The sequence below is a fragment of the Maritalea mobilis genome (genome assembly GCF_004363175.1).
Taxonomy (GTDB): Bacteria; Pseudomonadota; Alphaproteobacteria; order Rhizobiales; family Devosiaceae; genus Maritalea; species Maritalea mobilis.
This window is the reverse complement of record NZ_SNYR01000003.1, coordinates 173,958-272,182: the sequence shown is the minus strand read 5'-3', so window position 1 is coordinate 272,182 and position 98,225 is coordinate 173,958. Positions and strand designations below refer to the sequence as shown.

Below are 98,225 nucleotides of genomic sequence, written 5' to 3'. Positions count from 1 at the left end.
GCCGGGGTAATGAGCGCAGCGAGTGACGGCGGCGCGTAAAAAAGCCGGGGGTGCCGGGGTAGTGAGCGCAGCGAGTGACGGCGGCGCGCAAAAAATACCCCGAAACAAAAAACTAGCCCTTATACCGGGCCAAAATATTCTCGCTGGCGGTTTCGATTAAGTCGAGTACGTGGGTAAAACCGTCGGTGCCGCCGAAATAGGGGTCGGGGACTTCTTGGGTGTTGCTGTCGCCATAGGGCAGAAACAATTCTACTTGAGCCGTCGCGTCTGCGGGCGCGAGCTTTTTCAGGTTGCGCAGGTTTGAGTGGTCCATGGCGAGGATCAGATCATATTTATAAAAATCTTCAATGATGACTTGGCGTGCTCGTAGAGGCGAAAGATCATAGCCGCGGGTGCTGGCGGTTTGGGTGGCACGTTCATCGGGCGGGTGGCCGATGTGCCAATCGCCTGTGCCAGCGCTGTCAATCTCCAGCGGAATGCCTTTAGTTTGTGCCATTTGCTGCAACACAGCGTGCGCGGTGGGTGAACGGCAGATGTTTCCAAGGCATACAAGCAGGATTGAACGTGGAAAATTGGACATTTTGGCTCCTTTGCCGCTCAGTTTTAACGCTTCGTTCACCTTGAATTGTGAAACAGAGAGTATGGATAAGACATATGCCAAAATAAGGTCAAATTTCTGCTTATTTTGAGGATTTGAATAAAATGCTGCAAATCTTTGCGGCTTGGTAACCCTCATTGGCGGATAATAAGCGGGAACGTGGGTAATTGGACAAAGGACCCAAAGGAATGATTGAAGCAAAACAAATGAAAAGATTTGCGCTTAAGGCAGGCATTGCGTTGATGGTTGGTGTGCTTTCAACAGGCACAGCACAGGCCGCAGCCAACAAAATTGGTACGTTCAATTTTTGGACCGCCTGGACCGATCAGGATAGCAAGGGCAAAATCTGCTATATTTCTTCACAGCCGCAAGATGCTCAGCCAACAAATGTGACGCGTAGCCCCATTCACTTTTTGGTGACCCATCGCACGGGGTCTGGCAAACGGAACGAAGTGGCCACTTTGATTGGCTATCCGTTTAAGCCGGGTGCTGAGGCAAGTGCCACTGTGGATGGCAAAGCCTACCCAATGGTCACCGACAGTCAGCAAGAAGCAGGTTGGTTGGCCTCAACTGCGGATGAGCCAAGCTTTGTGGATGCGATGAAGCGCGGTTCAGAGCTTGTGGTGCGCGGTATTTCAACACGTGGTACACGTACAACAGACACATATTCATTGTCTGGTGTGACCGCGGCGATGAACGCAATCGATAAAGAATGTAATTAATCCCAACTGGGACAAATTCATGCGAGGCGCGGACCTAGGTTCGCGCTTTCGTGCGTTTAGGGTCTGTTTTGGGGTGCATTTTCAGCCAAGCTGTGGTTTAACCCCAAAATCAGGCACACATAGATGATAGGCAGGTTTATGCGCATCAGAAATATGGCAATCTCTTCTTGCTCCTTGGTCAAAATTGGATTTTTGGCCATGATTATGGTGCTGGCAGTGGGCCAAGCGGGCTTTGCACAATCGGTGCAATCTTTGGGTGATTTTAAAGCCTGGTCTGCCTATTCCACGGTGAAATCTGCCACAAATTTGTGCTTCACCCATTCCAAGCCGGTGGAAATTGAGCCGCAATTGGAAGATATGGGTGACCCATATTTTTATGTGACCCACCGCCCGAATGAGGGTGTGCGTTATGAGATTAATCTTGTGGCGGGCTTTGATTTTCAAACAGATAGTTTGGCCGCCGTGCAAATTGGCAGCCAATCCTATTCCATGTTTACCCAGGGCGATGCGGCGTGGCTTGAAGATGTGAGCCAAAGTGCCGATATGGCCGCGGCAATGCGGCGTGGGTCAACCATGGTGGTTGAAGGGATCGACCAGCGGGGCACCAAGGTGCGCTTGGTCTTTTCACTTTCCGGCGCAACCGCGTCGATGCGCGCCATTGATAATGCGTGTGGCTAGCGAGCCGTCCATCTAAATTCTTTGCCTTTTGGCCTAGGTTCTGGTATTGGCTCGCCTCTGAATTGATGAGGTTATAACATGTCGATCAGCCTAGATATTGCCAATGCCAATGTGAAAACCGCCACCAAACCATCTTTGGTGGGGATGGATCGTGACGATCTGATGCAGGCGCTGGAAGAATTGGGCTTGCCTGAAAAGCAGCGCAAGATGCGGGTTTCCCAGTTGTGGAACTGGCTTTATGTCAATGGCGCTAGCGATTTTGATCAGATGACCAATATCGCTAAAGGCTTGCGGCAGCAATTGGCTGAAAAGTTTGACCTGTCTCGTCCTGAAATTGTCAGTGAGCAAGTTTCAACCGACGGCACGCGCAAATGGTTGTTCCGGTTTAAAGACCCGATGCAACCCAATATGCCGCCAGTTGATGTTGAGACGGTATATATTCCTGAAGAAGATCGCGGCACTTTGTGTGTGTCGTCGCAAGTGGGCTGCACGCTCACCTGCACCTTCTGCCACACCGGCACGCAAAAGCTTGTGCGCAACCTCACCGCAGGTGAAATAGTCTCGCAAGTGTTGATGGCGCGGGAACGTTTGGGCGATTATCCGGGCGGCGAGCGCCCAACGGATGGCATTGTGCCGCGCGCAGGCATTCGCTCGGTCACCAATGTGGTGATGATGGGCATGGGCGAGCCGCTTTATAATTATGACAATGTGAAAAAAGCAATGTTGCTGATGTCTGACGGGGAAGGCATTTCCCTGTCGCGTCGCCGCATCACCTTGTCGACCTCTGGCGTTGTGCCGTTCATTCCAAAAATTGGCGAAGAAACCGGCGTGATGTTGGCGATTTCATTGCACGCGGTGAATGATGAGCTGCGCAATGAGTTGGTGCCGATCAACAAAAAATGGCCACTTGAAGAGCTGCTTGAAGCTTGCCGCAATTATCCGGGTCTTTCCAACGCCAAGCGCATTACGTTTGAATATGTGATGCTCAAAGATGTGAATGACAGCGTGCAGGACGCCAAGAAATTGGTGCGGATGCTGGATGGTATTCCAGCCAAGATCAATTTGATCCCGTTCAACCCATGGCCGGGTTCACAATATGAATGTTCAAGCTGGGCGCAGATCGAAAAATTTGCCGACATCGTCAATATGGCCGGATATGCCAGCCCAGTGCGCACCCCGCGTGGCCGCGATATTTTCGCAGCCTGTGGTCAGTTGAAATCTGAAACTGAGCGCATGAGCAAAAAAGAACGCGATGCTATTGCGGCAGCCGAATAGGCCTTTATTTTAAGCGCTGGCCAATTGCGTGCGCTGCCATTGGCGTGGCGATTGGTTGTGGCGTTGCTTCCATGCCCGGTGAAACTGCCGGGCTGAGTTATAGCCTAAATCATCTACCAGCTTTTCGATGCTGATATGTTGTGCCTTGAGCTGATGTTCGGCTATGGCGATGCGCAATCCATTCACATAGTCGGGCACGCTCAAACCGGTTTCTTGATTGAACAGGCGCGAGAAGTGACGGGCGCTCATATGCGCTTCGGCGGCCAGCCGTTCCACCGTCCAGTTGAGGGCGGGGTCCGTGGTCACCTGATCTTGAATACGGTGAATGGTGGGGTGCAAATGACTACGCCCCTGCAAGAAAGGCGAAAGCTGCGGTTCGTTGCCGTCACGGCGGGTAAACACCACCATATGCTGGGCGATTTGCGCGGCGATGGCCAACCCCAACTGCTGCCCCACAATATAGAGCATCAAATCAATGCCAGAGGTGATGCCCGCGCTTGAATAGCGATTGCCATCTTCAATATAGAGGCGGTTTTCTTCGACCTTTAATTTGGGGGAAATGTCCCGCAACTCGTCCAAGCATTTATGGTGGGTGGTGCATCGTTTGCCATCAAACAAGCCCGCCCGCGCCGCGTTCAGCGCGCCGCTGCATACGGTCACCACCTTATGTTTCGGGTTGATGGTGCGGCGCAGCCAATCTTCCAATTGTGTGTTGGCGTTTTTTGTTTCCTGTTCAGCTGGCATGGCGGCGAAGCCAGGCATGGCGCTGGCATTGCCGCTGATCACCACCATGGCATCCTCTTCAATTGTATCCGGCAATGGTTTTAGATCAGAAAGTGCAAGGCCCATGGAGGAGGGGGCGTTTGGCTGGGCGGAGATAAATTCCACCTCATAGCGCCATTGATTTTGCGCCATATTGGCGCCGCGCAGCACCTCGCAAGGGCCAGCAATATCCAGCATCAACGGGGTGGGCCCGATCACAAAATAGGTTTTGATGGGGGTGGGTGCTGGCCCTCTATCCATTGTTAGTCTCCAAAATGGGCGATGGTGTCATCGACACTGCGAATGGTGGCAAAGCGCCCCGCCAAAACGGTTTCCGTCCGGTGTTTGATTTGATCCGCCAAGAGCGCTGAGCCATCTGGATGATGCATGTCGAATGTCAGGGTGGCATCGGTCACATAATTGACCTTGTAGCCCATATCGCTCGCATTACGGGTGGTGGTTTCGCAGCATTGCTCCGTGCGAATGCCGCAAATGGTCAGTTCATCAATGCCTTGTTCCTTCAGCCATATATCGAGTGGTGTGCCCACAAAGGCGCTGTGGCGGGTTTTTTCAATAATATGGTCTGGCGTCAGCTCAATTGGCGCGAATGTATGGATATGGCCAGAGGATTTGGCAAAAGCGCCTTGTTCTTCAATGTGAAAAATTTGCACCAATTTGATGTTGTTGGCCTTTGCGCCATCAATCAATTTTTGAAGCTGGGCCACAAAGTCTGGCACATATTTTTCTTGATAATAATCCCGGTGCCGGAAGCTTTCTTGCACATCGATGATCAGCAATGCATGGTTCTTATTTGACATTTCGCGCCTTTCAGTTTGAGGTTTGATCAAACCATAAGTCTTGTCAAAAATAGCTTATAGACATTGCTGCGTCAAGTTTAGGACAATTTGCGCCAAAAATTATTAGTCTTCGCGCAGCCACTCCACCCGCACGCGCCCGCGGCCGCTGGGGGCGAGAATGGGCAGCAGCGCAGGCAGTGCCTTTTTCATTTCGTCGTGCAGCACATAGGGCGGGTTGACCACAATCATGCCGGTGCCGTGCAATTTGGGCGGGCTGGAGGGTTTGTCGATGAAAAACTCGATCCGCAAAATTTTGCCAATGCCGCTTTCGCGCAATTGCAGCAAAAAGTGCTCTTTCGCCTCATTGTCTTTGATGGGATACCACAGGGCATAAACGCCGCCGGAAAAGCGGCGATGGGCTTTTTTCACGCCATCCGCCAATCGGCCAAACTCGCCCGCTTTTTCAAATGGTGGGTCCACCAAAATCACGCCGCGTTTTTCTTTTGGAGGCACATGGGCCACCAAAGCTTGCCAGCCATCCAAATGGGTTACTTTGGTTTTTCGGTCGCCTGCTAGATTATGTTCCAGGCGCTGAATATCTTGCGGGTGCAATTCAATGGCCGAAAGCCGATCTTGTGGCCGCAGCATCATTTGCGCGATCAGCGGTGAGCCGGGATAGCGGGTTAGCTTGTCGCCCTCATTGAGATTTTTCACAATCTCCAGATATGGGGCGATGACCTGCTGCACCTCTTCATCAAGCTGAGCGGCCAGCAGCGCTTTGATGCCTTGTTCCCATTCGGGTGAGCGCTGAGCTTCCTCGCTGGTCAAATCATAAAGGCCGATGCCCGCATGGGTGTCGAGCACGCGCAATCCAGCTTCTTTGCGCTGCATATAGCTGAGAATGCGGGTGAGAATAATGTGTTTAATTACATCAGCAAAATTACCGGCATGAAATGCGTGACGATAATTCATATGTGGGCCTTACTCGATTTAATGTCTGGCTTGTGCGGTCAGAATGGTTGCGGCAAATGCGGTGAAAACGGCTGCGAAAGAATAATTAAGCGCCCGGCCAATCCATTTGGATTTCTGCAAGGCTTTTGACAGCCAATCCGCCCCTGCAATCATGGCGACGGTGAGTGGCAGAGAAATCACGATGAATAAAATGCCGAGGCTGAACAATTTGTGCGCGGCATAGGGGTCGCCCGCCACCACAAATTGCGGCAAAAAGGTCATAAAAAACAGAACGATTTTTGGGTTCAGCAAATTGATGCCAATACCAGTGAGGTATGATTTTTTAAGGCTTGGTTGTTTGGTGCTTTTGCCAAAGCTGAACTGCACATTATTGCCAGCGCGCAGCGCGCCGATGGCCAGCCAAATCAAATAAAGCGCACCCGCAATTTTCAACACCAGAAAAGCGGTGGGGGCGGTGGCGATCAGCACAGAAATGCCAAGGGCGACCAGCAATGTGTGGATCAAGATGCCGGAGCAAGCGCCCGCGAGGGCCGCAAAGCCATGGGCGCGGCCAAAATTGAGGGCGCGCGATAAGAAAAGTGCCATGTCGGGCCCGGGGGTGATGGCTAAAATGATGGTGGCAACTGCAAAGGCGGCGAGTAGCGCCGGACTTGGCAGAAAAATAGTGGCGAATTCAGCGATCCATTCCATCATGCTGGCTCCTCCCGATAACATGATGTTTTCATCATATGCCCAGCTTTATTGTAATTGTCTATGGGTTTATTGGGTCGCATTTTATGGGGAATGGCTTTTCATTTGCCCCGCGCAAATCTATAAGGGGCGCGAGATAGCACTAAAGCGAAGAGTTTGAGCCGATGAGCAAGAAAATCAATAAGGTGGTGTTGGCCTATTCTGGCGGGTTGGACACCTCAATCATTCTGAAATGGCTGAAGGTGGCCTATGATTGTGAAGTGGTGACCTTCACAGCCGATTTGGGCCAAGGTGAAGAGCTGGAGCCTGCCCGCAAAAAAGCGGAAATGATGGGCATCAAAGAAATCTTTATTGAAGATGTGCGCGAAGAATTTGTGCGCGACTTTGTGTTCCCCATGTTCCGTGCCAACGCCCTTTATGAAGGCGTCTATTTGCTCGGCACGTCCATTGCCCGCCCCTTGATTTCAAAGCGTTTGGTGGAAATTGCCCATGAAGTGGGCGCTGATGCGATTTCGCATGGCGCGACTGGTAAGGGCAACGATCAGGTGCGGTTTGAATTGGCAGCCTATGCGCTGGACCCAAATATCCGCGTGATTGCGCCTTGGCGTGAGTGGGATTTGCAGTCGCGTACCCGTTTGCTTGAATTTGCTGAACAGCACCAAATTCCGGTGCCGAAAGATAAGCGTGGTGAAGCGCCATTCTCTGTGGATGCGAACCTGCTGCACACCTCGTCTGAAGGCAAGGTGTTGGAAGATCCAGCCGTGGAAGCGCCGGATTATGTGTATCAGCGCACTGTAAATCCAGAAGATGCGCCGGATACACCAGAATATATCACTGTGGAATTTGAAAAAGGCGACCCAATCGCCATCAATGGTGAAAAGCTAACGCCTGCTGCATTGCTGACCAAGCTGAACGAATTGGGCGGCAAGTATGGCATTGGCCGCTTGGATTTGGTTGAAAACCGCTTTGTGGGCATGAAGTCCCGTGGCATTTATGAAACGCCGGGCGGCACCATTTTGCTTGAAGCACACCGAGGCATGGAATCCATCACCTTGGACCGTGGCGCTGCGCATCTTAAAGACGAGATTATGCCGCGCTATGCTGAGCTGATCTATAATGGCTTCTGGTATTCGCCAGAGCGTGAAATGCTGCAAGCCTTGATCGATAAGAGCCAGGAGATGGTGGCCGGTGAAGTGCGCTTGAAGCTTTATAAGGGCAGCGCAACTGTTGTGGGCCGCACCTCACCATTCTCTTTGTATTCAGAAGATTTGGTGACCTTTGAAGAAGGTTCAGGCACCTATGATCACCATGATGCCCAAGGCTTTATCAAATTGAATGGCTTGCGGTTGAAAACATATGCCGCACGTCGCGATTTGAAAAAATGAGGCTGACGCTGGACCATTTGGTTTTGGGCACTGCCGATTTATCGCGCGGGGCCGCTCAATTGACCAAATGGTTTGGCGTGGAACCGTTTGGCGGTGGCGAGCATGAATTGTTTGCCACCCACAATAAATTATGGCGCATCGAAGCGCCGCATTATCCCATCTATCTTGAATTGATTGCCATCAATCCTGCTGCGTCGCCCAAACGGTCGCGCTGGTTCGGGCTTGATGTACCAAGCTTTGCTGGCGACGAGATTGCTGCCATTGGCATGGTGGCGCGGTGCGAAGATATTGCGCAAACCGCGCGGGAGATGGGGCCAGATCATTATGAGATTTTGGATTTGGCGCGTGGGGAATTGCGCTGGCAATTTGCGGTGGAGCGACATGGCTATGTGTTTCCGTCGTCAACGCCGAATTTGATTGAATGGCAGGGCGCGCACCCGCTTGATCATGCCGCGCCGCAAGGGCTTGAGCTGCAGCAAGTGATTTGGCCAAGCGCGATGGCGTTGGCCTTAGATTGGCCTTGCTCTGTGGTTCCAAGCGACGATGGCGAGTTCGGCTTCCGCCTGGCCAATGGTATTGGTCAAACCATTCAATTTTAAATCAAATTTCTGGTTCGCTGCTGCTATGAGGCGATTAGACGAAAGCGGTGGGTTGGTATCATTCAGGTCATCTTGAGCAAAAGCCCTTATTTCAGGCACTATGCGCAGGATTTTGACTGCATTGCGAACTCCCATTTGCTGCTGATAAATCGAATTGTGGGGGTCTCTCAGCGCCAGATGAGAGACCCTTATTTATTGTCCAAATTCTCTTTATTTCGCCGCACCAAATTGTTGGCGTAGGCAATGAATATGCCTGCCAACAATCCCCAAAATGCCCCGGCGATGCCAAAGAAGCTCACGCCGGAGGCGCTGATGAGGAAGGTGACGGCAGCGGCTTCACGGTGGTTTTCGCCTTCAAACGCGCCTTTGGCTGATCCGGCAAAAGCGCCGATCAGGGCAAGGCCTGCCACCGCTTCGATCAAAATGCCGGGGGCGAGGGTGATGAAGGTGGCGGCGACCCCGGCGGCCAAGCCGAAAAACAAATAGGCAATGCCGGCAATAATGGCGGCCCAATAGCGTTTTTGTGGGTCGGGATGGGCATCTTCGCTGGCGCACATGGCGGCGGTGATGGCGGCCAAGGTGACCCCGTGGGCCCCAAAGGGCGCGGCCAATAGGCTGAACACACCTGTGGTGGAGAAAAGGCTGCCCGCGGGCGCTTCATAATTATGCACCCGCAACACGGTGAGGCCGGGAATATTTTGGCTGGCCATATTGACGAAAAATAGCGGCAGCGCGAGGCCAAACAAAGCAGGCAGGCTGAAACCGGGCATCACCAGATCTAGTTTTGGGGGGAAAGCCGCTGCCAATTGCGCGGCGCTGTCTGTGGGCAATTCGATGGCCAGCACCACCACAATCACAAAGGCGATCAAGGCGGCGGGCACCGCCAGCACTTTGTTGAAGCGTCCCACAATCAGCCACGCCAAAACGATGGGTAGGCCAAGGGCCGGGTTAAACGCGATGGCTTTAAACGGCGCGAAACACAAGATTACCAAAATGCCTGCCAGCATGGCGTTGGCGATGGCGCTCGGAATTTTATTGATCAGGGTGCCGAAGGGTTTGATCTGTCCGGCCAAAATCACCAAGATTGAGCTGATGATAAAGGCACCAATGGCCACGCCAAAGCCGCCCTCGATGGGGCCGGAATTGATCAATAAGGCCGCGCCGGGGGTGGACCAGGCCACAGAAATGGGCATGCGATATTTGCGGGCGAGGTATATACCGCCCAATCCCATGGAGATCGACAGCATCATCAAGCCAGTTGCGGCCTCAGCATCGGTGGCGCCCACGGCGCGCAGGCCTTGCAGCACAACGGCAAAGGAGCTGGCGAAGCCGACAAAGGCAACCAAAATGCCCATAAAAAGGGCTTGGGCGGAGAAGTCTTTAAACATGGCAGGTCGATTATTGGTGGCGTAATGCTGAGTACTGTACATTATTCGGGTATATTGCGAAGGAAAAACTGGGTTTGGCGCAGCATTGGCTGTTGCCGATGGCGCACATATTTACCTAAAACTACAGTTCAGGGGCTTTAAGACCCGGTTTTTCGGTTGTTTGCGCAAATAGGTCTTGCTCCAAAGCCGTAACGCAAGTAAAGCAGCGGCAGATAGAACTCCCAATAGATTGGACCTTTAAAATGGCTTTGCGCAATATCGCCATCATCGCGCACGTTGACCATGGTAAAACGACCCTGATTGACGTGCTTTTGAAACAATCCGGCTCCTTCCGCGAAAACCAACGCGTTGAAGAGCGGGCTATGGACAGCAATGATCTGGAGCGTGAACGCGGCATTACCATTTTGGCCAAAGTCACCTCGGTGGATTGGAAAGACACGCACATCAATATTGTGGACACACCGGGCCACGCCGACTTTGGCGGTGAAGTGGAGCGGATCCTCAACATGGTGGATGGCGCGATTGTGTTGGTGGATGCGGCTGAAGGCCCAATGCCACAAACCAAATTTGTGTTGTCTAAAGCGTTGAAAATTGGCCTTAAGCCGATTGTTGCGATCAACAAGATCGACAAGCCTGATCAGCGCGCTGAAGAAGTGCTTGATGAGATTTTTGATTTGTTCGTGGCACTGGACGCCAATGAAGAACAGTTGGACTTCAAAGTGCTTTATGGTTCAGCCAAGCAGGGCTGGATGGCGGCCGACCCAAGCGGCCCGCAAGAAAGCATGACCCCGTTGTTGGATATGGTGATTGACCATGTGCCAGCGCCCACAGTGGAAGAGGGTGAGTTTAAAATGTTGGCGACCACCATCGAATCCAACCCATTTTTGGGTCGGATTTTGACCGGTCGTGTGGTTTCAGGTTCGATCAAGCCAAATGATCAAGTGCACGGCCTTTCTGCTGACGGCACCGTGATTGAGCGTGGTCGGATTTCAAAAGTGCTGACCTTTAAAGGGTTGGAGCGTGTGCCAGTGGAAGAAGCGAAGGCGGGCGACATTGTTGCGCTTTCTGGCTTGTTGACCACCACGGTGGCGGACACAATTGCATCGCCTAGCGTGAAAGAAGCTTTGCAGGCGCAGCCGATCGATCCCCCAACCTTGTCCATGTCGTTCCGGGTGAATGATGGTCCGTTGGCGGGTACTGAAGGTGACAAAGTTCAGTCACGCGTTATTCGCGATCGCCTTTATGCGGAAGCCGAGGGTAATGTGGCCTTGCAGGTGACTGACGGTGAAGATGGTGACAGCTATGATGTGGCTGGCCGTGGCGAATTGTTGTTGTCTGTTTTGATCGAAACAATGCGTCGTGAAGGCTTTGAGCTTTGCTTGGGCCGTCCGAAAGTGGTGTTCCGGGAAGAAAATGGCCAAACATTGGAGCCGATTGAGGAAGTGATCATCGATGTGGATGAAGAATTCTCAGGCCCAGTGGTGCAAAAACTTTCAGAGCGCAAAGGCGATTTGATTGAGATGAAGCCATCTGGCGGTGGCCGCACCCGTTTGGTGCTGCATGTGCCAACCCGTGGTTTGATCGGTTATCAGCCTGAATTGTTGTCAGACACACGCGGCACAGCGATCTTTAACCGCGTATTCCATGAATATGCGCCATATCGCGGCAAAATGCAGAGCCGTCGCACAGGCGTGTTGATTTCCAATGGCAATGGTAAAGCTGTGCCATTTGCGATGTTCAACTTGGAAGATCGTGGCCCGATGATCATCGAGCCAGGCGTGGACGTTTATGAAGGCATGATCATTGGCGAGCATTCGCGCGGTAATGATTTGGAAGTGAACGTGCTCAAAGGCAAGCAGCTCACCAACGTGCGGGCGGCTGGTAAAGATGATGCGGTGAAGCTGACACCACCAAAGAAAATGTCTTTGGAGCAAGCCTTGTCTTACATCGCTGATGACGAATATGTGGAAGTGACGCCAAAGAGCATTCGCTTGCGCAAAATCATGCTCGATCCGAACGATCGTAAGCGTGCGTCACGCGCGGCTGCAAAAGCGTCTTAAGGCGAATTTGCTTTTTAAGTTTAAGAAGCGTCGGGTGTTCCCGGCGCTTTTTTTGTTCTGAGCGCCGATACCAAATAGCGCTCATAGGCCATATGGCGGCGCAATTTTTCAAAAAAGCCGCGCAGCATATATCCGGTCGCATTGGCCGATTGGGAGGGGTGGCCCTCTATGATGGCGCGCAAATTGTCGCGCACTTCTTCCGCGAAACACAAATCTTCATAATGCTCTTCGCGCAATTGGGCGAAGATTTCTTTCATGTCTGTCTCCAGCAGGCTTAGTGCTTGCAGGGCAGGAAAAAGCTCTTTTTCTTCAAATGCTTGTGCGTCTGATAGGGTTTTAACAATGCCATCGCTGGTGAATTTGCACAGGGTTGGATCTGCCTGATCTGGCAGCAAATCTGCGATCAATTCCAGCCGGCCGCACAGGGTTTCCATTTGGCGCTGATGTGCGTCAAATCCGTCCAATACGGCTTGTGCTCTATTTCTTTCCAAAGCGGATGTGCTATCAGTTTTCATGTTGCTTTGATTTGTTCTTTAAAAAGGTTGCGCCAACTGAGGGCATGATGGCGTTGAAAATTCTATTTGGCCTTGACCTAGATCAACGAGGCGATGACCGCACCTCGATAAGTTGCGGATGGGGCAAACCGGGAAGAATTTCCGGTTAAACTTAAACCGAGATTATTTTCTGCGGGGAAATATGAGAAATTTAGGCTGGACGATCTTGCTGGCAATTGGGGCTGTGCTGTCGCTTTTGGCGGCTGGCTTTGCACAAGACGTATTATTTCAAACACATGCGTGGGTCGTGTTTTTTGCGCTCGCGCTGGGGACAATCTTTGTCCTCCGCAAAGTTGATTTTGCGGGGAACGCAGCACCGGTTGATAAATCGGGCTATTTTGACGACCCAATTCGCGCAGGTGTAATCCTGACGACTTTCTGGGGTGTTGTTGGCTTTTTGGTTGGGGTTGTGGTTGCGTTGCAATTGGCATTCCCACAGCTCAACATTGAACCTTATTTGAATTTTGGTCGCTTGCGCCCATTGCACACCTCAGCGGTGATTTTTGCATTTGGCGGTACAGCTTTGATCACCTCCAGCTTCTATGTGGTGCAGCGCACAACCAGCGCGCGCCTCTTGTCCGATGGCTTGGCCCAGTTCGTATTCTGGGGCTACCAGCTTTTCATTTTGATGGCGGCCAGCGGCTATGTGCTCGGCATTACTCAGGGGCGTGAATATGCTGAACCTGAATGGTATGTAGACATCTGGATCACCATTGTTTGGGTAGGCTATTTGATCCTGTTCCTCGGCACTTTGTTTAAACGCAAAGAACCACACATTTATGTGGCGAACTGGTTCTATCTTGCCTTTATCTTCACCATTGCCATGTTGCATGTGGTGAACAATTTGGCGATGCCGGTTTCTCCATTCTCTATGAAGAGCTATTCCGCTTTTGCTGGCGTGCAGGATGCATTGACCCAGTGGTGGTATGGCCACAATGCGGTAGGCTTCTTCCTCACAGCGGGCTTCTTGGGCATGATGTATTACTTTATGCCAAAGCAAGCCGAACGTCCGGTTTACTCTTATCGTTTGTCCATCATTCACTTTTGGTCTTTGATCTTTATGTATATCTGGGCCGGCCCACACCATTTGCACTACACTGCGTTGCCAGACTGGGCGCAAACTTTGGGCATGGTGTTCTCTGTGATGCTCTGGATGCCTTCTTGGGGCGGCATGATCAACGGCTTGATGACCCTGTCAGGCGCTTGGGACAAGCTGCGCACCGATCCGATTATCCGGATGATGGTGATTGCGGTGGCCTTCTACGGCATGTCCACATTTGAAGGGCCAATGATGTCCATTAAAGCGGTGAATGGTTTGTCTCACTACACAGACTGGACCATCGGTCACGTGCACTCAGGTGCATTGGGCTGGGTGGGTATGATCAGCTTCGGCATGGTCTACTTCTTGGTGCCACGTCTTTGGGGCCGCGAGCGCTTATATTCATTGCGCATGGTCAACTGGCACTTCTGGCTCGCCACTCTCGGCATCGTGGTTTACGCAGCTGTGATGTGGGTCTCCGGCATCACACAAGGTTTGATGTGGCGCGAATATGATGCGGAAGGCTTCTTGGTCTACTCATTCGCTGAAACAGTTGCTGCGTTGAAACCTTACTTCATCCTTCGGGCTGTTGGCGGTGCCATGTATCTCGTGGGTGGTCTTGTGATGGCCTACAATGTGTACATGACCATTAAAGGCAAAACCCGGAACGAAAAACCGATCGCCGTTGCCCATGTGGCTACAGCGCAACCAGCAGAATAAGGGGTTGAACCATGGGATTGTTAGATAAACACGGTGTTATTGAACGTAACGCAACCCTATTGCTGGTCGCAGGTCTGGTGACAGTGTCCATTGGTGGTATCGTTGAGATCGCGCCTTTGTTCTATTTGGAAAACACCATTGAGAAGGTGGAGGGCATGCGCCCTTACTCACCGCTCGAACTGGCGGGTCGGAACATTTATATTCGTGAGGGTTGCTACAACTGTCACTCGCAAATGATCCGTCCTTTCCGGGATGAGGTGGAGCGTTATGGTCATTATTCATTGGCTGCAGAGTCTATGTATGACCATCCATTCCAGTGGGGGTCTAAACGAACCGGGCCAGATTTGGCGCGGGTGGGCGATCGCTATTCGAACGAATGGCACGTTCAGCACTTGAAAGATCCGCAATCAGTTGTGCCGGAAAGTGTGATGCCAAGCTATAGCTTCTTGGCGGATGCCGATCTTGGCTTCGATAATGTGAAAGATCATTTGGTGGCCAATCAGCGCGTCGGTGTGCCTTACACTGAAGAGATGATTGAGAATGCTGAAGCTGATTTGAAAGCACAGGCAGATCCAGATGCGGATTGGGATGGCTTGGAAGCCCGTTATCCGAAGGTTGTTTTGGGTGATTTTGATGGTGACCCAGCACGCTTGACGGAAATGGATGCGTTGGTGGCCTACATGCAAATGTTGGGCACGCTGGTTGATTTCAGCTCTTACGACGCGCAAGCAAACTATCGCTAAGGGAGAAAAGACAATGGATTACAATGCTTTTCGACACTTTGCAGACAGTTGGGGGCTTCTATATTTGTTGGTGATCTTTGTCGGCGTGATTTTGTTTTTGATGCGTCCAGGCGCGAAAAAACATGCCGAAATGGCTGCCCAAATCCCCTTAAAAGATGATCGTTCGCCTCAAGGAGAGGAATAGGCCGATGAGTAAAAAAGAAATTGATGAAATCAGCGGCGTTGAAACCACCGGTCACGAATGGGACGGGATTAAAGAGCTGAACACACCTATGCCACGTTGGTGGTTGTGGACCTTTTATGGCACCATCGTTTGGGCTGTAATCTATTGTGTTCTTTACCCAGCCATTCCATTGATCAATGGCGCAACACCAGGCATTTTGGGCTATTCTAGCCGCGGCGAGCTGGCCAAAACTGTTGCTGTTGCTGATGAAGCGAAAGCTGAGTTTGTGTCGCAAATTGAGAGCATGGATGTTGGCGCAGTGCTTGAAAATCCAGAACTGACCCGTTTTGCGGTTGCTGGTGGCGAGTCTGCGTTCAAGGTTTATTGTTCTCAGTGTCACGGTGCGGGTGCAGCTGGTGCGCCAGGCTATCCGAACCTGAACGATGATGAATGGTTGTGGGGCGGCTCTATTGATGAGATCCACGCAACGATTGCTCACGGTGTGCGCTATGATGCGGACGAAGACACACGGATCGGCGAAATGCCAGCCTTTGGCGAGTTTATGGAACGGGATCAAATCCGCGCCACTGCCAATTATGTGGCCAGCCTTTCCGGCCTAGAGCATAACGAAGCTTATGTTGAAGAAGGCAAAACCTTGTTTGAGGAAAACTGTTCAGCTTGTCACGGCGAAGATGCCGGCGGCATGACTGATTTGGGTGCCCCAAGCTTGAACGATGCCATCTGGCTTTATGGCGGCAATGTTGAAGCGATTTCTGCTCAAATCAGCAAGCCACAACATGGTGTGATGCCTGCTTGGCAAGACCGTTTGGGTGACGCAACTGTGAAGCAGTTGGCGGTTTATGTTCACTCATTGGGCGGTGGCCAATAGGCTGCATCATAAAAATTGAAATTGCAAAAGGGCCCCGGTTGGGGCCCTTTTCTTTTAGAGAGAGGTTGAAGTTCGTTTGGGTTAGGCAGCAACTTTTTTTGCGGCGGCAAATTGAGTTGCGATGGTGGCCACGCGCTCGCCCAAATGAGCAGCAGTTTCAAGGTCAGATGGGATAGGGCCATGTTCAGGGCCTTGGTCCGCATTCGATTGGGCCATGGCGCCGAGGGAAGCGCCCAAGCGGTTCAAATCTTCATTTGAGCCAGTTGATGAATTGTTGCCGGGCATCAGGCCAAGGCTCACCCAATGCATGCCATGTTGAGCGGCCAGCAAAGAGAGTTGCTGCAAGGTTGAGTGTTTGTCGCCATTCAGGCTGGATGAGTTGGTGAAGCCAGCGGCGATCTTATCTTTCCAGCCCTGCTCAAACCAAACTTTCGAGCTTTTGTCAGCGAAGGCTTTAAACTCGCCGGATACACTGCCCATATAGGTTGGGCTGCCGAAAATGATGGCATCTGCGGCTTTCAAATCATCCCAATGATTGTCGGCTTCTTCCACGGGAATCAAAATTGGGCTGGCCTTTGTGCGGGCAACGCCATTGCGCACCGCTTCAGCTTGCTTGGCGGTGTGGCCATAGCCAGAGTGAAAAACAATTGCAACTTTAGTCATTTGAACATTCCTAATTGGTCAAAAATCTTTGTCGCCTGTTGGGCGAACAATATGTCGTCACCGGCGGCGCTTGACCTAAATGGGGGCATTAGGATAAAAACTGCAAGAAGGCACTATTTTGATATGTAGGTACATAAAGTATACTAACAAAAATGTGCCCAAAGGAAAGTTGGGGCCTTGCGCCGGAAATGGCGTAAAATGTGCGGAGAAAAAAATGTGCGATGATATGAAAGTACATGGCTTGAAGATGCCTGAATCGATGGATCAGGCCACAAGAAGCCAGCTTTGCCCGGTGGTTTATGCGGTGTCAAAACTTGGCGGCAAATGGAAATTGATCGTTGTGCATAATCTGATCGAAGGGCCCAAGCGCTTTGGTGAGTTGCGCCGCGCCATCCCTGATATTACCCAGCGTATGTTGACGCTAACCCTGCGCGAACTGGAAGAAGATGGCATTGTGAACCGCGAGGTTTTTGAGGTGGTGCCGCCGCATGTTGAATATTCATTGACTGCTGTGGGGCAAGACCTTGAAAATGTCATGAGCTCGCTCGGCGATTGGGGCCGTGCCAACTTTGCCCAACGTCGCAATGCGGTGGCGTGAAGCAAATTTCTATGGTGCGCTGATCTGATCGATCAGAAAATCTTTCACGATCCGAATATTGAGCGGCATGTGGCGATGCGGGTGATGTAGCAACCAGAGATGGGTGGCGTCGTCGCGGATTTGCCCTTGCCATTCTGGTAGTAAATTGACCAGCGTGCCGGATTCTATCGAGGATTTGGCCAGCCAATCCGGCAGCAAGGTGGGGCCGTGGCCCAGTTGCGCGGCTTTTAGCAGGGCAAGCGGCGCCGACAAAGATAGATTACCCTTCGCGCGGATGGTGCATTTTTCCCCAGTGCGCTGGTGATTGAGGTGCCATTTGGTTAGCGCAGGTGGCAAATCCAACAGTAGGCAATCGACCCCTTCTAAATCCGCTGGTATGCTGATTTTATGCCGCCATTCTGGGCTACCCACACAATAATATTGAGGCGACAGCAGCTTGGCTGCGTGCACATTGCCTTGGGGCGTTGGCGCAAAGCGTAAGGCAATGTCAATCTGTCGTTCCAACAGTGCCACATTATCGTCGGTCATGAAGATTTTCAGCTCGATGCGCGGATATTCAGCTTGAAATTTGGTCAGCAAGGGCAGCAAAATCTCATGGCCAAAAGCGGATGAGCAGGTGAGGCGCACTTGGCCTTCTGGTTCCAAAATATGGGCTTTTGCCTCCCGTTCCGCTTCTTTTAGTCCTGAAAGCAAGGGCGCAATTTGCTCCAGATATTGCTGGCCGCGATCGGTGAGGTTGACCTGCCGCGTTGAGCGTTGAAACAATTGAAAGCCCAAGCGATCCTCAAGCCTTGCCACCGCCCGGGTGATATTGCTGGGGTCCACATTCCGGTCGCGCGCCGTTTGGGCAAAGCTTTTGCTGCGGGCCACGTCTAAGGCGATGTCTAAATCGTCAATCTGCATTATTGCATAATGTGCAATAAAATCTTGTAAGTGAAGCTATTTATTGCAGCATCTTGCTTTGCTAGCGTCGCCTCAACCAAGGAGAATTTTATGGATTTTAAAGATCAGACCATATTGATCACGGGTGCCAGCCGGGGCATTGGTGAAGCGGCGGCACGGCATTTTTATGGGTTGGGTGCCAATTTGATTTTGGCCGCGCGGTCAAAAGAGAAGCTGGAGGCACTGGCAGAAGAGCTGGACCCGCAGCGGGACCGCGTTGAAGTGGCGGCAATAGATGTTGCCGATTATGACGCGGTGAAAGCGGTGATGGGACAGGCAGAGCGTTTTGGTGGCCTCGATATTGTCGTCAATAATGCGGGCATGATCGACCCAATTGCGCACATAGGTGATAGCGATCCTGCGGCCTGGTCGCAGATGGTCGATGTGAATTTAAAAGGGCCTTATTATGTGATGCATGCGGTGTTGCCGCAGATGCTGGCAAAACAAGGCGGCACAATCATCAATATCAGTTCCGGCGCGGCCTATAGTGCTCTTGAAGGCTGGAGCCATTATTGCGCCACTAAGGCAGGGTTGCTGCAGCTCACCCGCACTTTGCACAAAGAATATGGAGCGCAGAACATTCGTTCTATCGGCTTAAGCCCGGGCACTGTCGCCACGCAGATGCAGGAGGAGATCAAAGCATCTGGCATCAATCCGGTTAGCCAATTGGACCCATCGGTGCACATTTCACCGGATTGGGTGGCCAAAGCCATCGCCTATTTATGCGGGCCAGCGGGCGACGATTATCTGGGGCAGGATTTTTCTCTCAGCACAGATGAAGGCCGCGCCGCATTGGGCATGTCCTTGGCAAGTTAATTGGCGGAAAGCCGCGCCTAGTCGCGCGGCTTATCCAATTGCCATTGCAAATTGGTTTTAATGGCGGGCCATTCGTGGGGCAAAATGGAATAGATCACGCTGTCGCGCAGCGTGCCATTGGGCATCACCACATGGTTGCGCAAAATCCCGTCCAAACGCGCGCCCAACCGTTCAATGGCGCGGCGGCTTTGATGGTTCAGATGGTGGGTGCGGAATTCAACCGCATTCACTTTAATGTCCTCAAACGCATGGCCAAGCAGCAGCATTTTGCACTCGGTGTTGATGGGTGAACGCTGGGCCGATTTGGCATACCAGGTGGCGCCGATTTCGGCGCGGTGATTTGGCTTATCCAGCCGGAAATAGGTGGTTTGTCCAATCACCTTATTCACCCGTTTGTCGACCACGCTGAAGGCAATAATTTGCCCTTCTTCCTGCATCTTTAGGCGGCGTTCAATCTCCGCTTCCATCTTGTCCGGCGCGGCAACGCCTGTATACCAAAGCTTATAAAGCTCGCCCTCGGCAGAGGCTTCTTGCAACTCGGCCAAATGATCAGGGCTCAGCGGCACCAATTTTGCGGTGTCGGCTTCAAGGGTGATGGGTGCAAACCATTTGCTCATTTGTTTTTGACTTTCTGCATGGTTTTTTCAAAATGGTGGGCCAGTGGCTTGGCGCTTAGGCCATGGACCAGAATGGACAGGCCAACCGTCAGCACGGTGCAGGCCAGCATTTCATCAATATGGGGCAATTCATATTGCTCCGCCACGAACAGGGCGAACAGGATGGAGGCCAATCCCTTTGGGCCAAACCAGCCCAAAATAAAGCGCTCATAAAAGTGCAGCTTTTCACCGAATAGGCTTATGGCGATCGGAACCATGCGCACAATGGTCAAAAAGCCGACGGCGATCAGCACTGTGGTCCAATTGGCATGGGCCAAGCCAACAGGCGCGAGCACCGCGCCAAAGATCATAAAGGTGAGGATGGACAAGAAGGTGCTTTCGCCTTCCAAAAATTCGGTGATGAATTTGTGGTTGGTTTTCTTGGCATTGCCAAAAGTCAGGCCCGCCACAAAGGCCGCGATAAAGCCATTGCCGCCAATGCTCTCTGCACCGAAAAAGGCCGCCAGCCCGACACTGAGGAAGAAAATGCCTTCATATATGGGCTGGGTGAACTTATGGTGGGTGGCCATATCGAGCAATTTTGCGCCGATAAAGCCAATCGCGATGCCCGCCAAAGGGCCAAATATGATTTGAGCGCCCACAAACTGGCCGATGGCAAGGGGCGTGAGGCTGATATTGCTGGTGGCTTCATTGGCCATCAGCAGGGCGGCAAACACGACCACGGGCAGGGCCAGCCCGTCATTCAAGCCGCTCTCCACATTGATCGCTTCTGAAACGCGCGTGGGCACGTCCTTATCTGCGAGGATTGGTTGCGCCAGCGCCGCATCGGTTGGGGTGAGGATGGCCGCTGTCAGCAGCGCCATTGCCCACGGCAAATCTGGTGCCAGCAGCATGATCATGGCCGCGCCCATCAAAATGGTCAGCGGCATCCCGATCAGCAACATACGTGTAGGCAGGGCATAGTGCGCCTTGAGGTTGCGCAGGCGGATTTTGGAGGCATCGAGAAACAGAGTGAGAATCAGCGTGATTTCCGCCACCGTGTGGATGGTGCTGTCGTCAATATTAAGGTCGATCACGCCTAAACCCGCTGGCCCTAAGCCCAGCCCTAGCCCTGCGAAGAAAATCGGCAAGGTGATCCATGATTTTTCAATGGGGCGCACAAACAGGGCAAACCCCATAATGCCAAATAAGATCAGGGCGAATTGAAAGCTATGGGGCATGAAAAAGCCTTGGCTGACGAACAGGTCTTGACCCCATTATGATCGGCCATTGTTTTATGACAAGAGGGTTAGCGCCATTCTTTTGTTTTGGCGGTGGCCGGGTCACCTGTGTTCGGCACGCCTTGCGGCTCAATCAGCATGATCTTGGCCTCTTTTTTGGCCACCGGGCGATGGTCTTTGCCTTTCGGCACTACATATATTTCGCCGGGGCCGAGCGTGACGTCACCATCTTTCATTTCAATGGTGATTTCGCCTTCAATCACCATAAACATTTCGTCGGTATCGGGATGGTTGTGCCAGTTAAACTCGCCCTCCACCTTGGCGATCAGCACATCATAATCATTAAGCTGCGCCACAATTTTGGGCGACCAATGTTCAGAAAATGTCGCAAATTTTTCTACTAAATTGATGGGCTTGTTGGTCATTCAACAAGCTCGGTGATTGGCTGTTTTGAAGCGGAGATTTTCTTGATCACGTAGAAATTCGTGATGCGATCATAAGGCATTTGGTTTCTCCATTTTAAGAGCGGCCAAACATACCAAACGATGACGAGGCCAATAGATAATGCTGGCAAAACTATCACATAGATTGGAGAGCTGAGCAGTGAGACTGTTGTTATCAATGCTTGTTTCAGTTCAAGGTTTGAGAAGTATAGTGAAAGACCGGCAGTGGCCAGCATCAAGGGCAATAGAGGCAAAACCTTCAGATATTCTCGCAACATGCAGCGCAAAAATGGAACGTTTCTTTGATCGGAGATAACCCGAAGACCTAAAAGCAGTTTGCCGGGAGTTGCCGCATATTTAAAAATAAAGAGCGCCATAATAAGTGGCAAAAACAAATTTACATAATCGAGTGCTGAGTGAGCATGATCGAGTTTGCCATTGCTGGTCAGTGGCACATTCAATTGTTTATATTGAGAAAAATTTGATCCTGGTGCGCGCGTTTCTGTTCTAACCAGAATGTTCCGCGCTGGGTTAAGACCAAAAAATGAGTGTTCACATATCACATATTTGCGGTGGGCTGATCGATCTGGATCAGTGAGGTCTGCAATCTCACTAAGCGTCTGATTTTCAATTACATTGGCGCATTGGGTATGACCGATTGGAAATGTCGCCCGCAATTCAAATGGCACAATGGGATTAACAACCAGCACCAATATGAAGATGGCTATTTGAAACAATAAGGCGTCGATTATGAGGGCAAAAAAACGTCGCCAGAAATAGCGCGGCTGTGCAACGAGCTCATTCTGAGTATACATAGAAAAATCCGTCAAAAATGCTTTGTCAAAAGCTAACGGCATAACATCTGGTTGACAAGAATTTTCCGCGTGTTTCCTTTGTTTTGAGACTTACCCCACCACCAGTTCTAAATACTCACCATAGCCTTCTTCTTCCATTTTGGAAGAGGGGATGAAGCGGAGGGAGGCGGAGTTGATGCAGTAGCGCAGGCCGCCCATTTCGGCTGGGCCATCATTGAATACATGGCCCAAATGGCTGTCGCCATGGTGGGAGCGGACTTCGGTGCGCACCATGCCGTGGCTGGTGTCGGTGTGTTCCTTCACCCAATCGGGGTTAATGGGGCGGGAGAAGCTGGGCCAACCGCAGCCAGAATCAAATTTATCAGCAGAAACAAACAAAGGCTCGCCGGAGACAATGTCCACATAGATGCCTTTTTCATTATGGTCCCAATATTCATTTTGGAATGGGCGCTCGGTGCCATTTTTCTGCGTCACGTAAAACTGTTCTTCGTTCAGCTTTTCCAATGCGTCTTGGGTCTTTTTATAGGTTTTAGGATCTGCCATAATGGTCACCATATTTTTGCAAGGAATTGATTGAAACTATAGCGGGCGGTCGCTGGGGCTCACAATCATAATTTGGTGAGCAGGATGTTTGTTCCGAGGCTGACAAATTGTCGCGAGGGGAATTGACCCATATCAACAATTGGTTGGTTGGAATAATCTAGTCTTAGATCCAATGCGATGGATAGGGATCATTTAGCATGACAGATATAAGCTCCTCCCAAGGGGAACCTCAGGTTGAAGATTTTGACGTAGAAGCGGTCAACCGAGCGGGCAAACGCCCGCCGCTTTATGCTGCGCGGAAAAAGATTTTTCCAAAGCGCGCCAGCGGTAATTTCCGCCGTTTGAAATGGTTGATCATGATCGTGACCTTGGGGATTTATTACATCACCCCATGGTTGCGGTTTGACAGGGGCGAATATGCGCCAGACCAAGCGGTGCTGGTGGATTTGGCCAATCGGCGCTTTTATTTCTTTTTCATCGAGATTTGGCCGCAGGAATTTTATTATGTGGCGGGCCTGTTGGTGATGGCCGGGGTGGGGCTGTTTTTGATCACGTCCACGGTGGGCCGTGCTTGGTGTGGTTATACTTGCCCGCAAACCGTGTGGGTGGATTTGTTCTTGGTGGTGGAACGCTTTTTTGAAGGCGACCGCAACCAACGCATGAAGCTGGATAGTGCCCCTTGGTCGTTCAATAAAATTTGGCGGCGGGTGGCGAAACATAGTACTTGGCTGCTGATCGGCGTGGCCACTGGCGGCGCTTGGATATTCTATTTTGCTGATGCGCCGACCTTGTTTATGGATGTGATCCATTTCGACGCGCCGATGGTGGCCTATTTCACCATTTTAATCCTGACGGCCACCACTTACACCTTTGGTGGCCTGATGCGCGAGCAGGTGTGTACTTATATGTGCCCATGGCCGCGAATTCAGGGCGCGATGTTGGACGAACATTCGCTGACCGTGACCTATAATGATTGGCGCGGTGAACCCCGCACCAAGCATTCCAAAAAAGCGATCAAGGAAGGTATTCCGATTGGCGATTGCGTGGATTGCAATGCCTGTGTGGCCGTATGCCCCATGGGGATTGATATTCGCGATGGGCAGCAGCTTGAATGTATCACCTGTGCCTTGTGCATCGATGCGTGCGACAATGTGATGGACAAGCTGGGGCGTGAGCGCGGCTTGATTTCTTACACCACGCTGAACGATTACAACGAAAATATGCAATTGGCGACCAGCGGGTCATCAACGATTGACCCGACCAAAGTGCGCGATGGCGAAGGCAATTTGTTGGATCGCGTGCGCCGCACCAATTGGCGTTCCATCATCCGGTGGCGCACACTGGTTTATTTCTGTTTCTGGGCAGCGATTGGCGTGGCGATGCTTGTCGCCTTGTCTCTGCGGGATCGGTTGGACGTGAATGTGCAGCATGACCGGAACCCACTTTATGTGATGCTTTCAGATGGGGCTGTGCGCAATGGCTATGATGTGAAAGTGCTGAACATGACGCCTGAGCCCCGCACTGTGCGCTTGTCGCTGGAAGGTTTGCCGGGCGGTGAGATGACATTGGCCAGCTCCGTTGATGAACCGCAAAGCTCAATCGTGCTGGACGTGGAGCCAGATCGGGTGTTGCCTGTGCGGGTTTATGTCCGCGCCATGCCTCAACAATTGAACGAGAATCCTGTACGGTTTGATTTTGTGGTGACCGATTTGTTTGGCGAGGAAAGCTCTCGCGAAACAGTTAAATTTGAGATGCCACGGGAGTAGAATGATGGAGCAATCAATGTCTAACCCTCAAAAGCCAAAAGAATTTACCGGCAAGCATATGCTGATGGTAATCGGCTTATTTTTCGGCACCATCATCACCGTCAATTTGATCATGGCCTATTTTGCCACGACCAGTTGGACCGGGCTTGTGGTGAAAAACTCCTATGTCGCCAGCCAGCATTATAATGAAAAGCTGGTGGCCAACCGGGCGCAAGATGCATTGGGCTGGACCCCAACTTTGGCGGTTGAGCAGGGCACTTTGCGTTATCGCTTGTTGGATGCGAAAGGCGCCCCCGTGGTGGCAGAGCAGGCTGAAGCGAAATTGATGCGCCCAAGCCATGAGCGCGAAGACCATATGGTCACCTTGTTGCCAGATGCGAATGGCGACTTTGTTGTGGACCATGAATTGGGCTTTGGCGCATGGGATATTGAACTGCAGTTGGTCAGCGAAAATGACATTCCGTTTGTTTATCGCGAGCGGTTTATGGTGGAGACAAAATAATGAGCTGCTGCGCCCCGGGTGTAGAGGCTGGTTCTGATCTGATTGAAGATGGTGCCAGCCAAATCAGCAATGAAGCGATTATTGCGGCCTCTGCCGATTTAGGCGGTGGGCAAAAGCAAGTGGAATTTGGCGTGCCTGATATGTATTGCGCCGCTTGCATTCGCTCCATCGAAACCGAGTTGGCTGACCTTGAAATGGTTAGTTCTGCCCGGGTAAACATGTCCACCAAGCGGGTGAAAGTGGTGTTCAAGGCGCTGGCCGGGGCTGCGCCCATGGACATGGTTGAGGCCATTCGCCGGGCCGGCTATCGCAGCTTTTTGTTGGATGTGGAAGAGGCGGGTAAAGACAAAAGCCTGTCCAAACTGATCTTGTCCATGGCTGTGGCGGGCTTTGCCGCCATGAACATTATGTTGTTTTCGGTTTCCATCTGGTCTGGTGCCAATGAAAGCACGCGGGATCTGTTCCATTGGATTTCGGCGCTGATTGCGGTGCCAACCGTGTTTTTCTCGGGACAGGTCTTTTATAAATCCGCATGGGGGGCCTTGCGCCATGGGCGGTTGAATATGGACGTGCCGATCTCTCTCGCCGTTTTGCTGGCGTTAGGGTTGAGCATTTTCGAAACCATCAATTCAGGCCAACATGCCTATTTCGATGCGTCGGTGACCCTTCTATTCTTCTTGTTGATTGGCCGCACTTTAGACCATGTGATGCGCGAACGGGCCCGTTCTGCGGTGCGCGGCTTGGCGTCGCTGGCCCCCAAGGGCGCGGTGCAGATTTTGCCCAATGGTGAGCGCGAATTTATCAAGCTCAATGAGGTGCAAGTGGGCATGGTGCTGGAAGTGGCTGCGGGTGAGCGCATTCCGGTGGATGGCCGCGTGATCGAAGGCAAAAGCGAATTGGATATGTCGTTGGTGACCGGGGAAACGGTGCCAGAATTGTGCGGCAAGGACAGCGCGGTTTTGGGCGGCGCGACCAATTTGTCTGGCGCCTTGAAGATTGAGGTTGAAAAGGCCGCGCACCAAAGTTTCTTGGCGCGCATGATCGAGCTGATGGATGCGGCAGAAGGCAGCCGCGCTGGCTATAAGCGCATTGCAGATCGGGCCGCCGAAATTTATGCACCGTTTGTGCATTTGCTGGCGCTGTTCACCTTCCTTGGCTGGGGCTTTTACAATGGTGATTGGTATCATGCCACAGTGACGGCCATTGCGGTGTTGATCATTACATGCCCTTGCGCTTTGGCGCTGGCGGTGCCGATTGTGCATGTGGTGGCGGCCGGGCGTTTGTTTGAACGCGGGGTGATGATGAAGGACGGGGCGGCGCTGGAGCGTTTGGCGCAAGTCACTAAAATTGCGTTTGATAAAACCGGCACGTTGACCCTCGGCACCCCCATTTTCCACGGCCAGATTTTGGGTGATGACAAAGCCATTGATCAGGCCTTGCAAATGGCCCAATTGTCACGTCATCCTTTCTCTAAAGCCTTTGTGCGGGCGTTCAAGGGCCGCAGCGTGCCACCGCTGGCTGATGCGGCTGAAGTGCCGGGCGCAGGCGTGGAAGCACATATTGATGGGCAAATCTGGCGTTGGGGTCGTGCAGATTTTTGCGATCCGAATTATCAAAGCTCAGATACAACGCAAAGTGAAGTTTACCTGTCTTGCGATGGGCAGATGGTGGCTGGTTTTGGCTTTGAAGATGTGTTGCGCCCAGATGCGCAAGCTGCTTTGGCTGAGTTGAAATCTAATGGCTATGATTTAGCGATCTTTTCGGGTGACCGGAAACAAGTGGTGGCCAGCGTTGCCCGCACCTTGAATGTTGAAAATGCCCATGGGGCGCTGACACCTGATCAAAAGGTTGAGGCGATCCAAGAAGCTGGTGAAGGCGATCAAAAAGTGCTGATGGTGGGCGATGGCATCAATGATGCGCCGGCGCTCCGGGCTGCTCATGTGTCGATGGCGCCATCAAGCGCGGCAGATGTTGGGCGCAATGCGGCTGACTTTATTTTCACCCATAACCGTTTGGCCGATGTGCAATTTGCTTTGAAATTGAGCAAGCGGGCCAGCCGGGCTGTGGTGCAAAATTTCGCATTGGCGCTGTGCTATAATGCGGTGGCCATTCCTCTGGCGGTGATGGGCTATGCCACGCCACTTTTGGCCTCCTTGGCAATGTCTTCTTCCTCCGTTATCGTTACGTTGAATGCCCTGCGCTTGCGTTTGGGGCAGCAAGATGGAACCAAAGACCTCCCGACGCATTCATCAAATGCGCCACAAATCAAAGCGGTAGCAGCTGAATGACTCCTTTATTGATCCTTATTCCCGTTGTCCTGATCATTGGTATACTGGCCTTAGGCGCATTTTTATGGTCTTTAAAAAGTGGCCAATATGAAGATTTGGACGGGGCGGCGATGCGTATTTTGGACGATGGAGATGATCGGCCCGACCGTTCGGAGAAGAATGAATAGGGAGATTCATGGTAGAACCATTGGATATTGAGGGTCGGGAAAAGGCCCTAAGCCAATTGCCAGATTGGGTGTTTAACCCGGTTAAAAACGGCATTGAGCGTGAGTTTAAGTTCAAAAATTTTGTTGAAGCTTTCGGCTTTATGAGCTCAGTGGCCATTTTGGCTGAAAAGCACAATCACCATCCTGAATGGTTCAATGTGTACAATAAGGTGTCAATTCTGCTCACCACCCATGATGCAAATGGGTTGTCAGAAAAAGATATTGAATTGGCCAACGCGATTGAAAAGCTGCTCTAAGCTCCGTTTTAGCGGGCTTGATCGTTCAGCGGATTGAACGCCATCCAAATCAGGTTTAAGCTCCACAAGATGCTGGTGACAAATTGCCAGTTGAGCGGCATGTTGAGCAATCTTGATCCCACCAATAGCGCGGTTGTGGCAACCAACAGCATGGGCGCAGGGTGCCACACTGTTTGCTGTCGCACTTGCCAATGGGCATAGGCCAACGTTGCTGCGCTCAACAACACGCCCAAATGGGATGCCCAGAACAAATAATTGTCATGGTGCAAAAATAAGCTGGTGCGGCCATAGCCCAACAGATCAAACGAGAAGAAGGCCATGAGAAAGGCGCTGAACACCCACATAAAGCCAGCATAGCGCTTTATGCGTCCATTTTCCGGGCCGAAGGCAACGGCCAAAAACCCAACACTCAATAGTAGCGTGGCCAGCAATTGCACCCCTGCATTGGCAGCATCATATTCATGGGCCACAAAGCGCATAAGTTCTGACATCAAAAAAAGAAATGCACCAATTGCAAGGGTAATGCGTAACATAAGGGCTTGATCCGAATAGGTGTTGAGTTCAGACCCTAAAAGGGTTGGCGTAAAAGGACAATTCCCTTTCCGCATGTTTTATTTTACCCTTAGGGCGACTCGTGAGAAAGGAAGCTGCCTATATGTTTGACGCCATCAAGAAATTGTTTTCAGCGAAAAAGCAAACTGATGTGGCCACATTGGAGCCAAAGCTATGTGTGGCAGCTTTGTTGGTGCATCTATCTGCTGTGGATGGCGAAAGCAGTGACGATGAGAAACAGGCAATTCAGAACACATTGCAATCATATTATGGTCTTAGCCCACAAGAGGTGAAAAGCCTTTTGGAATTGGCGATTGAGCAAAATAATGATGCGGTTGATCTTTATGCGTTCACCTCGGTTTTGAACCAACTTGAGGTGGAAGAAAAGCACGCCATCATCAATATGATGTGGCAGGTGGTGTTTGTGGATCAGCACAATCATGAGCTTGAGGACAATATGGTGTGGCGGGTGGCTGAGCTTATTGGCGTGTCAGCGCGTGAGCGCACATTGTTGCGGGCTGAGGTGCGGCAGGCGGCCAAAATCAAATAGCGCAATTTGCGAATTGAATTGCAAAATGCAATTCATTCCGCAATCGCTTTTGGCGTAAAACTTAACACACATTCATAAATATAGATTTTTAGTGCCCGGCATGGCGCTTCACCCGCAATATGTTGGGGGTGAGGCTTTATGTGCAGTTTGGCACGGTTTGTGCACCCATTTGGGTGTGACGGGAATTTGGTTTTGCGTATCTCGTCCGGATCAAAAGTCAAAGTTCAAACCCGTGTCGCCGCGTATCTGGTGACGCGGGTTTTATTTATTTGAGCTTATTTACCTTGATCAGCCCCAATGCCTTGCTGGCTCTTGTGAACAGCGGTGCAAATAGCTACATAGGAAGGGAATAAGCGCAAAGCGGAGACATCTATGCGGGTTTTGTTGGAAATTATTATGCTGGTGCTCAACCTTTATTGGTGGGTAGCAATCATCATGATCGTGATGAGCTGGTTGTTGCAGTTTAACGTGATCAACTATTCAAACCAGTTTGTGGCCACCATCTGGCGGGTCGTGAATGGATTGACCGAACCAGTGCTGAACCCGATCCGGCGCGTGGTGCCAAATGTGGGCGGGTTGGACATTTCACCAATCGTATTGTTTATCGGCATTTATGCGCTGCAGCGCATTATCGTGCTTTACCTCTACCCTTACGCTTTCTAGCTTAAAGCGATGGCAGAGACAGAATTGAAAGCCTGGCGCGAAACACGCGCCGGGCTTTTATTGTTTTTGAAGGTCACGCCCAATGCCAGCCGCGACGAGATTGGCGACATTGTTGCCGATGCGGACGGGCAGGGGCAATTGGTGGTGCGGGTGCGGGCAGTGCCGGAAAAGGGCAAAGCCAACAAGGCTGTGGTCAAATTATTGGCCAAGCAGCTGGGTTGTCGCGCCAGCGCCATTGAGGTGTTGAAAGGCGAAACCAGCCGGCAAAAGCAAGTGTGCATTGCCGACCTCACGGAGCATGAATTAAAAGCGCTTTTGATTTAGCCGCAGCGATCTTCTAGCCGCTCAATGCTGGGCACGAAGAAGGTCCGGTTATTTTCAATCTCGATCACCCCATCCTTGCGCAGCTTGGTGAGCTGGCGCGAAATGGTTTCAACCGTCAGCCCCAAAAAGTCCGCAATATCAACGCGGGTGAGGGGCAGATCGAATTTGATGCTGTCGATTTCTTCCATATCTTTTGTGGGGTCGATATGGGTGGCGATTAGGAACAGAAAGCTGGCCACTTTTTCCGCAGCGGTTTTGCGGCCCAGCGTCACCATCCAGTCGCGCGCCTCATCCAGTTCCTTCAGCGTTTGCATCAGCAAACGATGCTCCAGTTCGGGTGAGGCCTTGATCATGCTCTCAAGGGCAGAGCGGGGGATTTTGCACAGATTAACGCCAGACGCGGCTTCTGCGCTCAAGCGGCTTTCATCTGCGAAGGGACGACCCAGAAAGTCTGGTGCGAATTGCAGGCCGATCACTTGCTGGCGGCCATCGGCCAGCATTTTGGTCAGCTTCACCACGCCAGAGATCACATTGGCGTAAGACTTTACTTCTTCGGTATCGCCGATCAGCTCTTCGCCAGATTTTGCGCGCACCTGCCGCGTATGGCGGGCAAGCTCCACCAATTGCTCAGGCTCCAATGCGCCGCAAATACCTTTATGGCGCGCTTCGCAAGATTTGCAAAGAACAGGTATGTCCGAATTATGTATGTCTTTACGCGAACTCATTTTCATCCCCAGAGGTTCTCCCTCGGCTGGAATCATAACATAATTTTTTTGATTTTCGACCTATTTGACGAATGGTCGCAGATGTTACTTTTTAGAGTGAGCTATAGGTCCTGAAAAAAGTGGAGTTTTTACCGGAAAAAAATGAAATTTCACCATAAAAAACTGGAGTTTTGCTATAATTTTATAAAATTTTGGCGGGGATTTCAGTGCAAATTTGCGGCACAGAATCACTTGTAACCATTGTTTGGATCAAAATTCCGATATATTGTATTTTTGTTTCAAACAGTGAAGGGATGCCTATGTCACGGTCATTGATGCCGCCGCCTCATTTGGGCGAAATGGTGCGCAAAGCGCGGAAAGATCAAGGTTTGACATTGGAGATGTTGGCGGAGCGATGTGGGGTATCCAAATCCATGCTCAGCCAAATTGAGCGGGGGGCAGTGAACCCCACTTTCACCCTAGTGTGGAACTTGGCGCAGTCATTGGGGTTAGACCTTTCAACCCTTGGTGAGCAAGCCGCCAGCGACCATATGATCACCCATATCCCAGCTTATTCAACGCCTTCGAAAGGCAGTGCCGATGGGCTATGCACGGTGCGGCTGTTGAATCCGCCCCGCACGCCGATGCCGATTGAATGGTATGATTTTAGCGCAGAGCCGGGCGGTGCGCTGCAATCGCAACCCCATGCGGCTGGGACGTTCGAGCATTTGACCTGTTTGAGTGGCACGTTGGAAATTGAGGCCGGGGACAAGCGGGCCAAGGCGGAAGAGGGGGATACGCTACGCTATCGCGCTGACCAACCGCACACGATCCGCAACATTGGCGACGGCCCAGCCAAGGCGATTTTGGTGGTGGCGCAACCGCAGCTTTAGGGCATTCTGGGAGCGACAAAGCGCTGCGCGATCACAATCGCAAAAATCTCACCTTCTTGATGTTGGCAGTAGATAAAAATTCCACTATATTGGATTTAGTCCAATATATAGAGATTTGTCTGCTATGTCGAAAAAGCTGATCCAACACACCGAACAGGCGCTGGCCCAATTGCGGGAAGAAGGCTTGTTCAAATCCGAATATGGAATCACCAGCCCGCAGTCGGCCAACATCACTGTGCGCGGTGAAGATGGCAAAGATGTGCCATTGCTCAATATGTGCGCCAATAATTATCTCGGCCTCGCCGATGATAAACGCCTTGAAAAGCGGGCGATTGAGACGATTGAGAGCGAAGGCTTCGGCATGGCGTCGGTGCGCTTTATCTGCGGCACACAGGCGATCCACCAGCAGCTGGAAGCGCGGCTTTCTGACTTCTTGGGCACCGAAGATGCTATCCTGTTTATCGCTTGTTTTGATGCCAATGCGGGCGTTTTTGAAGCGCTGTTGGGGCCGGAAGATGCAATCATTTCTGATGCGTTGAACCATGCCTCGATCATTGACGGGGTGCGGCTGTGTAAGGCCCAACGGTTCCGCTATGCCAATAATGATATGGACGCGCTGGAAGAACAGTTGAAGGCGGCACAGGATGCGCGGCATCGGCTGATTGTGACTGACGGCGTGTTCTCGATGGACGGGATTATCGCTAATTTGCCGGGCATTTGTGATTTGGCGGAAAAATATGATGCGTTGGTGATGGTGGACGACAGCCACGCGGTGGGCTTTATGGGACCAAATGGCCAAGGCACCCCGCACCATCATGGGGTGGAAGATCGCGTGCATCTTTATTCAGGTACCTTCGGCAAAGCGCTTGGCGGCGCGGCAGGCGGCTATATTGCCGGGGCGAAGCCGTTGGTGACCATGTTGCGGCAAAAGGCGCGGCCTTATTTGTTCTCTAATGCGTTGCCACCTATGATTGCGGCGGCGACATTAGAAGCGCTGGATATTGTGGAACAGTCTCCTGCGCTGCGTGAAAAGCTGTTCGATAATGCGAAATATTTCCGCGAGAAAATGGCTGGATTGGGCTTTGAACTGGTGCCGGGCGAACATGCGATTATCCCGGTGATGCTGCATGATGCGGTTTTGGCGCAAAAATTCGCCAAGCGCATGTTGGAGTTGGGCGTTTATGTGACCGCATTCTCCTTCCCCGTGGTGCCGAAAGGATTGGCGCGAATCCGCACGCAAATGTCTGCCGCGCATACGACAGAAGATCTGGACCGGGCGATTGCCGCCTTTGAGCAAACTGGCAAAGAATTGGGAGTGATCTGATGCGCGCATTGGTGAAAGCAAAGGATGCACCGGGCCTTGAATTGCATGAGGTGGAAAAGCCTCAAGTCGGGCCACATGATGTGTTGATCAAGGTGAAGAAGGCCTCGATTTGCGGCACGGATATGCATATCTGGAAATGGGATCAATGGGCGCAAAATACAGTGCCTGTGCCCATGGTGGTCGGCCATGAATATATGGGCTTGATCGAAGAAGTTGGCGATGAAGTGCAGGGCCTTAAAGTGGGCCAGCGCGTGTCGGGCGAAGGGCATATTCCGTGCGGCAAATGTCGGAACTGCCAGTCTGGTCGTGCCCATATTTGCGCAGATACCAAGGGGATTGGGGTCAACCGCCCCGGCGCATTTGCTGATTATGTGGCCATTCCCGAAGCCAATGTGCGGCCCTTGCCAGACAGTGTGAGCGACGAAGTGGCCTCTATCCTCGACCCGTTGGGCAATGCGGTGAACACGGCGCTGACCTTTGATGTGTCCGGCGAAGATGTGCTGATCACAGGGGCTGGGCCGATCGGTTGTATGGCCGCGGCGGTGTGCCGCCATGTGGGGGCACGGCATATTATTGTGACCGACTTGAACGATGATCGGTTGGCCTTGGCGAAAAAGATGGGCGCAACCCGTGGCGTGCGCGCGGATAAAGAAAATCTGCGCGAAGTGATGGGCGAACTGGGCATGCGTGAAGGCTTTGACATTGGACTTGAAATGTCTGGTGCCGCGCCTGCCATGGATTCGATGATCGAGCATATGATTACCGGTGGCCGCGTGGCGCTGCTCGGCCTCTTCCCCGGCAAGGTGGAAATGGATTTGAACAAGGCGATCTTTAAAGGTCTCACCCTTGAAGGCATTTATGGGCGCAAAATGTTTGAAACCTGGCACAAAATGCTGGCCATGCTGGAATCTGGCTTGGATGTGACCCCTGTGATTTCACATCATTTGCCGTTTGAAGATTTTGCCCAAGGCTTTGAAGCCGTTGGCAAAGGCGAGGCCAATAAGGTGATTTTGGATTTGGATAAATAATAGGTCGAGCGGTGTTGTTTATAACAATGCCGCTCGCCAATTTTTGGTCGCGTCGTGACAGTAAAGGGGCGGCGCGCACCTTGTTTTTATTTGCGCTGGCGCAAAGTTGTATCGGCAATCAACGTTTAATGTGATGAGATGAAGGGATTTGTCTCATGATGTTTGCATCGTCAACGCAAAGCGCAATTGATCCAGATATGAGCCTCGACGAAATTATGCGTCGTTGGCCTGCAACCGTTTCTGTTTTTATGAAAAACCGTATGTCTTGCGTGGGGTGTCCCATTGCAAGCTTCCACACGATTGTGGATGCGGCGGAAGAATATCATTTGGATGAAAGCCAGTTTGCGGAAGAGTTGGCTCTCGCCCGCGACGGCTCGGCTAAACGATTTTAGACCATAGGCTTATGGGCATTGAATTTAATGACCTTGGGCCAATAGCGCCAATTTATGTGCTTCTAACACTTCGATCTTTTGTCGGCCCACCTGCATCAACCCCTTGCTGCTCCATGCGCTGAACAAGCGTGAAACCGTGTGCAAGGTGGTGCCTGTCATCTCTGCGATGTCTTGTCGGGAAACCGGGAAATCAATCAAAATGCCCTGTTCAGTTTTCACCCCACATTGATGGGTGAGGCGCATGACGGCGTGGGCCACGCGGCGTTCCACCTGTTCGGTAGACATTTCAACAATGCGCTCTTGGGATTGGGCCAAACGTTCGCCGATGGATTTATAGGCATTTTGAATGAAGCGCGGATGCTCCACCAAAAATGAATCCCAAAATTTATTGTCCCATAAGATCGCGACGCAATCGACCAAAGCGCGAGAGGTGGCGGGATAGTTTTTTTGCGCGATGGCTGGCGCCACGCCAAACAATTCCCCCACACCAAAATGCCGCATGATCACTTGTGATCCATCTTCGGTGGTTTTGCTGACTTCTAAATAGCCATCCAACATCAAGAAAAAATGTGTCGCTGGCTCGAACTGATCAAAGAAGTGATCGCCCTTTTTATAATGTTTGGCCGTGCCTTTTTCCAAGATGTCGGCAATTGCCTCCTTCTCCATATCGAGAAAGAGGGGAAAGTCGGCCACAAGGCTAGGATCGATCTTAGGTGCTTTTTTTTGCATGGTCGTTCGTTTGTTTGATCTAACGCAAATAACCAGTTTTCCAGATCAGTTACAAGGTTGGTCAACGCACAAAGGAATTTTTGAAAGGAAATCAAAATGAAAAACGGTTTCAAAAAAGCAATCGCTGTTTTCGGTCTTGTCGCTGCAACTGGCATGGTGCTTAGCCCAGCCTTGGCTGAAGAGTTTGAAGTGAAAATGTTGAACAAAGGCGAAAAGGGCACAATGGTTTTTGAACCTGATTTCATTGCTGCTCAGCCTGGCGACACCATCAAATTTGTGCCCACAGATAAGGGCCACAATGTTGAAAGCATCAAAGGCATGTTGCCTGCTGGCGTTGAAGAGTTCAAAAGCAAGTTCAATGCTGAATATGTGCTGACTGTGGATGAAGAAGGCGTTTATGGCGTGAAATGCACACCACACTATGCCATGGGCATGGTGGCGCTGATCACTGTTGGTGAGCTGGGCAATTTGGACGAAGCCAAAGAAGCCAAGCACAAAGGCAAAGCCAAAAAAGTGTTTGCTGAATTGTTTGAACAAGTTCAGTAAATCCAGATTTTTGGGGCGGGCGAAGATAATGCCCGCCCTTTTTGTATCTACTTGAAGGATTTTGGAAAATGGCTATTGCGCGTACGCAGCCTTTTGAGGGCCCGACCTTGTTTAGCTATGGTTTTCGCCCCTTTTTTTTGTTTGGGGCCTTTTACGCTGGGCTGACCATTTTAATGTGGGTGCCGTTTTATTTAGGTGACATAGATTTGCCGCTGGCGATGGGGCCGGCCGACTGGCACATGCATGAAACTTTGTTCGGATTTGTGCCAGCGGTCATCGCTGGCTTTTTATTGACCGCCGTGCCCAACTGGACCGGACGACTGCCCGTGAATGGGCTGGCCTTGATCGGTTTGGTGTTGGCCTGGGTGTTGGGGCGCTTTGCCATCAATCTATCCGCCCTGTTGCCCATGTGGATGGTGATTGGTTTCAATCTTTTGTTCCCCGCCTTGTTTGCCGCCGCGGTTTGCCGAGAAATCATTGCAGGCAAAAACTGGCGTAATCTCAAAGTGTTGGTGATGTTTGGCTTGTTGGTGCTGGCGCAATGCTGGTTCTATTGGGCATGGGCCAATGGAATGGACGTGAAGCCTGCCGCCTATTTAGCGCTTGGCGTGGTGCTGATGTTGATCATGCTGATTGGTGGACGGATTATTCCCAGCTTTACCCGCAATTATTTGGTGAAGCAGAAAAGCGAAACTTTGCCGCAGCCCTTTGGGCAGTTTGACAAAATGACCGTGCTGGCGAGTGCCTTGGTGCTGGTTGGCTTTGTATTGCAAAGCACTGGGCTATTTAGCTTACCTTTGGTTTTTGCCTTCGGTTTTATGCTCTTGGCAGGCTTGCATCTGGTGCGCCTGTTGCGGTGGCATCCTGAGCTGATTTGGCGCGATGGGCTGCTGCTTGTGCTGCATGTGGGTTATGGCTTTTTGCCGATCGGTTTTGCCTTGATGGGGGTGAGCCTGCTTGATGACGGGCTCGTGCCGTTGGTGGCGCCGATTCATGCGCTTAGTACCGGGGCGGTGGGCCTGATGATTATTGGCGTGATGTGTCGCGCAACGTTGGGACATACGGGATATCCATTGGTGGCAACACAGGGCACATTGTTGCTGTTTGTCGCGGTGTTGGTTGCGGCGATTTTGCGGATTGTTGCGGCGTTTGATCTTGAGATTAACGTGATGTTGATGCGGACATCTCACCTGCTTTGGGTGGCAGGTTTCTGGGGATTTGTTGGTCTTTATGGCGGCAAGCTTATGCGCCCCAGAGCGGCGCCAAGGCGCTAAGCTTTTATTGAAGACCCGAAGGGCCATAGGCGGCGAAGAAAGCTGAAAAAGTCTGGCTTGTCGCCGCCTTTGACCAAGCGAATGCCCAAATGATCGGGCGGATCGCCAACGGTGCACCCGCCGCCTTGCGGGTTTGAAATAAACACAGACAGATAGGTGCGGTGTGCGCCTTCAACCACGCGGGCGCCACAGCTGATGGCTTTTGACTGGCTGTTGGTGGCGTCCACATTGATGCGTTCGTAGCAGGTTGAGGTCCACACCCAGACATTTTCGGCCACATCATTGATGCCCAAGCTGTTGGCGCCGAACAGGCCAGCTGGCCTTAAGCTCTGGCTCGGTGTTGTTGATTTGCTTTTTGATTTGGCCCGGTATTCAGAAAGCCAAGCCACGGCGGGGTTTGTGGGGTCGGATTGAATATCTTTTTCAGGGTCGTCATATTTTTCGCCTGCAAATTGTGCCCACTCCAATGCGGTGGGCAGCCGCCAATTTTCTCCGGTTTTGGCGCTGAGCCATGCTGCATATTTCTCTGCCATCTCATAATTGATGCCCACCACGGGGTGATCGTCGATGGGTGTCTTGATGGTGATGGCGGGCGGGCAATAGGCGTCCAAAACGCATTGGCGATATTGGGCGTTGGTCACCAGATTTTTGGCGACGTTGAGCGGGGTTTGCACCTTGGCGTGCACCAAGGGAGAAATTTGGGGCAATTCATTTTCAATGTAGCGCGCTGGGTCTCGATATTCGAAGGTGCGCGGTGGAATGGTGATCAATTCGGGCGCTTCAATGGTCGCATCATAAGTGGCGGCGGAAAGCGCTGGGCCAGCTGCTTGTTGTGGCGCGGTTAGGCTTTGCAAAAGCCAAAAGCTCGCCCCAGCCAAAAGCATGACGGGCAAGATGACAGAACCAGTATTTTTGAAACGATCAGTGGTCATTTCACCACTCCTTCACCCAAAAGCCCGGCCAAGTGGGAATTTGGCCGGGCGCTTTGTTGTGTTATTTGGCCAACCTATTTGGTGATTGGGCCTGGGGCGCTGACCTGTTTCATCAGATCATCATTCCATTCACCATCCACAAGGATGTGTGCGGTTGCACCCAATTCCACGGCTTCAATCAGATTGTGGTTCACATAAGCGTAAACACCGGGCTGCAAGAATTCATAGAATGCGGCCCCTGCTGAACCACCGCGGATGAACCATGTTTCAAGGTCTTTTTCAGGTGGGTTGTTAAACTTGCCTGTTTCCCAAACATAGTCACCATGGCCACCGATCAAGTGTGGACGTGTGTCGCGGTTGGCTTGTGAGTGCACAATCAGCACTTTCTCGCCCACTTTGGCTTTCAACGCATTGTCACCTGTAAGAGCGCCTTTTTTGCCATTGAACACCACATGGGTTGGGATCAAGCCGCGCATGGTTTCAATTTGGTCTGAGAAGCTCTCAGATACGGTTTCATATGTCTTATATTCGCCATTCTCATCGCGTGGGACATAGAAATCCTGCTCGCCAATGATGAACACTTGGTCATAGCGCAATGGGTTGCCTTTATCGTCCTTCAGGCCATCGCGTGGCAGCACCATAATGGTCCCATTCATGCCTGATACAACGTGCCAAGGGATCATAGAACCGCCTGGGGCGCAGTGATAAACAAAGGTGCCGGGGCGTGTGGCTTTAAAGCGCAACACAACTTGTTCGCCAGGGGCAACTTCTGTCAATGCACCGCCGCCCAATGCGCCTGTTGAGGCGTGGAAGTCGATATTATGCAGCAACTCGTTGGTTTCTGGGTTGATGAGGGTCAACTCAACATAGTCGCCTTCATGCACCACCATCATTGGGCCGGGCACAGTGCCATCATATGTCATGGCGTGGGTTACAGTGCCTTCATCATCCAATTCCCAAACTTTTTCCTGAATGGTCATTTCGAATTGGATCACTTGTGGAGGACCAGAAGCAACTTGCTCATGCTCATGCACAAATGGAGGGGGCACCAATTTCACTTTTTTGCGAGGCATCTCGTCAATATTGTCAGCCGCAAGTGCTTGCGGCGCCAAATTGGCCACCGCTGTGAGGGCTGCTGCTGTGCCGAGGGCTCCGAATATTGTTTGACGACGGGTGACCATGACGTTCTCCTTTAAGATCTCATTTGTTGGTCTTGATGAGGAGAAGGTAGCTTCAGGAAGTGATCGCTTCTTTGTGCTAGATCAAATAAAAAGGCTCAATTTTTCGAAAAATAGTGTCTAATCAAAAAGATAACACGTGTTTTATTGATCTAGATCAATAAAGGGGGCGTGCGACCCCCTTTTTTCTTTTGCAGGTTTATGGCTTTTGCTTGGCTTCACGCTGGGCAATGTAAAGCGAGGCCACAATGATAAGTGCGGCACCTACCCAAAGGTTGCCGGTTGGCACCCAGCCAAATACCAAAAGGCCGCCCAACACGTTAAAGGGCAGTTTGAGATGGTCGAAGGGCTGAACATAGGCCGCGTCGGCAGTTGCATAAGCTTTGGTGATCAGGAATTGCGCGATCGCCACCAAAAGGCCTGCAGCGATGATGTAGATCAGCGCGCTATTGTTGGAGATCATAAAGCCATCCAAAAGGCTCATTTCCGCATTGCCCTGCGTCGCCATAAAGGCAAAGAGCGCATTGGCAGGGGTGGTGAGCAATAATAGATATAGCGTGATGGAATCGGCTTGCTCAGTTTTGGTCAGCTCCTTGGTGAACAAAGAAGTGATGGCCCAAAATAGCGCTGCGCCAACTGGCAGCAATGAGTTGACGGTAAAACCTTCAGCCCATGGTTCCAAAATCACCATGCCACCAATAAAACCCACCAAGGTGGCTGCCCAGCGGGCAGGGCCCACCTTTTCACGCAACACCAATGCCGCGCCGATGGTGACAAAGAAAGTGGAGGTCATGATCAAGGCAATGGCCTGCCAAATGGGCACGCCTTTTGCGAGGCCGAGCACCCACAATTGCACCCCGATTGACGCTGAAATGACCCGCAAAATATGCATGATGGGGCGTTCTGTTTTCAGCGCGCCTGATCCCATTTTCAGCACCAGCGGCAACATGATGACAAAGGCCAGCAGATATTCCCAAAATGCAGCAGCTGTTGACGGTGTGCCGTGGGTTAAGGTGGCCAATTGGGTGAGCGAATTGACGGCAGCAAAGGCAATGCCTGCGCCAACCATATAAAGCCCTGCCAAGATTGCCGGGTGACGCAAAGAAAGAGTTGCGGACTGATCCATGTGTCGAGTTCCTTTCCGAACCGATATGAATCAGGGCGTGATAAGGGAGAACCGAACAGAAAAGTCGTGTATGCACGCCAAATGGGCGTAGCATTCTTTCTGTTCGACTTCTTCTCTTCCATCCGGACTATGACCGTCGGCTTCGGGTTTGCACCGAATCTGCTTGACCCTTTCGGCATAAACCAAAAGGCGCTCGCGGGCTGATGGATTGCTCCATTTACCGCCGGTGGGGAATTTCGCCCCGCCCTGAGAAGTTTGTACCTTTGGACCATTCCAAAAGCGTGCTGTTTTTAGCATGGGGATTTAAATTGTGGCAAGCAGATATGCAATCAGGGAAGAATAATTGAGATTATGCAGGGACTTAGACTTGACAGTTTCGCCATGGGCATCATGATCACTTCGATCATTTAACCAATATTTCGAGAGATCTCTTATGAAGGGTTTGAATATACTTTATGTGGCCGCTTGGCGCATTTTTACGAATTTGGGGGTAGCGTTTCGGCTGAGTGCCGCTTGGTTAGCCATAATTGGTGTGCTTGGTGTTATATCGATTGGTCTTTCAGGGTCTTCATTCATATATATCGCGCTTGCCGTGTTGTTTATTGCTGCAATATATATTGGCTGGCACCGTTTCTGCCTATTAGGGGAAGAGCCAAAAAGCTGGCTTTATATGCCGCCGACGGAACGCACCACATCTTATATACTTACCAGCATAAAGCTTATATTGATCGCCATTATTGTTGCGGTTGTTGTTTTTGGTGTGATCTTTGCCATTCTCTCAATTTTTTCTTTTCTTTTAATAAGCGCATATGGTGCAATCTTTGCGGCCATTCTTCCTTTTATTATTCAGGTGGTAATTGGTGCCTATCTTGCTGGTATCGCCCTTATATTGCCCGCCTCTGCGTTGAAGAGGCCGCTTACACTTAAGCAAGCCCATGCATCGACGATGGCAAATTTTGGAACCCTGCTTGTGCTGAGTATTGGTTATACGGTGCTGAGCATTCTTTATAGCGTATTGTTAAATGTGTTTGGACTTGTAAATACGCCGGGCCCCTTGGATTTGAGCTGGATTGTGTTTCTCATTTTTGTTGTGTTTACAGCTTGGTTCTCTTTCATTTTTGGCATTGGCTATATTTCAGAGCTTTATGGCACATTGGTGCTTGATGAAGAGGCGCCAGTTCAGGCTGAGCCAACACTCTAGATTGCCAAGGGTTTGATTTCCGCGTAAGGCTCGCTTCAACTAAGGAGTGAGCTTTTTGCGTAAAGTGGATGTGTTGATTATTGGGGCTGGGGCCGCTGGCATGATGGCGGCGGCGGAGGCTGGGAAGCGTGGGCGCAGTGTGGTGCTGGTGGACCATGCGAAAAAGGCCGGCGACAAGATCCGCATTTCTGGCGGTGGGCGCTGTAACTTCACCAATGTGAATGCGAGCTACAAACAGTTTTTGAGCGAAAATCCACGCTTTGCGATCTCGCCCCTTAAGCGCTTTTCAGCGCAGGATTTTATTGCCCGTGTGCGGGACCGGAAAATTACTTTTCACGAAAAGACCTTGGGCCAGCTTTTTTGTGATGACAGCGCACAACAGATTATCGACATGTTGTTGGATGATTTGCGGGCGGCAGGTGTTGAGCTGAAGCTGCAAACAACGGTGCAGCATGTTGAGAAAACAGACAATGGGTTTGTTGTTGAGCTCGACGGGGAGCGCGTTGAGGTTGAAAAACTGGTTGTTGCCACAGGGGGTAAATCTATTCCCAAAATGGGGGCAACGGGTTTTGGCTATGATCTGGCCAAGCAGTTTGGTTTGCGGTTGGTGGAAACGCGCCCGGGGCTGGTGCCGCTGACTTTTGATCAATCAACCTTGGAGCCTATTAAGGCGTTGGCCGGGGTGGCTATTGATCCTGTGCAGGTGCGACATGCAAAAACCCGATTTGATGAAGCATTGCTGTTTACCCATCGTGGATTAAGCGGGCCCGCCATTTTGCAAATTTCCTCCTTTTGGCGGGAGGGTGATCAAATTGGGGTGAACATGCTGCCGTGCGATGATGTGTTTGCGCTGTTGCGGTTGGCGCGGCAGGAAAATGGCAAACGCGCCGTGCAAACAATTCTCAACGCATTGCTTCCCAAAAGGGTGGTGGAGTTTTTGCTGGCGCAGCAAAAACTTTCCGGCAATTTGGCGGATTTGAGCGACAAGAAATTGCGCAATTTGGCGCAGCAAATTCAGGACTGGCAGGTGAAGCCCACTGGATCTGAAGGCTATCGCACAGCAGAGGTGACTCTTGGCGGCGTAGCCACCGACGAATTGGACAACCGCACCATGGAAGCGAAGAAGGTGGCGGGCCTATATTTCATCGGCGAAGTGGTGGATATGACCGGCTGGCTGGGTGGTTATAATTTCCAATGGGCATGGTCTTCCGCCTGGGTGGCGGGGCAGGCGCTTTAACCACACCAGCTTTAGTGCGGGATGAGTCTGAATATTTCTATTATTGATTGCCAGCCAGCGTAAACCTTGCTTTGATGGCAACAGGGATGATGCTGACCAAGCGTTTGTGTGGAGGCGCAAATTTGGATCAGTGAGAGCGTTTTCGACTCTATTCGGTTGGGGGGAGACATGACCGAACAAACTGAAACAATTCAGCGACCTGGTGGCTTGCCGCAGGTCAATAAAATTAGTTTTGCTGATGTGGGCCAAGCGCTCGGCCAAGGGTGGCACGATTTTATGCGTGCGCCGATTTACGGATTAATTTTTGGCGGTTTTTACATTGTCGGCGGTTTTGCCATTTGGGCTGCGCTTTCCATTTACGACATGCCATGGATGATCATTCCCATTGCAATTGGTTTTCCATTGCTGGGGCCTTTTATTGCCGTTGGGCTTTATGAAGTGTCGCGCCGTTTGCAAGCGGGCGAACCTTTGAAAATGGGCGAGATTTTTGCGGTGATGTTTCGGCAAAAGGATCGGCAGTTGGGCTGGATGGCCTTTGTTGTGCTGTTTATCTTTTGGATTTGGGTTTATCAGGTTCGGCTTTTGCTGGCGCTTTTTCTTGGCTTTAAAAGCTTTTCGTCTATCGGCATGTTTGTGACAATTATTACTACCACATCTGAAGGGTTTGGCTTTTTGGCCGTTGGCACGCTTGTGGGCGCAGGGCTCTCTTTCGTTTTGTTCGCCTCGACGGTGGTGGCCATGCCACTTTTGCTGGAGCGTGAGCTGGATTTTGTTTCGGCCATCATCACCAGCTTTAAGGCTGTTACGAAGAATTTTGTGCCAATGATCGGCTTTGCAGCGGTGATTGTGCTGTTCACCTTTGTGGCTATGGCGCCCGTGTTTTTAGGGCTGGCATTGGCCTTGCCTGTGTTGGGGCATGCCACATGGCATCTTTATAAAAAGCTAGTGGTTTAATCTAAGGGTAAGGCCCGTTGCTTCAACGGGCTTTCGCCCCTGAATTTTGCCTTTGGTGCGCTTGTGTACTGCAAATCCCATAAATTCATATAGGCGCTGCGCGCGCTGATTGCCTTCGAGCATTTGAACGTCCAAAGGTCGTTCAGTGTGGACCAAGATATGTTTGATCAGTTTTTGGCCGATCCCCTGGCTGAAATTGTTCGGGTCGACATAAAGCCAAGTGAGTTGGCGAGGGCGATAGGCAGCGAAGCCCAAAATGTTCTCTGCCCGGGTGGCGACGATGATCTTGTTGGCAAAAAACCCTTCTTGATAGGCGCATTTTTGAAAGGGCGCGAAGGCGGCTTCTGTAATTTTTGCGCTGGCCAGTTCGATTTGGCGTGCGGCATCGTGAATGGCACAGAGATGTGGCCAATCGGGTTCGACGTAAGTGCGGATCGTCACCGGCGCATTCATGGGTGAATTGAATATGATTTTCCGCTTTTGCGTCAAGAAGCGGCATTTAAACGAAACTATTTTGGCACCTAATGCGTATCTGACAGGACAATAGGAGTTAATGTGCGCATTGTGATTTGGTTTTTGGTGATCTTAGTGGCCGTGATTGGCGTGCTGGCATTTGTGGCGCTTTATCCACCTGCGCGGGATAAGGCGTTGGTGGCGATGAGCCATGCTGCAGCCTATCCTTACGAAGAGGATGTGCGCGAGATCAGCTATGGGCCATTGGCGCGGCATCGGCTTGATTATTATCCCGCAAACCCTGCTGAGCTAGATCAGAAACGCCCTATCATCCTGTTTTATTATGGCGGCGCTTGGCGGGCGGGCGAAAAGGCATTTTATCATTTTGTGGGCACGCGCTTGGCGGCGGCCGGCTATGATGTGGTGATCCCTGATTATCGCTTGTTTCCCGAGGTTCAATTTGAGGGCTTTATGGAAGATGCGCGGCTGGCCTATGGATGGGTTTCTGCCGAGATGGCGCAAGCCGAGGGACGAGAAATCATCGTGATGGGCCATTCAGCAGGGGCGCATATTGCTGCATTGATGGCTTATGGCGCAGATTATCGCCCTGAAGAGGCGTCGCGCCCTGCAGCATTTGTGGGCCTTGCTGGGCCTTATGCGTTTGATCCGAAAGATTGGCCCAGCACCAAAGAGATTTTTGCAGACGTTCCAGAAGCAGATTTGGCCCGTCCGGTTTATTTTGTAGATAACCAAAGCCCGCCCAGCCTTATGTTTCATGGTGATCGTGACGATGTGGTGAAGCTATGGAATCAAGAGGAATTGGCTGCGGCGTTGGCGCAACATGATGTGGCGCATGAAAGCGTAATTTTGCCTGAAACGGGTCACTATAAGATCTTATTTTCCTTCAGCCGCCCCTTAAGCGCTGAAATGGGCGTCATGGCGAAGATTGACAGTTTTATCGAGCAGTATATTTCGCGTGTGAAATAATCTGCGCGTGCGTTGCAAGTCAGCCTGAATTCCCCTACAAAAAGCGCGTTGGGGGAGAAATTTATGCGCATGCGTTTAACATTTGGCTTGGTGAGCTTGCTGGCTGTTTGGGGACCAACCCAATCCGCAATGGCGCAAACCGCAATTCCCCCGAGTGCAGGTCCGTGCACAGTGAATGGCAGCACAGCCATTTGCGAAGGTGATCTTTCAGCTGGCGTCAATGTAGATGGGTCGGTGATCGATCATCTTATCGTGCAAAACCTCACGCAAAATATTACGCCTGCTTTTGACGTTGAAGCCATTGATTTTCGTGATGGCGGTGCCGCGACAGGGGTTACACTTGACGTAGATCTAGGCCGTTTTGGCGTTAGCGTGGACAGCGAGCCCGCTGTTTATATCGAAGAAGATGGCATTGGCGATGTCTTGGTGAATTTCTTTGGCGACATCACGGCCACGGGTCCGCGTGGCGGAGGTATCATTATCCTTGAAACCGGGGCGGGCGGTATTTCAGTTACGCATGAGGGAGATATCACCACCGATAATACGCCGGGAGATGCGATTTATGCCTCTTTAAAAGATGGGGGGAATGTCACCGTTCAATCGATCGGTAATTTAACAACAACTGGCGATATATCCGCCGGTATTTTTGCCGATAGCTTTGACGGTGCAGGCGATATTCGCATCATACATGAAGGCGAGATTGTCACCTCTGGCAATGGGTCTGATGGCATCCAGGCTGAAGCGGTGGATGAGGGTGATATTTATATCGATCACAAAGGGGCCATTGAGGTAACCGGATTGAGTGCATATGGCATTTATGCGGATACCGAAAAGGGCATGGTCAATATTTTCAATGCGGGGAATGTTTACGCGGATACTGGTGAAGGCATCGCTGGCTTTTCGCGGACTGGTGATGTGGTGATCAGCTCAACGGGCGATATTTATGGCGGCCTGTGGGGGATTTCCGGTCAAGTGGAAACAGGCAATGTTCTGATCAATAGCGTTGGTGATGTGACCGGTGATCAGCGTGACGGCATTGAGGCCTACACTGAGGGCGGCAATATCTTAATTGCCTCAACCGGCAATGTTGTTTCGAACAATGAAGAAGGCATCGATGCCGAAATTGTGGATGGGGATGGCAACATAAATATCAATGTGCGGGGCAGTGTGACAGCGGAAGATGAAGCTGTGGATGCCAGCATTAAAGGAAGTGGCAATGGCAATATCACCATCAATAGTAATGCACTTTTAAGCAGCAATGATGTGGGTATTGATGGGGCTGTGGCCAATGATGGGGTGATCACCATCAATAATTTTGGTGATATTGATAGCACCAATGTGGGCCTGCGCGCGGCGCTTGGCGGAAGGGGGCAAATCTATATTGCTAATCATGGCGACGTGCTGGCTGATGTGGCCTTGATGGTGGATGAACGTTTTGATGTTGCGCCAGTGCAGGTGATGAATTCTGGCCGCTTGGAAGGCACTGGCGGGCATGCTGTTGATTTTCGCAGTGATGGCAATGATGTGCTGAATTTGCTGAATGGGTCGATTGTGATCGGTGCCCTTGATTTCGGCAATGGCAATGATGGTGCAGGGGGTGCCAACCCAGATGATATTGATGTGTTGAATATCGAAACGGGTGTGAGCGCCGTACTGGATTTTGCCGACACCGGCGGCACAGGTCAGGGCGACACTGATTTGGAAAGTGCGCCCGAGATCATCAATTATGACGGGTTCAGCATTTTGCTCAATGGCGGCACGCGGCTTGCGACCATCGACCCAACTATTTTTGCGCAACAAGATCGGCTTTTGTTCAATTTGAACAATTACTCGCTTGCGCAGGCCAATGGCGCGAAAATTGGTGTTGCACCTGACCCCGATATGGCGACGCTTTGGGGCAAGCTTTATGGCGGTGTTGGGCATGTGGCTGAGCGGACAGGCACATCAGCATTCCAGAAAACGGATTTCGGGTTTATTGGCGGCTTTGAGAATGATTTGAACGCGACAAGCACATTTGGTCTGATTGCTGGCGCGGGCCTTTCAAATTACACCGTTGGGGCGAACAGCGATCACACGGGCGCGGAAAGCTTTTATGGTGGGGCCTATTGGCGCCAGCAATTTGATGAATTGATCATCTCGGCGCATGTAACCGCTGGTGCGATTTCCAATCAAACAGAGCGGCATGTGAATGGCGAGGTGGCTAACGGTGCGTTTTGGGGCCAGTTTTTTGCGCCCACATTGGCCGTAACCATGCCATTGGACGCGCTGGATCAGAATGGTTATTTCAAAGCGCAAATTGGCTATAGCTTTATGCAGCTTGATGGATATGACGAGACTGGTGGGCCAGCGCCCCTTGCGGTCGATGCGCGGCATGTTTCTAAATTGAGTGTGCGGGGTGAGGTGGGTGCGCCCATTGAGATGGGCGGCATGCAGATGAACTGGCGTGCAGGCTTGGACGGCGTTATTGATGCAGGCTCTTCACAAGTGAACGCCACCTTGTTGGGAACTGATGTGAGTTTTAATGGCAATCTGGCCAATGGCGTGTCTGGATTTTTTGGGCTTGATGCGCGACATTCATTTGCGGATGGGCGCGGGGAGTTGACCCTTTCTGGCGAACTCGCTAGCTCCTTGGCTGGAGATTTAAGCGCAAAAGCATCGGCTAAAGCGGCGGTGAATTTCTAAGCCGCTCAGACGGCTTTATTCGCTCGTCGATTCTCTAGAATCATGATATTTGTTGCGAATGGTTCGCAACATTGTCTTGTTCCCTTGGTTCAAATTTGCTCAATCGCTGATTTTTTGGCAGGCGACATGGTTCCTCTTTTTTGAGCGTAATCTATCGGCTGCGGAAGCGATATTTCTCTATGTGATTTACGATATTGCGACCACAGTGCTTGAGGTGCCCTCCGGCTACATGTCTGATCGGTTGGGGCGCCGCTTAACCCTGATTGCGGCGGCTTTAGCTGGATTGGCAGCGGTGCTGATTTTGGTTTTTGGGGAAGGCTTTTCTCAATTTATGTTGGCCAATTTGCTGCTGGGGGCCAGTGCGGCCTTCGCCTCTGGTACAGACAGCTCCTTGCTATATGAAAGTTTGAATGCGGAGGGGCGGGCAGACGAAATTGAACAGGCGGAAATGACAGCCTGGCGATTTGGTTTTACCGCACTTGCTCTTTCTGCCGTGACAGGCGGCGCAATGGCGCTTTTTGATGAAGCCTTGCCTTGGGTGGCCACGGCCATGGCGAGTGTGGTGCTTTTGGGCATAACCTTGTTTTTCCGCGAGCCGCCACACGGCAAATCTGTGTCCTATCGGGAGAATTTTCGCGCACTGTGGCAAAACTTTATGCACCCCACATTGATGTGGCTGCTGTGCCTGACGCTGCTTATGTATGTGTTTAGCCATTTGCCCTTCGTTTTTGGCCAGCCATTTATTCGTGAATCTTTGGCTGCGATGGGACATGCGGAACAAACACCGCTTGTTTCCGGGGCAGTGACATTTTTGATGATGGTGATCTCGGTAGGATTTTCGCTTATGGCGGGGCCCTTGCGGGAGCGGTTTGGGCTAAGCGGCATATTGTTGTTGGCCTTTGGGCTTCAAATTGGCCTTACCGTGGCGTTGGCCACGTCGAACAATCTATTTGTTATCGCGCTTTTATTTTTCCGCATGGTGCCCGACTCGCTGTCACGGCCCTTTATTCAGGCGCGTATTCAACCTTTGCTGCACGATGGAACGCGCGCCACTTATCTCTCGGTGCAAAGCCTTGCGGGCCGGTTATTGTTTGCAATTACCCTCAGCATTGCGGCGGGGCAAACAAGTGGCGATACCACAATGCCTTATGCAGATATGCAGATCATTCTTGCGGTTTATGCGGCGATTGGGTTGGTGTTTTGGCTGGTTTTGGCGCGCACAACAAAACGTGCAAAAATTTAAGTGCTGGCTTTAAGACATGGTGCCGCTGATAGGACTTGAACCTACGACCCCATCATTACGAATGACGTGCTCTACCAACTGAGCTACAGCGGCCTCATTTATTTTTAAAACAGGGTGGGCGGCGCGGACAAGAATTTTGTCTGCTTCTCTAAATTTCCGGTGCCAGAAATGAAAAAGGGTTGCGCGGGAATGTCCCGGCAACCCTTCGTCGATATATATCAGCATAAAGGAGCTTTTGCGCCTTTTGGCTGCTTGGAAGAAGATGTTAGCGGCGCGTTTGCTCCTCTAACAGCACCTCACTTCCAAAGCCCTTTTTCTGATCTAGATATCGAATAGACAATGGATCACCTCCTTCCGAATTGTTGAAACTATTTAAGATTCTGCGCCTCAAATTTGAATCGGTCAAGCGCAAAATGCACTATTGATTGTATAATACAATTATTGTATATTGCACATATTATGATGAATTTTGAAGATATACCCCTGCATTGGGTCAATCGTTTGAGCTTTTTAACCCGGCGCGAGTTGGGGCAAAAATTTGCATCAGCGGGACATAAAATTTCGGCTGAAGAATGGGCCGTATTGTTGATGTTGTGGCAAGAAGATGGGCGGCTGCCCAGCGCGATTGCCGAGCTGACATTTCGCGACCGCACAACAGTGACACGCTTGTTGGACGGCATGGAAAAAAAAGAAATGATCCGCCGGCAGGCAGACCCGCGCGATCGCCGGAAAATGCGGGTGTTTCTGACGGAAACGGGGCGCGCGCTGGAAGCGATTTTAAAGCCAATCGCGCAGGAATTGATTGCCCAAGCACAGCAAAATTTAAGTGTTGAAGAGGTGGCGCAGCTCACATTGTTGCTGCGCAAAATGACGCAAAATCTAACGCCAAATTCAACCCGCTAAACAGAGGAGCGGAAAAATGAGCGACTATAATTATCACGAATTTTCAACCGGCGATTATGATTTGGATAATTTCCGTGGTCCAAAGGTGGGACAGAAAGCACCAGATTTTGAGTTGCAAGATGTGAATGGCGCGCCGCGTCGTTTACTGGATTTTGACGGTGAGTTTCTTGTGTTGGAACTTGGTTCTATCACATGCCCGCTGTTTCAAGGACGGCGGAAAAGCATGGGGAATTTGAAGGATAAGTTTCCACAAATTGACTTTGCAATTCTCTATGTGCGTGAGGCCCATCCGGGCAAAAGCATTGGCGCCCATAAAAGTTATGAAGAAAAGCAGGGCGTCGCCCAACGACTTTGCACGGAGGATGGCGAACAGCGGACCATCTTGGTGGATGATTTGGAGGGCACCGCCCATGGTGCCTATGGTGGTTATCCAAATGCGGTGTTCATCATCAATAAGAAGGGCTGTGTGGTGTTCAATGCGGATTGGAACAATCCGGAGGCGACAGCAAAGGCGCTGAAATTGCTGCTGAAAGGCAAGCCAGCCAATGTGAAAAGCTATTTCAAGCCAGTGCCTCCGCCCATGGTGGCGCGGACAATGAGCCGGAGCGGCAAGGGCTCGTTTCTTGATTTTATCAAGGGGCTGCCCGTGTTGATTTGGAAAAATCTAATTCGGCGCAACTTCTTGCTGTTTATCAATCGGCGCAATGCGGTTGGGCCAAATGTGGATTGCTAGGCGCGGACTTATTGAGTTCCAGGGAAGTCCAGCAATTTGAGGATTTTGGCGAACTCTATATCTGCTTGGGATTGGCTGCCGGGTTGCACGCGGCCAATCTCTAGAAGCTTGCTATATCCATGTACGAGTGACCAAATCGCGATTTCATAAAAATGTTGGTTGGGGCCCGGGAAGTGCTGTTTGCAAAGTGCAGTTAAAACATCCCGAGAAGCTTTGGCCGCATCATCACGCGCCGGGTCTGGTGCAAATTCTGCGGGTGGCACAAACATCAAGTTAAATAAATGGCGGTATTGCTGAGAAAATTGAATATAGCCCTGACAGATCGCGAGAATTTGGCCGTTTTTGTCTTTGGGTGCTGCGTCCATTTCGTCCCGCATCATTTGGGCAAAAATTTCATGCCCCCGCCCAACCATGGCGGTTTTTAACCCACGCAATCCCGCAAAATGGTGGGCGGGTGCCGCATGAGAAACGCCAGCCAGTTGTGCGCATTTTCGCAAGGTCAGAGCTTCTGGTCCGCCCTCCAAAAGTAGTTTAAGGCCAGTGTCGATCAGCTTGTCTCTTAAGGATATTTCAGATTCTTGCATTTCAATTACCTTGTAGCTTGACACTGTCAAGTTGAAGTCCCATCTGTGCCGTATCAATTATGGTTCTAGGGGACAACCGATGAAGATTGACGAAAATTTTGTGCGTGCAAATGATGCGCGTTTCGAAGACGAACAATATAGTTTGGGCAAAATCATTCTGATTTGGTTGGCCGTTGCTGTGCCAATGCCCATTGGTGCATTTGTTTTAAGCCCCATGCTGGCATCCGGGCAGATGTGGGACATTGGCTTGGTGATTTGGAGCATGATGATCGCTGGCATGGTGTGGCAGTTTATCTTGTCGATCATCCTGTTGCGACTGGAAAATGTTCCATTTAAATGGTCGGCATTGAAACAACGCTTGTGGTTGGAAAAGCCAACCGATCCCAAAACGGGTAAATCAAGTTACAAACTGTTTTGGTGGCTGATCCCTGCCTTTTTATTTTACGCAGCGATTGAGATGTCGCCATTTGAAGCAATGGTTGCTGATATGGTGACATGGCTATTTCCCTTTTTGGAAAAATTGCCTTCCATGGACATTGAATCTCTCGCCCGGCCTGAGTTTGCGGGGGCATGGTGGCTGATGGGGATCGCAATTATATCGAGTATATTTAATTATTTCCTCGGTGAAGAATTGTTGTTCCGCGGCGTGCTGCTGCCGAAGATGAAGGGGGCCTTTGGCCGTTGGGACTGGGTGGCCAACTCGGTGTTGTTTGCGTTTTACCACCTCCATCGCCCCACCCAAATGTTGGCTTTTGCCATTGGTGGCTTAGCCTATAGTTTGCCTTCGCGGCGTTTCAAAAGCATCTGGTTTGCCGTGATCTTGCACGGGCTTGAAGGATTGCTTTTGCTGGGCGGCGTATTTGCTGTTGTGTCGGGTTTGGCCTTTCCATAGCCCGTTAAGGCATGGGATTTGGTGGTGCGGGCAGCGGTGCTGGTGCCACCTCTTTTTTGGGTTCGGCTGGGGCAGGTGATGGTGCGGGTTTCGCGGCACCATTTGGTTTGGCCATGGCGCGAGAAGGCACCTTCCATTCAAATTGATCAAGCTGACCGGTGAGTGGAGACGTTGGTTCCCACTCGTCGGCGCTGATGCCATCTGCAATCCAAGTCGCGTCTGGTTTGGCGGTGACGGCGCGTGACAGCCACGCGCGGGCCTTGCCTTGATCGCCTGTGTCACCTTGCTCAATTTCCGCCATCAAGGTGCACACTTTTTGGGTGGCTTGTTGGTCGGTGAATGGCTGCAATGCGGCGCGGGCGTCGGCCCATTCATGGGCCGCAATGGCAGCACTGGCCAGCAGGATGGCGCTTTCCAAATGATCAGGATGCTCAACCACCATGGTTTTGGCGCGTTTCAATCGTTCTACCGCAGATGCACCTGACTGGGCGTGAATATAAAGCTCGCCAATATGCGGATGGGCGCTGGCACGCCACACGCGGCGCAGCAAGCCGGAGGCTTTGCGAATTTCGCCTGATGAAATGTAAAGCCGTGCGGCAATCAATGATGCGGGCACAAATTCGGGCTGTTTCTTCAACGCCTCATTGGCAAAGGTGATCGCCCGTTGCGGGTCAGTCTCTTCCAACTCCTTGGCCAGGGCTGTGCGCAACACAGCGTCCAACCGCTTTTGGCTCTCGCGGTCAGCGCGTTCAAATGGAATATTGTCCAATTGCGCCAATGCATCTTCATAATCGCCTTGCTTGGCCATATGCGCAAAGATGGCCTTTTGCGCCCAAGAGAGTTTGGGGGACAAGCTGGCGGCTTTTTGCGCAAATTGCAGCGCTGCATCTTCGCGCTTTTGCTGGCGAGCCTGCTCATAAAGGCCGGACAGCGCCGCAATGGCGGTTTTCGGATCTTCGATCATTTCGCGATATTGCAAGCGGGCCTGTTTCAGTTCGCCCATTTGCATATTGGCTTGGGCCTCCAACAATTGCGCGGCTGTATTGCCTTCAAGCTTGAGCCGGGCTTCACGCGCGAATTGGCGGGCTTTGCTTGGATCGCCAGTTTGCAGGGCAATGATGGCGTTTGACAAAGCATCAACGCCCTTGCGCTGTTTGCGCTTTTCATTGGCGCGTGAGAAGAGCGCTGGAATGCCAAAGATGCGGCGAATGATGGCCCAGACCACAATGGTGATCAGCATCAGCAAGATCAGGCCAAACAGTACGATGCCCAAGCTCGGCTGCATTTGATAGCCAAAGCCGGTGATAACGACTTCACCGGGGACTGACATGATGATGCTGGCGCCCCAGGCGACCAGCAAAGAAAAGGCGACGATAATGAAAATGCGAATCATTGGGCGTCTCCTTCATTTTGGCTTTCTTGCGCGTTTTGATTGAGCAAGGTGCTACGGGTTTCAACCATCCATTGGTCAATCAAAATATGTTGACTGATGTTAGTTGAAATAGGGGCAAGAATTTCCTGCATCTGCGCCGGCAATTTTTGGATCAGCATCTGCGCATTTTGCACATCTTCTGCTTCAAGTGCGGTGCCAATCTGTTCGACTAGAGATAATGGATCATCATCTTGGGCATCAATTGGGCGTAAATTCACTGCATCTTTTACCGCGCCGAGCAGCTTATCTTGCCATGGCGCATCATTCGGAACGCCGGGGCGGGCGGCCATAAGTTGTGGGCGCAATGTGCCGAACTGACCTGCCAATGCAGAAGCTGGCACCAAGCCGTTTTCCGCCACACCCATCACTTCGGGCGATGGGGCGGTGCCTAAAATTGAACTTAGCTCAGTGATTGGACGTGCGAACGGGTCGCCTTTTTCGATATTGGTGTCAATCTCGCTCATCAGAATTGGCAAGCGCGCGGCGGCCAAAGCGCTTGCCGCGGTTTGGCGCGCGCTTTGATCTTGCTCTAGCGTTTTGATTTGTGCTTCCAACTCGGCAATTTGACTTTGCAGGTCAGCAAGGGCCTGTTTCTGCGTGGCCAATTGCTCGTCTAGGGCCGATAGGTTTTCGGACTGTGTGGCCAGCTGGTCGTTGACTGGCGTTAAGTCGACCGGCGGTGCCGATGGCTGTTCACTGTTCGGCTCGGCTGCGGTGGCGCTGCGCTCAGCCAATTGCGCTTGGGTTTCCTTAAGGTTGGCCACATCTTGCTCCAAACCTTCAAGGGCAGTTTCAATGGGGCCAAGGTCAATCGCAGTTGACGTATCTGATGGTGATTCAATTGTCGCCAATTGCGCTTCAATATTGGCAATTGCCTGCTCGATTTGAGCCGTATCAATGGCGTCGATTTCGGCTTGCAGCGTGCTCAAATCGTCATTTGTCGCAAAGGGCGACAGGTCTGGCTGGGCGTTCTCCAAATCGAAGATGCGTTTTTGAAGCTTGGCGATTTCGGGGGCCAAGTCTGATTGTGCAGCCCATTGATTGAACGGAAAGACTTTATAGTAAGCAAGGCCCGCTGTGCCGGCTATGCCAAGGGCAGCACTCAACACGATTGCCGCCACAAAGGTGCCCATGCCGCTGCCTTCATCATTGCTGCTCTCACGCGTTGATTTGGGCGGATCAATCGGCTTTTTGTCGGCTGGCTTTGTTGCGCTGGATGTGGCCGTTGACGGCTTGGCATCGCTTTTTGATGTCGATGTGGTCGAGTTTTCAGCGGAGGAAGATGGCTTTTTTGCTTCCGCATCAAGAATGGGGGGACGCACTGGACCCTTTTTATTATCGTCGACCATTGAAAAACCTTTTTAGCCAGCGTTTGGTGTTTGGTTTTGGAACTTATTCTAAGAGTTCAAATAAAGTGTTTTCATTTGGCGCTTTTGCGACAAAACCGTTGGTGGCGCCATGTGCCTGCAATTCCGCCCATATGCTGGGGGAAAGGCAATAAAAGGGCAGGCCACTTATATATATATTATGCTTGGTGCACAGATTTGCAAATTGCGTGGCGGCGCGGGCCGAATAAATCAAAATCCCATCAATATCGCTTTGTTGAAGCTGGGTGATCACCGCGGGGGGCAACGCCTGAATAGGCTTCATTTCATAAGCCGGATTGGCCTGAATATTTACGCCTGTGTCGCGAAAATGATCTTCAAGATCGGGTTTGCGATCAATAGCGCAGGGGTAAAAATAATTGCCGGTCAGCTCCATTTTTTCAATCAGCGCGATCAAATCTTTTACATCGCCATTGGCCGACAGCAGATTTGAAAAACCGGCATGGGTGGCGGCTTGCGCCGTGGTGTCACCCACCGTGAAGCAGGGCAGTAATTTATGGCCGATTTCAATTTCGTCGCGCGAGAGCGCCTGCACCGCATTGGCCGACGTGAAAATGGTAGCGGTGATTTGAAAAGGCGACGGCATATCCAGCGGCAAAATGCGTTTGGAAAAGAGGGGCACCGCCATGGGACGATGGCCCAACCCCATTAGGCCAGCCACCGTTTTTTGCCCCCCTGGAAAGGGGCGGGTGACCAAAAGGGATTTGCCAGTTTCGCTCATAAATCACCTCATCCAAGGCTAGATTTTAGTCGGCGCGTTTTTCAAAGCTTTCAAAGAATTTTTCGCCTGCTGCGCTTTTGATGATGGCGGCCAATTCTTTGCCAATTTCTTCCGCATCTGCAGCATGGCCCGAAACTTCGGCTTCGTAAACCGTTTGACCATCTAAAGAGAGCACTTGGCCGAAAATATGCAGTTCATTGCCCTCAAGTGTCGAATAAGCGGCGATTGGTGTGCGGCACGAGCCGTCTAGGCCGTGCAAATAATGGCGCTCGGCAACCATTTTGGCAGCAGTTGGCGCATGGTTGAGGGTGCGGGCCCATTCAATAACTTCACCATCATCTGCCCGGCATTCGAGCGCGAGTGCACCTTGGCCGGGGGCTGGTGGGATGATGGTGGGGTCAATCAATTGCTTGGCAATATGGCTCATCTCCAAGCGCCGCAGCCCGGCATAGGCAAGCAGGGTGGCTTCCGCCACGCCATCTTCCAGCTTTTGCATGCGGGTTTGCACATTGCCGCGAAATTCAACAATTTGCAGATCGGGCCGTTGGCGCAAAATTTGGGCGCCGCGGCGAATTGAAGAGGTGCCGAATTTGGCGCCTTCTGGCAAATCATCAAGACTTTTATATTTCAGGGAAACAAAAGCGTCGCGGGTGTCTTCGCGCTCCAAAAAGGCAGGCAGGATCATGCCTTCAGGCAAAATGGTGGCCACATCTTTGGCGGAGTGCACAGCCAAATCGATGCGCTTGTCGAACAAGGCTACTTCGATTTCTTTGGTGAACAAGCCTTTGCCGCCCACCTCAGAAAGGGGCCGATCCAAAATAATGTCGCCACTAGTTTTGATCACTTCGATGGCGATTTCATCTTCGCTCAACTCAGTTTTTTGGGCGAGCTCGCGGCGCACCTGTTTGGCTTGGGCCAAGGCGAGCAAGGAGCCTCGGGTGCCGATGGTGAGACGCGGTTTGGATGCTTGTTCTGTTTGCAATGTTCAATCCACTTGCTATAGGGCTATGGGCCAGTAGTTCAGTTGTTCTTTTTAAAAAGGCTTAGCGAAATCATGCCGATGGGGCAAGCAACGACCACCATTTTGGGTTTGGAAACCAGCTGCGATGAAACAGCAGCGGCAGTTGTGCAGCGCGACGCGCAGGGCGGCGCGAAAATATTGTCGAATATTGTGCGGTCCCAATTTGATGAGCATAAGGCCTTTGGCGGTGTTGTACCGGAAATTGCCGCGCGGTCCCATGTGCAATATATGGATCATATTGTCGCGCAGGCGCTGGACGCTGCTGAGTTGGGTTTTGACGATCTGGATGGCATTGCCGCAACGGCCGGGCCGGGGCTGATTGGCGGGGTTTTGGTGGGGCTGACTAGCGCGAAAGCGATGGCTTATGCCCATGATTTGCCGCTATTGGCCATCAACCATTTGGAAGGTCATGCGCTGACGCCGCGTTTAACAGACGGGCTTGAATTTCCTTATCTGCTGTTACTTGTTTCCGGCGGACACAGCCAATTTGTGCTGGTGAAGGGCGTTGGCGATTATGAACGCTGGGGCAGCACCATTGATGATGCGCTGGGAGAAGCCTTCGACAAGGTGGCGAAAATGCTTGGCCTCGGTATGCCGGGTGGGCCGCAGGTGGAACAATGGGCGCAAAAAGGCGATCCGAAAAGATTTGTCTTCCCCAAACCCTTGCTCAAAGAAAAGCGGCTTGATTTCTCATTTTCTGGTTTGAAAACCGCTGTGCGGCTGGCGGCTGAAAAAGAAGCACCCCTGAGCGACCAAGATGTGGCGGATATTTGTGCCAGCTTTCAAGCGACCATTTTGAAGATTTTGGACAATCGCTGCCGATTGGCTTTGGCGCGGTTTCAGGCAGAATTTTCAGAACATCAGCCCCGTTTCGTGGTGGCGGGTGGCGTTGCGGCGAACAAAGCCATTGGCCAATTGCTAAAAGATTTGGCGGTTGAATATGACGCGGAAATGGTGGTGCCGCCGATTAAACTGTGTACGGACAATGGTGCCATGATTGCATGGGCGGGCATTGAACGGTTTAATTTGGGCGAGCGGGACGGGCCTGATTTTCAGGCGCGCCCAAGATGGCCGTTGGATGATGCCGATATGGCGCTGGCAACAAAAGGGGATGCAGTGTGAGTGAACAACCCATTTATGTGGTCGGCGCAGGCGCGTGGGGCAGCGCATTGGCGCACACGTTGGGCTTGGCTGGACGAAAGGTCATGTTGTGTGGCCGCGATGAAGTGGCCATTCGCACCATCAATGAAGAACGGCGCAACCCGCATTATCTCAAAATGGTTGAGATGGATGCCCATGTGACGGCGCAATTGGGCTATGCAGGTATTGAAAAGGCGCAAGCGATTTTGCTGGTGGTGCCTGCTCAGGCCAGCCGCGCGGTTTTAACAGAGATCGGCGCAGAGCGCCTGGCCGGCAAAAGCATTGTTTTGTGTGCCAAGGGGTTGGAAAAAGACACGTTGAAGCGCCAAAGCGAGATTTTGGCCGAGGCCAGCCCAAAGGCGCATGCGTTTGTGCTCTCAGGGCCGAGCTTTGCTGTGGATGTGGCGCAGGGCAAGCCGACGGCGGTGACCCTTGCCGGGGAAAGCATTGAAGCGGCGCGCAAGATTGTTGATTTGCTTGCTGGGCCAACTTTCCGTCCCTATTCAAGCGACGATATTGTGGGTGTGGAACTGGCAGGTGCGTTGAAGAATATTTACGCGCTGGCTTGCGGCGCAGTGGATGGCGCTGAGCTTGGGCTTTCGGCCCGTTCGTCCATTATGGCGCGGGCCTTTGCGGAGATGGGACCTTTGGTTGAGGCCATGGGGGGCGCGAAAGAAAGTTTGAACAGCCTTGCTGGCCTTGGCGATTTGACCCTGAGCTGCACTGCGCGGGAATCGCGTAATTTCGATTTTGGCTATCGGTTGGGCGCGGGCGAAAGCGTGGCGCAGATTGTAGACTCTGGCGCGAAATTGGCAGAGGGCGTGCATTCCAGCCCGGTTGGGTTGGCGCTGGCAGACAAATATCAGGTGGATGCACCGATCATCAAAGCCGTGAATGCTTTGCTGGCGGGGCAGGCGCCGATTGAAGGTTTGGTGGCGCAGTTGATGGCGCGGCCCTTGCGGTCAGAATAGTGGAGAAGAAGATGTATTTTGTGATTTCAGGGCGAGATCGCCCAGACGCGTTAGAAAAGCGCAAAGAGACTCGGCCCGCACATTTGGCTTATTGGCAAGAGCTGGGCGACAATTTGAAATTGGCTGGGCCCTATTTGGATGACAATGGCAACCCGACGGGCAGCTTGATCATCATCGATGTGCCGTCCATGACCGCGGCGCGCACTTATGCGGAAGCAGATCCATATGTGACCCAAGGGGTTTTCGAATCTGTTGGCGTGACGGAATGGGCATGGGCAATCAACCCACCTGAGGAGAAGAAGTAATGGCTTACTGGTTGTTTAAAAGCGAGCCCAATACTTGGGGTTGGGAAGATCAATTGAATAAAGGCGCCCCCGAAGAATGGGATGGCGTGCGCAATTATCAGGCGCGTAACAATATGCGTGAAATGAAGGTGGGCGACAAAGGCTTCTTTTATCACTCCGTAAATGAAAAGCGCATTGTGGGCATTGTTCGGGTGGCGGCGGAAGCGCACCCTGACAGTAAAACCGATGATCCGCGCTGGGAATGCGTGGATATTGAAGCGGTAGAAAGCCTTAAAACACCAATTACACTTGAAGATGTAAAGCAGCATCCAGAACTTCAAGATATGGTATTGGTCAACAATTCGCGGCTTTCTGTTCAGCCCGTTACTGAGAAAGAATGGGAAATTATTTGCAAATTGGGTGGCGTAAAGCCATAATTATTGTGGGCGAACAAGTCGTCCATCTCATCTTTTCGGGGAGGATAAAAAGATGAACCATTTTGTAGATGTTAATTGGCTTGCGGTTTTGTTGGCCGCAGTGGGCAGCATGGTGCTGGGCATGGGCTGGTACACCAGCTTGGGCACTCAATGGATGAATGCGCTGGGTAAAACCAGAGAAGAGTTGATGCCGGAAGGCAAATCATCTCCGATGCCATTTGTTATCGCCGCTGTGTGCCAATTGATTATGGCCTATTTTATCTTGCTGCTTACCCGCGCCATTATGGACAGTAGCGCCACGGATATACAGCTTTGGGATGCTGTGATGGTGGGTGCACATATGTGGTTTGGTTTTATTTTGACCTCAATGGTGCTTAACCACGCCTATCAGGGACAAAAGGTCAGCCTGACGATTATTGACGGTGGCTATCTACTAGGAGTTGTGATTGTTCAGGGCGTTATTTTGGGTCTGCTGGCCTAATCTTAGTTGCAATCTCAACAAATTATTTACTGATATTAAGAGCTTACCGCCATGTGGTTATCACGTGGCGGTTTTTTAATGCTTTGTTAAATGTTGCCCTTGTAACCAACAAGTTAAAACCTACGGTTGTGTGTAACCATTTCCCTAATCTATAGACTTTTGGCGTAACTAATTCGATCATCTTGTTAATTGACTAAAAATTGAATTTGATTCATTCAATTTTAAGCAAGTTATTTAAATAATGATCGTATGGGGTAGAACCCTTACTTAAAAGTCGTAGTTTACTGTACTATTTGAGGTCTTTATGCTTGCTGTTGAAGGTGTACAGCGCCCATTTGATCCTGATCGGATCGTTGTTTCTAAAACAAATCTAAAGGGCCATATCCAATACGCCAATCGAGTTTTTCTTGATTTGGCGGAATATGACGAACGTGAACTGTTGGGCAAGCCCCACAGCACAATTCGCTCAAAAGCGATGCCTCGATGTGTGTTCAAATTGCTGTGGGAGCGATTGCTCGCCGGGCGTGAAGTGTTTGCCTATGTGGTGAACGGCACCAAAAATGGCAATCATTATTGGGTTTTTGCCCATGTTACACCTAGCCGAAACCAACATGGTGAAGTGACCTCATTTCATTCCAATCGGCGGCATGCCCGCACGGAAGCGATTGAGCAGATCAGCGCGATCTATGAAATTCTTCTGGATGTTGAGAAAAGCTACAAGAATAGAAAAGAAGGTCTAGCCGCTTCGTCTGCAAAATTGGATGAGCTTTTGGCTGAAAAGGGCATGGATTATGATGAATTCGTATTCACTTTATAAGGTCGCGATTGCGGGGGCCATTTTGGCCGCAACTTCGCTGCTGGCCTTTGGTCTGGCCGTGTTCGATGCACCATTGGTTTATATTGCCGCGAGCAGCGTGCTGCCCTTTTTGACCAGTCTTTATCTTGTGCGGCAGTTTTTGTGTTTGCGCGGTTTTATCCGTCGGTTGAAAACCACAGGTGAAAGCTTGCGTCAGGGTGACTTTGATGTGCGCTTGGTGGCGCCAGGGGCACAGGGCGAATGTAGCGACGTGAAAGACACGTTTAACGACATGATTGACGTTGCCGATGCCTTTGTGCGGGAAAGTTATTTGGCGATGCAAGCGGCCAGTGAAGGGCGCTATTATCGCAAAATTCGCGAAGAAGGCATGTTGGGCTCCTATGCGCATGCGGTGGCCGGTGTGAATGCTGGGATTGACCGTATGGGTGGTTTTGCCGCCATGCTGGAAAATCTGCGCAAAGAAATTGGTGATGTTGTTGACGCTGCTGTGATGGGCGATTTGAGCAAGCGCGTGGAAGCAGATTTCGGCGATGAGGGCCTTAATCAATTGGGCCAAAACATCAATATGCTGATGTCGACCATTGATCGCGGCATTTCTGATACCGGTGAAGTTTTGTCACACTTGGCGCAGGCAGATTTGTCTAAGCGGGTGCATGGTGATTATCACGGTGCATTTGCCCGGTTGCGCGATGACACCAATAAGGTGGCGGAAGAATTGACCAATATTATTGGCGGTTTGCGCACCACATCTGGCGCGTTGAAATCAGCCACTGGCGAGATTTTGTCTGGTTCAGACGATTTGGCTGAACGGACCATGCGGCAGGCGGCAACGCTTGAGCACACTTCTGCTGCGATGCAAGAGATTGCCGAAATGGTGGAGCAGAATGCACAGCGGGCGCAAGAGGGCCATGAAGGTTCACAACGGGCGCAAGAGATTGCGCAGCGCGGTGGCGATGTGATGCGTGAAGCCAATGCGGCAATGACCCGGATCAATGAAAGCTCAAAACAGATTTCGACTGTGATTGAGATGATCGACAATATTGCGTTCCAAACCAACTTGTTGGCGTTGAATGCTTCGGTTGAAGCGGCGCGGGCTGGTGAAGCGGGCAAAGGCTTTGCAGTTGTTGCCGTGGAAGTGCGGCGCTTGGCGCAATCAGCCGCTGAAGCTTCTAACGAAGTGAAAGAGCTGATTGAAAAGAGTACGTCAGAAGTGGATAGCGGCACTGGTTTGGTGGCGCGGGCTGGCCAATCATTGGATGAGATTGTTGATGCCGTCTCCAATTTCTCCACCTTGGTACAGGGCTTTGCGCGCGATAGCCGGGTGCAGGCAGACAAGATTGAAACTTTGCATGCTTCTGTGCGGGAAATGGACGAAACCACCCAACATAATGCGGCCTTGGTGGAAGAAACCAACGCAGCGATTGAGCAAACCGAAGGCCGCGCCAGCGACCTGGATCGGGTTGTGAAGCGGTTTAAAACCGACAGTGGCGATGTGGTTGAAGTTGAAGTGTCGCAAGATGAAATGAGCGCCCCGCGTGTGGTGGCCAGTCAAGTTGCCTAACGGCTTAAAAAACCGATCAAACTTCTGATCTAAATGATGCCCTCATGCGTTTGTTCTATGAACAGATGCATGAGGGTTTATTTTGACTGGTCGTAAGCAAAAAATCGCAATTTGTTGGTTTCGGCGGGATTTGCGGCTGGCGGATAACCCCGCTCTTTGCGTGGCGTTGGACCATGGTGTGCCTGTTTTGCCAATCTTTATTGATGATCAGGGCCAAGATGGGCAGCCGCAACAAGGCGGCGCCTCCAATGTTTGGCTGCATAATAGTTTGGCGGCACTCCATAAGGATTTGAATGAAAGTCTGGTGCTTTTTAAAGGCACGCCGCGGGCGGTTTTTGAGCAGCTAAAGGCTGAATTTGAGCTTGTGGCCGTGCATTGGAACCGGATGTATGAGCCGGAGGCGATAGCGCGCGATAAGGCACTCAAGCAATGGTTCGCCGATGACGATGTTGAAGCGCATAGCCATAATGGTAGCTTATTGTTTGAACCATGGACCATCGAAAAAAAGGATGGCGGCCCTTATAAAGTTTTCACGCCTTTTTACAAAAAAGGGTGTTTGAACGCTGAACCGCCGCGTGCACCGCTTAAGGCCCCTCAGCAAATCAATGCCTATGAAGGCAAGATCGATGGTGCTGCTTCCTTGGATGAGTTGAACCTGCTGCCCACACGGGATTGGGGCAAATCGATTGTTGAAGGGTGGGACATTAGCGAGGCGGGTGCGCGTGCCCGCTGGGATGATTTTGCTGAAAACGGGCTGTTTAATTATAAAGAAGGGCGCGATTTGCCGGGCAAGCCATTTGTTTCGCGCTTGTCCCCCTATTTGCATTTTGGCCAGATTTCGCCCCATCAATTATGGGCAGCGCTGGACCATTATAGCCAAGATCGCAATGTGGAGCATTTTCGCTCTGAGCTGGGCTGGCGTGAATTTTCATATTATCTGCTCTATCATTTTCCAACCTTGCCGAAGGAGAATTTTCAGCCGCAGTTTGAAGGTTTTACCTGGGCGAAAGATGAGCTGCGTGTGAAGCGCTGGCAACAGGGGAAAACCGGTATTCCAATTGTTGATGCGGGTATGCGGGAACTTTGGACCACGGGCTATATGCACAATCGCGTGCGCATGATTGTTGCCTCTTACCTCACTAAGAATTTGCGACAGGATTGGCGCGACGGGCTGGCGTGGTTTGAGGACACTTTGTTTGATGCAGATTTGGCCAGCAACAGCGCTTCATGGCAATGGGTGGCGGGCACTGGCGCAGATGCCGCGCCCTATTTCAGAGTGTTTAACCCCGTGTTGCAGGGCGAGAAATTTGACCCGGAAGGGGAGTATATCCGCACCCATGTGGCGGAATTACGCGATGTGCCCAAAAGCTATCTCTTCGCCCCTTGGGAGGCGCCGAAAGAGATGCGCGAAAAATATGGGTTGGACGGGACCAAATATCCCGAGCCGATGGTAGATTTGAAGAAATCGCGCCAAGATGCATTGGCGGCTTATGACGCACACAAAAATGCACGTGCAGAGGCAAAAGAATCAGAAATCTGAGGCAATGCCTTTATTTTCCCAATCGCCATAGCGTGCAGGATCGGGGCCTTTTTTGCCGTTGATCTCTTTGGGCGCTTGCTTTTGTTTTTCATCAATTTCAGCGCGACGGGCTTGCGCTTCGGCCAGCGCTTGCTCTGCAATTTTGGGATCTGGTTTTTTATCCATTATCGGCAATCCTTAATTTGCGCATTGTTTAGCAAATGGCCTGACATAGGGTCAATCAGAACCCTTTATGGGGCCAGTAAAATTGTGTTGAGGCGAATATCCCAAGCTTGGGGGAAGATGGTTTTGATCTGGCAAAATTGTGCGCCGATGCCAATGGTTTGGGCGTTGGGCCGGCGTGCCAATGTGCGATCATAATAACCGCCGCCATTGCCTAGACGATATTGGTCCTGATCGACACCCAAAAGCGGCACGATCACCAGATCAGGATCAAGCGGGTCTGCCACTTGTGGAATCGGAATGTGGAAGTGACCCATCTTCATTTCGCTTTCTGGCGTCCAGCGATGAAACTCTAAAGGCTGATGTTTGGCGGGCATGGTGGGCAGTGCCAAGATGGCCCCTTTCACATGCATTTCCGCCATCCAGTTTCGTAAATCAGGTTCGCCGCGAATTGGCCAATAGGCTGCGATGATTTTGTCGCGCGGGTCGCCAATATGGGTGTTGAGCATTTCGGCCAATGCGGCTGAAGTGTTTTGGCGTTGAACCAATGGCACCGCTTTGCGTTTGGCATATAATTCCTGGCGCAGTGCTTTGCGGAAATGGCCCACATCTCGCGCGGTTTGCGGGTCAATAACATGGCCATCCACCAATTGATGGGCCATGCAGCTGTTTGAAGCACTTTCGTTTGGAGTGTCGGACATGTCGGACATGGGCAGGGAGCCTTTTCGTCTGCGCCGCAGTTTTGGCACAATAGGATGGACATTATGGAGATGCAAATTTTCTGCGTTTTGCCCTTGCCAGATTTGAGCGGGATGCCCATTTAGAGGCGGAAAGGAAATTCAGATGCTGAACGCAATCAGAACCACATTTTTGCTGGCGGTTTTAACCGGGCTGTTTATGGCGATTGGTTTCGTTATTGGCGGCACCGGCGGCTTGATGTTGGCGCTGATGATCGCGTTGATGATGAATTTGTTTTCTTTCTGGAACTCCGACAAAATTGTGCTGCGGATGCAAAATGCGCAAGCCATCAGCTATAACCAATCGCCTGATCTATATGAGATGGTGGGTAGACTATCTGAAAATGCAGGGATTCCTGCGCCGCAAATCTATCTGATCCAAAGCGACCAACCCAACGCTTTTGCCACAGGGCGTAACCCGGAAAATGCGGCGGTTGCTGTGTCGACCGGGCTGATTAAACGGTTGGACTATGATGAGATTGAAGCTGTTGTGGCGCACGAATTGGCGCATATCCGTTCACGCGATACGCTGACCATGACCATCACCGCCACTTTGGCGGGTGCTATTTCTATGTTGGCGCAATTTGGATTATTTTTCGGGGCACGAAACAATAACTCACCTATTGGGCCGATCGGTTCAATTTTGATGGTGATTGTGGCACCCTTGGCGGCGTTGTTGGTGCAAATGGCGGTGAGCCGTGTGCGCGAATATGAAGCGGACCGCGACGGCGCTGAAATTTGCGGCAATCCGGAAGCGTTGGCCCGTGCGCTGGACAAAATTGCGACCCATGCAAAGCAAATCGCCAATCCTTATGCGCGGCGGTCGCCGGGCATGGCGCATATGTATATTATCAACCCGTTGATTGGGCAGCGGGGCGACAATTTATTTTCAACCCACCCGGACGTGAAAAACCGCATTGCCGCGCTGTTGGACATGGCGAAGGCTCAGCGGGTGGATCAAAATACAGTTCAAAATGAAGCTTGGCCCCGTTCTCGCCATATTGAAGCGCAACAAACGGGCCGCGCGCATAAGAAAGCGCCGCGATCAGCCGGGTGGCGCGTGCCACAGACCGCGCGGGATGATCAAGAAACAGATAAAACGTCTAAAGGGCCTTGGGGTTAAATCAATATGACAGCAAGAAGCAACACCGCCGGATTAGATGTTCGGCGGTCGGCGGCACAGCGCCTGCAATTGGTGCTGACCGGTGCACCCTTTATCCCTTTTGGTGCGAGCGATTTTGAAGATGGCCGCGAACGGGCTTTGGCCAATCGGCTGGTGACCACAGCGCTGCGGCGGCATGGCCAAATCAACAAAGTTTTGGAACAGGTGCTGGAAAAAGGCACGCCAAAACGGGCAGGGCTTTTTGAACCCGCTATGCGCATTGGCGTTGCGCAATTGCTGTTTATGCCGGAATTGGGCGCCCATGCGGCGCTGCATTTGGCGGTTGAAACCATCAAACGTGATCGGCGCGCTTCGCGCTTTGCCAAGCTGGCAAATGCGGCCTTGCGCAATGTGCAGCGGCAAGCAGATAGCTGGCCGCTTAAAGTGCAGGACTTGGTGCCAGCTTGGATGTTTAAGCGCTGGATGGCGCGTTACGGCGAAACCCAAGCGTTGCGGATGGCCGAGATGGTTTTGGACCAGCCGCCATTGGACTTGGTGTTTAAAAGCGGGGTGTTGCCCGGCCAAGAAGAGGGCGGATTTGCACAGATCGCACCTTTGTTGCCGCAAAGCTATCGCCTTGCTGAACGCGATGCCAGCGTGATGGATTTGCCCGCCTATGCCGATGGGCAATGGTGGGTGCAGGACTTAAGTTCCACATTGCCAGCGCGGCTTGTTGGCTCGCTTGCTGGCAAAAAAGTGCTGGATCTATGCGCGGCCCCGGGTGGCAAAACCGCCCAGCTTTGTGACTTGGGCGGGCTTGTGACCGCGGTTGAGATTGAAAAAGAACGCCTTAAGCGGTTGCAGGAAAATCTAGAGCGTTTGAATTTTCACGCCAAAATGCTTGAGGCAGACGCGACCCAACTTGATGGGGTTGGCGAATTTGACGTGGTGCTTCTAGATGCGCCTTGCAGTGCCACGGGCACTTATCGTCGGCACCCGGAAGTGTTGTGGCACCGCAAAGAGAAAGACTTTGCCCAACGGGCCACATTGCAATCGCAAATGCTGAGCGAAGCGGCGAAAAGGGTGGCCAAAGGTGGGCAACTGATATATTGCACCTGTTCTTTAGAGCCCGAAGAGGGCGAGAATCAAATAGAACAGTTTTTGAACCAGCATGGCGATTTTAAGCTTGCCCCGGTGCAAGCGGATGAGTTGAACGGTTGGGCTGGACCCATCGATGTGAATGGATATGTGCGGGCTTTGCCGTGTCTTGAGCTGCCAAATGGCTGCGCAGGTGGCACGGATGGCTTTTTCGCGGCGCGTTTACAACGTGTGGCATAATCACTTCGATTTTTCCTAAAATCTGTTTGAAATGCAATTAAGGGGTCCATAGGTGGCCTCGCAAATGCTATTCTGTTGGCGAGTAAAAGAGTTCGGGGTTTTCGATTTGGTCATTGCGGCGGGGCAAATTTCGAAGCGTGCATATGCGGCTGTGATGGACAGTTTCGTCACCAGCCCACTATTTCGGTGGACATGGGCCAATGGACATATTGGCGTTGTGGCCTCCAAATTTGTGGAAGTGCGTGCTGCCGATCATTTCAGCATTAAAGATATGATGGCCGGACGTTATGTGCTGGGCAATAAGCATGTGGATACGCAAGGGATCAGCCCTTTCGCCATGGAGCATGTTTCTTCACGTTGGCTTGAAGAACTCCATTGTTTTTCCTGGCTTTATCATTTTGATGCGGCGCGCGATGAGGGCGAAAAACGTTTTGCGATGACGTTGGCGCTGGATTGGGTGACCCGCTATGGCACTTATGATGCTAAAGTGTGGAGCCGGGCGACCACGGCGCGGCGCGTGATCAATTGGATCAAGCATTTTGATGTGCTGACTTATGGCGCGAATGAAAGCCAGCGCGAGGCGATTGTGACCTCACTTGCGCGGCAAATTCAATCGCTTGACGTGCGCCAGAATTTTGAAACGCAGCCACAAATTCGCGCATTGATTGAAGTGGCGCTTTTGGGCGCGGCCATCTCGCTTGGGCGCGACACAAGTGAAGTTAGCGCGATGATCGACCATCTCAACCAAACGCTTTATGCCCAATTGAGCGATTTCGGCATGCATTTGACGCGTTCGGGTGCAGTGCATTTTGATTTGCTGTTGAACTTGGTGAGTCTGCGCCAAGGCTTGACGACCTTTTCGCCGGAAGGGGCAAAATCCTTTTTGGCGATCACCCGCAAAATGTATGACGCGCTTGGGGGGCTAACCTTGAGCAATGGTGATTTGGCCTATTTCAATTCGACCGGACAAATTTCCCATGAGGACAGTTTGGCCTTGGCTGCGCGCAGTGCCACCAAATCTGTGTTTGGCGAATCGCGCATGCTGGCTGGCTTTGGTGTTTTGCTGGGCGCAGAATCAAAATTAATCGCAGATAGCGGCAAATTGCCTGCGCCGGAAATGGCCGACTATATGATGGCGGGTGCGGGGAGCTTTGAATATTCCCACCGCAATGATTTGATTGTGGGCAATTGTGGCCCGGGCGATGAAGATATGGGCGAAGATGCTCATTTGTTCAGCTTGCCAGCGGCGCATTCAGGCTTGGAATTGGATTATCAAGGCACACCGCCTTTCACCAACAAGAAGCTGATACAGCAATTTATCGCCGACAATGGCGAAGGCCCAATGCGGCTGGACAGTGAAGAAAACAGCCTGATTTTCGATAATAAAGGCTATGAAGCGCTGACCGGGGTGAAGCACACACGGGTGCTGACCGTGTTGCCCAACCAAGGCGATGCTTTGGTGGGGCAGGATTTGCTGACCTGTGATTTGTCGCACAATCAGGCGCCAGACCAATTCTTGCTGCGGTTCCACCTTGGCCTTGGGGTTGAGGCGGAGTTTAATGACGCGCACAATATGATTGAGCTGACCTTGCGTTCAGGCGCGAAATGGCTGTTCCTGTTTGAAGGGGCAAGTGCCATGATTGAGGGCAGTGCGCGACAGAATCTGCGCACGGGCTTGGCGCCGATTCAGCAAATTGTACTTTATGGTACGGTGCAGCCGCATATTGATGTGGCTTGGTCGTTTTTGCCTGAAGGTCAATAATTCGGGCATTTCCGGCCCGGTTTGGGCAAAATTGGCTGAAAGTGGTTTCAAAATTGGCCAGTCCGTGCTAGCGAGACCGCGAATTTTACGCGTTGCGAAATTTGATCGCGATGCGAGTTCTGGCCAAGCGCACAAGACTGGGGGTCGAAAAAGTGACCATGAAACGCGCCTTACTTTCTGTATCTGACAAAACTGGAATTGCAGACTTTGCCCGCGGCTTGGTGGCCCAAGGCATTGAACTGGTTTCAACTGGTGGCACACGCAAATTGCTGGAAGATGAGCAAATTCCGGTGATTGATATTGCGGAATTGACCGGCTTTCCGGAAATGATGGATGGGCGGGTGAAAACGCTTCACCCTAAAGTGCATGGCGGCCTGTTGGGCGTGCGCGATAATGAGACCCACAAGAGTGCCATGCGCATTCACCAAATCTCGCCAATCGATTTGGTGGTGGTCAATCTTTATCCCTTCGCTGAGACGGTAAAATCTGGCGCGGACTATGATACCGTGATCGAGAATATCGATATTGGTGGCCCGGCCATGATCCGCTCCGCTGCGAAGAACCATGCGTTTGTGACCGTTGTGGTTGACCCCTCAGATTATGACAATGTGTTAGAGCAAATTGCCTCAGAAGAGGGCATCAATCTTGCGACACGCAAAAAGCTGGCGGCGAAAGCCTATGCCCGCACTGCGGCCTATGATTCAGCGATTTCCAACTGGTTTGCCAAAGTGCTGGAAAATGACGATATGGCCTATCGTAGTTTTGCTGGCAAGTTGGACCAGGTGATGCGCTACGGCGAGAACCCGCACCAATGGGCCGCTTTTTATAAAGATGGCTCAGAGCGTTGCGGTGTTGCTAGCGCAGAGCAGGTGCAAGGCAAAGCGCTTTCTTACAACAATATCAACGATACCGACGCGGCATTTGAGTTGGTTTCGGAATTTGATCCGGAAGACACCGCTGCTGTTGCGATCATCAAACATGCGAACCCATGTGGCGTTGGCTTGGGCACTGATTTGGCAGAAGCTTATGACAAGGCTTTGGCGTGTGACCCGGTTTCGGCCTTTGGCGGCATTGTGGCGCTGAACAAAGAAATTGATGAAGAGGTTGCCAAGAAAATCATTGAGGTGTTCACCGAAGTGATTATCGCGCCTTCTGCCACGCCGCAGGCTTTGGCCATTTTCGAGAAGAAAAAGAATTTGCGCTTGTTGCTGACTGGTGGTTTGGCCGACGTGAAAGCGGATGGCTTGATGGTGAAATCAGTTTCCGGTGGCATGTTGGTGCAATCGCGCGACAATAAAAGCGTGCATGATTGTGAACTGAAAGTGGTGACCAAACGTCAGCCAACCGAAAAGGAAATGGCTGATTTGAAAGTTGCCGCCATTGTGGCCAAGCATGTTAAATCCAACGCCATTATCTATGCCAAAGATGGCGCTACCGTGGGCATTGGTGCCGGACAAATGAGCCGGGTTGATTCCGCGCGTATCGCTCATCGCAAATCGAAAGATGCGGCGAAGGCACAAAAGATCAAAGGTGCGCTCACTGCTGAGTCAGTTGTGGCTTCAGATGCGTTCTTCCCGTTTGCTGACGGTTTGCTTTCAGCCATCGAAGCCGGCGCGACTGCCGTGATCCAGCCGGGCGGTTCTATCCGTGATGATGAAGTGATTGCAGCAGCCGATGAAGCTGGCATTGCGATGGTCTTTACCGGGATGCGTCACTTCCGGCACTAAATGTGATTTGAGTTTTATGTGAATGGCGGTGCGTTTTTGCGCCGCCATTTTTTGTGCCGCCACCGGACACGGATTGCATTTTCTTGTCCTCGGGTCGGGCGAGTTGGCTCCGGCACCCAGACTCTTTTTTGCCGCCACCGGACACTGCGTGTCCGTCCCCTGCACCCCCGCCGATTGGTGCCTCTCATGAACTACGTGCCGGTTAACGAGTGGAGGGCTGAACTGCGATTCAGCCCTGCGCAAATTAGGGCTGATATTCGATAGGTTCGTTTGAGCAATCAAAATCGAAGGCTAGATCATCTGCCAACTTGCTGGCGATTGCGTTGGCGTCTTTATATTTGCGGGCATCCACGCGGGCGATTTGGCAGGTGTTGCCTTGTTCGATTTTGGTCACAACAAGAGTTTGGCCTTCGGGGCCGCCTTCATTGTCTGTGTAATAGCGCAGGATGGTGGCGTATGGGCGCCAATCGCCAGTGCGGTTGGTGATCCGCCACTCAATTTTTGCGCCAATTGTGTTGAACTGGGGCAGGGTTTGATGGGCGGCGCGTTCATTCACGGCGTTAAGGCCGTAACTGACGAAAAAGCGCAGATCGCCTTCAGCAATCATCACCGGAATGCCGCGCCAGCCGGGGCAGGCGAAGGTGGCGCCGAAGTCATCTGCATTGATGACAGTGCAATTGTTTAGGTCCGTATCGGTATAGGCCACATCAATATCTGCAGCCATTGCATTTGTGCCGAGCGCCACCCCAGCCAATGCTGAAACCAGCACGCTCATCACCTGTTTTTGCGCCATAAACTCCTCCAAAATTCAGTCAATGCATCGCTTGGGGCTGATTATGACTTGCAATCACGGCGAGGGCTAGGCATTAGTGCAGGCAATTGTTCAATTTGACCGATGGAGAACATGATGGACTTGAACGCAATTGGAGCGGGCAAAAACCCACCTGAAGAAATCAATGTGGTGATTGAAGTGCCTGTTGGCGGCGAGCCAATCAAATATGAATTTGACAAAGATAGCGGCGCGATTTTTGTTGATCGCTTCTTGCACACCCCGATGCGCTATCCAGGCAATTATGGTTTTGTGCCAAACACACTTTGTGGTGATGGCGATCCGTTGGATGTTGTTGTGATGAACTCACGTCCGATTATGCCAGGTGCCGTGATCAAATGTCGTCCGATCGGCGTGTTGATCATGGAAGATGATGGTGGCATGGACGAGAAATTGTTGGCCTTGCCAATTTCTAAGCTCACTAAATCTTACGAGCATGTGAAAGACATTTCTGACATGCCTGAGATTGAAGTGCAAAAAGTTGAGCACTTCTTCACGCACTATAAAGATCTTGAGCCTGGCAAATGGGCCAAAATCGAGGGCATTAAGGGCATTGAAGAAGCCCGCAAAGTGATCATGGACTCTGTTGAGTTGGCGAAAAAAGAAGGCTAATTTTTTCGCGGAATTGATTTTTGGAAGGCGGGCTTTGGGTCCGCCTTTTTTGTTGTGGTTTTTACGCGCCGCCGTCGCTCGCGGTGCTCGCTACCCCGGCATCCCAGAGTCTTTTATTGCCGCCACCGGTCGCTTCGCTCCCGTCCCCGGCACCCCCGCCGATTGGTGCCTTGATTTTATGCTGTGCAGGGTGCCGGAATACCCTCTCACGTCATTGCCGGACGGTGAGACAAAAAATCTATTTCTTTGTCACGAACAGCAATCCGAACGCCCCCAGCGCAAACAGCACGATGATTGGGGTTATGCCGATTTGTTGGGATTGGCTCCAGCTGGTCATCAGGCCGACGCTAAGCGGGGCGATGAAGCTGGTGGCGCGGCCGGTTAGGGCGAAGAGGCCGAAAGCTTCGGCCACTTCTTCTTTTGGCACTTGCCGCACCAGCAGTGTGCGCGATGCGGCTTGAACCGAACCGCCTGCGGCACCAATGATTGCGCCAGCAATATAGAAGATGATCAGAGGTAGCGTACTTTCTGCCTCAAGCGGGATCACAAACAGGGCATATTGCTGGGTTGTTGAGACAACAATCAGGCACGCCAAAATCAGCAGGATGCAGCAAATGGTAACCACAGCTTTTGGGCCGAAATTGCGATCAGCAAAGGCACCGATGGTGGCGCCGATGGCACCTGCCAATGCTGCAATAATGCCGAAGACGCCAATTTGAATGATGGATAGGCCCAACACGCCGCCTGCATAAATGCCGCCAAAGGCGTAAAGCCCGTTTAGGCCATCGCGGTAAAACATGGAGGACAGCAGATAGGCGAAATAGCTTTTGCGCTGGGGGAGGCTTTTTAGGGTTGTGACCAGTTTGCGCAGGCCTTGTTGAACCGCATTTTTGGTGCGCTCAATTTTCGGCGTATCTGGTGTGAACAAAAATAGCGGGATGATGAAGATCAAATACCAAAGCGCGGTGAAGGGGCCTGACGCACGGTCACCTTCATGAAGGGTTGGGTCTAGCCCAAAGATGGGGTCGAGGCCGATGAGGGTTTTGCCCGTTTCAGCGGAGGCCGACATCATGGTGAGCATAATGATCAGCGTCAGAATGCCGCCAACATAGCCCAAGGCCCAACCAAAGCCAGAGAGCAGGCCCAAATCTTCATCCTTTACCAGATTGGGCATCATGGCATTGTTGAAGATGGTGGCAAATTCAAAGCCAATAATGGCGAGGAATACGCCGACGACGGCGAACAGGACGCCATTTTCTGTGCCGGGGGCTGCAAAGTACATCAGCACTGAGCCGAGCACGGCAAAGATGGAAAAGAAGGCGATATAGGGTTTGCGCGGGCCTGTTGTATCAGACATGGCGCCCAAAATCGGGGCGAGAATGGCGATAACAAAACCGCCGATGCCAATGGCATAGCCCCACATGGCCTGGCCATCTACAGCGTTTGGGCTGAGATAGGCGGCGAAATAGGGGGCGAAAATAAAGGTTAGAATAAGCGTATGGAAGGGCTGTGCCGCAAAGTCGAACAGCATCCAAGAAAATTGCCCGGCGCGATGATGCGCCGGGCTTGAAATTGCGGGTGAGCTGCTCATCAATTGCCCTTTGCCAAATCAGACAAAAGACCCGCTGCCACCGAGAGCTTGGACACGCCCAAGGTGCTGTCGGTGATGTTTTCCACCATCTCGCGGGTGCGCGAAATATCAGCAGAGCGGGCATTGTTCCAATCGGCAAAGGCCTTTTTGACATCATTGGCATCAAAGGCCAGCACGTCCAACGTGATGTCGCGCTGGGCGCGGATCAGGTTGGTCATGGCCCGGTCAAGCGCCATCCGGTCATAATAATCATGTACCTCGATGGTGTTGACCTGCTCTGTGATGCGGCCCAGCTTGAAGTTTTCTAAGATGGCGAAATAGGCGCGGGCAGCGTTTTCAACGCTTGTTTCTGCCCTTTCCGCAATCAGCACAATCTCGGTGGCCAAAGTGAGGGCAGAAAGCTGCGCCACCCGCTTGGCCAAGGTTTGCGGTGCACCGCCTTTCACAAAGCTTGCGGTTTGCTCTTCAACACTTTGCTTGATGAAGGCTGGCAAAATTTCGTCCAACATGCCGCGAATTGTGTTGATGCCCGTGCCGTAACGTTCGACCACTTTTGAAATGCCGTCATCAAAATTGACATTTCGGATGAACCAAGCGGATTGCTGCAACAACAATGAGCGCAACTCATCATAAAGGGCCAATTGAGTTTGGCCGGACATTTTATTGTCCAACTCATCAATGGCGGCATTCATATCGGTTAGGCCGAAACTATCGCGGGCAGCCGCATAGGCAGCGGCCACTTGCGCCGGATCGGCACCAGTGGAAGATGCAATGCGGTGCACAAAATCTGGCCCGCCCCGGTTGATCATGGCATTTGATAGCACCGTGGCAATCACCTCGCGCCGCAAGCGGTGGTTGGTGATCGTGTCCGGATAAGTTGCTGTCAATTGTTCTGGGAAGTAACGGAACAGTTCTTTGCCCAAATATGGATCGTCCGGCACGTCAGATTCCAGCAATTTGGCGTAAAGCGTGTTTTTGGCATAGGCCAAAATCACCGCCAATTCCGGACGGGTCATCCCGCGATTATGGGTTTCGCGTTCCATCAAATCCACATGCTTGGGCAAATATTCAACCTTGCGGTTCAACTGGCCCGCAGCTTCAAGCGATTTGATGAAGTCTGCATGGTACGGCAAATCAGCCACATTGCGCCGTTCGGCCAGAGAGATGGCCAAGGTTTGCAAATAGTTGTTGCGCAAGCACAATTCAGCAACTTCATCGGTCATTTCGGCTAAGAAGCTGTTGCGCTGTGGCATATCCATTTGCCCATCGCGTACCAAGCTGCCCAAAGCAATTTTGATGTTCACTTCCAAGTCAGACGAATTCACGCCGGCAGAGTTGTCAATCGCATCAGTGTTGATGCGGCCGCCATGCTGGGCAAACTCAACACGACCCAATTGGGTCGTGCCCAAATTGGCGCCTTCGCCGATCACTTTGGCGCCCACTTCACTGCCCGTGATGCGGATTGCGTCATTGGCGCGGTCGCCCACGTCGGCATTGCTTTCAGTTGAGGCGCGGACATAGGTGCCGATGCCGCCGAACCACAATAGATCGGCCTTAGATTTCAAAATGGCCAACATCAATTCATTGGGGCTCAGCTGGTCTTGCTCAATGCCAAGCGCAGCTTTTGCTTCTGGTGAAATTGTGATGGATTTTGAAGATCGCGGATAAATACCGCCACCAGCTGAGAGCTTGGTTTGGTCATAATCCTGCCAAGAGGACCGGCCCATTTCAAACAAGCGCTTCCGCTCTTCGAAAGAGGAGGCTGGATCTGGATTCGGATCGATAAAGATGTCGCGGTGATCGAATGCGGCAACCAATTTGGTTTGGCGTGACAAAAGCATGCCATTGCCGAACACGTCGCCGGACATATCGCCCACGCCAACAGCGGTGAACGGAACTGACTGAATGTCATGATCCATCTCGCGGAAGTGGCGTTTCACCGCTTCCCAGCCACCCCGGGCCGTGATGCCCATTTTTTTATGGTCATAACCCACAGAGCCGCCAGAGGCGAAAGCGTCGCCGAGCCAGAAATTGCGCTCGTCAGAAATGGCGTTGGCGGTGTCGGAGAAGGTTGCGGTGCCTTTATCGGCAGCCACCACCAAATAGGGATCATCGCCATCCAACCGGTTTACATTTTCCGGTGGAATGATTTCGTCCATATCCAGATTGTCGGTGATGTCGAGCAATGAGCCGATAAAGATTTTATAGCTGGCAGTGCCTTCGGCCATAAATTCTTCTCGCGTTGGGTTGGCTGGCATTTGCTTTGGCACAAAGCCGCCCTTCGCGCCCACAGGCACGATCACCGCGTTTTTCACCATTTGCGCTTTGACCAAGCCCAACACTTCGGTGCGGAAATCTTCAGGTCGATCTGACCAGCGCAAGCCGCCCCGGGCAATCATGCCGCCCCGCAAATGCACGCCTTCAACCCGTGGGCTATAGACGAAGATTTCGCGGAATGGACGTGGATCGGGCAGGCCTTTGACTTTGGATGCGTCAAATTTGATGGCCAGGGCCGGACGCCGTTGTCCGTTCGGGCGTTGGAAGAAGTTGGTGCGCAAGCTCGAATCGACCAAGTTCACGAAGCGGCGGAAGATGGTGTCATCATCCAAGCTGGTGATTTGATCTAGCGTCTGCTTGATGGTTTCGCGGGCATTTTGCTCAACAAGTTGCGCATCGCCGTTGAAGTTCGGGTTGTGGCGCGCGTGGAACAGATCAACAATCGCTTTTGCCGTCAGCGGATGCTTGGACAAAGTTTCCCACATATAGCGTTGGGAATAGGTGATGTCGGCCTGTTTCAAATAGCGCGATAGGGCGCGGATGATGGCGATATTGTCCCATGACATGGCCGCGAAGAGCGCCAGACGGTTATAGCCATCATTTTCAGCTTCTTTGTACCAAACGGCTTTGATTGCGCGTTCAATCACATCAGAGATTTCGGTGAGATCACCTTCGAAATCTTCAACCTTGAGGGTCATATCGTGGAGCACACGTTCTTCTTCCCCTTCGGGCGAAACCGTATAGGTCCGTTCATTAACCACGCTAAAGCCGAAATTCTCCAGCAGTGGCACCCGCGCACTCAATGGAATGGCGGTTGAGCGATGATAAAGCTTGAGCGAATAGGCATTTTCGCGGCGGGCATGTTTGTCCAACCGCACACCGATTTTGATGTCATCATCAAGTTGTTTGAAATGCTCAATATCCACCAATGCTTCTTCGTGGGCATATTTTTCCTGATAGGCATTGGTGAAGGCATTCACATAGCTGGCGATTGACCGTGGGTCTTTCACCAAAGAGGCCAACCAATCCCCATAGGAACGGGTGAGGTTGGTGATGTGCTCTTCCAACTCGTCCCGATCTGGCTGCGGTGTTTTCCCGCCATTGCGGCCAAGAATGAAGTGAACGGAAGCCAACTCACCTTCTGGGAAATTTGGATAAAAGGCAGAAACCCGGGCATCATATTTTTCGGCCAGATATTCGCCCACTTGCTTACGGATATGCGAGTTATATTTATCCCGCGCCATAAACAGCAGCACCGACACGAAGTTGTCGAACGGATCTATACGCGGCAGCACCCGCACGCGCGGCCGGTCTGCCAACTCTGAAATGGTGGTGGCAAACTCATAGAGCAGCTTTTCGTCGATCTGGAACAATTCCTCGCGCGGATAATTGTCCAAAGCGTTCATCAAGGCTTTGCCGGAGTGGGAATTTGGAGAATGTCCAGAGCGTTGCATGACATGCATCACCTTGCGGCGCAAAAGCGGCACAGAGGTGTGTGGCGTGGCCAAGGACATGGATGTGAACAGGCCCAAAATCCGAAGTTCGCCGGATAGATTGCCCTGCTCGTCAAACAATTTAACGCCCACATAATCCATGTGCACACGGCGGTGCACGACAGATTTGATGTTGGCTTTGGTGACCATTAGCGGCTCTGATTTTTGCAAGAACGCCACGTGCTGATCTGTCATTTCCACATAGTCTGAACCGTGACGTAGGAAATATAGGTCAGGGTCTTTCAAAATGCCCAAGCCACTTTCGGGCAAGGGTTCCAAATGCGGGGTGCCGTTCTGGTCCTGCAACCGATATTCGCGCATGCCCAAAAAGGTGAAATTATGGTCTGCCAGCCAGCCCAAAAAGTGCATGCTTTCTGCCAGCACCGCTTCGTCAATCCGTGGAGGATTGTCGCGATAGCGGCGCACGGTTTCACCCAGCTTTTCCAACATGGGGCGCCAGCCATTCACCGCGTGGCGCACCTGCACCAAGGCATTGTCGAGCTCTTCCACCAGCACTTGCTGGTTGTTGGCGCTCAGGCCTGGGCGATAATGCACATGCAATAGGCTTTCTTTTTGCACGCCTTCTTCGAATTTTTCGAGCACTTCGATGCCATGCTCGGTTTTGCGCACGGGCAAAATCGGGTGGGCAAACAGAATAATATCCGCACCGGATGCGCGAATGGCGGCAAGGCCACTATCGACAATGAAGGGCATATCTTCATTAAACGCATCAACAATGTGGTCATTGTGGGCATCTTCAGGTGCCCAATTGGAGATGTGATGTTGGTGGGCGCTGCGTTGACCTAATTGATCATAGGCTCTTTTGGCAGCGTCGAGCAGTTCGGACAAATCCTTGTTCTTCAAATCGCTGTCGTCGATGGAGTTCACCAGATGGCCAAGAAAGTTCAAAAAACTTTGATCGGTGAGACTTTTGGATTGTGCAAGTTCGATGAGCTGAGACTTGTAAGCGCTCGTGGCCTGCGCCATTTTGGGTATCCCCTTTTTGATTTTAATTATGTTGAGTTTAAACAGGGATAGTAAAGAAAGTCAGTAGTCTTTTTGGGTGGGTTCCACGTTAAATTTGCACGCCAATTTCATACCTTTGGCCCATGTCTGGTGGACGAATATGCCCTGATCGTGACTTGACCGCGCTTTGCGCTGGTTTTAGAACGACTTTAATCAGGCAATTTTGAATGAAAGACTGCATAAAATGGGCAATCCACGTACGCTTTATGACAAGATTTGGGACGATCACTTGGTGACCAATAATGAAGATGGCACAAGCCTTCTTTATATTGATCGTCACCTTGTGCATGAGGTGACAAGTCCACAAGCGTTTGAAGGCCTGCGTTTGGCTGGCCGCAAAGTGCGGGCGCCGCAGCGCACATTGGCCGTGGTTGACCACAATGTGCCGACAACCGATCGCTCGCAGGGCATTGATGATCCAGACAGCAAATTGCAAGTGGAAACATTGGCGAAGAATGCTGCGGATTTCGACGTTGAATATTTCAACGAGTTGGATAAGCGCCAAGGCGTTGTGCACATTGTTGGCCCAGAGCAAGGCTTCACCCTGCCGGGCATGACCATTGTGTGCGGCGATAGCCACACCTCAACCCATGGTGCATTTGGCGCATTGGCGCACGGTATCGGCACATCAGAAGTTGAGCATGTGTTGGCAACGCAAACATTGATCCAGTCTAAAGCTAAAAATATGCGCGTTACTGTGAATGGCAAATTGCCAAAAGGCGTGACCGCGAAAGATATTGTTTTGGCGATTATCGGCGAGATCGGCACAGCGGGCGGCACAGGCCATGTGATCGAATATGCGGGCGAAGCCATTCAAGAGCTTTCTATGGAAGGCCGGATGACCGTCTGTAACATGTCAATCGAAGCGGGTGCGCGCGCTGGCTTGATTGCACCAGACCAAAAGACTTTCGATTATATTGAAGGCCGCCCACGGGCGCCAAAAGGCGAAGCCTTTGAAATGGCGAAAGCCTATTGGAGCACATTGCACACGGATGAAGGCGCAAAGTTTGACAAGGAAATCACCCTTGATGCATCTGACTTGCCACCAATCGTGACTTGGGGCTCTAGCCCAGAAGATGTGGTTTCGGTCAATGGCGTGGTGCCAAATCCTGACGATATTGAAAATGAAAACACACGCGCTTCAAAATGGCGGGCGTTGGAATATATGGGCCTGAAGCCAGGCACTAAAATCACTGACATTACGATTGATCGCGTGTTTATCGGGTCTTGCACCAATGGCCGGATCGAAGATTTCCGGGCAGCCGCAGAAGTGCTGAAAGGCAAGAAAGTTGCAGATGGCGTGAATGTGATGATCGTGCCGGGTTCTGGCTTGGTGAAAGCGCAGGCGGAAGAAGAAGGTTTGGACAAAATCTTCATTGAAGCGGGTTGCGAATGGCGTGAGCCGGGCTGCTCCATGTGCTTGGCGATGAATGCGGATAAGTTGAAGCCGGGCGAGCGCTGTGCCTCAACGTCAAACCGTAACTTTGAAGGCCGTCAGGGCTTTAAAGGCCGGACACACCTTGTGTCACCGTCTATGGCGGCAGCTGCTGCAGTAGCAGGTCGTTTTGTGGATGTGCGCGATATCTAAGCGTGTCGCTTCGGCAAAGAATTCTTGGAAGCCCCTTGCATTTGCGAGGGGCTTTTATTTTGAGATGAGTGTGGCCAATTTGTAGGATTTGGCTTCCTCTGTGGTGAAGTAGTAAAGCCGCTGAGGCGGTGTTTCGAGGGCGTGCACCCACATCGCGCCATCCACCCCCATATCGACCAAATGCTTGGTGATCCGCGCGGTGATGGATTGGGCATCTGACATGGCTTGCGCCGGGTTGCGATTGGCGTTCGGATCGTTGGCAGGGACGTAGATTTGATGGACGCCGACATTGGCGCGTTGGTGCATATCGCGCTTTACCCCCGCGGCAAAGATGAGCGGGCAGGAGGAGGCGCAGTAGCCACCTGCAGGCACACGCACATTAAGGTCAAGTTCGCGCACCAATTTGGCCAAGGCCAAAGCATCATCAACGGACCCGCCAGGGGAGTTGATTTCAACCCATTCTACATATTCAGCCATGCGTGTGAGTTCAGGCTCTAGCCGGGCGAATGAGCCAACATCAATAGCACCTTGAAGCGAGAGCAATTTGCCGGATTCCAATGTGGCGGTCAGCGGCTGTTGCAGCGTCTCGCGTGGGAGTTCCACGCGCTCATTGGGGGCAAATTGCGGATCGTTCGGGTTGATTTCAGGCCGATCAACCGAAGGCAAAATGGGCGTGTCGCCTTGCTGCGGATTGTAGGGCGCGTCAGATTGCTGACTGTAAAGCTGATCAAAATCGAGCCACAGAATGATTGCTGTGGCGAACAACAGCACGAAGAAGACCACCCGCATTAAGCGGCCATCGTCAAGCCAAATTCGCGTCTTGGTGCTGGTGCTCATAAGTTATTTCTTATTGTCGCGCAGGGGCGTGATGTTGTCGTCACGTGGTTCTGTGTCAGTTGGCTCGTCTTTAGATGCATCCTCTTTGGCTGCGGTGGGCTTTTCATCGTCAGGCAGCTTTTCTTTCGCGGCATGCTCGATGGCTTTTTGGACCTGCTCAGGTGGCAGATCGGCATTCATGTCGCGGAACAGGGCCACGGCGCGCATCATTTCAGCGGCGGTGATTTTATCTGCCACGTCCAAGGTGCGGGCTTCACGACGGGAAGCGGAATGCACCACCGAAAGGATCAAGACCAATACCATCGGCAGCAAGTCGATGGAGATGGCGCCCGCCCATGATGGCAGGAAGTCGCGGGCATAAAGCAACACGGCTTCTGGCGTTGAGAGTGGCACAAAGCGGCGCGTGGGTACGGCGGGTTGATTGAGAATATCCTGCGCCGCCGTTTGCAGCGCTTTAGACTGTGCCGCCACGGCGTCCATAATTGAGCGCATCACCCGATCTTGACGATTGGCCAGATCTTGGGTGCCGCCATCGGCTACAGGTGCGATAAAGCCTAATGACAAGTCTTCTGCTGCGCGGTCAACTGAAGCGGCGATAGATGTTTCCTGCAAGGAGGCGATGACCCCGGTGAGGGCCAGCGCTTCAGCGGCGAACTGATCGGCACGGGGCTGCACTTCGCCATCGCCAGAAACAAGCGCACGCATATTGGCCAAATGTTGTGAGCCCTGCTCAAACTGGGTGGCTACGGTTTCGCGCGATGCGATGATGGAAGCGCCAACTTCATCCAATTGCTGTGACATTTGAGTGAGCAATTGCACTACGGAGCCCGAACCTGAGGTGCCGGTGAGCGCGCCGGACTGGCGTTCATCATCCGCAAGGCGGGAAAAGCGAACCGACGCGCGCTGCACATCTGGCAATAGGCTTTGAGCGGATAGGGCATTGCCGTGGGCTTTGTCGAGATCGGCCACATAATCTTCAAGGGTAACGGCCAAATGCTGTTCAAGCGCAGCGGAACCTGCTAAGGCGGCGGCGTTGAGCCATGAAGACATGGCCACAATCATCAAACTGCCCAGCCCCATCACGGCGATCAATGCGCCGCGGCGCGCACTGTCGCGCATAAGCGGCAAAAAGCGCATCATATAGGTCCAGAAGGCGTAAATACCCACGGACACAGCGGCGGAATAAATGATGGCGGCGAAGAACACCATATCGGCAGAGCCATCAATGAGGCTGCGCACGCCAAGATAGGTGTAGACCCCGCTGGCCAGTGCCAGCGTGGCCAGTGCAAACCGCGTCATCATTTCAAGTGACTTAACGCCCTCTTTCAGGCGTGCCGCATTATTATGGTCGAGCATCAAAAAGCCTTTAATTTCCCTGTTGGCTCATTAGAACGGGAAAATCGCGGCCATAAAAGGGCAAAGTCTGCAAAAGTTAAGACGCGGTTAATGCAGTTGACCAGCGCCTAAGCGCTGGCCGCACTTATATCGATGCCGCTAGGTCGAGCGACAGGGTAGCCATATCTTCCAGCGAGCTTTGACGGGCGTCTGCGTCGATTTCGTCGCCGGTGATCAGGCAATCTGTCATGGTGCAGATGGCGATGGCTTTGCGGTTATATTTTGCGGCCAAGGTGTAAAGCGCGGCGGCTTCCATTTCCACGGCCAAGATGTCGTGATCGAGCAAAGGCTGATAACCTTTGGCGCCGCCCTCAACATAAAATACGTCAGATGAGACGATGCCGCCTGCGTGGAACTTCATCTCGCGAGTGTCGGCAAGGTCTGCCGCTTTGCGCAACAGGTCAAAATCGGCGTGGGGCGCATAATGATAGCGGCCGAAGGTGCCCACATTCATAGCGCTATCGGTGGAGGCGGCAACGCCCAGCACCACATCGCGCACTTTGACCTTTTTGTTCAACCCGCCACAGGTGCCGATGCGGATAAAGTTTTTTGCGCCATAAATATTGATCAATTCATGCACATAAATGGCGAGGGAAGGTTGGCCCATGCCTGTGGCCTGCACAGAGACTTTTTTGCCCTTATAAGTGCCCGTATAGCCTAAGCAATTGCGGACGGAATTGACGAGCTTTGCATCTTCCAAAAATGTTTCTGCCACCCATTTTGCGCGTAGCGGATCGCCCGGTAGCAGCACGGTTTCAGCATAGGCATCTTTGGGGGCATGGTTATGAGGCGTCATGATTTTTCCTATTGGTCAAAATATCTGCGCGTATCTAGCCATTTTTTACGATCAAATTCAACGTTGAGGCGCAAGTGCGACTTGACGCGCTTTTGAGGCTGGGGCATTTGAAGGGGAACGAAAGGATATTGCGACACATGGATAAGTTCACAACATTGACCGGGGTTGCTGCCCCATTGCCGTTGATCAATATCGATACAGATATGATTATCCCGAAACAATATCTCAAAACCATCAAGCGCACGGGCCTTGGCGTGGCCGCTTTTGCCGAGATGCGCTATGAAGAAGATGGCAAAACTGAAAAGCCAGATTTTGTGCTGAACAAGCCCGCCTATCGCAATGCGTCGATTTTGGTGGCAGGCGACAATTTTGGCTGTGGCTCCAGCCGTGAGCACGCTCCATGGGCGCTGAAAGATTTTGGCATTCGCTGCATCATCTCCACCAGCTTTGCAGATATTTTCTATAATAACTGCTTTAAAAACGGCATTTTGCCGATCGTGGTGACCGAAGAGCAGTTGAAAGAATTGTTGGACGACGCGTCTCGCGGGTCAAACGCGACATTGACTGTGGACTTGGAAGCGCAAACCATTCAGGGGCCGGATGGCGGCACGGTTGAGTTTGAGATCGATCCATCACGCAAAAATGCGTTGCTGCAAGGTTTGGACGATGTTGGCCTGACCATGGAAAAGGGCGAAGCCATTTCAACCTTTGAAGATAAGGTTTCAGAAGAGCGGCCTTGGATCTAATCCATGGGTGTAACGCGCATCTCCACAGGTTCTCCATTTGAGAAAAAGGCTGGCTATTCACGGGCAATTGTGGATGGCGACATGGTTTATGTGTCGGGGACGACTGGCTATGATTATGCGACCATGCAAATGCCAGAGGATGTGCAGGCACAGGCTGAAAACTGCTTTTTGACGATTGAAAAAGCGCTGAAAGAAGCGGGCGCATCGCTGAACGATGTGGTGCGCGCGCATTACTACATCACCGACGCCGATTATGCCGAGGCGGTGTTTGAAGTGACCGGTAAATATTTTGCCGGGGTGCGGCCAGCCGCTACAATGGTGGTGTGCGGCTTGATTAAGCCTGAAATGAAAGTGGAAATTGAAGTCACAGCGCGAATTGCCGCAGGTGCCCCTTCTTGACCTTCCCCCAAGTGGAAGCCGCTTTATGATCGCTCCATAATTTGGAGCGATGAGATGTTTTCTTTTTCAAAAGACGCAATTTATTTTGGCATTGGGGTGATGGTGGCCTTTTTGGTCGCTCTGCACCTGATTTTTCCGCAATATCCGCTGCAAGTCGCTGCTGGGGCCTTGATGGTGATCGGCCTTGTGTACCCGGTTTTGCTGTTGAGCCATCGCCATGATGCGCAGCAGCAACGTGATGAGTTTCTGGCGGCGTTGGTGACCTATGGGTTGGCAGTGGCCGGGCTGTTGATTTGGCCTTGGGCTGTGCCGATTGGTCTGGGCGCGCACGCGGTTTGGGATTTCATCAAGCACAATACCGGGCGTGGCGCCAAGGTGGTGAGCTGGTATCCGCCCATGTGCATTGTGGTCGATCTATTGGCCGCGGCCTATGTGATCATATTGCTGGTCACCGGTTGGATTTAGCCTGCGTCAAAACACCTCTCGCCAAAATCAAAGCATTCAGCTAAGTTCCATACGTTGGCGTATGGTGGGGAATGAAATGCTTTATTTATTGGCCGGATTGGCGGATTTGATTTTGGCACTGTTGCATGTGCTTGTAGCGGTGCTTGGCGGTGAAGCTTATATCTTTTTGCGGGCTGGCAAGGTGATGGCGGCGGCAGATGTTGCGGGGGAGATATGGCCAGCACTTTTAACGCTTGTGATTGCCGCGGTCTTTCTAGCGTGGAGCCTGATCTGTTTGTGGGCGGCCTTCAAGGATAATTATGGCAAGGCCGTGCGTGTGCTGGTGGCTCTGATTGGTGGCGTTTTTGTGTTGCGCGGATCGGCATTATTTTTCCAGTTTTTCGGGCTCACTTTGTTTTCGGATGGAGAAAGTCCGGTCTTTCGCGACTTTGCCTTTTCCACGCTCGCCTTGGTGATCGGTGCGCTGCATCTTTATGCTGCGATGAGAAACCAGCGTATGATCGCCTCATCCTAAAGTTGCGGCAGGACGCATTCTGGCTGCAACGCCTTGCTATTTGCGCTTGAGAGCGCTAGCAAAGCGGCAGTTTCTATTCAAATTCAGGATGTGATTATGGCACAAAATCATCTTTTGCTGTTGCCCGGCGATGGAATTGGCACTGAAATTATGGCTGAGGTGGAAAAGCTTATTGCGCACCTGAAGGAAAAAGGCCTTGCCGATTTCTCTTATGATACCGGACTTGTGGGCGGTTGCGCCTATGACGCGCATGGCCAGGCCATTTCCGAAGAAGATATGGAAAAAGCGCTGAAGGCGGATGCGGTGATTTTTGGTGCTGTGGGCGGCCCAAAATGGGATGATGTGCCTTACGACGTACGCCCGGAAGCTGGCCTGCTGCGGTTGCGTAAAGATTTGGGCCTGTTCGCCAACTTGCGTCCAGCCATTTGCTATAGCGCTTTGGCGGATGCGTCTTCTTTGAAAAAAGAGCTGGTTGAAGGCCTCGATATTCTGATCGTGCGTGAGCTGACCGGCGGTGTGTATTTTGGCGAGCCAAAAGAAATAATCGATTTGGGCGATGGCCAAAAACGCGGCATCGACACCCAAGTTTATGACACTTATGAAATCGACCGGATTGCCCGTGTGGCATTTGATTTGGCCCGTACTCGTGACAATCGCGTGCATTCGTCTGAAAAACGCAATGTGATGAAATCTGGTGTGTTGTGGCACGAGGTGGTGACCGAAGTGCACAAAGATTATGCCGACGTGAAGTTGGATCACATCTTGGCTGACAATTGCGCCATGCAATTGGTGCGCAATCCAAAGCAATTTGATGTGATTGTGACCGACAATTTGTTCGGTGACATCTTGTCTGACGCGGCGGCAATGTTGACCGGCTCATTGGGCATGTTGCCTTCCGCCTCTTTGGGAGCGCCAGATGCAAACACAGGCAAGCGCAAAGCGCTTTATGAGCCAGTACATGGCTCTGCGCCGGATATTGCGGGCCAAGGTATGGCGAATCCAATCGCGATGTTGGCCAGCTTTGCTATGGCATTGCGCTATTCATTTGAAATGATTGAATTGGCCGACAAGCTTGAGGGTGCAATCTCATCTGTTTTGGATGAAGGCTTGCGCACAGGCGACATTATGCAAGATGGCTGCAAAAAGGTTTCTACCGCCGAAATGGGCGATGCGATTATCGCTAAGATTTAATCGGCTTTTTGGGAACAAAATGCCTCGCGTTGCGTTGTTGGCGCGAGGTAACTGGATGAAATAATATTTCGGCAAGCTTTATTGACTAATCTCGGTAATGAGATACAACAACGACGCTTGTTTAATTAACTCGGCTAACGCGACAATCATGATGCACTTGATGCACACAACTATGATGACTGTTAAAACCATGTCTCTTTCCAGAGATGTGGCGCTTGGCGTTGGCAAGATGACCGAGAAGAAAACCACCAAAACCTGCTAAGTTTCCCTGAGCGCCCCCGCCAGGGGGACGATCCGGCTAACGTAACGTCAAAAGCGGGGGTGAGACAGGAAAAATCAAGATGGGTTATAAGGTTGCAATTGTTGGCGCAACGGGGAATGTTGGCCAAGAAATGTTGGGCATTCTGGCTGAGCGCGGTTTTCCCGCTGATGAGGTTATTGCATTGGCCTCTTCACGCTCAATTGGTCGCGAAGTTTCGTTTGGCGACAAGACGCTGAAATGTAAAGACCTTGAAACATTCGATTTCACTGGTGTTGATTTTTGCTTGATGTCTGCCGGATCAGACATTTCCAAAAAATGGGCAGAAAAAATCGGCAAAACCGGTTGTATCGTGATCGATAACTCATCTTGCTGGCGCTACCACCAAGATGTGCCTTTGATCGTGCCGGAAGTGAACCCGCATCATCTTGAAGCCTATATGGCGCAAGAAGAGCGCATGAACATTATTGCGAACCCAAACTGTTCAACTGCACAGTTGGTTGTGGCGCTGAAGCCTTTGCATGATCATGCGAAAATCAAGCGGATTGTGGTTGCCACTTACCAGTCTGTTTCTGGTTCTGGCAAAGCGGCGATGGATGAGCTTTGGAACCAAACCAAAGGCATTTTTGTCACTGACATTCCTGAGCCTGAAGTTTATCCAAAACAGATTGCTTTCAATGCGATCCCGCACATCGATGTGTTCATGGAAGATGGGTACACCAAGGAAGAGTGGAAAGTTTTGGCTGAGACCAAAAAGATGCTCGACCCGAAAATCAAAGTGACTTGTACGGCAGTGCGTGTGCCTGTGTTTATCAGCCACTCTGAAGCGGTGAACATTGAGTTTGAAAATGAAATCACACCAGATGAAGCGCGCGATATTTTGCGTGAAGCGCCTGGCATTATGGTGGTCGATAAGCGCGAAGATGGCGGCTATATCACCCCCGTTGATGCGGCTGGTGAGGACGCCACTTTTGTGTCGCGTATCCGCGAAGATGCGACCGTGGAAAACGGCCTCAATATGTGGGTGGTTTCAGACAATTTGCGCAAAGGCGCTGCGCTAAACACAGTGCAAATTGCTGAGGCAATCATCAATCGCGGCCTTTTGAAAAAAGTCGCGTAACTCTTCACCATTTTAATGGTAATGTTGGCACCCGCCGGATTTGATCTGGCGGGTGTTTTGTTTGAGGTGCAGCTATGGTTCAAATCCGCAAGGCCGTTGAAAAAGATTTGCCGCGTTTGGTGGAGATTTTCCGCGTGTCGCGGCAGCAGCTTTTGCCCTTTTTGCCGATCCTTTATACGCGCGAACAGGACTTTGCCCATCTGAAAGATTTGATGGGGCGCGGCGAAGTTTATGCCGGTGTTTTGGCGGAGAAGCTTGTTGGCTTTTTGGTGCGGATTGATCATTGGGTGGCGCACCTTTATGTGCACCCTGATATGATTGCCCAAGGTGTTGGCCAAGCACTGTTGGACCATGCAAAGACTAAGAGTTCTAAGCTGGAGCTGTGGTGTTTTGAAGAAAACCAACGCGCCCGCGCCTTTTATGAGGCGCAGGGCTTTAAATTGGTGCGGACCACCGAGGGCGACAATGAAGAAGGCTTGCCGGATCGGCTTTATCGCTGGGTGCGTGACTAGATTTTTGCCTAGTTTTCGGCGCGGCTGAAATCGCCTGTTTCGCCATTCATGACCCACAATTCAGCCGTGGAAATATCGAACCATGCGCCATGTAGATTAACAGCGCCGTCTTTTTCCATCTGCTTGATGTAAGGAAACTCGCGCAAATTTTGCACAGAGCGGCGAATGGAAACGCGCTCGAGTGCGTTTTGACGTTCAGCCGGGGTCATCACTTGATCTGTTGCCGCCACTTGCTCTGCCACGGGGGCGAGCATGCTCATCCATTTGCCAATAAAATCGCCATCATCCAGTTTGGCGCCATCGGTGGAAAGCGCGGCCTGAATGCCACCGCAGCGGCCATGACCCATCACCACAATATCTTTAACGCCCAAGCCTTTTACCGCAAATTCAATGGCGGCTGAGGTGGAATGGTGATTGCCATCTGGCGCGTAGGGTGGCACCAAATTGGCCACATTGCGCACAACAAAAAGCTCGCCCGGGCCTGCAGAAAAAATGGTTTCCGGTGCGGCGCGGCTGTCGCAACATGCAATGATCAGTACGGTTGGTTTTTGGCCCTTTTCCGCGAGCTCTTTATATTTCTCGCGCTCATTGATCAGCGCCGAGGAGGTGAATTCTTTATATCCCTTAATGAGTCGCTCTGGAAAATTTGCCATCAGTCTCTTTCATCTCATTGCCCTGCGCTCAATTTATTGATTGCGAGGGTCAAAACAAGCATAAAAATCGCTAAACAGTTTGTTTAAATTCAAAAACCATGTGATCAATCGGCCAGATTGATCAATTGACCCAAAGAAAGATGCCAAAATGGATGTTTATCGTTTTCTCAGCGCTGATGATGATTCCAGCTTCTGCCATAAGGTGACCAAGGCTTTGAGCGAAGGTTGGGTGCTTTATGGCGAGCCAAAATATTGCTTTGATCAAGCCGCAGGCAAAATGCGGTGTGGCCAAGCCGTGATCAAGCCAGTGGCTGACCAGCCTTATGACCCGGACAAGAAATTAACGGATTATGAGTAACTGTTGCTTCAAATGAGAGCTTGATTTACGCTTTACCTATAGGTAAGCGTTGGTATCCGACTTAAGGTGGAGATGGTTTTCTTTGACGAATTGACGGTCAAAGGGTAATCATTGGCCACACTAGACCAATGGCCGTTTGCACGGCGAGGGCAAATAGAAGGGGCATTTGACGCCATGGCTGAACCCAACAGACCCTTATCTCCACATATTCTTATTTATAAGCAAGAAATCACCATGGTGATGTCGATCGTGCATCGGATCACTGGGGTGGGGCTTTATACCGGCACCGCCTTTTTGGTGTGGTGGTTGGCCGCTGCTGCCATCAGTGACGGCGCTTTTGCTGTTGCACAGGGCTTTTTTGGCCACTGGTTCGGCAAGCTGATCCTGATCGGTTACACTTGGGCCTTGTTCCACCACTTGCTGGGCGGCTTGCGCCACTTTGTTTGGGACCTTGGCAAAGGTTATGGGCCTGAGCGATACACCATGGCCTGGGCAACCATTGGTGGTTCTGTCGTTCTCACGGGCATTGTTTGGCTATTTTTGATTTAGCGCTTTGGGGGGCTAAAAATGAGTTTTCGCACACCTTTATCACGGGTGACCGGGCTTGGGTCTGCCAAAAGCGGCACTGAGCATTTCTGGAACCAGCGCATGACGGCTTTGGCCAATGTGCCGCTGATGTTGTTTTCTGTTTGGCTGGTGATCACACTAGTAGGCGCGGACCGCGCCCAGATGGTGGCCACATTCGCCAATCCCTTTATCACTGGCTTTGCCATTTTGACGATTTTGTCAGCCGCGATTCATATGCGCTTGGGGCTGCAAGTGGTGATTGAAGATTATGTGCACACCGAAAGCACCAAATGGCTGTTGTTGATGCTCAACAGCTTTTTCGCCTTTGGTGTGGCGATTATCGCCACTGTGTCTCTATTGAAATTGAGTTTTGGAGGATAAGCCAGCATGGCAAACAAAGGCGATTATAAAATTGTCGACCACGAATTTGATGTTGTGGTTGTTGGCGCTGGCGGTGCAGGTTTGCGCGCAACGCTTGGCATGGCCGAGCAAGGCTTGCGCACGGCTTGTATCTCAAAAGTGTTTCCCACCCGTTCGCACACGGTAGCGGCGCAGGGCGGCATTGCGGCATCTTTGGGCAATATGGGCCCGGATAGCTGGCAGTGGCATATGTATGACACTGTAAAGGGTTCTGACTGGTTAGGCGATAATGATGCGATGGAATATCTCGCACGTGAAGCCCCAAAAGCCGTTTATGAGCTTGAGCATTATGGTGTGCCTTTCTCGCGGACTGAAGAAGGCAAGATCTATCAGCGCCCATTTGGCGGCCACATGCAAAATTATGGTGAAGGCCCTCCAGTGCAACGCACATGTGCGGCGGCTGACCGGACCGGTCACGCTATTTTGCACACGCTTTATGGCCAGTCTTTGCGCAATAATGCGCAGTTCTTTATCGAATATTTCGCCACAGACTTGCTGATGAGCGAAGATGGCCAATGCCAAGGCGTGATTGCTTGGAAATTGGATGATGGCACCATTCACCGCTTCCGCGCCAAGCAAACTGTGTTGGCAACTGGCGGTTATGGCCGTGCTTATTTCTCTGCCACGTCTGCCCACACCTGTACGGGTGATGGCGGCGGCATGGTGGCGCGCGCGGGCTTGCCTTTGCAGGATATGGAATTTGTGCAGTTCCACCCAACTGGCATTTATGGCGCGGGCGTGTTGATCACAGAAGGTGCGCGCGGTGAGGGTGGTTATTTGACCAACTCTGAAGGCGAGCGCTTTATGGAGCGTTATGCGCCGAACGCCAAGGATTTGGCGTCACGTGACGTGGTTTCACGCTGCATGACGATGGAAATTCGTGAAGGCCGCGGCGTTGGCCCGAACAAAGACCACATCTTCTTGCATCTCGATCACCTTGATCCAGATGTGTTGGCAGAGCGTTTGCCGGGCATCACCGAAAGCGCGAAAGTGTTTGCTGGTGTTGATTTGACCCGCGAGCCGATCCCTGTGATCCCAACTGTTCACTATAATATGGGTGGCGTGCCGACCAATTATTGGGGTGAAGTGTTGAACCCAACAGCAGATGATCCGGATGCCATTGTACCGGGCCTTATGGCAGTGGGTGAAGCAGGCTGTGCTTCTGTGCACGGGGCGAACCGCTTGGGCTCCAACTCGCTGATTGACTTGGTGGTGTTTGGCCGTGCGGCGGCTATTCGTGCTGGCAAAGTGGTGGACAAAGAAGCTGCTGTGCCAGATGTGAATGAAGCCAGCTTTGAAAAATCAATGGACCGCTTTGATCGCTTGCGCAATGCCAATGGCTCTACGCCAACGGCTGAGCTACGCAATAAGATGCAACGCGCCATGCAGGAAGATGCTGCGGTGTTCCGCACCGAAGAAACCTTGCAGTCTGGCGTGAAGCGGATGACAGAGATTTGGGGCGAAATGGCCGATGTGAAGGTGCATGACCGCTCAATGATCTGGAACACTGATTTGGTGGAAACGCTTGAGCTTGAAAATTTGATGGCCAATGCGATCACCACGGTTGTTTCTGCTGAAGCACGTAAAGAGAGCCGCGGCGCCCACGCACGGGAAGATTATCCTGACCGTGACGATGAGAATTGGCGTCAACACTCCATTTCGCGCTTATCACCAGATGGCAAAGTCGATCTGTCTATGCGTGCGGTGCATGTTGATCCCCTCTCTGAAGATGTGGATTTGGCAAAGATCGCGCCAAAGGCTCGGGTTTACTAATATGCAATTTCGTCTTGGCACATTTTTGATGGCCGGGGTTTTAACGAGCTTGTTGGCAGGGTGCGTCGCAACAGATGCACCAGCCACTCGCCGCGTTGAAGCGTCGGGCACGGAAACGCGCCAAGACGCGAATGGCACATTGGTGGCTGGCCAAGCGCAATCGATCAATGCTGAGCAAGATTTGGTTGGATTTTGGATTTTGGCCGACAATGCGGATCGGGATTGTTTGGTTGAATTGAAGTTTGATCAGTCTGGTGATGCGTCCCAACGGCTTGCGGTGCCGACACCTAAATGTGTGAATGGCATGCGCAATGTGGCGGGTTGGGCGTTGGTCGATGGCAAAATTGCATTGTTCGATAAAGACAATAGCCAGATCGGTCTTTTTGAGGCGGCAACCAGATATCGCTATCAAGGTGATTTCACCATCTCAACGGGTGTGAGTTACCCCGCAACTTTTGTGCGGGGGGCATAACATGTCGGCAAATGCGGGTTATTCAGGCACGCCATTGCCGAAAAAGTTGGGGTTGAAGGACGGGCACAAAGTTTTGTTTTTGAACCTGCCGGAAAGCCAAGGTGATCTTAAAGATGCGCGGGAATTTGCGTTGATCAATGAGTTGGATTGGTCGGCGCTTGGTGAACAAGACACGCGATTTGATGTGGTGCATGGCTTTACCACAGAAAAAGCCGCGCTTGAGAAGAATATGCCGCTGTTGGAGCGGGCGATTGTGCCAGATGGCATGATTTGGATTTCATGGCCCAAACGGGCTGCAAAAGTTGAAACAGATGTCACCGAAGATGTGGTGCGGGCGCTTGCGCTTCAAACCGATCTTGTTGATGTCAAGGTCTGTGCTGTTGATGCAATTTGGTCAGGTTTGAAGCTGGTCATTCGCAAAGAGCAGCGGCACTTGCATTAGGGAGCCGATTAAAAAATGGTTCAATTGACCCTGCCTAAAAACTCGCAACCCAAAAAGGGTAAAACCTGGCCGAAACCTTCGGGCAGCAATGTGCGGGAATTCCACATTTATCGCTATGATCCAGATAGCGGCGAAAATCCGCGTATCGACACTTATTTTGTCGATTTGGACGATTGCGGCCCGATGGTGTTGGACGCGCTTTTGTACATTAAAGACAAGGTGGACCCCACTTTGACTTTGCGTCGGTCCTGCCGTGAGGGGATTTGCGGGTCTTGCGCCATGAATATTGGCGGGCTGAACACGCTGGCCTGTACCAAAGGCATTGATGAGTTTAAAGGCCCAATCAATGTATATCCATTGCCGCACATGCCTGTGGTGAAGGATTTGGTGCCGGATTTGACCAATTTCTACGCCCAGCACCGCTCCATTAAGCCGTGGCTGCAAACCAAAACACCTGAGCCGCGCACCGAATGGTTGCAAGCGCGGGAAGATCGCGAAAAGCTCGACGGTCTTTATGAGTGTATCTTGTGTGCATGTTGCTCCACTTCTTGCCCGAGCTATTGGTGGAATGGCGACCGTTATTTGGGGCCAGCTGTTTTGCTGCAAGCTTATCGCTGGTTGATTGATAGCCGTGATGAGGCGACCGGGGAGCGCTTGGACGATCTGGAAGATCCGTTCCGCCTTTACCGCTGCCACACCATCATGAACTGCGCCAACACATGTCCTAAAGGGTTGAACCCGGCGAAGGCGATTGGCGAGATCAAGAAAATGATGGTTGAACGCGTCGTTTAATCTAAGTGGGAGCCGCCGTTTCAGGCGGCTTTCTTTTGAAAGGGCAATCAATGGGCCTGACCACCATTGCAAAGATTGATGATTTGGGCGAAGCGCGCTTGCTGATCTTGGCGCTCAAGTCACACGGGTTTCACCCGATTGAGGGGAACGAAGTGGGTTTGGCGGGCTTCGCCGGGGCCATTGGCCCTAGCGGCGTGCCCATTATGGTGCCGGAAGGTGAAGCGGAAGACGCAAAATTGCTGCTGGACAGCTTGCGCGAAGACTTCAAAAAAGACAGTTTTTCCGACACATCCGACGACGAGACGTAAACTCGCCACATTCCTGACTAGAACAAAAGATGGCCTGTTGCGCCCAATTGAAGCGCGTTGTGCGCGCTGGGGCTTGACAAAATTATGGTTGATAACGTTTTAACCTTTTTCAAGCAGGCTAAAGAACATTTCGCACAAAGGAGACCCGTGCATGGCGAAAAATCTTGTGAAACTTGTTCAACTGGGGTGCGTTGCAGGTGTCTTCGCGCTTGCCGGATGTACAACCACGCGCTCGCCATTTTCGTCTTCTTCCCGAAATTCTGCGCCCCCGCAACAATTGACCCCGGTGAATACGGGTACGGTCAACCAGTCTGAGTTGCCGCCAGTTGATGGCAGCCAGCCCCAATCGCAAGACCCGCAATTGGCCAGTGCGCAACCAACGGATGGCCAAGCTGAATCTTTGTTTGGTGAAAGCGATGGCTCATTTGTGTCGCTTGACGATGTGAATGAGAATACCAATGTGGCGGGACGTGATTTGACGGGGCCGCTGACCGTGCTCAAGCTTTTGGGCGTGTGGACCGTGCAGGCGGGTGAAGAAAGCTGCCGTTTGAACCTCACTCAATCTGCCAAAGGGTCCACAGGCCGTTATCGCGCGTCGGCTCCGAATTGTGCGGTGCCCGCTGTGGCCGCTGTCAGCTCTTGGCAATTGGCAGGCAATCAGGTGCAATTGTTTAATGAGCAAGGGCAAATGATCGGCAATCTGCTGCAAAATGGTGATCGCTTTGTGGGCACCATGGCGGGTGGCCAAGGCGTTTCCATGGTCGGATAATCCCTCCAGCCAAATAAAGGCCTTTTATGGGGCAGTCATTTTTCGCGCATTATGAAAAGCTGGTCGCTGATCAGGTGCTTAAACCTGATCCGGCGCAGGCTGATATTGTGCGCCATTTCGATCAACTTGCTGCGCAGTTGCGCGAACATCAGCAGCAAAAGCCAAATCTATTTCAACGCTTGTTAGGGCAGAACCACGCGGATGAAGCGCCAAAAGGGCTTTATATCTGGGGCGAAGTTGGCCGCGGCAAAACCATGCTGATGGATTTGTTTTTCAACCATATTGAGGTTGAAAAGAAGCGGCGGGTGCACTTCCACGAATTTATGGCGGAAGTTCATGAGGCCATCACTGATTTTCGCAAGCAGAATGAAGGCAAAGATCGTGGACGGCGTGACCCGATCCCTTATGTGACGGCGCCGATCATTGATAAAGTGAAATTGCTGTGTTTTGACGAATTTCACGTTAATGACATCACCGATGCGATGTTGCTGTCGCGCCTGTTCGGCCAGTTGTTCGAGGCTGGCATTGTGGTGGTGGCCACGTCTAACGTGCCACCAGAGGGGCTTTATAAAAACGGGTTGAACCGTCAACTCTTCTTGCCCTTCATCGACTTGCTGCAACAAAGGACAGATGTGTTGCGGCTGGATGTGGACCATGATTATCGCCGGGAAAAGCTAGAAGAGCAGCCAATTTATTTCTTCGGTCATGATGATGCCGCGCGCAAAGGATTGGACCGTGTTTGGAATAATTTGACGGGCGGCCAGGTTGGGGATGCGGAAATTATTGATTTGCAGGGGCGTCGCTTTGAGGTGCCGCATCAGGCGCTTGGCGTGATGCGAATCGGCTTTAAACAACTATGTGAAGCGCCATTGGGATCGCGGGATTACTTGCGACTTTCCCACCATTACCACACCTTTATTATAGATGAGATTCCTTATCTTGACCGCGCACGCAGCGATGCAGCGAAGCGGTTTATCCTTTTAATTGACACATTGTATGACCGTGGCTGCAAGCTAGCCGCGTCTTTTGCCGCGCCGTTGGAAGAGTTAAGTGGCGACGACAAAACAGCTTTTGAATTTCAAAGAACATTGTCGCGGTTGATGGAAATGCGCTCCCTTGAATATTTGGGCGCCCCGCTTAATGATGTGGAAGAGGCAGAAGAGAACCCGGCCTAGACCAATTGCGCAGAAATTGAACGCAATTTGTGCATCAACTTATACGAAGGGTTCACTTGCACAACTAGTCACTTAGCGCTATTGAGGGATTGGAAACAACTTACTTTACCTATAGGGAAACTTGGGAAATGGCTCGTAAAAAAATCGCTCTGATCGGCGCCGGACAGATCGGTGGCACCTTGGCTCACTTGGCTGCCGCGAAAGAACTTGGTGACGTAACCTTGTTTGATATTGTTGACGGTGTGCCGCAAGGTAAGGCGCTTGATTTGGCGCAATCAGCGCCGGTAGACGGTTATGACAGCCGCCTTAAAGGCACTTCCGAATATAAAGACATCGCTGGCGCGGACGTTGTGATCGTGACCGCTGGTGTGCCGCGCAAGCCTGGCATGAGCCGCGATGATTTGTTGGAAATCAACTTGAAAGTTATGGAGCAGGTTGGCGCAGGTATCGCCAAATATGCGCCAGATGCATTCGTGATCTGTATCACCAACCCGCTTGATGCGATGGTTTGGGCGTTGCAGCGCTTTTCTGGTTTGCCTGCCAACAAAGTTGTGGGCATGGCTGGCGTTTTGGACAGCTCTCGCTTCCGTCACTTCATCGCGGATGAGTTCAACGTATCCGTACAAGACGTGACCGCATTTGTGCTTGGTGGCCATGGCGACACAATGGTGCCCTTGACCCGCTATTCAACTGTTGCCGGCATTCCATTGACCGACCTTGTGAAAATGGGCTGGATCACCAAAGAGCGTTTGGAAGAAATCGTTCAGCGCACCCGTGATGGCGGTGCTGAAATTGTGGGCTTGTTGAAAACAGGTTCAGCTTTCTACGCGCCAGCAACTTCTGCCATTGCAATGGCTGAAAGCTACTTGAAAGACAAAAAACGCGTATTGCCTTGTGCCGCTTACCTGAAAGGCGAGTTTGGCGTGAAGGGCATGTATGTTGGTGTGCCAACTGTGATTGGCGCTGACGGCGTTGAAAAAGTTGTTGAGATTTCATTGAGCAAATCTGAGCAAACCATGTTCGACAAATCTGTCGCATCAGTCGACGGCCTTGTTGAGGCGTGCAAGAAAATTGCACCGAAATTGGCGTAAAGCGCGCCCTTAAACTAAATCGCGAAACCAACGGAGTGATGCGATGAACATTCATGAATATCAGGCTAAGAAGCTCTTGGCCTCCTATGGCGCGCCTGTGGCCAAAGGTATTCCGATCTTTTCAAAAGAAGAAGCGCGCAAAGCAGCTGAAGAATTGGGCGGCCCATTGTGGGTGGTAAAAAGCCAAATTCATGCTGGTGGCCGTGGTAAAGGCAAGTTCAAAGAATTGCCAGAAGACGCCAAAGGCGGCGTGCGTTTGGCGTTCAATCTGGACGAAATGCAAGCCCATGTTGACGAGATGCTCGGCAACACCTTGGTGACCAAGCAAACTGGTCCTGCTGGCAAGCAGGTGAACCAACTTTATTTGGAAGATGGCGCGGATATTGATCGCGAACTGTATCTTTCTTTGTTGGTCGACCGCACAACTGGCCGCGTGGCTTTTGTTGCCTCAACAGAAGGCGGCATGGACATTGAAGCGGTTGCGGAAGAAACACCTGAGAAAATCCACAATCTGCCGATTGATCCGGATACAGGCGTAACTGAAGCAGATGCTTCTGCCATTTGTGATGCATTGAAATTGGATGGGGATGCCCGTGCCGATGGCATGAAATTGTTCCCGATCCTTTATAAAGCCTTCACTGAAAAAGACATGAGCCTTTTGGAAATCAACCCGCTGATCGTTATGGAAGACGGTCATTTGCGCGTGTTGGATGCCAAAGTTTCTTTTGATGGCAATGCGTTGTTCCGTCATCCTGACATTGTTGAATTGCGCGATTTGACCGAAGAAGACGAAAAAGAGATTGAAGCCAGCAAATATGATTTGGCTTACATCGCTTTGGACGGCACCATCGGGTGCATGGTGAACGGCGCTGGCTTGGCCATGTCGACCATGGACATCATCAAGCTTTATGGCGAAGAGCCTGCCAACTTCCTTGACGTTGGTGGCGGTGCGAACGCTGAAAAAGTGACTGCAGCCTTTAAAATCATCACAGCTGACCCAAGTGTAAAAGGCATTTTGGTCAACATTTTTGGTGGCATTATGCGCTGCGACGTGATCGCAGAAGGCGTTTTGACCGCTGTGAAAGAAGTGGGCTTGAACGTGCCATTGGTTGTGCGCCTTGAGGGCACTAAAGTGGCGGAAGGCAAGAAGCTCATCGAAGAGAGCGGCTTGAACGTGATTCCCGCAGATGACCTAGATGATGCAGCGCAGAAAATTGTTGCTGCAGTTAAAGGAGCGTAAGTCATGTCAATTTTGATCAACAAAGATACAAAAGTGTTGGTTCAAGGCCTGACAGGTAAAACAGGTACGTTCCACACCGAGCAAGCGCTTGCTTATCACGGCA

Annotated in this window: 104 protein-coding genes, 1 tRNA gene and 1 riboswitch (1 of these 106 only partly in view); of the genes, 69 read left to right on the top strand and 36 right to left on the bottom strand. The window is 51.7% G+C overall.

Annotation, left to right across the window (positions count from 1 at the left end):
* Positions 1–112 precede the first annotated feature (112 nt).
* Positions 113–580 (bottom strand): low molecular weight protein-tyrosine-phosphatase, encoded by a 468-nt coding sequence (locus ATL17_RS13985; protein WP_133573437.1) that lies wholly within the window; start codon positions 578–580, stop codon positions 113–115.
* 206 nt (positions 581–786) lie between these two features.
* On the opposite strand from ATL17_RS13985, the gene ATL17_RS13980 reads away from it, so the two are divergent.
* The 3 genes from ATL17_RS13980 to rlmN all read left to right on the top strand — a co-directional run bounded on the left by ATL17_RS13980 (position 787) and on the right by rlmN (position 3,273).
* Positions 787–1,320 carry an invasion associated locus B family protein gene (locus ATL17_RS13980; RefSeq protein WP_133573436.1) on the top strand — a complete coding sequence of 178 codons (534 nt, stop codon included), beginning with the start codon at positions 787–789 and terminating at the stop codon, positions 1,318–1,320.
* Positions 1,321–1,458: 138 nt separating this feature from the next.
* Positions 1,459–1,998 carry an invasion associated locus B family protein gene (locus ATL17_RS13975; RefSeq protein WP_133573435.1) on the top strand — a complete coding sequence of 180 codons (540 nt, stop codon included), beginning with the start codon at positions 1,459–1,461 and terminating at the stop codon, positions 1,996–1,998.
* A gap of 78 nt (positions 1,999–2,076) precedes the next feature.
* Positions 2,077–3,273 (top strand): dual-specificity RNA methyltransferase RlmN, encoded by a 1,197-nt coding sequence (gene rlmN / locus ATL17_RS13970; protein WP_133573434.1) that lies wholly within the window; start codon positions 2,077–2,079, stop codon positions 3,271–3,273.
* Between the two features lie 9 nt (positions 3,274–3,282).
* On the opposite strand, the gene ATL17_RS13965 is transcribed toward rlmN, so the two are convergent.
* From ATL17_RS13965 to ATL17_RS13950, 4 genes are all read right to left on the bottom strand, one after another.
* The gene (locus tag ATL17_RS13965) at positions 3,283–4,296 is read right to left on the bottom strand and encodes a GlxA family transcriptional regulator (RefSeq protein ID WP_133573433.1); all 1,014 of its coding nucleotides are present in this window, start codon (positions 4,294–4,296) and stop codon (positions 3,283–3,285) included.
* Between the two features lie 2 nt (positions 4,297–4,298).
* Positions 4,299–4,853, bottom strand: a complete 555-nt coding sequence (locus ATL17_RS13960; RefSeq protein WP_133573432.1) for an isochorismatase family protein — start codon at positions 4,851–4,853, stop codon at positions 4,299–4,301.
* Positions 4,854–4,955: 102 nt separating this feature from the next.
* Positions 4,956–5,804 (bottom strand): 23S rRNA (adenine(2030)-N(6))-methyltransferase RlmJ, encoded by an 849-nt coding sequence (locus ATL17_RS13955; protein ID WP_133573431.1) that lies wholly within the window; start codon positions 5,802–5,804, stop codon positions 4,956–4,958.
* An 18-nt stretch (positions 5,805–5,822) separates the two neighbouring features.
* On the bottom strand, positions 5,823–6,497 hold the full coding sequence (locus tag ATL17_RS13950) for a LysE family translocator (protein ID WP_246028728.1): 675 nt from the start codon (positions 6,495–6,497) through the stop codon (positions 5,823–5,825).
* A 161-nt stretch (positions 6,498–6,658) separates the two neighbouring features.
* Here ATL17_RS13950 and ATL17_RS13945 point away from each other — a divergent pair, with 161 nt between their 5' ends.
* A complete protein-coding gene (locus tag ATL17_RS13945; protein WP_133573430.1) occupies positions 6,659–7,879 on the top strand; it encodes an argininosuccinate synthase in 1,221 nt (406 codons plus the stop codon).
* Positions 7,876–8,478 (top strand): VOC family protein, encoded by a 603-nt coding sequence (locus tag ATL17_RS13940; RefSeq protein ID WP_133573429.1) that lies wholly within the window; start codon positions 7,876–7,878, stop codon positions 8,476–8,478. The genes ATL17_RS13945 and ATL17_RS13940 overlap by 4 nt, the downstream gene beginning before the upstream one ends.
* A gap of 188 nt (positions 8,479–8,666) precedes the next feature.
* On the opposite strand, the gene ATL17_RS13935 is transcribed toward ATL17_RS13940, so the two are convergent.
* Positions 8,667–9,866: a benzoate/H(+) symporter BenE family transporter gene (locus ATL17_RS13935; RefSeq protein WP_133573851.1), complete on the bottom strand. Its 1,200-nt coding sequence runs from the start codon at positions 9,864–9,866 to the stop codon at positions 8,667–8,669.
* A gap of 242 nt (positions 9,867–10,108) precedes the next feature.
* Between ATL17_RS13935 and typA the strand changes: the two genes are divergently transcribed.
* The gene (gene typA / locus ATL17_RS13930; protein WP_133573428.1) at positions 10,109–11,926 is read left to right on the top strand and encodes a translational GTPase TypA; all 1,818 of its coding nucleotides are present in this window, start codon (positions 10,109–10,111) and stop codon (positions 11,924–11,926) included.
* Positions 11,927–11,946: 20 nt separating this feature from the next.
* Here the strand turns inward: typA and ATL17_RS13925 are convergent, their stop codons facing one another.
* Positions 11,947–12,441, bottom strand: coding sequence for a hemerythrin domain-containing protein (locus ATL17_RS13925; protein WP_133573427.1), 495 nt, complete (start codon positions 12,439–12,441; stop codon positions 11,947–11,949).
* 181 nt (positions 12,442–12,622) lie between these two features.
* On the opposite strand from ATL17_RS13925, the gene ccoN reads away from it, so the two are divergent.
* The 4 genes from ccoN to ccoP are packed head-to-tail and all read left to right on the top strand — an operon-like array spanning position 12,623 to position 16,034.
* Positions 12,623–14,239, top strand: coding sequence for a cytochrome-c oxidase, cbb3-type subunit I (gene ccoN / locus ATL17_RS13920; protein WP_133573426.1), 1,617 nt, complete (start codon positions 12,623–12,625; stop codon positions 14,237–14,239).
* 11 nt (positions 14,240–14,250) lie between these two features.
* A complete protein-coding gene (gene ccoO / locus ATL17_RS13915; RefSeq protein ID WP_133573425.1) occupies positions 14,251–14,982 on the top strand; it encodes a cytochrome-c oxidase, cbb3-type subunit II in 732 nt (243 codons plus the stop codon).
* A gap of 13 nt (positions 14,983–14,995) precedes the next feature.
* A complete protein-coding gene (locus ATL17_RS13910; RefSeq protein WP_133573424.1) occupies positions 14,996–15,166 on the top strand; it encodes a cbb3-type cytochrome c oxidase subunit 3 in 171 nt (56 codons plus the stop codon).
* Positions 15,167–15,170: 4 nt separating this feature from the next.
* Positions 15,171–16,034: a cytochrome-c oxidase, cbb3-type subunit III gene (ccoP, locus tag ATL17_RS13905; RefSeq protein WP_133573423.1), complete on the top strand. Its 864-nt coding sequence runs from the start codon at positions 15,171–15,173 to the stop codon at positions 16,032–16,034.
* Between the two features lie 81 nt (positions 16,035–16,115).
* Here ccoP and ATL17_RS13900 read toward each other — a convergent pair whose 3' ends face one another.
* On the bottom strand, positions 16,116–16,697 hold the full coding sequence (locus ATL17_RS13900; RefSeq protein WP_133573422.1) for a flavodoxin family protein: 582 nt from the start codon (positions 16,695–16,697) through the stop codon (positions 16,116–16,118).
* 247 nt (positions 16,698–16,944) lie between these two features.
* Between ATL17_RS13900 and ATL17_RS13895 the strand changes: the two genes are divergently transcribed.
* Positions 16,945–17,295 carry a winged helix-turn-helix transcriptional regulator gene (locus ATL17_RS13895; protein WP_133573850.1) on the top strand — a complete coding sequence of 117 codons (351 nt, stop codon included), beginning with the start codon at positions 16,945–16,947 and terminating at the stop codon, positions 17,293–17,295.
* Positions 17,296–17,304: 9 nt separating this feature from the next.
* Here ATL17_RS13895 and ATL17_RS13890 read toward each other — a convergent pair whose 3' ends face one another.
* Positions 17,305–18,198, bottom strand: coding sequence for a LysR family transcriptional regulator (locus ATL17_RS13890; RefSeq protein WP_133573421.1), 894 nt, complete (start codon positions 18,196–18,198; stop codon positions 17,305–17,307).
* Positions 18,199–18,288: 90 nt separating this feature from the next.
* On the opposite strand from ATL17_RS13890, the gene ATL17_RS13885 reads away from it, so the two are divergent.
* Positions 18,289–19,053 carry an SDR family oxidoreductase gene (locus ATL17_RS13885; RefSeq protein WP_133573420.1) on the top strand — a complete coding sequence of 255 codons (765 nt, stop codon included), beginning with the start codon at positions 18,289–18,291 and terminating at the stop codon, positions 19,051–19,053.
* A 17-nt stretch (positions 19,054–19,070) separates the two neighbouring features.
* Here the strand turns inward: ATL17_RS13885 and ATL17_RS13880 are convergent, their stop codons facing one another.
* The 5 genes from ATL17_RS13880 to msrB form a co-directional block, all read right to left on the bottom strand.
* Positions 19,071–19,670, bottom strand: coding sequence for a GNAT family N-acetyltransferase (locus ATL17_RS13880; protein ID WP_133573419.1), 600 nt, complete (start codon positions 19,668–19,670; stop codon positions 19,071–19,073).
* The gene (locus tag ATL17_RS13875; RefSeq protein ID WP_208111215.1) at positions 19,667–20,890 is read right to left on the bottom strand and encodes a cation:proton antiporter; all 1,224 of its coding nucleotides are present in this window, start codon (positions 20,888–20,890) and stop codon (positions 19,667–19,669) included. The genes ATL17_RS13880 and ATL17_RS13875 overlap by 4 nt, the downstream gene beginning before the upstream one ends.
* 68 nt (positions 20,891–20,958) lie before the next feature.
* Entirely contained in the window at positions 20,959–21,315 is a 357-nt protein-coding gene (locus ATL17_RS13870; protein WP_133573418.1) for a cupin domain-containing protein, read from the bottom strand.
* On the bottom strand, positions 21,312–22,148 hold the full coding sequence (locus tag ATL17_RS13865; protein ID WP_166639050.1) for an RDD family protein: 837 nt from the start codon (positions 22,146–22,148) through the stop codon (positions 21,312–21,314). Before ATL17_RS13865 ends, ATL17_RS13870 begins: the two co-directional genes overlap by 4 nt.
* 90 nt (positions 22,149–22,238) lie before the next feature.
* Positions 22,239–22,691, bottom strand: coding sequence for a peptide-methionine (R)-S-oxide reductase MsrB (msrB, locus tag ATL17_RS13860; protein WP_166639049.1), 453 nt, complete (start codon positions 22,689–22,691; stop codon positions 22,239–22,241).
* Between the two features lie 197 nt (positions 22,692–22,888).
* On the opposite strand from msrB, the gene ccoG reads away from it, so the two are divergent.
* The 5 genes from ccoG to ATL17_RS13835 are packed head-to-tail and all read left to right on the top strand — an operon-like array spanning position 22,889 to position 27,710.
* Positions 22,889–24,457, top strand: a complete 1,569-nt coding sequence (gene ccoG, locus ATL17_RS13855) for a cytochrome c oxidase accessory protein CcoG (RefSeq protein WP_133573415.1) — start codon at positions 22,889–22,891, stop codon at positions 24,455–24,457.
* A 16-nt stretch (positions 24,458–24,473) separates the two neighbouring features.
* On the top strand, positions 24,474–24,959 hold the full coding sequence (locus tag ATL17_RS13850) for a FixH family protein (RefSeq protein ID WP_133573414.1): 486 nt from the start codon (positions 24,474–24,476) through the stop codon (positions 24,957–24,959).
* On the top strand, positions 24,959–27,247 hold the full coding sequence (locus ATL17_RS13845; protein WP_133573413.1) for a heavy metal translocating P-type ATPase: 2,289 nt from the start codon (positions 24,959–24,961) through the stop codon (positions 27,245–27,247). The genes ATL17_RS13850 and ATL17_RS13845 overlap by 1 nt, the downstream gene beginning before the upstream one ends.
* Positions 27,244–27,414, top strand: a complete 171-nt coding sequence (gene ccoS, locus ATL17_RS13840) for a cbb3-type cytochrome oxidase assembly protein CcoS (protein WP_133573412.1) — start codon at positions 27,244–27,246, stop codon at positions 27,412–27,414. Before ATL17_RS13845 ends, ccoS begins: the two co-directional genes overlap by 4 nt.
* 8 nt (positions 27,415–27,422) lie before the next feature.
* On the top strand, positions 27,423–27,710 hold the full coding sequence (locus ATL17_RS13835) for a 4a-hydroxytetrahydrobiopterin dehydratase (protein ID WP_133573411.1): 288 nt from the start codon (positions 27,423–27,425) through the stop codon (positions 27,708–27,710).
* A gap of 8 nt (positions 27,711–27,718) precedes the next feature.
* Here ATL17_RS13835 and ATL17_RS13830 read toward each other — a convergent pair whose 3' ends face one another.
* Positions 27,719–28,201 carry a hypothetical protein gene (locus ATL17_RS13830; protein WP_133573410.1) on the bottom strand — a complete coding sequence of 161 codons (483 nt, stop codon included), beginning with the start codon at positions 28,199–28,201 and terminating at the stop codon, positions 27,719–27,721.
* A gap of 164 nt (positions 28,202–28,365) precedes the next feature.
* Between ATL17_RS13830 and ATL17_RS13825 the strand changes: the two genes are divergently transcribed.
* The 3 genes from ATL17_RS13825 to ATL17_RS13815 all read left to right on the top strand — a co-directional run bounded on the left by ATL17_RS13825 (position 28,366) and on the right by ATL17_RS13815 (position 29,799).
* Positions 28,366–28,812, top strand: coding sequence for a tellurite resistance TerB family protein (locus tag ATL17_RS13825; protein WP_133573409.1), 447 nt, complete (start codon positions 28,366–28,368; stop codon positions 28,810–28,812).
* Positions 28,813–29,184: 372 nt separating this feature from the next.
* A complete protein-coding gene (locus tag ATL17_RS13820) occupies positions 29,185–29,475 on the top strand; it encodes a YggT family protein (protein ID WP_133573408.1) in 291 nt (96 codons plus the stop codon).
* Positions 29,476–29,484: 9 nt separating this feature from the next.
* A complete protein-coding gene (locus ATL17_RS13815) occupies positions 29,485–29,799 on the top strand; it encodes a DUF167 domain-containing protein (protein WP_133573407.1) in 315 nt (104 codons plus the stop codon).
* On the opposite strand, the gene ATL17_RS13810 is transcribed toward ATL17_RS13815, so the two are convergent.
* Positions 29,796–30,524 (bottom strand): Crp/Fnr family transcriptional regulator, encoded by a 729-nt coding sequence (locus tag ATL17_RS13810; protein ID WP_133573406.1) that lies wholly within the window; start codon positions 30,522–30,524, stop codon positions 29,796–29,798. The genes ATL17_RS13815 and ATL17_RS13810 overlap by 4 nt on opposite strands.
* A 299-nt stretch (positions 30,525–30,823) precedes the next feature.
* On the opposite strand from ATL17_RS13810, the gene ATL17_RS13805 reads away from it, so the two are divergent.
* From ATL17_RS13805 to ATL17_RS13790, 4 genes are all read left to right on the top strand, one after another.
* On the top strand, positions 30,824–31,396 hold the full coding sequence (locus ATL17_RS13805) for a helix-turn-helix domain-containing protein (RefSeq protein WP_166639048.1): 573 nt from the start codon (positions 30,824–30,826) through the stop codon (positions 31,394–31,396).
* 124 nt (positions 31,397–31,520) lie between these two features.
* On the top strand, positions 31,521–32,720 hold the full coding sequence (locus ATL17_RS13800; protein ID WP_133573404.1) for a glycine C-acetyltransferase: 1,200 nt from the start codon (positions 31,521–31,523) through the stop codon (positions 32,718–32,720).
* Positions 32,720–33,748: an L-threonine 3-dehydrogenase gene (gene tdh, locus ATL17_RS13795; RefSeq protein WP_133573403.1), complete on the top strand. Its 1,029-nt coding sequence runs from the start codon at positions 32,720–32,722 to the stop codon at positions 33,746–33,748. Before ATL17_RS13800 ends, tdh begins: the two co-directional genes overlap by 1 nt.
* A gap of 155 nt (positions 33,749–33,903) precedes the next feature.
* Entirely contained in the window at positions 33,904–34,140 is a 237-nt protein-coding gene (locus tag ATL17_RS13790) for a DUF1858 domain-containing protein (protein ID WP_246028727.1), read from the top strand.
* A 24-nt stretch (positions 34,141–34,164) separates the two neighbouring features.
* Here ATL17_RS13790 and ATL17_RS13785 read toward each other — a convergent pair whose 3' ends face one another.
* Positions 34,165–34,869 carry a Crp/Fnr family transcriptional regulator gene (locus ATL17_RS13785; RefSeq protein ID WP_133573402.1) on the bottom strand — a complete coding sequence of 235 codons (705 nt, stop codon included), beginning with the start codon at positions 34,867–34,869 and terminating at the stop codon, positions 34,165–34,167.
* 96 nt (positions 34,870–34,965) lie between these two features.
* On the opposite strand from ATL17_RS13785, the gene ATL17_RS13780 reads away from it, so the two are divergent.
* Together ATL17_RS13780 and ATL17_RS13775 are read left to right on the top strand one after the other, a co-directional pair.
* Positions 34,966–35,415 (top strand): pseudoazurin, encoded by a 450-nt coding sequence (locus tag ATL17_RS13780; RefSeq protein ID WP_133573401.1) that lies wholly within the window; start codon positions 34,966–34,968, stop codon positions 35,413–35,415.
* A gap of 68 nt (positions 35,416–35,483) precedes the next feature.
* Positions 35,484–36,689: an NnrS family protein gene (locus ATL17_RS13775; RefSeq protein ID WP_133573400.1), complete on the top strand. Its 1,206-nt coding sequence runs from the start codon at positions 35,484–35,486 to the stop codon at positions 36,687–36,689.
* Here the strand turns inward: ATL17_RS13775 and ATL17_RS13770 are convergent.
* From ATL17_RS13770 to ATL17_RS13760, 3 genes are all read right to left on the bottom strand, one after another.
* Positions 36,686–37,621 carry a formylglycine-generating enzyme family protein gene (locus ATL17_RS13770; protein ID WP_133573399.1) on the bottom strand — a complete coding sequence of 312 codons (936 nt, stop codon included), beginning with the start codon at positions 37,619–37,621 and terminating at the stop codon, positions 36,686–36,688. The two genes, ATL17_RS13775 and ATL17_RS13770, sit on opposite strands and share 4 nt — an antisense overlap.
* A 74-nt stretch (positions 37,622–37,695) precedes the next feature.
* Positions 37,696–38,802: a copper-containing nitrite reductase gene (gene nirK, locus ATL17_RS13765; protein WP_133573398.1), complete on the bottom strand. Its 1,107-nt coding sequence runs from the start codon at positions 38,800–38,802 to the stop codon at positions 37,696–37,698.
* A 196-nt stretch (positions 38,803–38,998) separates the two neighbouring features.
* Positions 38,999–39,925: a DMT family transporter gene (locus tag ATL17_RS13760; RefSeq protein ID WP_133573397.1), complete on the bottom strand. Its 927-nt coding sequence runs from the start codon at positions 39,923–39,925 to the stop codon at positions 38,999–39,001.
* A 106-nt stretch (positions 39,926–40,031) separates the two neighbouring features.
* Positions 40,032–40,183: riboswitch (FMN riboswitch) on the bottom strand.
* 175 nt (positions 40,184–40,358) lie between these two features.
* Between ATL17_RS13760 and ATL17_RS13755 the strand changes: the two genes are divergently transcribed.
* The 3 genes from ATL17_RS13755 to ATL17_RS13745 all read left to right on the top strand — a co-directional run bounded on the left by ATL17_RS13755 (position 40,359) and on the right by ATL17_RS13745 (position 43,317).
* Positions 40,359–41,126 carry a hypothetical protein gene (locus ATL17_RS13755; RefSeq protein ID WP_133573396.1) on the top strand — a complete coding sequence of 256 codons (768 nt, stop codon included), beginning with the start codon at positions 40,359–40,361 and terminating at the stop codon, positions 41,124–41,126.
* Positions 41,127–41,181: 55 nt separating this feature from the next.
* Positions 41,182–42,363, top strand: a complete 1,182-nt coding sequence (locus ATL17_RS13750; RefSeq protein WP_133573395.1) for a BaiN/RdsA family NAD(P)/FAD-dependent oxidoreductase — start codon at positions 41,182–41,184, stop codon at positions 42,361–42,363.
* 168 nt (positions 42,364–42,531) lie between these two features.
* Positions 42,532–43,317, top strand: coding sequence for a DUF2189 domain-containing protein (locus tag ATL17_RS13745; protein WP_133573394.1), 786 nt, complete (start codon positions 42,532–42,534; stop codon positions 43,315–43,317).
* On the opposite strand, the gene ATL17_RS13740 is transcribed toward ATL17_RS13745, so the two are convergent.
* Entirely contained in the window at positions 43,306–43,758 is a 453-nt protein-coding gene (locus ATL17_RS13740; RefSeq protein WP_166639047.1) for a GNAT family N-acetyltransferase, read from the bottom strand. The genes ATL17_RS13745 and ATL17_RS13740 overlap by 12 nt on opposite strands.
* 114 nt (positions 43,759–43,872) lie before the next feature.
* Here ATL17_RS13740 and ATL17_RS13735 point away from each other — a divergent pair, with 114 nt between their 5' ends.
* The 3 genes from ATL17_RS13735 (at position 43,873) to ATL17_RS13725 (ending at position 48,682) form a co-directional block, all read left to right on the top strand.
* Positions 43,873–44,757 (top strand): alpha/beta hydrolase, encoded by an 885-nt coding sequence (locus ATL17_RS13735; RefSeq protein WP_133573392.1) that lies wholly within the window; start codon positions 43,873–43,875, stop codon positions 44,755–44,757.
* Positions 44,758–44,820: 63 nt separating this feature from the next.
* Complete coding sequence (locus ATL17_RS13730) at positions 44,821–47,439, top strand: autotransporter family protein (RefSeq protein WP_133573391.1); 2,619 nt, start codon at positions 44,821–44,823, stop codon at positions 47,437–47,439.
* Positions 47,440–47,497: 58 nt separating this feature from the next.
* On the top strand, positions 47,498–48,682 hold the full coding sequence (locus tag ATL17_RS13725; protein ID WP_133573390.1) for an MFS transporter: 1,185 nt from the start codon (positions 47,498–47,500) through the stop codon (positions 48,680–48,682).
* A 17-nt stretch (positions 48,683–48,699) separates the two neighbouring features.
* Here the strand turns inward: ATL17_RS13725 and ATL17_RS13720 are convergent.
* Positions 48,700–48,775 (bottom strand) — tRNA-Thr (locus tag ATL17_RS13720).
* 366 nt (positions 48,776–49,141) lie between these two features.
* On the opposite strand from ATL17_RS13720, the gene ATL17_RS13715 reads away from it, so the two are divergent.
* A complete protein-coding gene (locus tag ATL17_RS13715; RefSeq protein ID WP_133573389.1) occupies positions 49,142–49,585 on the top strand; it encodes a MarR family winged helix-turn-helix transcriptional regulator in 444 nt (147 codons plus the stop codon).
* Between the two features lie 16 nt (positions 49,586–49,601).
* Positions 49,602–50,318, top strand: coding sequence for a deiodinase-like protein (locus ATL17_RS13710; RefSeq protein ID WP_133573388.1), 717 nt, complete (start codon positions 49,602–49,604; stop codon positions 50,316–50,318).
* Between the two features lie 8 nt (positions 50,319–50,326).
* Here the strand turns inward: ATL17_RS13710 and ATL17_RS13705 are convergent, their stop codons facing one another.
* Positions 50,327–50,902 carry a TetR/AcrR family transcriptional regulator gene (locus ATL17_RS13705; RefSeq protein WP_133573387.1) on the bottom strand — a complete coding sequence of 192 codons (576 nt, stop codon included), beginning with the start codon at positions 50,900–50,902 and terminating at the stop codon, positions 50,327–50,329.
* 79 nt (positions 50,903–50,981) lie between these two features.
* On the opposite strand from ATL17_RS13705, the gene ATL17_RS13700 reads away from it, so the two are divergent.
* A complete protein-coding gene (locus ATL17_RS13700; protein ID WP_133573386.1) occupies positions 50,982–51,794 on the top strand; it encodes a CPBP family intramembrane glutamic endopeptidase in 813 nt (270 codons plus the stop codon).
* 4 nt (positions 51,795–51,798) lie between these two features.
* On the opposite strand, the gene ATL17_RS13695 is transcribed toward ATL17_RS13700, so the two are convergent.
* From ATL17_RS13695 to hemC, 4 genes are read right to left on the bottom strand one after another with little or no spacing between them, the layout of a single operon-like run.
* Positions 51,799–53,187 (bottom strand): heme biosynthesis protein HemY, encoded by a 1,389-nt coding sequence (locus ATL17_RS13695; RefSeq protein ID WP_133573385.1) that lies wholly within the window; start codon positions 53,185–53,187, stop codon positions 51,799–51,801.
* Complete coding sequence (locus ATL17_RS13690; RefSeq protein WP_133573384.1) at positions 53,184–54,575, bottom strand: hypothetical protein; 1,392 nt, start codon at positions 54,573–54,575, stop codon at positions 53,184–53,186. The genes ATL17_RS13695 and ATL17_RS13690 overlap by 4 nt, the downstream gene beginning before the upstream one ends.
* Before the next feature lie 43 nt (positions 54,576–54,618).
* On the bottom strand, positions 54,619–55,332 hold the full coding sequence (locus ATL17_RS13685; RefSeq protein WP_133573383.1) for a uroporphyrinogen-III synthase: 714 nt from the start codon (positions 55,330–55,332) through the stop codon (positions 54,619–54,621).
* Between the two features lie 25 nt (positions 55,333–55,357).
* The gene (gene hemC / locus ATL17_RS13680; protein WP_133573382.1) at positions 55,358–56,314 is read right to left on the bottom strand and encodes a hydroxymethylbilane synthase; all 957 of its coding nucleotides are present in this window, start codon (positions 56,312–56,314) and stop codon (positions 55,358–55,360) included.
* A gap of 78 nt (positions 56,315–56,392) precedes the next feature.
* Here hemC and tsaD point away from each other — a divergent pair, with 78 nt between their 5' ends.
* The 8 genes from tsaD to ATL17_RS13640 all read left to right on the top strand — a co-directional run bounded on the left by tsaD (position 56,393) and on the right by ATL17_RS13640 (position 63,584).
* The gene (tsaD, locus tag ATL17_RS13675) at positions 56,393–57,475 is read left to right on the top strand and encodes a tRNA (adenosine(37)-N6)-threonylcarbamoyltransferase complex transferase subunit TsaD (protein WP_133573381.1); all 1,083 of its coding nucleotides are present in this window, start codon (positions 56,393–56,395) and stop codon (positions 57,473–57,475) included.
* Positions 57,472–58,464 carry an NAD(P)H-dependent glycerol-3-phosphate dehydrogenase gene (locus ATL17_RS13670; protein ID WP_133573380.1) on the top strand — a complete coding sequence of 331 codons (993 nt, stop codon included), beginning with the start codon at positions 57,472–57,474 and terminating at the stop codon, positions 58,462–58,464. Before tsaD ends, ATL17_RS13670 begins: the two co-directional genes overlap by 4 nt.
* An 11-nt stretch (positions 58,465–58,475) precedes the next feature.
* Entirely contained in the window at positions 58,476–58,769 is a 294-nt protein-coding gene (locus ATL17_RS13665) for a YciI family protein (protein ID WP_133573379.1), read from the top strand.
* Positions 58,769–59,185 carry an EVE domain-containing protein gene (locus ATL17_RS13660; RefSeq protein WP_133573378.1) on the top strand — a complete coding sequence of 139 codons (417 nt, stop codon included), beginning with the start codon at positions 58,769–58,771 and terminating at the stop codon, positions 59,183–59,185. The genes ATL17_RS13665 and ATL17_RS13660 overlap by 1 nt, the downstream gene beginning before the upstream one ends.
* Before the next feature lie 52 nt (positions 59,186–59,237).
* Complete coding sequence (locus ATL17_RS13655) at positions 59,238–59,666, top strand: DUF1761 domain-containing protein (RefSeq protein WP_133573377.1); 429 nt, start codon at positions 59,238–59,240, stop codon at positions 59,664–59,666.
* A 304-nt stretch (positions 59,667–59,970) separates the two neighbouring features.
* On the top strand, positions 59,971–60,483 hold the full coding sequence (locus ATL17_RS13650; protein ID WP_133573376.1) for a PAS domain-containing protein: 513 nt from the start codon (positions 59,971–59,973) through the stop codon (positions 60,481–60,483).
* Positions 60,458–62,044 (top strand): methyl-accepting chemotaxis protein, encoded by a 1,587-nt coding sequence (locus ATL17_RS13645; RefSeq protein ID WP_166639046.1) that lies wholly within the window; start codon positions 60,458–60,460, stop codon positions 62,042–62,044. The genes ATL17_RS13650 and ATL17_RS13645 overlap by 26 nt, the downstream gene beginning before the upstream one ends.
* Before the next feature lie 82 nt (positions 62,045–62,126).
* Positions 62,127–63,584: a cryptochrome/photolyase family protein gene (locus ATL17_RS13640; RefSeq protein WP_208111214.1), complete on the top strand. Its 1,458-nt coding sequence runs from the start codon at positions 62,127–62,129 to the stop codon at positions 63,582–63,584.
* Here the strand turns inward: ATL17_RS13640 and ATL17_RS13635 are convergent.
* Both ATL17_RS13635 and ATL17_RS13630 read right to left on the bottom strand, forming a co-directional pair.
* The gene (locus tag ATL17_RS13635) at positions 63,573–63,749 is read right to left on the bottom strand and encodes a DUF1674 domain-containing protein (protein ID WP_133573374.1); all 177 of its coding nucleotides are present in this window, start codon (positions 63,747–63,749) and stop codon (positions 63,573–63,575) included. The genes ATL17_RS13640 and ATL17_RS13635 overlap by 12 nt on opposite strands.
* Before the next feature lie 65 nt (positions 63,750–63,814).
* A complete protein-coding gene (locus ATL17_RS13630; protein ID WP_208111213.1) occupies positions 63,815–64,456 on the bottom strand; it encodes a 5-formyltetrahydrofolate cyclo-ligase in 642 nt (213 codons plus the stop codon).
* Between the two features lie 133 nt (positions 64,457–64,589).
* Between ATL17_RS13630 and htpX the strand changes: the two genes are divergently transcribed.
* From htpX to purH, 4 genes are all read left to right on the top strand, one after another.
* Positions 64,590–65,606, top strand: a complete 1,017-nt coding sequence (gene htpX / locus ATL17_RS13625; RefSeq protein WP_425462429.1) for a zinc metalloprotease HtpX — start codon at positions 64,590–64,592, stop codon at positions 65,604–65,606.
* A gap of 6 nt (positions 65,607–65,612) precedes the next feature.
* Entirely contained in the window at positions 65,613–66,923 is a 1,311-nt protein-coding gene (locus ATL17_RS13620; RefSeq protein WP_133573373.1) for an RsmB/NOP family class I SAM-dependent RNA methyltransferase, read from the top strand.
* A gap of 64 nt (positions 66,924–66,987) precedes the next feature.
* Positions 66,988–68,685 (top strand): heparinase II/III family protein, encoded by a 1,698-nt coding sequence (locus ATL17_RS13615; RefSeq protein ID WP_166639045.1) that lies wholly within the window; start codon positions 66,988–66,990, stop codon positions 68,683–68,685.
* Between the two features lie 110 nt (positions 68,686–68,795).
* On the top strand, positions 68,796–70,412 hold the full coding sequence (purH, locus tag ATL17_RS13610; protein ID WP_133573371.1) for a bifunctional phosphoribosylaminoimidazolecarboxamide formyltransferase/IMP cyclohydrolase: 1,617 nt from the start codon (positions 68,796–68,798) through the stop codon (positions 70,410–70,412).
* 244 nt (positions 70,413–70,656) lie between these two features.
* Here the strand turns inward: purH and ATL17_RS13605 are convergent, their stop codons facing one another.
* Positions 70,657–71,205: a hypothetical protein gene (locus ATL17_RS13605; RefSeq protein ID WP_208111212.1), complete on the bottom strand. Its 549-nt coding sequence runs from the start codon at positions 71,203–71,205 to the stop codon at positions 70,657–70,659.
* Positions 71,206–71,319: 114 nt separating this feature from the next.
* On the opposite strand from ATL17_RS13605, the gene ppa reads away from it, so the two are divergent.
* Positions 71,320–71,853, top strand: coding sequence for an inorganic diphosphatase (ppa, locus tag ATL17_RS13600; protein ID WP_133573843.1), 534 nt, complete (start codon positions 71,320–71,322; stop codon positions 71,851–71,853).
* Positions 71,854–72,091: 238 nt separating this feature from the next.
* Here the strand turns inward: ppa and ATL17_RS13595 are convergent, their stop codons facing one another.
* A complete protein-coding gene (locus ATL17_RS13595; protein WP_133573370.1) occupies positions 72,092–73,444 on the bottom strand; it encodes an MFS transporter in 1,353 nt (450 codons plus the stop codon).
* On the bottom strand, positions 73,444–78,201 hold the full coding sequence (locus ATL17_RS13590; RefSeq protein WP_133573369.1) for an NAD-glutamate dehydrogenase: 4,758 nt from the start codon (positions 78,199–78,201) through the stop codon (positions 73,444–73,446). Before ATL17_RS13590 ends, ATL17_RS13595 begins: the two co-directional genes overlap by 1 nt.
* Positions 78,202–78,424: 223 nt before the next feature.
* Here ATL17_RS13590 and leuC point away from each other — a divergent pair, with 223 nt between their 5' ends.
* On the top strand, positions 78,425–79,828 hold the full coding sequence (leuC, locus tag ATL17_RS13585; RefSeq protein ID WP_133573368.1) for a 3-isopropylmalate dehydratase large subunit: 1,404 nt from the start codon (positions 78,425–78,427) through the stop codon (positions 79,826–79,828).
* A 54-nt stretch (positions 79,829–79,882) separates the two neighbouring features.
* Here leuC and ATL17_RS13580 read toward each other — a convergent pair whose 3' ends face one another.
* From ATL17_RS13580 to deoD, 3 genes are all read right to left on the bottom strand, one after another.
* Complete coding sequence (locus ATL17_RS13580; RefSeq protein WP_133573367.1) at positions 79,883–80,665, bottom strand: COG3904 family protein; 783 nt, start codon at positions 80,663–80,665, stop codon at positions 79,883–79,885.
* 3 nt (positions 80,666–80,668) lie between these two features.
* Positions 80,669–82,021: a hypothetical protein gene (locus tag ATL17_RS13575; protein WP_133573366.1), complete on the bottom strand. Its 1,353-nt coding sequence runs from the start codon at positions 82,019–82,021 to the stop codon at positions 80,669–80,671.
* 124 nt (positions 82,022–82,145) lie between these two features.
* The gene (gene deoD / locus ATL17_RS13570; RefSeq protein ID WP_133573365.1) at positions 82,146–82,856 is read right to left on the bottom strand and encodes a purine-nucleoside phosphorylase; all 711 of its coding nucleotides are present in this window, start codon (positions 82,854–82,856) and stop codon (positions 82,146–82,148) included.
* A gap of 137 nt (positions 82,857–82,993) precedes the next feature.
* On the opposite strand from deoD, the gene leuD reads away from it, so the two are divergent.
* From leuD to ATL17_RS13535, 7 genes are all read left to right on the top strand, one after another.
* Positions 82,994–83,602, top strand: coding sequence for a 3-isopropylmalate dehydratase small subunit (gene leuD / locus ATL17_RS13565; RefSeq protein ID WP_133573364.1), 609 nt, complete (start codon positions 82,994–82,996; stop codon positions 83,600–83,602).
* Between the two features lie 3 nt (positions 83,603–83,605).
* A complete protein-coding gene (locus tag ATL17_RS13560) occupies positions 83,606–84,001 on the top strand; it encodes a RidA family protein (protein WP_133573363.1) in 396 nt (131 codons plus the stop codon).
* 54 nt (positions 84,002–84,055) lie between these two features.
* On the top strand, positions 84,056–84,466 hold the full coding sequence (locus tag ATL17_RS13555) for a hypothetical protein (protein ID WP_133573362.1): 411 nt from the start codon (positions 84,056–84,058) through the stop codon (positions 84,464–84,466).
* A 76-nt stretch (positions 84,467–84,542) separates the two neighbouring features.
* Positions 84,543–84,980 carry a hypothetical protein gene (locus ATL17_RS13550; protein WP_133573361.1) on the top strand — a complete coding sequence of 146 codons (438 nt, stop codon included), beginning with the start codon at positions 84,543–84,545 and terminating at the stop codon, positions 84,978–84,980.
* Positions 84,981–85,076: 96 nt separating this feature from the next.
* The gene (gene leuB / locus ATL17_RS13545) at positions 85,077–86,171 is read left to right on the top strand and encodes a 3-isopropylmalate dehydrogenase (RefSeq protein WP_133573360.1); all 1,095 of its coding nucleotides are present in this window, start codon (positions 85,077–85,079) and stop codon (positions 86,169–86,171) included.
* 341 nt (positions 86,172–86,512) lie between these two features.
* Complete coding sequence (locus ATL17_RS13540; protein WP_133573359.1) at positions 86,513–87,550, top strand: aspartate-semialdehyde dehydrogenase; 1,038 nt, start codon at positions 86,513–86,515, stop codon at positions 87,548–87,550.
* A 74-nt stretch (positions 87,551–87,624) separates the two neighbouring features.
* Entirely contained in the window at positions 87,625–88,062 is a 438-nt protein-coding gene (locus ATL17_RS13535; RefSeq protein ID WP_133573358.1) for a GNAT family N-acetyltransferase, read from the top strand.
* 8 nt (positions 88,063–88,070) lie between these two features.
* On the opposite strand, the gene ATL17_RS13530 is transcribed toward ATL17_RS13535, so the two are convergent.
* Complete coding sequence (locus ATL17_RS13530) at positions 88,071–88,715, bottom strand: carbonic anhydrase (protein WP_133573357.1); 645 nt, start codon at positions 88,713–88,715, stop codon at positions 88,071–88,073.
* 148 nt (positions 88,716–88,863) lie between these two features.
* Between ATL17_RS13530 and ATL17_RS13525 the strand changes: the two genes are divergently transcribed.
* From ATL17_RS13525 to sucD, 13 genes are all read left to right on the top strand, one after another.
* A complete protein-coding gene (locus ATL17_RS13525) occupies positions 88,864–89,073 on the top strand; it encodes a DUF1737 domain-containing protein (RefSeq protein ID WP_133573356.1) in 210 nt (69 codons plus the stop codon).
* Between the two features lie 174 nt (positions 89,074–89,247).
* Positions 89,248–89,622 carry a succinate dehydrogenase, cytochrome b556 subunit gene (gene sdhC, locus ATL17_RS13520; RefSeq protein ID WP_133573355.1) on the top strand — a complete coding sequence of 125 codons (375 nt, stop codon included), beginning with the start codon at positions 89,248–89,250 and terminating at the stop codon, positions 89,620–89,622.
* 18 nt (positions 89,623–89,640) lie between these two features.
* On the top strand, positions 89,641–90,021 hold the full coding sequence (sdhD, locus tag ATL17_RS13515; RefSeq protein ID WP_133573354.1) for a succinate dehydrogenase, hydrophobic membrane anchor protein: 381 nt from the start codon (positions 89,641–89,643) through the stop codon (positions 90,019–90,021).
* Positions 90,022–90,027: 6 nt separating this feature from the next.
* On the top strand, positions 90,028–91,833 hold the full coding sequence (sdhA, locus tag ATL17_RS13510; RefSeq protein WP_133573353.1) for a succinate dehydrogenase flavoprotein subunit: 1,806 nt from the start codon (positions 90,028–90,030) through the stop codon (positions 91,831–91,833).
* 1 nt (position 91,834) lies between these two features.
* On the top strand, positions 91,835–92,305 hold the full coding sequence (locus ATL17_RS13505) for an AprI/Inh family metalloprotease inhibitor (RefSeq protein WP_166639044.1): 471 nt from the start codon (positions 91,835–91,837) through the stop codon (positions 92,303–92,305).
* Between the two features lies 1 nt (position 92,306).
* Positions 92,307–92,747, top strand: coding sequence for a DUF3052 domain-containing protein (locus ATL17_RS13500; protein ID WP_133573351.1), 441 nt, complete (start codon positions 92,307–92,309; stop codon positions 92,745–92,747).
* 15 nt (positions 92,748–92,762) lie between these two features.
* Positions 92,763–93,539, top strand: a complete 777-nt coding sequence (locus ATL17_RS13495) for a succinate dehydrogenase iron-sulfur subunit (RefSeq protein WP_133573350.1) — start codon at positions 92,763–92,765, stop codon at positions 93,537–93,539.
* 50 nt (positions 93,540–93,589) lie between these two features.
* Positions 93,590–93,847 carry a hypothetical protein gene (locus ATL17_RS13490; protein WP_133573349.1) on the top strand — a complete coding sequence of 86 codons (258 nt, stop codon included), beginning with the start codon at positions 93,590–93,592 and terminating at the stop codon, positions 93,845–93,847.
* Between the two features lie 151 nt (positions 93,848–93,998).
* On the top strand, positions 93,999–94,616 hold the full coding sequence (locus ATL17_RS13485) for an AprI/Inh family metalloprotease inhibitor (RefSeq protein ID WP_133573348.1): 618 nt from the start codon (positions 93,999–94,001) through the stop codon (positions 94,614–94,616).
* 26 nt (positions 94,617–94,642) lie between these two features.
* A complete protein-coding gene (gene zapE, locus ATL17_RS13480; RefSeq protein WP_133573347.1) occupies positions 94,643–95,791 on the top strand; it encodes a cell division protein ZapE in 1,149 nt (382 codons plus the stop codon).
* Between the two features lie 128 nt (positions 95,792–95,919).
* On the top strand, positions 95,920–96,882 hold the full coding sequence (mdh, locus tag ATL17_RS13475; protein WP_133573346.1) for a malate dehydrogenase: 963 nt from the start codon (positions 95,920–95,922) through the stop codon (positions 96,880–96,882).
* A 43-nt stretch (positions 96,883–96,925) separates the two neighbouring features.
* Entirely contained in the window at positions 96,926–98,122 is a 1,197-nt protein-coding gene (gene sucC / locus ATL17_RS13470) for an ADP-forming succinate--CoA ligase subunit beta (RefSeq protein ID WP_133573345.1), read from the top strand.
* Positions 98,123–98,125: 3 nt separating this feature from the next.
* Positions 98,126–98,225, top strand: partial view of a succinate--CoA ligase subunit alpha gene (gene sucD, locus ATL17_RS13465; RefSeq protein WP_133573344.1) — the start only. The gene runs 812 nt beyond the window's last position; only the first 100 of its 912 coding nucleotides appear in the window; it begins with the start codon at positions 98,126–98,128; its stop codon lies off the right edge, out of view.

Bases quoted from the DNA above. Each gene is read 5' to 3' on its own strand.
- ATL17_RS13985 (WP_133573437.1), bottom strand. From the start codon at position 580: ATGTCCAATTTTCCACGTTCAATCCTGCTTGTATGCCTTGGAAACATC.
- ATL17_RS13980 (WP_133573436.1), top strand. From the start codon at position 787: ATGATTGAAGCAAAACAAATGAAAAGATTTGCGCTTAAGGCAGGCATT.
- ATL17_RS13975 (WP_133573435.1), top strand. From the start codon at position 1,459: ATGCGCATCAGAAATATGGCAATCTCTTCTTGCTCCTTGGTCAAAATT.
- rlmN (WP_133573434.1), top strand. From the start codon at position 2,077: ATGTCGATCAGCCTAGATATTGCCAATGCCAATGTGAAAACCGCCACC.
- ATL17_RS13965 (WP_133573433.1), bottom strand. From the start codon at position 4,296: ATGGATAGAGGGCCAGCACCCACCCCCATCAAAACCTATTTTGTGATC.
- ATL17_RS13960 (WP_133573432.1), bottom strand. From the start codon at position 4,853: ATGTCAAATAAGAACCATGCATTGCTGATCATCGATGTGCAAGAAAGC.
- ATL17_RS13955 (WP_133573431.1), bottom strand. From the start codon at position 5,804: ATGAATTATCGTCACGCATTTCATGCCGGTAATTTTGCTGATGTAATT.
- ATL17_RS13950 (WP_246028728.1), bottom strand. From the start codon at position 6,497: ATGATGGAATGGATCGCTGAATTCGCCACTATTTTTCTGCCAAGTCCG.
- ATL17_RS13945 (WP_133573430.1), top strand. From the start codon at position 6,659: ATGAGCAAGAAAATCAATAAGGTGGTGTTGGCCTATTCTGGCGGGTTG.
- ATL17_RS13940 (WP_133573429.1), top strand. From the start codon at position 7,876: ATGAGGCTGACGCTGGACCATTTGGTTTTGGGCACTGCCGATTTATCG.
- ATL17_RS13935 (WP_133573851.1), bottom strand. From the start codon at position 9,866: ATGTTTAAAGACTTCTCCGCCCAAGCCCTTTTTATGGGCATTTTGGTT.
- typA (WP_133573428.1), top strand. From the start codon at position 10,109: ATGGCTTTGCGCAATATCGCCATCATCGCGCACGTTGACCATGGTAAA.
- ATL17_RS13925 (WP_133573427.1), bottom strand. From the start codon at position 12,441: ATGAAAACTGATAGCACATCCGCTTTGGAAAGAAATAGAGCACAAGCC.
- ccoN (WP_133573426.1), top strand. From the start codon at position 12,623: ATGAGAAATTTAGGCTGGACGATCTTGCTGGCAATTGGGGCTGTGCTG.
- ccoO (WP_133573425.1), top strand. From the start codon at position 14,251: ATGGGATTGTTAGATAAACACGGTGTTATTGAACGTAACGCAACCCTA.
- ATL17_RS13910 (WP_133573424.1), top strand. From the start codon at position 14,996: ATGGATTACAATGCTTTTCGACACTTTGCAGACAGTTGGGGGCTTCTA.
- ccoP (WP_133573423.1), top strand. From the start codon at position 15,171: ATGAGTAAAAAAGAAATTGATGAAATCAGCGGCGTTGAAACCACCGGT.
- ATL17_RS13900 (WP_133573422.1), bottom strand. From the start codon at position 16,697: ATGACTAAAGTTGCAATTGTTTTTCACTCTGGCTATGGCCACACCGCC.
- ATL17_RS13895 (WP_133573850.1), top strand. From the start codon at position 16,945: ATGCCTGAATCGATGGATCAGGCCACAAGAAGCCAGCTTTGCCCGGTG.
- ATL17_RS13890 (WP_133573421.1), bottom strand. From the start codon at position 18,198: ATGCAGATTGACGATTTAGACATCGCCTTAGACGTGGCCCGCAGCAAA.
- ATL17_RS13885 (WP_133573420.1), top strand. From the start codon at position 18,289: ATGGATTTTAAAGATCAGACCATATTGATCACGGGTGCCAGCCGGGGC.
- ATL17_RS13880 (WP_133573419.1), bottom strand. From the start codon at position 19,670: ATGAGCAAATGGTTTGCACCCATCACCCTTGAAGCCGACACCGCAAAA.
- ATL17_RS13875 (WP_208111215.1), bottom strand. From the start codon at position 20,890: ATGCCCCATAGCTTTCAATTCGCCCTGATCTTATTTGGCATTATGGGG.
- ATL17_RS13870 (WP_133573418.1), bottom strand. From the start codon at position 21,315: ATGACCAACAAGCCCATCAATTTAGTAGAAAAATTTGCGACATTTTCT.
- ATL17_RS13865 (WP_166639050.1), bottom strand. From the start codon at position 22,148: ATGTATACTCAGAATGAGCTCGTTGCACAGCCGCGCTATTTCTGGCGA.
- msrB (WP_166639049.1), bottom strand. From the start codon at position 22,691: ATGGCAGATCCTAAAACCTATAAAAAGACCCAAGACGCATTGGAAAAG.
- ccoG (WP_133573415.1), top strand. From the start codon at position 22,889: ATGACAGATATAAGCTCCTCCCAAGGGGAACCTCAGGTTGAAGATTTT.
- ATL17_RS13850 (WP_133573414.1), top strand. From the start codon at position 24,474: ATGTCTAACCCTCAAAAGCCAAAAGAATTTACCGGCAAGCATATGCTG.
- ATL17_RS13845 (WP_133573413.1), top strand. From the start codon at position 24,959: ATGAGCTGCTGCGCCCCGGGTGTAGAGGCTGGTTCTGATCTGATTGAA.
- ccoS (WP_133573412.1), top strand. From the start codon at position 27,244: ATGACTCCTTTATTGATCCTTATTCCCGTTGTCCTGATCATTGGTATA.
- ATL17_RS13835 (WP_133573411.1), top strand. From the start codon at position 27,423: ATGGTAGAACCATTGGATATTGAGGGTCGGGAAAAGGCCCTAAGCCAA.
- ATL17_RS13830 (WP_133573410.1), bottom strand. From the start codon at position 28,201: ATGTCAGAACTTATGCGCTTTGTGGCCCATGAATATGATGCTGCCAAT.
- ATL17_RS13825 (WP_133573409.1), top strand. From the start codon at position 28,366: ATGTTTGACGCCATCAAGAAATTGTTTTCAGCGAAAAAGCAAACTGAT.
- ATL17_RS13820 (WP_133573408.1), top strand. From the start codon at position 29,185: ATGCGGGTTTTGTTGGAAATTATTATGCTGGTGCTCAACCTTTATTGG.
- ATL17_RS13815 (WP_133573407.1), top strand. From the start codon at position 29,485: ATGGCAGAGACAGAATTGAAAGCCTGGCGCGAAACACGCGCCGGGCTT.
- ATL17_RS13810 (WP_133573406.1), bottom strand. From the start codon at position 30,524: ATGAGTTCGCGTAAAGACATACATAATTCGGACATACCTGTTCTTTGC.
- ATL17_RS13805 (WP_166639048.1), top strand. From the start codon at position 30,824: ATGTCACGGTCATTGATGCCGCCGCCTCATTTGGGCGAAATGGTGCGC.
- ATL17_RS13800 (WP_133573404.1), top strand. From the start codon at position 31,521: ATGTCGAAAAAGCTGATCCAACACACCGAACAGGCGCTGGCCCAATTG.
- tdh (WP_133573403.1), top strand. From the start codon at position 32,720: ATGCGCGCATTGGTGAAAGCAAAGGATGCACCGGGCCTTGAATTGCAT.
- ATL17_RS13790 (WP_246028727.1), top strand. From the start codon at position 33,904: ATGATGTTTGCATCGTCAACGCAAAGCGCAATTGATCCAGATATGAGC.
- ATL17_RS13785 (WP_133573402.1), bottom strand. From the start codon at position 34,869: ATGCAAAAAAAAGCACCTAAGATCGATCCTAGCCTTGTGGCCGACTTT.
- ATL17_RS13780 (WP_133573401.1), top strand. From the start codon at position 34,966: ATGAAAAACGGTTTCAAAAAAGCAATCGCTGTTTTCGGTCTTGTCGCT.
- ATL17_RS13775 (WP_133573400.1), top strand. From the start codon at position 35,484: ATGGCTATTGCGCGTACGCAGCCTTTTGAGGGCCCGACCTTGTTTAGC.
- ATL17_RS13770 (WP_133573399.1), bottom strand. From the start codon at position 37,621: ATGACCACTGATCGTTTCAAAAATACTGGTTCTGTCATCTTGCCCGTC.
- nirK (WP_133573398.1), bottom strand. From the start codon at position 38,802: ATGGTCACCCGTCGTCAAACAATATTCGGAGCCCTCGGCACAGCAGCA.
- ATL17_RS13760 (WP_133573397.1), bottom strand. From the start codon at position 39,925: ATGGATCAGTCCGCAACTCTTTCTTTGCGTCACCCGGCAATCTTGGCA.
- ATL17_RS13755 (WP_133573396.1), top strand. From the start codon at position 40,359: ATGAAGGGTTTGAATATACTTTATGTGGCCGCTTGGCGCATTTTTACG.
- ATL17_RS13745 (WP_133573394.1), top strand. From the start codon at position 42,532: ATGACCGAACAAACTGAAACAATTCAGCGACCTGGTGGCTTGCCGCAG.
- ATL17_RS13730 (WP_133573391.1), top strand. From the start codon at position 44,821: ATGCGCATGCGTTTAACATTTGGCTTGGTGAGCTTGCTGGCTGTTTGG.
- ATL17_RS13725 (WP_133573390.1), top strand. From the start codon at position 47,498: ATGGTTCGCAACATTGTCTTGTTCCCTTGGTTCAAATTTGCTCAATCG.
- ATL17_RS13715 (WP_133573389.1), top strand. From the start codon at position 49,142: ATGATGAATTTTGAAGATATACCCCTGCATTGGGTCAATCGTTTGAGC.
- ATL17_RS13710 (WP_133573388.1), top strand. From the start codon at position 49,602: ATGAGCGACTATAATTATCACGAATTTTCAACCGGCGATTATGATTTG.
- ATL17_RS13705 (WP_133573387.1), bottom strand. From the start codon at position 50,902: ATGCAAGAATCTGAAATATCCTTAAGAGACAAGCTGATCGACACTGGC.
- ATL17_RS13700 (WP_133573386.1), top strand. From the start codon at position 50,982: ATGAAGATTGACGAAAATTTTGTGCGTGCAAATGATGCGCGTTTCGAA.
- ATL17_RS13695 (WP_133573385.1), bottom strand. From the start codon at position 53,187: ATGATTCGCATTTTCATTATCGTCGCCTTTTCTTTGCTGGTCGCCTGG.
- ATL17_RS13690 (WP_133573384.1), bottom strand. From the start codon at position 54,575: ATGGTCGACGATAATAAAAAGGGTCCAGTGCGTCCCCCCATTCTTGAT.
- ATL17_RS13685 (WP_133573383.1), bottom strand. From the start codon at position 55,332: ATGAGCGAAACTGGCAAATCCCTTTTGGTCACCCGCCCCTTTCCAGGG.
- tsaD (WP_133573381.1), top strand. From the start codon at position 56,393: ATGGGGCAAGCAACGACCACCATTTTGGGTTTGGAAACCAGCTGCGAT.
- ATL17_RS13665 (WP_133573379.1), top strand. From the start codon at position 58,476: ATGTATTTTGTGATTTCAGGGCGAGATCGCCCAGACGCGTTAGAAAAG.
- ATL17_RS13660 (WP_133573378.1), top strand. From the start codon at position 58,769: ATGGCTTACTGGTTGTTTAAAAGCGAGCCCAATACTTGGGGTTGGGAA.
- ATL17_RS13655 (WP_133573377.1), top strand. From the start codon at position 59,238: ATGAACCATTTTGTAGATGTTAATTGGCTTGCGGTTTTGTTGGCCGCA.
- ATL17_RS13650 (WP_133573376.1), top strand. From the start codon at position 59,971: ATGCTTGCTGTTGAAGGTGTACAGCGCCCATTTGATCCTGATCGGATC.
- ATL17_RS13645 (WP_166639046.1), top strand. From the start codon at position 60,458: ATGATGAATTCGTATTCACTTTATAAGGTCGCGATTGCGGGGGCCATT.
- ATL17_RS13635 (WP_133573374.1), bottom strand. From the start codon at position 63,749: ATGGATAAAAAACCAGATCCCAAAATTGCAGAGCAAGCGCTGGCCGAA.
- ATL17_RS13630 (WP_208111213.1), bottom strand. From the start codon at position 64,456: ATGTCCGACATGTCCGACACTCCAAACGAAAGTGCTTCAAACAGCTGC.
- htpX (WP_425462429.1), top strand. From the start codon at position 64,590: ATGCTGAACGCAATCAGAACCACATTTTTGCTGGCGGTTTTAACCGGG.
- ATL17_RS13620 (WP_133573373.1), top strand. From the start codon at position 65,613: ATGACAGCAAGAAGCAACACCGCCGGATTAGATGTTCGGCGGTCGGCG.
- ATL17_RS13615 (WP_166639045.1), top strand. From the start codon at position 66,988: ATGCTATTCTGTTGGCGAGTAAAAGAGTTCGGGGTTTTCGATTTGGTC.
- purH (WP_133573371.1), top strand. From the start codon at position 68,796: ATGCGAGTTCTGGCCAAGCGCACAAGACTGGGGGTCGAAAAAGTGACC.
- ATL17_RS13605 (WP_208111212.1), bottom strand. From the start codon at position 71,205: ATGGCGCAAAAACAGGTGATGAGCGTGCTGGTTTCAGCATTGGCTGGG.
- ppa (WP_133573843.1), top strand. From the start codon at position 71,320: ATGGACTTGAACGCAATTGGAGCGGGCAAAAACCCACCTGAAGAAATC.
- ATL17_RS13595 (WP_133573370.1), bottom strand. From the start codon at position 73,444: ATGAGCAGCTCACCCGCAATTTCAAGCCCGGCGCATCATCGCGCCGGG.
- ATL17_RS13590 (WP_133573369.1), bottom strand. From the start codon at position 78,201: ATGGCGCAGGCCACGAGCGCTTACAAGTCTCAGCTCATCGAACTTGCA.
- leuC (WP_133573368.1), top strand. From the start codon at position 78,425: ATGGGCAATCCACGTACGCTTTATGACAAGATTTGGGACGATCACTTG.
- ATL17_RS13580 (WP_133573367.1), bottom strand. From the start codon at position 80,665: ATGAGCACCAGCACCAAGACGCGAATTTGGCTTGACGATGGCCGCTTA.
- ATL17_RS13575 (WP_133573366.1), bottom strand. From the start codon at position 82,021: ATGCTCGACCATAATAATGCGGCACGCCTGAAAGAGGGCGTTAAGTCA.
- deoD (WP_133573365.1), bottom strand. From the start codon at position 82,856: ATGACGCCTCATAACCATGCCCCCAAAGATGCCTATGCTGAAACCGTG.
- leuD (WP_133573364.1), top strand. From the start codon at position 82,994: ATGGATAAGTTCACAACATTGACCGGGGTTGCTGCCCCATTGCCGTTG.
- ATL17_RS13560 (WP_133573363.1), top strand. From the start codon at position 83,606: ATGGGTGTAACGCGCATCTCCACAGGTTCTCCATTTGAGAAAAAGGCT.
- ATL17_RS13555 (WP_133573362.1), top strand. From the start codon at position 84,056: ATGTTTTCTTTTTCAAAAGACGCAATTTATTTTGGCATTGGGGTGATG.
- ATL17_RS13550 (WP_133573361.1), top strand. From the start codon at position 84,543: ATGCTTTATTTATTGGCCGGATTGGCGGATTTGATTTTGGCACTGTTG.
- leuB (WP_133573360.1), top strand. From the start codon at position 85,077: ATGGCACAAAATCATCTTTTGCTGTTGCCCGGCGATGGAATTGGCACT.
- ATL17_RS13540 (WP_133573359.1), top strand. From the start codon at position 86,513: ATGGGTTATAAGGTTGCAATTGTTGGCGCAACGGGGAATGTTGGCCAA.
- ATL17_RS13535 (WP_133573358.1), top strand. From the start codon at position 87,625: ATGGTTCAAATCCGCAAGGCCGTTGAAAAAGATTTGCCGCGTTTGGTG.
- ATL17_RS13530 (WP_133573357.1), bottom strand. From the start codon at position 88,715: ATGGCAAATTTTCCAGAGCGACTCATTAAGGGATATAAAGAATTCACC.
- ATL17_RS13525 (WP_133573356.1), top strand. From the start codon at position 88,864: ATGGATGTTTATCGTTTTCTCAGCGCTGATGATGATTCCAGCTTCTGC.
- sdhC (WP_133573355.1), top strand. From the start codon at position 89,248: ATGGCTGAACCCAACAGACCCTTATCTCCACATATTCTTATTTATAAG.
- sdhD (WP_133573354.1), top strand. From the start codon at position 89,641: ATGAGTTTTCGCACACCTTTATCACGGGTGACCGGGCTTGGGTCTGCC.
- sdhA (WP_133573353.1), top strand. From the start codon at position 90,028: ATGGCAAACAAAGGCGATTATAAAATTGTCGACCACGAATTTGATGTT.
- ATL17_RS13505 (WP_166639044.1), top strand. From the start codon at position 91,835: ATGCAATTTCGTCTTGGCACATTTTTGATGGCCGGGGTTTTAACGAGC.
- ATL17_RS13500 (WP_133573351.1), top strand. From the start codon at position 92,307: ATGTCGGCAAATGCGGGTTATTCAGGCACGCCATTGCCGAAAAAGTTG.
- ATL17_RS13495 (WP_133573350.1), top strand. From the start codon at position 92,763: ATGGTTCAATTGACCCTGCCTAAAAACTCGCAACCCAAAAAGGGTAAA.
- ATL17_RS13490 (WP_133573349.1), top strand. From the start codon at position 93,590: ATGGGCCTGACCACCATTGCAAAGATTGATGATTTGGGCGAAGCGCGC.
- ATL17_RS13485 (WP_133573348.1), top strand. From the start codon at position 93,999: ATGGCGAAAAATCTTGTGAAACTTGTTCAACTGGGGTGCGTTGCAGGT.
- zapE (WP_133573347.1), top strand. From the start codon at position 94,643: ATGGGGCAGTCATTTTTCGCGCATTATGAAAAGCTGGTCGCTGATCAG.
- mdh (WP_133573346.1), top strand. From the start codon at position 95,920: ATGGCTCGTAAAAAAATCGCTCTGATCGGCGCCGGACAGATCGGTGGC.
- sucC (WP_133573345.1), top strand. From the start codon at position 96,926: ATGAACATTCATGAATATCAGGCTAAGAAGCTCTTGGCCTCCTATGGC.